Raw genomic sequence first — 115343 nt, forward strand, 5'->3', positions numbered from 1 at the left:
AGGGCATCGGCTACGGCCTGCTGCGCCACCTGAACCCGCAGACCGCCGCCCAGCTGGCCGAACACCCCATCGGGCAGGTCGGCTTCAACTACCTGGGACGCTTCGCCGCCGGCTCCGAACGGCCCGGGGACGCGCGGGGGGCGGGCTTCACCCAGGCCCCCGAGGCCGCGGCCATCGCCGAACTGGCCGAGCTCGACGCCGCGCAGGACCCGCGCATGCCGGCCTCCGCCGCACTCGACATCAACGCCACGGTCAGCGACCAGCCGGCCGGCCCGGTCCTGAACGCCGCCTTCAGCGCCCCCGAGGGAGTGCTCACCCCGGCGGAGGTACGGGAGCTCGCAGACCTGTGGTGCGCCGCCCTGGAAGGACTCGCCCGGCACGCGGCCGAGCCCGGCGCCGGCGGCCTGACCCCCTCGGACCTGCCGCTGGTGACCGCGAGCCAGCACGACATCGACGGCTGGGAGCGGCGCTTCCCGGGCCTCACCGACGTCTGGCCCACCACCCCGCTCCAGTCGGGCCTGCTGTTCCACTCGATCTTCGAGGACTCCTCCTTCGACGCCTACCAGGTGCAGTACGCCCTGCACCTGTCCGGGCGGGTGGACGCCGGCCGGCTGCGCGCCGCCGGGCAGTCGCTGCTGGAGCGGCACTCCGGCCTGCGGACCGCCTTCGTGCACAACGCGTACGGGGACCTGGTCCAGCTCGTCCTGGACTCCGTCACCCTGCCCTGGCAGGAGCTCGACCTGTCCGGGCTCGGCGAGGCGGAGCGCACGGAGGCCTTCGAGCGGTTCCTCGCCGAGGACCTGACCACGCACTTCGACCAGATCGCGCCGCCGATGCTGCGCCTGACGCTGATCCGGACCGGCGAGGAGACGTACGAGCTCGTCCTCACCGCCCACCACGTGCTGTTCGACGGCTGGTCGGTGCCCCTGCTGATGCAGGACCTGCTCACCTTCTACGGTTCGGCGGGTCAGGCCACCGGGCTGGAACCCGCCCGCGACTACCGGGACTTCCTGGCCTGGCTCTCCCGCCAGGACCCCGAGGAGTCCGCCCGGGTCTGGCGCGAGGAGCTCAGCGGGCTGGGGGAGCCGACGCTCCTCGCCCCGGTGGTGACCGCCCCGGCCGCCCCGGCCGGTCAGTCCGCCGGGTCGGCCCGGTCGGGCGAGTCGGCCGAGTCCGCCGAGGACATCGCCATGCGGCAGGCCGAGGTGCCGCTGCCCGTCGAGGCCTCCCGCGAGCTGTTCCGGCGCGCCTCCGACCTCGGAGTCACCCTGAACACGGTGGTCCAGGGCGCCTGGGCGATCCTGCTGGCCCAGCTCACCGGCCGCCGGGACGTGGTGTTCGCCTCCACCGTCGCCGGCCGCCCGCCCGCCCTGCCCGGCGCCGACACCACCGTCGGCATGTTCCTCAACACCCTGCCGGTACGGGTGCGGTGCGCCCCCGCAGACACCCTTGCCGAGCTGCTGACCGCACTGCAGGGCCGGCAGGCCGCGCTCATGGACCACCACCACTTCGGCCTGAGCGAGATCCAGCAGGCCGCCGGAATGGACGTCCTCTTCGACACGATCATCGGCTTCGAGTCCTTCCCGATGGACCGGGCCGGCATCGTCGAGGCCAGCCGCGCGGCCGGCATCTCGATCACCGGCATCCGCTCCTTCACCGCCAGCCACTACCCGGTGACGGTGCTCGCCTTCATCGAGCCCGACCGGCTGCGCCTGGCGGTGCAGTACCAGCGCACCGTGCTCGACCCCGCCGTCGCCGAGTCCATCGCCGCCCGGTTCGCCGCGATCCTGCGGCAGCTGGCCGAGGACACCGGCCGCCGGGTGGGCACCGTGGACGTACTGGCGCCGGCCGAGCGGGACCGGCTGCTGAACGGGCTCGGCGCGGGCCCGCGTGCCGCCGGCACCGGCACCGACGCCGACGCCGACGGGGCGACCGTCCCGGAGCTGTTCGAGCGGCAGGCCGCCGCGACCCCCGAGGCGGTCGCCGTGGTCTCGGGTGCGCGCTCCCTCACCTACCGGGAGCTCGACGAGCGGGCGAACCGGCTGGCCAACGGCCTGATCGCCCGCGGCGCCGGCCCGGAGACCCCGGTGGCCCTGGCCCTGCCGCGGTCGGCGGACCTGGTGGTCGCGCTGCTCGGCGTCCTCAAGTCCGGGGCCGCCGTCCTGCCGCTCGACCCGCGCCACCCGGGCGACCGCCTCGCACGCGTCCTGGCCGATGCGCGCCCGCTGCTGGTGCTCACCGACCCGGACACGGCGGCCGCGGCGGACCTCGCGGTCCCCACCGCGCACCTGGGCGAACTGGAGTCCGGGGACGGCACATCCGTTCCGGCGGCCCCCGTCCGACGGCCCGACGCGCTCGCACACCTCTCGTACGCCTGCGGCAGTTCGGGCGGCCCGACAGGGGTGGAGACCACCCACCGCAATCTGGCCGAGCGGGTACCGGGGCTGCTCGCGCGGCTCGGCTCCGCCGTCGGCGGCCCACGGCTGCTGGTCGGAGCCTCCGGCGACGCCGAACCGCCCGTACCGGAGATCCTCGCCGCGCTCTGCGGCGGCGCGGGCGTCGAGCTGCCGGCCGACCCGCGGTCCCTCACCGGACACGGCCTCCTCGCCACGACCCCCTCGGCCTTCGCCGACCTGCTCGACGAGGTCGCCGAGGACATCCACGCGGACACGATCGTGTTCGCGGGCGAGCCGCTGCCGGCCGCGCTGGCGCGCCGGGCGGCCGAGTCCGCCCCGGGGGCCCGGCTGGTCACCCTCCACGGGCACCCCGAGACCGGCCCCGCCACCGCCTTCTCGCCACCGGACGGCGAGGAGCCACCGGGCACCGCCGCCGTGCCCGCCGGGACCCCGCTCGCCGGAGTGCGGGCGTACGTCCTCGGCGCCGGGCTCACCCCGGTGCCGCACGGCGCGGTCGGGGAGCTGTACCTCGCGGGCGGCGCACCGGCCCGCGGCTACCGGGGACACACCGGGCTGACCGCGGAGCGGTTCGTCGCGGACCCCCACGGCCCGGCCGGATCGCGGATGTTCCGCACCGGCGACCTGGTCCGCTGGAACGGCGACGACCGGCTGGAGTTCCTGGGGCGCGGCGACACGGAGGCGGCGGTCCGCGGCACACGGATCGCGCCCGCCGAGATCGAGGCCGTCCTGACCGGGCACCCCGGGGTGGCGCGGGCGGCCGTGGTCGTCCGCGAGGGCCACGGGCCGGGCGGGACCGCTCAGTCGGTGGGCTACCTCGTACCCGCCGAGCCGTACGGGGCCGAGCCCGGACCGTACGCCGACCAGGTGCGGGCCCACGCCGCCCGGCACCTGCCCGCAGCCCTGGTCCCCGCGGTCCTCGTGACCCTGGAACGGCTGCCGCTGACCCCCGACGGCCGCCTCGACCGGGCCGCGCTGCCCGACCCCGAACCGGCCGGCCGCCCCTACCGGGCGCCGCGCACTCCCGAGGAGGCGGCTCTCTGCGAGCTGCTGGCGGAGGTGCTCGGCGTGGAACGGGTCGGCATGAACGACGACTTCTTCGAACTGGGGGGCAACTCCCTGCTGGCAACGCGGCTCACCAGCCGTATCCGGAAGGTGCTCGGGGTGAGCGTGCCTTTGCGGTCGATCTTCGAGTCTCACGCAATTTCAGAGCTTTCGCGCACGGTCAAGAACGCAGGCACGTCGAGCCGGCCTCGACTGCGCAAGATGGACAGGAGTGGACAGTAAAATGATCCCGTTGTCGTTCGCACAGCGTCGGTTGTGGTTCATCGACCGATTCGAGGGACCGTCGGCGACGTATAACGTCCCCTTCCTCGTGCGGTTGACCGGCGAGCTGGACCGGACCGCCCTGCAGTCGGCGGTGCGCGATGTCGTGGCCCGGCACGAGAGCCTCCGTACGCTCATCGTGATGGACGAGCAGGGCGTGCCCTCGCAGCAGGTGCTGCCGGTGGCCGAGGCACTGCTCGACGTACCGCTCGTCGAGGTGGCCCCCGACGGGGTGGACGAGGCCGTCTTCCAGGCGGCGCAGTACACCTTCGACCTGTCGGCCGAGATACCGGTCCGCGCCACCCTGCTGCGCTCCGGCGAGCGGGAGCACGTCCTGCTCCTGCTGGTCCACCACATCGCCAGCGACGGCGAGTCGATGGAGCCGCTCTCCCGCGACCTGGCCACCGCGTACACCGCCCGGCTGGGCGGCGAGGCCCCGCAGTGGGCGGACCTGCCGGTGCAGTACGTCGACTACACGCTGTGGCAGCGCGAGCTGCTCGGCGACGAGAACGACCCCGACAGCGTGGTCTCCACGCAGGTCGCCTACTGGCAGGGCGAGCTGCAGGGCGTGCCGACTCCGCTGCGCCTGTCCTCGGACCGCCCGCGCCCGCCGGTGGCCAGCCACCGCGGTGACACGGTCGGCTTCCCCATCGACGCCGAGCTGCTGGCGGCCGTCGAGACCCTGGGCCGCGAGCGGGACATGACCGTCCCGATGGTGCTCCAGGCCGCCCTCGCCGTGGTGCTCCAGCACCTGGGCGCCGGCCACGACATCGCCATCGGCTCCACCGTCGCCGGCCGCACCGACGACGAGCTCGCCGACCTGGTCGGCTTCTTCGTGAACACCTGGGTGCTGCGCACGGACCTCTCCGGCGCGCCCACCTTCGACCGGGTGCTGGAGCAGGTCCGGCAGAAGGCGCTGACCGCGTACGACAACCAGGACGCCCCCTTCGAGCACCTGGTGGAGGTCCTGAACCCGGAGCGGTCCACCGCCTACCACCCGCTGTTCCAGGTCATGTTCACCTGGGAGAACGACGCCTGGATCGAGCTGGACCTGCCGGGTCTGGAGCGGGCCCGCTTCGAGGTGCTCGCCACCCCGACGGCCAAGTTCGACCTGGAGTTCAACTACTTCTCGGACCCGGCCGGTCCGGGCATGCTCTGCTACCTCGAATACGCCACCGACCTGTTCGACCGCTCCACGGCGCAGTCCGTCGTCGACCGCTACCTGCGGGTCATCCGCGAGGTCGTCGCGAGCCCGGACCGGCCGGTCGCCCTGGCACCCGTCCTCGACGAGGCCGAACTGGACACCGTCGTACGGGAGTTCAACGACACCGCGGTGGAGCTGCCCGGGCTGACCGTCGCCGAGCTCTTCGAGCGGCAGGCCGCGGCCACCCCGGACGCGGTCGCGCTGGAGGCCGGGGACGAGGTCCTCACCTACCGCGCACTCGACGCGCGGGCCTCGCGCGTGGCGCAGGAGCTGGCCGCGCGCGGCGTGGGCGCCGAGACGCTCGTGGGCGTCGCCCTGCCGCGTACGGCGGACCTGGTGGCCGGGCTGCTCGGCGTGCTCAAGGCCGGCGGCGCGTACCTGCCGATCGACCCGAGATACCCGAGCCGACGGCTCGACTTCATCCTGGAGGACGCGGCCCCCGGGCTGATCCTCACCGACGAGCAGACCGTGGGCGTGCTGCCGAGGACACAGGTCCCGCAGCTGTTCCTGGGCGACATCGACTTCGGTGCGCCGGCGGACGCGGCTGCCGCCCCGGTCACCGCCCGCCCCGGCCAGGTCGCGTACGTCATGTACACCTCCGGCTCCACGGGCACGCCCAAGGGCGTGGCGATCACCCACGCCAACGTGGTGAACGACGTGCTGGGGCTGGCCTCGGCGATCGGCGTCGGCGCGGGGACCCGCGTGCTCGCCGGCACCTCGGTCAACTTCGACGTGTCCGTCTTCGAGCTCTTCGCCACCCTCTGCTCCGGCGGCACCGTCGAGCTGGTGCGCGACGCGCTGGTGATCGGCGAGCGCGGCGGCTGGAGCGGCGGCGTGATCAGCACCGTCCCGTCCGTCTTCGCCGAACTCCTCGGACAGGTCAACGGCAACATCGCCGTCGACACCGTGGTCTTCGCCGGTGAGGCCCTGCCCACCTCGCTGGTGCGGCGCGTCCGCGAGGCGATCCCCGGGGTCCGCGTCGTCAACGCCTACGGCCAGAGCGAGTCCTTCTACGCCACCACCTTCGCGCTGCCCGCCGACGAGGAGTGGGACGGCTCCGGCAGCGCCCCCATCGGCGCCCCGCTCGGCAACGTGCGCACCTACGTGCTCGGCCCGGGCCTGCGGCCCGTACCCGTCGGCGTCGTGGGCGAGCTGTACGTAGCCGGCGAGATCGGCCGCGGCTACCACGGCCGCGGCGGGCTGACCGCCGACCGCTTCGTCGCCGACCCCTTCGGGCCGGCCGGCTCGCGCATGTACCGCACCGGCGACCTGGCGCGCTGGAACGCCGCCGGACAGCTGGAGTACGCCGGCCGCGACGACGCGCAGATGAAGGTGCGCGGCTTCCGCATCGAGCCCGGCGAGATCGAGGCCGTCCTGACCGCCCACCCGGGCGTGGCCCAGGCCGTGGTCACCATCCGCGAGGGCCGCGGCAGCAAGCAGCTCGTCTGCCACGTGGTCCCGCTGGAGGCCGACCAGAGCGGCTTCGGCACCGTCGCCAGCCTCGGCGACCTCGACGTGGACCTGACCACCAGCGTGTCCGTGCGCGAGCTCCGGCGCTTCGCCACGGGCCGGCTGCCCGAGTTCATGGTCCCGTCCGTCTTCGTCATGGTCGGCCGGCTCCCGCTGACCGCCAACGGCAAGCTCGACCTGGCCGCGCTGCCCGAGCCCGACTTCAGCGGCGGCGAGTACCGCGCCCCGCGCAACGCGGCGGAAGAGGTCCTCGCCGCGGTCTACGCCGAGGTCCTCGGCCTGGACCGGGTCGGCATCGACGACGACTTCTTCGCCATCGGCGGCGACAGCATCCGCTCCATCCAGGTCGTCTCCCGCGCCCGCGGCGGCGGCGTGGAGGTCAGCCCGCGCCAGATCTTCGACCACCGCACCGTCGCCGAACTGGCCGCGGTCGCGGTCGTCGGGGTCGCGGCGGGCACCGGGCCCGTGCTGGCGGAGCTGGAGGGCGGCGGCGCCGGCCGGCTGCCGCTGCTGCCGATCGGCGAGTACCTGCTGGAACTCGGCGAGGGCATCGACCGGTTCGCCATGTCGATGGCCGTCGAGCTGCCCGAGGGCATCGACCGGGCCGCGCTGGCCGCCACCCTCGGCGCGGTGCTGGACCGCCACGACGTCCTGCGCTCCCGCCTGGTCACGGCCGGCGGCGGCGGCGACGGCGCCGACGGCGCGGACCGGGCCGGCCTGGAGGTCGGCGCGCCCGGCTCCGTCGACGCGGACGCGCTGATCCACCGCGTCGAGTGCGACGGCCGCTGGGACGAGCAGTGGTTCGAGACGGCCACCGCCGAACTGGACGCCGCCACCGGCCGACTGGACGCCGCGGCCGGAGTCATGGCGCAGTTCGTCTGGTTCGCCCCGCAGGAGGGCGCCGGCCGGCTGCTGCTGGTCCTCCACCACTTCGTCGTCGACGGCGTGTCCTGGCGCATCCTGCTCCCGGACCTCGCCACCGCCTGGGAGCAGGTCCGCGAGGGCCGCACCCCCGAGCTGCCCGAGGTGGGCACCTCGGTCCGCCGCTGGGCCCACGCCCTCGCCGAGGAGGCGTCGTCGCCCGAGCGCGTCGCCGAACTCGCCCTGTGGCGCTCGGTCGTGGCCGGCCCCGACCCGCTCCTGGGCTCCCGGGCCCTGGACCCCGCCGTGGACGTGATGTCCACCGTGGACCACACCTGGCTCAAGCTCCCCGTGCCGGTCACGGAGACCCTGCTGACCACCCTGCCGGCCCGCTTCCACGGCGGTGTCAACGACGGCCTGCTCGCGGCGCTGACGCTGGCCGTCGCCCAATGGCGCCGGGCCCGCGGCATCGACGAGTCCTCCGCCCTGATCCGGGTCGAGGGACACGGCCGCGAGGAGGACGTCGCCCCCGGCGCCGACCTGTCGCGCACGGTGGGCTGGTTCACCACCATGTACCCCGTCCGCCTCGACCTGGCAGGGATCGACCTCGACGAGGCCTTCGCGGGCGGCGCCGCAGCCGGCTCCGCCGTCAAGGCGGTCAAGGAGCAGCTCCTCTCCCTCCCGGACAAGGGCGTGGGCTACGGCCTGCTGCGCCACCTGAACCCGCAGACCGCCGAGGTGCTGCGCCGGTACCCGACAGGCCAGATCGGCTTCAACTACCTGGGCCGCTTCTCGTCCTCCGCAGACGTGCCCGAGCACCTGCGCGGCCTGGGCTGGACCCTCGCCGAGGGCACCACCGAGCTGATCGCGCAGCCCGACGGGCGGATGCCCGCCCTCTCGACGCTGGACGTCGGCGCGCTCGTCACCGACACCGAGCAGGGCCCGCAGCTCACCGCGCGGCTCGCCTTCCCCTCGGGCCTGCTCCGGGCGGAGGACGTCGAGGAGCTCGCCGAGCTGTGGAGCACCGCCCTCCAGGCCCTGGCCCGGCACGCCGCCGAGCCCGCCGCGGGCGGTCTGACCCCCTCGGACGTGCCGCTGGTCCGGGCGACCCAGGGCGAGATCGAGGCCTGGGAGGAGCGCTACCCCGGCCTGCAGGACGTCTGGCCGCTCACCACGATGCAGGACGGCCTGCTCTTCCACGCCCAGCTGGCCGGCTCCACCTTCGACGCGTACCAGATGCAGCTGGTCTTCCACCTCGCCGGTGAGGTCGAGCCGGCCCGGATGCGGGCCGCCGGCCAGGCGCTGCTCGACCGGTACGCCAACCTCCGCGCCGCGTTCGTGTTCGACGCGGCGGGGGACCGGGTGCAGGTCGTACGCGACCGCGTGGAGCTGCCCTGGCAGTACCTCGACCTCAGCGGGTTCGGCGAGGAGGGCCGCGAGGAGGCGCTGAAGCGCTTCCTGACCGAGGACCACAACTCCCACTTCGACCTGGCCCGGGCCCCGCTCGTGCGGATGTCCCTCGTCATGCTGGCCCCCGACCGCTGGGAGCTGGTCTTCACCGCCCACCACGTCCTCTTCGACGGCTGGTCGATCCCGGTCCTCATGCAGGACCTGCTGCGGCTCTACGGCTCCGAGGGCGACGCCTCCGCGCTGCCGCGGGTGCCCGGCTACCGCGACTTCCTGGTGTGGCAGGCGGGTCAGGACCGCGAGGCCTCGGCCCGCGCCTGGGCCGCGGAGCTCGCCGGCGTCGAGTCGCCGACCCTGATCGCCCCCGAGGCCGGCGCCGCCTCCGACCCGGCCGGCATCGGCCAGATCGACATCCCGCTGTCCGCGGACGCCGCCCGCGACCTGGGCCGGCGCGCCGCCGAACTGGGCCTCACCCTCAACACCCTGGTGCAGGGCACCTGGGCCCTCGTCCTCGCCGGGCTCACCGGCCGCCAGGACGTGGTGTTCGGCGCCACCGTCTCCGGCCGCCCGCCCGTCGTCCCCGGAGTGGACGCGATGGTCGGCCTGTTCATCAACACCCTGCCCGTCCGGGTGGAGTGCGGACCCGGCGCCACCCTCGGCGAGCTGCTGCGCGACCTGCAGAACCGGCAGAGCGCCCTGCTCGACCACCACCACCACGGGCTGCTCGACATCCACCGCTCGATCGGGCTGAACGTACTCTTCGACACCCTCGTGGGCTTCGAGTCGTACCCGATCGACGGCGTCGCCATCAACGAGGCGAACTCGGCCGCCGGCATCTCGATCACCGGCATCAGCCCGCTCAGCGGCGCCCACTACCCGCTGGTCGTGATGGCCTTCGCCGACCCGCACCTGCGGGTGGCGCTCCAGTACCAGCACCACCTCTTCGACCCGGAGACCGTCGAGGGCATCGCCGCCCGGTTCGCGCGGATACTCCAGCAGCTCGTGTCGGACCCGGACACCCGGGTCGGCTCCGTGCACGTCCTGGAGCCCGCCGAACGCGAGCGGCTCCTCGGCGAGTTCAACGACACGGCCGTACCCGCCCCCGCGAAGACCGTCCCGGCACTGTTCGAGGAGCAGGCCGCCGCGACGCCGGACGCGATCGCCGTCGCCTTCGGCGCCGAGCGCCTGACCTACCGCGAACTGGACGCCCGGGCCAACCGGCTGGCCCACGTGCTCGCCGCACGCGGCGTCGGCCAGGAGTCCGTCGTGGGCGTGGCCCTGCCGCGCTCCACGGAGCTGGTCGTGGCCCTGCTCGCCGTCCTCAAGGCCGGCGGCGCCTACCTGCCGGTGGACCCGGAGTACCCGGCCGAGCGCATCGAGTTCATGCTGGGCGACGCCGCGCCGACCCTGCTCCTGACCGACTCCGAGATCGTCGCGGGGCTGCCGGGCGGCACCTGCCCGTACGTGGTCCTGGACGACGCGGACACGGCCCTGGCCGTCGCCGCGGCCCCCGCCGACGCCCTGCCGGCCGCCGCCCACGGGCGCGTCGACCAGCTCGCGTACGTCATGTACACCTCCGGCTCGACCGGCGTCCCCAAGGGCGTCGGCGTCACGCACCGCGCCGTGTCCGGCCTGGCGCTGGACCGCCGGTACCGGGGCGGCGCCCACGAGCGGGTCCTCGTCCACTCCGCGCAGTCCTTCGACGCCTCCACCTACGAGCTGTGGGTCCCCCTGCTGGGCGGCGGCACCGCCGTGGTGGCTCCCGTCGGCAAGCTGGACGCCGGCGCGCTGGCCGCGGTCATCGCCGAGCAGCGGGTCACCGCGCTGTGGCTGACCGCCGGTCTGTTCAAGGTGATCGCCGACGAGAACCCGGAGTGCTTCACCGGGGTCCGCGAGGTGTGGACCGGCGGTGACGTCGTCTCCCCGGCCTCCGTCACCCGCGCCCTGCGGGCCTGCCCCGGCCTCAAGGTCGTCGACGGCTACGGCCCGACCGAGACCACCACCTTCGCCACCAGCCACCCCATGCCCGACCCCGAGCGGGTCGGCGAGCCGATCCCGATCGGCCGCCCGATGGACAACATGCGGGTCTACGTCCTCGACGCGGGCCTGCGCCCCACGCTCCCCGGCGTGGCCGGCGAGCTCTACATCGCGGGAGCCGGCCTGGCCCGCGGCTACGCCCACCGGTCCGCGCTGACCTCCGAGCGCTTCGTGGCCTCGCCCTTCGGCGAGCCCGGCGAGCGGATGTACCGCACCGGTGACGTGGTCGCCTGGGCCCCGGACGGCGCCCTCGTCTTCCGCGGCCGGGTGGACACCCAGGTCAAGATCCGCGGCTTCCGCATCGAGCCCGCCGAGGTCGAGGCCGCCCTGGCCGCCCACCCCGGCGTCGCCCAGGCCGTCGTCACGTGGAACGAGGACCAGGCCGGCGAACGCCGTCTGGTCGGCTACGTGGTCCCGCGCGTGGACGGCTCCGACACCTCCGGCGCTGCCGAGCAGGTCGACGAGTGGGAGGAGATCTACGACGACCTCTACGCCGTCTCCGACGCCGCCTGGGGCGAGGACTTCACCGGCTGGAACTCCAGCTACACCGGCGGACAGCCCATCGCGCTCGACGAGATGGCCGTGTGGCGCGACGCCGCGGTGGAGCAGATCACCAACTGGTCGCCGCGCCGCGTCATGGAGATCGGCGTCGGCACCGGCCTGCTGATGTCGCAGACCCTCGGGCAGGTGGAGGAGTACTGGGGCACCGACATGTCGGCCGCGGTCATCGACCGGCTGCTCGTACAGGTGGAGCAGACCGGCTTCGGCGACCGCGTGCACCTGCGGCACCAGAACGGCGACGACATCGCCGGCCTGCCGCGCGAGCACTTCGACCTCGTGGTCGTCAACTCGGTCGTCCAGTACTTCCCGGACGCCGAGTACATGGACCTGGTCCTCGCCAACGCGATGGAACTGCTGGCACCCGGCGGCCGGATCCTCGTCGGCGACGTCCGCAACGCCGCCACCCTGCGGCTCTTCCGCTCCGGCGTCCAGCGCGCGCTGCACCCCGAGGCCTCCGCCTCGGTGAGCCGGGCCGCGGTCGCCCGTGCCATCCTCATGGAGAAGGAACTCGTCCTCGACCCCGAGTGGTTCACCCGGTGGGCCGAGCGGCACGGCGCGGGCGGCGTGGACATCCGGCTGAAGGCCGGCCGTCCGCACAACGAGCTGACCCGCCACCGCTACGAGGTGCTGCTCCACAAGGCGCCCGTGGCCGCGCTCCCGCTGGGCGAGGTCCCGGCCCGGCAGTGGGGCCGCCAGGTCGACGACCTCTTCGGCCTGGAGGACTTCGTCCGCGCGGGCGGCGAGCAGCCCGTACGCGTCACCCGCATCCCCAACGCGCGGCTCGCCGACGAGGTGGAGTCCGCCGCGGCCGTGGGCGTGATCTCCGCGCCCGCCGCCTCCGGCCCGGTCCTCGACCCGCAGGACCTGCGGGAATGGGCCGCCGAGCGCGGCTGGGGCGTCCTGCTCACCTGGTCGGCCGCCGCGGCCGAGTGCTTCGACGCGGTCTTCTTCCCGGCCGGCCCCGTCACGGACCAGGTCCTGACCGGCGGGTTCACGCCCTCGGGCCGGGCCGACCGGACGCTGGCCAACGAGCCGGCCGCCGCGGGCCGGATCGGCACGCTCGTGGGAGCCCTGCGCGGCTACCTGAAGGACCGGCTGCCCGAGCACCTGGTGCCGTCCACCGTCGTCGCCATCGCCGAGGTGCCGCTGACCCCCAACGGGAAGCTGGACCAGCGGGCCCTGCCCGCCCCGGACTTCGCGGCGGCGGCCACCGGCCGGGCCCCGCGCACCCCGCAGGAAGAGGTCCTGTGCGGCCTGTTCGCGGCGGTGCTCGGCCTGGACCGGGTCGGCATCGACGACGACTTCTTCGCCCTGGGCGGCCACTCCCTGCTGGCCACCCGCCTGGTCAGCCGGATCCGCCAGGTCCTCGACGTCGAACTGCCCATCCGGGTCGTGTTCGAGGCGCCCACGGTCGTGGAGCTGGTCGAGCACCTCGCCGCCGGAGCGCCCGTGCGGCCGCCGCTGCGGCGCACCGCCGAGCGCCCGGACTCCGTACCGCTGTCGTTCGCCCAGCGCCGCCTGTGGTTCATCGACCGCTTCGAGGGCCCCTCGGCCACCTACAACGCGCCCTTCCCGCTCCGCCTGACCGGTGAGCTGGACCTGCCGGCGCTGGAGGCCGCGCTGCGCGACGTCGTGGCCCGCCACGAGAGCCTGCGCACGCTGATCGTCGAGGACGCCGACGGCGTCCCGGCCCAGCACGTGCTGCCGGCCGACGAGGCGCAGCTGCACGTCCCGCTCGTGGAGGTCGCGCAGGGCGGCCTGGCCGACGCCATGGCCGAGGCCTCCGCGCACCTCTTCGACCTGGCCACGGAGATCCCCGTACGGGCTCCCGTGCTCAGGCTCGGCGCGCAGGAACACGTCCTCGTCCTGCTGATCCACCACATCGCGAGCGACGGTTCCTCGATGGCGCCGCTGGCCCGCGACCTCGCCACCGCGTACGCGGCCCGCAAGGAGGGCGGCGCCCCGCAGTGGGCGGAGCTCCCCGTGCAGTACGTGGACTACACGCTGTGGCAGCGCGAGGTGCTCGGCGACGAGGAGGACCCGGCCAGCGCGCTCGCCGCACAGGTGGGCTACTGGCGCGGGGAGCTGGCGGGTGTGCCGCAGCCGCTGCAGCTCGCCTCCGACCGCCCGCGTCCGGCCAAGGCCTCCCACCGCGGTGACGCGGTGGAGTTCGCCCTGGCCCCCGAGGTGGCGGCCGCGGTCGAGGACCTGGCGCGCCGGCACGGAGCGACCTCCTCGATGGTGCTCCAGTCCGCCCTGGCCGTGCTGCTGCACGGGCTCGGCGGCGGTGACGACCTGACGATCGGCTCCCCGATCGCCAACCGCACCGACGAGGCCCTCGCCGAACTGGTCGGCTTCTTCGTCAACACCTGGGTGCTGCGAGTCGACCTGTCGGGCAACCCGGCCTTCACGGACCTGCTGGAGCGGGTCCGCGGCAAGTCCCTGGCCGCGTACGACAACCAGGACGTCCCCTTCGAGCGGCTCGTGGAGGTGCTGAACCCGGAGCGGTCCACCGCCTACTCCCCGCTCTTCCAGGTGATGTTCGCCTGGCAGAACTTCGCCCGGAAGGACTTCGCCCTGCCGGGTCTGCAGGTGGAGTTCGAGCGGGTCCGCACCGAGACCGCCAAGTTCGACCTGTTCTTCAACATGGCCGACCTGCCCGGCATGGGGGTGGTGGGTCTCCTGGAGTACGCCACCGACCTCTTCGACAGGGAGACGGCCCAGGCCGTCGCCGACCGCTTCGTACGGGTGGTGGGCCTGCTGGCCGCCGCCCCCGGGCAGCGGGTGTCCGCGGTCGAGCTGGTGCAGCCGGCCGAACGCGAGCTGGTGCTGCGGGACTTCAACGCCACGCAGCAGCCCACCCCCGAGGTGACCGTGCCCGGGCTGTTCGAGCTCCAGGTCGCGGAGCGGCCCGACGCGGTCGCGCTGGTCTGCGGCGAGGAATCGCTGACCTACCGCGAACTGGACGAGCGGGCGAACCGGCTGGCCCACGAGCTGGCCGGGCACGGCGTCGGACCGGAGACCGTGGTGGGCGTCGCCCTGCCGCGGACGGCGGACCTGGTCGCGGCCCTGCTCGGCGTACTGAAGGCGGGCGGCGCCTACCTGCCGATCGACCCGAAGTACCCGAGCCGGCGCCTGGAGCACATCCTGTCCGACGCGCGGCCCAGGCTGCTGCTCACGGACGCGGCCACCGCCGGCGTCCTGCCGGAGTCCGGGATCACCCGCCTGTACCTCGGCGACCTGGCCCTCGGCGGCTCCGCGGCCGGCTCCGGCGCCACCGCGCCGTCGGCGGCCCTGCTGCCCGACCACGCGGCGTACGTGATGTACACCTCCGGCTCGACGGGCGTGCCCAAGGGCGTGACCGTCACCCACGCCAACGTGGTCAACGGCGTGCTGCGGCTCGCCGCCACGATCGGCGTGGACTCCGGCACCCGCACCCTCGCCGGCGCCTCCGTCAACTTCGACGTCTCCGTCTTCGAGGTCTTCACCACGCTGGCGGCGGGCGGCACGGTCGAACTGGCCCGCGACGTCCTGGTCATCGGCGAGCAGGGCGGCTGGACCGGCGGCGTGATCAGCACGGTCCCCTCGGTCTTCGCCGAGCTCCTCGACCAGGTCAACGGCAAGATCACCGCGGACGCCGTGGTGTTCGCCGGCGAGGCCCTGCCCGCGTCCCTGGTCCACCGGGTCCGCGAGGCCGTCCCCGGGGTCCGGGTGGTCAACGCCTACGGCCAGACCGAGAGCTTCTACGCCACCACCTTCGGGCTCCCGGCCGACGAGGACTGGGACGGCGCGCACACCGCCCCGATCGGCGCGCCCCTGGGCAACATGCGCACGTACGTCCTGGGAGCCGGCCTGAAGCCGCTGCCCGTGGGCGCCGTGGGCGAGCTCTACGTGGCGGGCAACCTGTCCCGCGGCTACCACGGCCGCGCCGCGCTGACCGCCGAGCGCTTCGTCGCCGACCCGTACGGTGCGCCCGGATCGCGCATGTACCGCACCGGCGACCTGGCCCGCTGGCGGGCCGACGGGCAGCTGGAGTACGTCGGCCGCGGCGACGCCCAGCTCAAGATCCGCGGGTTCCGCATCGAGCCCGGCGAGATCGAGGCGGCGCTGACGGCCCACCCCGGCGTGGAACACGCCGTGGTGACCGCCCAGAACACCCCCGACGGGGCCAAGCGCCTGGTCGGCTACGTGGTCAGCTCGCCGGACTCCGGCGGCCAGGTCGACGCGCAGGGCCGGTTCGAGGCCGACATGACCTCCGGCATCACCATGCGGGAGCTGCGCCGCTTCATCACCGGCCGGCTGCCCGAGTTCATGGTCCCGGCGGTGCTCGTGCCGCTGGACCGGCTGCCGCTGGCCCCCAACGGCAAGCTGGACCGCGCGGCCCTGCCCGAGCCGGACTTCGCCGGCGAGAGCTACCGCGCCCCGCGGGGCCGCACCGAGGAGGTGCTGGCCGGGGTCTACTCCGAGGTGCTCGGCCTGGAACGGGTCGGCATCGACGACGACTTCTTCGCCATCGGCGGCGACAGCATCCGCTCCATCCAGATCGTCTCCCGCGCCAAGGCACAGGGCGTCGTGGTCAACCCGCGGCAGATCTTCGAGCTGCGGACGGTCGCCGAGCTGGCCGCGGCCGCCGGCAGCCAGAACCTGGGCCCGGTCCTGGCCGAGCTGGAAGGCGGCGGCACCGGCGTCATGCCGCTGCCCCCGATCGCCAAGTACATGCTCGAACTGGGCAGCAGCTTCAACCGGTTCTCGATGTCCGCGGTGCTCGAACTGCCCCGGGACATCGACGAGGAAGGGCTGACCGCGGTCCTGACCGCGGTCCTCGACCACCACGACGTCCTGCGCTCCCGCCTCGTCCTCGACGGCGGCGGCAGCCTGGAGATCGCCGCCCCCGGCACGGTCGACACGGCCGCGCTGATCCGGCGGGTGGACTGCGCGGGCACCTGGGACGGGGCCTGGCCGGAGACGGCCAGGGCCGAACTGGACGCCGCCACCGGCCGGCTCGACCCGGCCGAGGGCACCATGGCGCAGTTCGTCTGGTTCGCCCCGGAGCAGGGCGCCGGCCGGCTGCTGGTGGTCCTGCACCACCTCGTCGTCGACGGCGTGTCCTGGCGCATCCTGCTCCCGGACTTCGCCACGGCGTGGGAGCAGATCGTCGCCGGCTCCGCCCCGAGCCTGCCCGCGGTCGGCACCTCCGCCCGCCGCTGGGCGCACGCGCTCCTCGACGAGGCGTCCGACCCGGACCGCATCGCCGAACTGGCCCAGTGGTCCGAGATCGTGGACTGCAACGACCCGGTGCTCGGCTCGCGGGCCCTGAACCCCGCGGTGGACGTCATGTCCACCGTGGAGACGGTCTCCCTGGAGCTCCCGGAGCAGGTCACCGAGGCGCTCCTGACGGCGGTGCCCACCGCCTTCCACGGCGGGGTCAACGACGGCCTGCTGGCCGCCCTCGCCCTCGCGGTGACGCAGTGGCGCGCCGACCGGGGCGTCGAGGAGTCCTCGACGCTGATCCGGCTCGAAGGACACGGCCGCGAGGAGCAGGTCGTGCCCGGCGCCGACCTGTCCCGCACGGTGGGCTGGTTCACCAGCATGTTCCCCGTACGGCTCGACCTCGCCGGTCACGACGTGCAGGAGGCACTCGCCGGCGGCGGCGCCGCGGGCGGCGTGCTCAAGGCCGTGAAGGAACAGCTCCTGGCCATCCCCGACAAGGGCGTCGGCTTCGGCCTCCTGCGCTACCTCAACCCGTCCACCGCCGCCGAACTCGACTGGCGGGCCACGCCCCAGATCTCCTTCAACTACCTGGGACGGGTCGCCGCCGGCGACACCGCCGACGGGCAGCAGGGCACGGGCTGGAACCTGGCCGCCGACGCGCTCGGCCTCGCCGCCGACCTGGACGCGGACATGCCCGCGCTCTCCACGGTCGAGATCAGCGCCTACGTCACCGACACCGACCGGGGCCCGCGCTTCCATGCCCGGGTCTCCTACCCGGCCGGCGTGCTCACCCAGGCCGAGGCCCAGGCACTCGCCGACCTGTGGGTCCGCGCCCTGGAGGGCTTCGCCCACCACGTCGCCACCCCCGGCGCCGGCGGCCTGACCCCCTCGGACGTGCCGCTGGTCCGCATGACCCAGGGCGAGATCGAGAACTGGGAGGCGCAGTACCCGGGTCTGGCCGACGTCTGGCCGCTGACCCCGCTCCAGTTCGGCCTGCTCTTCGAGACCATGCGCCTGGAGGAGAACGCCTTCGACCCGCACATCGTGCAGGTGGCCTTCCACGTCCAGGGCCAGGTCGAACCGGCCCGGATGCGCGTCGCCGCGCAGGCCCTCCTCGACCGGTACGCCAACCTGCGCACCGCCTTCGTCACCGACGCGAGCGGCGACCTCACCCAGCTCGTCCTCGACGAGGTCGAACTGCCCTGGCGCGTCGCCGACCTGCGCGAGCTCGACGAGGCGGGCCGCGAGGAGGGGCTGGAGCGGATCCTCGCCGAGGACCACTACGCGCAGTTCGACCCGGCCAGGCCCCCGATGCTGCGGGCCTCGCTGGTCCGGCTGGCGGAGGAGACCTCCGAGCTGGTGCTGACCGTGCACCACGCGCTCTTCGACGGATGGTCGTTCCCCCTGCTCGTACGGGACCTCGCGTACCTGTACGCGTCCGGGGGCGATGCCTCCGAGCAGCCGCGCGTGCCCGAGTACCGGGAGTTCCTGCGCTGGCTGTCCCGGCGGGACGACAAGGCGGCCGCCGCGGCCTGGGCCAAGGAGATGGAGGGCGTCGGCGAGGCCACCCTGCTCGCCGCCGAGACCCCGGAGGACGCCGGCGACGACGCCCGTGTCGGGCAGGTCGACGTCCCGCTGCCGCTGGACGAGGCCCGTGCGCTCAAGAAGCGCGCCGCCGAACTGGGCGTGTCGATGGGCACCCTGGTCCAGGGCGTGTGGGCGCTGATGCTCGGCCAGCTCACCGGAAAGCGGGACGTGATCTTCGGAACCACGGTCTCCGGCCGCCCGGCCGAGGTGCCCGGCGTCGACCAGATGGTGGGTCTGTTCGTCAACTCCCTGCCCATCCGCGCCGAGTACGCGCCGAGCGACACCCTCGGCCAGGTGCTGAAGAACCTCCAGGAGCGGCAGACCGCGCTGCTGGACCACCACCACTTCGGGCTGCACCGCATCCAGCGGGAGGCCGGCCTGAAGGAACTCTTCAACACCATCGTGCTGTTCCAGTCCTTCCCCGTCGACAAGGAGGCCCTGGGCGCGGCCAACACCGCGGCCGGCGTCTCGTTCACCGGGATCCGTCCGTCCGCGGGCGCCGCGTACCTGGTGGGTCTGGCGGCCGACGCCGAGCCTTACCTGCGCATGATCCTGCAGTACCAGCGGCAGGCCATCAGCGCGGAGACGGTGGAGCGGATCGCCGAGCGGGTGCTGCACATCCTGCGGCAGCTGATCGCCGACCCGGAGATCCCGGTGGGCGCGCTGGACGTGCTGCACGAGGCGGAGCGCGAGCGGATCCTCCTCGCCTTCAACGAGACGGCGACGCAGACCCCGGCCCTCACCCTGCCCGCCCTGTTCGAGCGGAAGGCCGCCGAGGCCCCGCACGAGGTCGCGGTGCTCTTCGAGGACGAGAAGGTGACCTACGGGGAACTGGACGCGCGGGCCAACCGGCTGGCGCGAGCCCTCGTCGAGCGCGGGGTCGGCCCGGAGACGGTCGTGGGCGTGGCCCTGCGGCGCTCGCCGCAGTGGCCGGTGGCGGTCCTCGCCGTGACGAAGGCGGGCGGCGCCTACCTCCCGCTGGACCCGGCCTACCCGGCCGACCGGCTCACGTACATGGTCGAGGACTCGGCGATCGGGCTGATCCTGACCGACGGGGCCACGGCGGAGCGGCTGCCCGACCTGCCCTCGCAGCTGCTGGTCCTGGACGCCCCCGAGTTCGCCGAGGCCCTGGCCGGGACGGACGACGCCGTGCTGACGGACGCGCAGCGGCTGAGCCCGCTCGTGGTGGCCAACACCGCCTACGTCATCTACACCTCGGGATCCACGGGCCGGCCCAAGGGCGTGGCCGTCACCCACACCGGCTTCGCCAACATGGTCGCGGAGGTGACGGAACTGCTCGGCATCGACGCCGGCAGCCGGGTCCTGCAGTTCGCCTCGCCGAGCTTCGACATCTCCGTCGCCGAGATGTGCATGTCGCTGTTCGCCGGGGGCGCCCTGGTCATGGCGGACCCGGACCGGCTCACGCCGGGGGCCCCGCTCGCCGAGACCGCCGACACGTACGGGGTGACCCACGCGATCCTGACGCCCACGGTGCTGGCCGCCATGCCGGCGGGCTCGCTGTCCACCGTCGCCTCCCTGATGGTGGCCGGTGAGGCCACCTCGCCGGAGCTCGTGGCCACCTGGTCGGCCGGACGCCGCATGTTCAACGGCTACGGTCCGACGGAGACGACCATCGGCGCGACGGTGAGCGAGCTCACCGCCGAGACCACCGTGTCGATCGGCCGCCCCATCCGCAACACCCGGGTGTACGTCCTGGACTCCGCGCTGCGGCCGGTCCTGCCGGGCGTACCCGGTGAGCTCTACATCGCCGGTGCGGGTCTGACCCGCGGCTACGTCGGCCGGCCGGAGCTGACCGCCCAGCGGTACGTGGCCTGCCCGTTCGGCGAGCCCGGCGAGCGGATGTACCGCACCGGCGACCTGGTCGAGTGGACCCGCGACGGTGAGCTGGTGTTCCGCGGCCGCACGGACAACCAGATCAAGATCCGCGGCTTCCGCATTGAGCTCGGCGAGATCGAGTCCGCGCTGACGGCCCACCCGACGGTGGACCACGGCGTGGTCACCGCCCGGGACAACCTGGCCGGCGACAAGCAGCTCGTCGCCTACGTCGTCCCCGCACCGGGCGAGAGCGTGGTGGCCGAGGCCCTGCGCAAGCACCTCACCAGCCGGATGCCGGAGTACATGGTCCCGTCGGCCTTCGTCACGCTGGAGAAGCTGCCGCTCACCCCGAACGGCAAGCTGGACCGGGAGGCCCTGCCCGACCCGGAGTTCACCGGCGGAGCGGACTACCGTGCGCCGCGCAACCCGCTGGAGACCACCCTGGCGAAGCTGTTCGCCGAGGCGCTCGAACTGGAGAAGGTCGGCATCGACGACGACTTCTTCGACCTCGGCGGTCACTCGCTGCGCCTGACCCGCCTGATCAGCCGGATCCGCGCGGTCCTCGGGGCCAAGGTCCCGATCCGCGTGATGTTCGGCGCCACCACGGTGGCGAAGCTGGCCGAGTACCTGGAGTCCCAGGTCAAGACGGCCCAGGCGCCCGTCTTCGCCGACCCGTTCGCGGTCGTCCTGCCGATGCGCACCGAGGGCACGAAGCCGCCCCTGTGGTTCGTCCACCCGGGTGTCGGACTGTGCTGGTCCTACGTGGGCCTCGCGCAGCTCCTCGGCGACCGGCCGGTGTACGGCATCCAGGGCCGCGGCTTCGACGGCGCGGGCCGGGCCGAGTCCACCCAGGCGATGCTCGACGACTACCTGGAGCAGATCCTGGCGGTCCAGCCGGAGGGCCCGTACCACTTCGTCGGGCACTCCACGGGCGGCACCTACGCCCACGCCCTCGCCGCGGCACTGAAGCAGCGGGGACACGAGGTGGCGCTGCTGGCCCTCATGGACAGCCCGCCGAGCGGCTGGTTCCGGCACATCGAGGACCCGGTGAACATGCCGGAGGTCCGCGAGTTCTTCAAGGAGTTCTTCATCGGCTCCGGAGTGGACGAGGACCGCGAGGCGCTGGTGGAGAACGGCAGCCACCTCTTCAAGTCGCACGCCGAGATGCTGCTGGAGTGGGACTCGCCCGTCTACGACGGCGACGCGGTGTTCTTCAACGCCACACAGAACCCGGACGAGTCCTACGCGGCGATCTGGGCCCCGCACATCGGCGGCACCATCCACGAACACGACATCGACGCCACGCACATGGGCATGCCGAAGGCCCAGCCCGCGGCCGAGATCGCCCGCATCATCAACCTCCACCTTGAGGGGAACTGACCATGACCGGGACATCCGCCGGCGCGGACGCGAAGGAAGCGGCGGCCTTCGTCGACCGCATGGGCATCAATCCGGAGTTCTTCTGGCTGCGCGGCCACAAGCCCGAGCACCCGGTCGAGGTCAACGACTACGGCATCGTCAACGTGTACGGCTACAAGGAGGTGCTGGAGGTCGTCGCCAATCCGGGGACGTACTCCAGCGACGTCGCCGAACTGATCGCGGGCGACGTGGAGATCGACCCCGAGTTCAGCGACGGCACCCTGCTCCAGTCCGACCCGCCGGACCACACCAAGCTGCGCAAGATCATCAGCAAGGCGTTCACCCGCGGGATGGTCGCGGCCCTGGAACCGCGGATGGTCGAGATCACCCACGAACTCCTCGACCAGGTGTCCGACCAGGACAGCATCGAGATGGTGAACGACCTCGCCTACCCGATGCCGATCATCGTCATCTCCGAGCTGCTCGGCGTACCGCAGAGCGACCGCGACCTGTTCAAGACGTGGGTCGACCGGATGGCCCACAGCGCGGTCGCCCTCACCTCCGGCGACCGCGACCTGGACGAGGACGTCGACGCCCAGGCCGCCATGCGCGTGATCCCGGAGATGTTCCAGTACCTGCGGGAGCACGCCGCCGAGCGCCGGCTCAAGCCGCGCGAGGACCTGCTGACCAAGCTGGTCGAGGCGGAGGTCGACGGGGAGCGGCTGAGCGACAACGCGGTGGTGAACTTCGCCAACGAGCTGCTCGTCGTCGGACACGCCACCACCAGCGCGCTGCTCGGCAACACCCTCCTGTGCCTGGACGCCTTCCCGGAGCACCTGGCCGCGGTCCGCGGGAACCCGGGCCTCACCCCCGGTCTGATCGAGGAGTCGCTGCGCTACCTGAGCCCGATCGCGACGGCCTACAAGGCCTGCGTCGCCGAGGGCGAGCTCGCCGGCGTGAAGGTGCACCCGGGACAGCTGGTCGCCATCTCGCTGTCGGCGGCCAACCGGGACGAGCGCCAGTTCACCCGCCCGCACCTGTTCGACCCGTACCGCGACCCCAATCCGCACATCGGCTTCGGCCGGGGCATCCACTTCTGCCTCGGCGCCCCGCTGGCCCGGATGGAGGGCCGGATCGCGACGGACATCCTGCTGGACCGCTTCCCGAAGATGCGGACGGACCCGGACAACCCGCCGGCCTTCCTGCCGCTGCCCCATGTCATCTCGACCTCGGAGCTCCCGCTCCTCGTCCGATGAGGCGCCACTCTGCGGCCCGTGACCGGGCCACCGAAGGAGACCCCCGATGACCGGTACGACCAGCCCCCTCGCCAAGTGGGAGATGCATCCACGGCACTTCTGGCTGCGCGGGATCCAGCCCGAGGCGCCGATCGAGTACGACCCCGAGGTCGGCATGTGGCACGTCTACGGGTACCCGGAGACGCTGGAGATCCTCAGCGATCCCGCCACGTACTCCTCCGAGGTGGCCGCGCGCTACGTCAGCCCGGAACAGGCGGCCGTCGCCTTCGACGGGAACCTGACCCAGGCGGACCCGCCCGAGCACCAGAAGCTGCGCAAGCTGGTGGGACGCACCTTCACCCTGAAGATGGTGGCCGAGCTCGAATCGCGCATCACCGCGCTCACCCACGAGCTGCTCGACGAGGTCAAGGGCGACACCTTCGACCTCGCGGAGGCACTGGCCTACCCGCTGCCCGTGATCGTCATCTGCGACATGCTCGGCATCCCCCGCGAGGACCGCGAGCTCCTCAAGGAATGGGCCGACCAGTCGCTCATGGCGAGCACCCAGCTCACCACGCACCAGGGCGACCAGGCACAGGAGGAGTCCCTCGACACCCAGGCCGAAGCGGCCATGGCGATGGGCTTCTACATCCTCGACCTCGTCACCCAGCGGCGCGCCGAACCGCAGGACGACCTGCTGTCCCGGCTCGTCGAGGCGGAGGTCGACGGGGAGCGGCTGACCGACCGGCAGATCGTGAACTTCGCCAATCTGCTGATCTCGGCCGGCCACATCACCACGACGATGCTGCTGGGCAACACCATCCTGTGCCTGGACGCCTTCCCGGACGTCGACGAACAGGTGCGGGCGGACCGCTCGCTGGTGCCGACCCTGCTGGAGGAGTCGCTGCGCTACCTGAGCCCGCTCGCCGCGGGCTACCGGGTCACCACCCGCGACGTGGAGATCGCCGGGGTGAAGGTGCCCGAGGGCGACGTGCTGGAGGTCTGGTTCTCGGCCGCCAACCGGGACGCCCGGGTGTTCGAGAACCCGGACGTCTTCGACCCGGCCCGCACCCCCAACCCGCAGATCGGCTTCGGCCGCGGCATCCACTTCTGCCTCGGTGCCCCGCTCGCCCGGCTGGAGGGGCGGATCGCCATGAACATCCTGTTCGACCGCTTCCCCAAGCTGCGGGTGGACCCGGACGACAAGCCCACCTTCCTCACCTCCCCGGAGTTCACCGGGGTCTGGAAGCTGCCCATCCGGGTGAACTAGCCGGCCGGCGGCCCGGACCCGACCGGTCCGGGCCGCCGGCCCCGTACCCGCCCCCCACGCATCCCCGTAACGCCCGCCACCGGGGCCGGCACAGGACAAGGAGCATCTTTTGACCCACTACGACGTGATTGTGGTCGGCGCTCGGTGCGCCGGGGCTCCGGCCGCGATGCTGCTCGCGCGCGCCGGCTACCGGGTGCTCATGGTCGAGCGCGGCACCTTCCCCAAGGACACCCTCTCCACGCTCTACATCCATCAGCCCGGGGTCGCCGCCCTCGCCCGGTGGGGCCTGCTGCCCGCCGTCGTGGCCACCGGCGCCCCCGCCCTCGACCGCGTCCGCTACACCCACGGCGACATCCGGCTCGACGGCTGCTCCTGGGCCGCCGACGGGCAGCGCGCCGCCTACGCGCCCCGCCGCTACCTCCTCGACCCGATCCTCGCGCAGGGCGCCGTCGACGCGGGCGTCGAATTCCGCGAGAACTGCTCGGTCAGCGACCTCGTCTTCGACGGGGACCGCGTCGTCGGCGTCCGGCTCGGCTCCACCGGCACCGTCGAGCGGGCCACCCTCGTCGTCGGCGCCGACGGCATGCGCTCCACCGTCGCCGCGAAGGCCGGCGCCCCGCTCGTCGTCGAGGACCCGACCTCGACGTGCGCCTACTACTCCTACTGGTCCGGCCTGCAACCCGGATTCCGGCTGTACGACACCCCCGGGCACTGGGTCGGCACCGTACCCACCAACGACGGGGCGACGCTCGTCGCCGGCTACCTCCCCCAGGACCAGTTCCACAGCGTCCGCGGCGACGCCCTCAACGCCCTGCTCACGAACGTGGAGAAGACGGCCCCCGAACTGCGCCAGGAAATGGCGGACGGGGCCCGGCTGGAACGCGTCTACGGCACCGGCGACCAGCGCAACTTCTTCCGGCAGGCCACCGGGCCCGGCTGGGTGCTCGTCGGCGACGCCGCCCACCACAAGGACTCGATCACCGCACGCGGGATCACCGACGGCTTCCACCAGGCCCAGCTGCTCGCGGACTGCATCGGCGACGGCCTGCACGACCCCGACCGGCTGCGGACGGCCCTCGACACCTACGCCGAACAGCGGACCGAGGCCCTCACGCCCGAGTACCGGGCCACCCTCAAGACGGCCCGGCTGGACCCGCCCGCCCACCACCTGGACCTGCTGCGCGCCATCGCCACCAGCGGTGAACTGACGGACCGGTACTTCTCGACGCTGTCCGGTGTCTGCCCGATCGACGAATTCGTCACCCCCGAACTGCTCGACCTGATGGAAGAGATGGACATGAAAGGAACGAAGGGATGACCGACGGGACGACCGGGAACGACCGGCTGCCGCTCACCATCGGGCAGGAGCTCATCCGGTCCGGACACCCGCACGAGGGGGCGTACGGTCACCACCCGGTCCTCGCGCTCCGGCTGACCGGCACCCTCGACCGCACCGAACTCACCGGGGCCCTGCGGCTCCTGGCGGCCCGGCACGAGCCCCTGCGCACCACCTTCGCCGAGGCCGACGGCCGGCCCGTGCAGAAGGTCTGGCCGGCCGGCCCGCTGGAGCTGGAATCCGCCGACCTGGCGGCGCTGCCCGAACCCGAGCGCGCCCGTAGGCTCGACGCCCGCATCGCGGAACTGGCCGCCAGGCCGTACGACCTCGCCTCCGGCCCGCTGCTGCGCTCCCTCCTCGTCCGCCTCGGCGCCGACGAGCACGTGCTGGTGCTGAGCGCCCACCGCATCGCCGTGGACACCCGCTCCCGGGCGCTCCTCGTCGCGGAACTGACCGAGCTGTACGCGGCGGCCGTCTCCGCGCGGCCCGCCCGGCTGCCCGAACTCGCGGTCCGGTACGCGCAGTACGCGGCCGAGCAGCGCGCACGCCTCACCGAGGCCGACCTCGCCGCGCAGCTGGAGCACTGGCGCGGCCACCTCGCCGGCCTGCCCGCCCTGCGGCTGCCCACCGACCGGCCCCGCTCCCGGGCCCGCGGCGCGGCCGCCGCCCACCACGGGTTCCGGATGCCCGCCGGGGCCGTCAAGGGCCTCGCCGCGGCCTCCGAGGCGCACGGCGGCACCCTGTTCGCCGGCCTCTTCGCCGCCTGCCAGGTGCTGTTCTCCCGGCACACCGGCCAGGAGGACCTGGCCCTGGGCACCCTCGCGGACGGCCGCCCCCAGCCGGTGCTCGACGGCCTGGTCGGCGCCTTCGACAACCCGCTCCTGCTGCGCGCCCACGTACGCTCCGAAGCGCCGTTCACCGAGCTGCTGGCGCAGACCTGCGCCACCCTCGCCGAGGCCGCCGCCCACGAGGACGTGCCCTTCGAGCAGGTCCGCACCGCCCTCGGCGAGGGCAAGGACGCCGGCGACACCCCCGCCGTCCAGGTGATGGTGGTGCTGCGCGACGCCGCCACGGCGGCAGGCCCCGTGCAGTCGCCGGGACTTGACGTACGGGCCTTCCCCGCGCCCGGCGTGCCCGCCGCCTACGACATCACCGTGGAGTTCACCGAGACCGCCACGGGCGACCTGGACGGCACCCTGGAGTACGACGGCGCCCTCTTCGACGCGGTCACCGTGGAGGTGCTCGCCCGCCACCTGTCGGTGCTGCTCGACGCCGCCGCGGCCGACCCGGACACCGCCGTGGAGGAGCTGCCGCTCGCCGACGAGGAGGAGCTGCGCCTCCTCACCACCGAATGGGCCGTCAACCGGGCCGAGTTCCCCGCCGACAGCTGCGTCCACGAGCTCGTCGCCGAACAGGCGCGCCTGCGCCCCGACGCCGTCGCCGTCAGCGCCGGCCTGGAGACGCTGACCTACGCCGAGCTGGACGCCCGCGCGAACCGGCTCGCCCACCTCCTCGTCGCCGACGGGGTCCGGCCCGGCACCTTCATCGCCGTCTGCCTGCCCCGCGGCCCCGAGCTCGTCACCGCGCTGCTCGGCGTCCTGAAGGCCGGCTGCGCCTACCTGCCGCTCAACCCCGACTACCCCGGGGACCGGCTGGGCTTCATGCTCTCCGACGCCGAAGTGCCGCTGTGCCTCACCGAGTCCTGGCTCACCGGCAAACTGCCGTCCGCCGGCACGCGGATGATCTCCCTGGACGAGCAGGACGAGGCGATCGCCGCCCAGCCGGCCGGCGCCCCGGACGTCCGCGTCACCGCCGACGACCCCGCGTACATCATGTACACGTCGGGCTCCACCGGTACGCCCAAGGGCGCCGTGATCGGCCACCGCTCCGTCGTCCGGCTGTTCCGCAACGCCGACTGGGTGTCGCTGGGCCCGGACGACGTCATGGCCCAGGGCTCGGACGTCACCTTCGACGCGGCCACCCTGGAGATCTGGGGCCCCCTCCTGGCGGGCAGCCGGATGGTCGTCATCGACAAGGACACGCTGCTGGACCCGGCGGAGCTCACCGCCGCACTGCGCCGGGGCGGCGTCACGACGCTGTTCGTGACGACCGCCGTCTTCAACCAGATCGTCGCCGCCGACCCGTACGCCTTCGGGGCACTGCGCCACGTGCTCTTCGGCGGCGAGGCGGCCAACTCCGTCCGCGTGGCCGAGGTACTGGCGGCCGCGCCGCCGCAGCGGCTCGTGAACCTCTACGGGCCCACCGAGACCGCCGTCCTCGGCACCTGGCACCTCATCCGCGAGGCGGACGAGAACATGCCCGTCCCGATCGGCCGCGCCGTCGCCAACACCACCGCCTACGTGCTCGACGAGCGGCTGCGGCCGGCGCCGATCGGGGTGGCCGGCGAACTGTTCATCGCCGGCCCGGGCGTCGCCCAGGGCTACCTCAACCGGCCCGAGCTGACCGCGGACCGCTTCCTGGACAACCCGCACGGCGAGGCCCCGGACCACCGCATGTACCGCACCGGCGACCTGGTGCGCTGGACCAGCGCGGGAGTCATCGAGTACGTGGGCCGGGCCGACCACCAGGTGAAGGTCCGCGGCTACCGCATCGAGCCCGGCGAGATCGAACTCGTCCTCCAGCAGCACCCCGAGGTCGGGGTGGCCCTGGTCCTGGCCCTGGCCGACGGCGAGCACAAGCGCCTCGTCGGCTACGTGACCCCCGCCGCCGCGGGACACCACCCGCAGCCGGCAGAGCTGCGGGAGTTCGTCTCCGCCCGGCTGCCCGTCCACATGGTGCCGTCCGCCGTCGTGTGCCTGGAGCAGTTCCCGCTCACCCCGAGCGGCAAGGTCGACCGCAAGGCCCTGCCCGCCCCCGAGCACGCCGCCGCCCCCGCGGGCACCCTGGAGCCCCGTACGGGCACCGAGCGGCTGCTCGCCCAGATCTGGTCCGACGTGCTCGGCATCCCGGCCGTCGGAGTCACCGACAACTTCTACGAGCTGGGCGGGGACTCCATCCTCGGCATCAGGGTGGTCGCCCGGGCGAAGAAGGCCGGGCTGGTGATCTCCGCCAGGGACGTGTTCCGCAAGCAGACCATCGCCGAACTCGCCACCACCGCGGTGGCGGCGGAAGCCGCCTGAGGCCCCGCCCCGCCCCGCCCACCTCCACAGCCCACCCTTACCGTGCCGCGGACCTCCGGGTCCGCGGCCCCGGAGGAGACACACCCATGACTGCCCCCACCCTGCCGGCGGCCGAGCTCGCGGACCTCGCGGACCTCGCGGACCTGGCCGATCCGGCCGCCTACGACCTCACCGACCCGCAGACCTTCGAGGACAACGACCCGCACCAGCTGTGGCGGCCCTTCCGCGCCCACAACCCGGTGTTCTGGCACCCGGCGCGGGACGGCAAGCCCGGCTTCTGGGTCCTCACCAAGTACGACGACATCATGACCGCCTACCGCGACAACAAGCGGTACACCTCCGAGCAGGGCAACGTGCTCAGCACCCTGCTGCTCGGCGAGGACTCCGCCGCGGGCAAGATGCTCGCCGTCACCGACGGCCCGCGCCACCGCGAGATCCGCAACCTGATGATGAAGTCCTTCTCGCCGCGCGTCCTGGCCCCCGTCGTGCAGAACGTCCAGCAGCTCACCGACCAGCTGATCTCCGAGGCCGTCGAGGCGGGCGAGGTCGACTTCGTCACCGCGGTCGCCGACCGGATCCCCATCCACAGCATCGGCGACCTCATGGGCATCCCCGCCGAGGACCGCGAGCAGCTCGTGGACTGGAACGCCCAGACCCTCTCCCGGTACAGCGCCGACGACGGCGAGGAGGTCTCGCTGATGGCGCGCAACGAGATCGTGCTCTACATCTCCGGACTGATGGCCGAACGCCGCCGCAACCCCGGCGAGGACGTCCTCAGCACGCTGGCCACCGCCACGATCGACGGCGAGCCGCTCAGCGAGGAAGAGATCATCTACAACGCCTACAGCCTGATCCTGGGCGGCGACGAGTCCAGCCGGGCCACCGCCTCCGGCATCGTCCACGCCTTCAGCCAGTACGAGGACCAGTGGCGCCGGCTGAAGAACGCGGAGGTCACCCTGGAGAGCGCCACCGAGGAGGTCATGCGCTGGACCACCCCGACCATGCACTTCGGCCGGCACGCCCTGGTGGACATCCCGATCCGCGACCACGTCGTCAAGGCCGGCGAGATCGTCACCCTGTGGAACAGCTCGGCCAACTTCGACGAGGACGCCTTCGCCGACCCGTACACCTTCGACCTGGGGCGCACCCCCAACAAGCACGTCAGCTTCGGCCACGGACCGCACTTCTGCCTCGGCGCCTACCTGGGCCGGGTCCACATGATCTCCATGCTGGAGTCGCTGCGCACCCGGGTGGCCGACATCGAGCTGCTCGCCCCGCCCACCCGGCTCTTCTCCAACTTCGCCAACGGACACGCCACCCTGAAGGTCCGCCTCACCGGCGAACGCGCCGCCTAGCCCCCTCCGTACACACGGCGAAGGCCCTCCCGATCGGTGGATCGGGAGGGCCTTCGCCGTGGTGAGCGGCCCGCCGGGTCAGCGGCCGCTGCCCACCAGCGAGGCGGCGGCGAAGGCGCGGAGGTCGTCCGCGATCGCCCGCACCACCTCGTGCTCGGAGGACTGCAGGTAGAAGTGGCCGCCCTCGAAGAACCGCGCCGTGAACGCGGCCGTCGTGTGCTCGCTCCACCGCAGCAGTCCCTCGCGCGGCACGTTGAAGTCCTGCGCCCCGGAGTACGCGTGCAGGGGGCAGGCGAGCCGGGTGCCCACGGCGCCCCGGTAGCTCTCCGCGGCCTTGAAATCGGCCCGCAGGGAGGGCAGGACCGCCGCCATCAGGTCCTTGTCGGCCAGCAGCTCCGGCGGGGTGCCGGCCAGGTCGAAGATGGACGAGGCGAGGTCCTCGTCCGCCATGAGGGACAGGCCCCGGCTCAGGTGGATGGCGGCCGCCGGCCGGCCCGAGACGATCACGCCGATCGGCGCGCGGTCCGGGTGCAGGCGCTCCAGCCGCAGGGCCACCTCGTACGCGACGACCGAGCCCAGGCTGTGCCCGAACAGGGCGAGCGGCCGGTGCGCACGGGGGAGCAGGGCCTCGACGACCTGGTCGGCCATCTCCCCGATGTCCTCGACGCAACGCTCGCCCAGCCGGTCCTGGCGGCCCGGGTACTGCACGTTGAGCACCTCGGCGCTGTCGGACAGGGCCGCCGACAGGCCGTGGTAGCCCGTCGCCGAGCCGCCCGCGTGCGGGAACACGACCAGCGTCGGCGCTCCGGCCGGCGCCGCGTGGTAACTGCGCAGCCAGCCCGTCGGGTCCGAGCCGGAGCCGTAGGGTCGCTTCATCGCCGATCTCCGTTCTCCGCGGGCCCGTGGGCCCCGGGGGTGTCCGAGGTGGTGCTCGCGAGCAGGTGCGGCCCGACGTCCGCGAGGCGGGCGCAGCCGGTGAGGGCCAGGGCCAGGCCGAGGTCCGTCAGCAGACAGCGCAGCACGTGCTCGACGCCGTCCCGGCCGCCGAGCCCGAGCCCGTACACGTACGGCCTGCCGTAGAGGACGGCGTCCGCGCCCAGGGCCAGGGCCTTGACCACGTCACTGCCGGTCCGGATCCCGGAGTCCATCAGCACCGGTACGTCCGGGCCGACGGCCGCGCGCACCCCGGGCAGCGCGTCCAGGGCGGACACGCTGCCGTCGAGCTGGCGGCCGCCGTGCGTGGAGACGACCACGCCGTCCGCGCCGTGCTCCAGCGCCAGCCGGGCGTCGTCCGGATGCAGGATGCCCTTGACGAGCAGCGGCAGCCGGGTCAGCGTGCGCAGCCAGGCCAGGTCCGCCCAGGTGAGGGTGGGGTCGGTGGAGATCTGCGCCCAGCGCAGCACGGCCGCGGTCGCGTCCGCCCCGGCCGGCAGCCCGGCCAGGAACGCGGGGTCGCTCGTGAAGTTGGCGATGCCGGTGCCGCGCAGGAACGGCGAGTAGCCGCTGTCGAGTTCGGCCGGACGGAAGCCCAGGTGGGTGGCGTCGACCGTGACCACGATGGCCGTGTAGCCGGCGGCCTCGGCGCGCCGCACCAGCGACTCGCCCACCGCCCGGTCCGAGGGCAGGTACAGCTGGAACCAGCGCGGGTGGTCACCCGCCCGCTCGGCCACCTCCTCCAGCGTGCGGGAGGCGAAGGTCGACAGCACCAGCGGCACACCGGCGGCCGCGGCGGCCCGCGCCGTGGCCGACTCGCCCTCGGGGTGCGCCACTTGCTGCGCGGCCAGCGGTGCCAGCAGGACCGGCACGGGCAGCCGCTGCCCGAACAGCGTCACCGAGGTGTCGGTCCGGCGGGTGCCGCGCAGCATCCGCGGCACCAGCCGGTGGCGGTCGAAGGCCGCGCGGTTGGCCCTCCCGGTCGCCCCCGAGCCGGCGGTGCCCGCCACGTACGCGAAGCCCTCCGGGGACATCACCGCGCGGGCCGCGGCCTCCAGCGCGGTCGGGTCGGTCGGCAGCGCCGGGGTGCGGCCTTCGAGACCGCCCAGCAGGATCTCCCGTACGAGGTCGGCGAGGGGCTCCCCGGCCGGGGCGGCGGGCGCCTCCGGCTCCGCCACCGGGGGCGCCGAGGCGAGCCGTGCCAGGTCCTCGCGGACGTGGTGGGTGAGCAGCGGCCCGGTCTCCCCGGGCCGTTCGACGAGCGAGAAGTGCCCGCCGGACAGCGTCACCAGGGTGTGCCCGTGCCTGCCGTGCCAGGCCCAGTCGGCCATCTGCTCCAGGGAGTTCTTCGGGTCGGACGCCGCCAGGAGCACGGTGAGCGGGGCCGTCACGGCGGCCCCGTCGGCGCAGCGGTAGCGCAGCAGGGCCCGGTGGTCGGCGCGCAGCAGGCGCAGCACCTCGCCGACGATCTCCGGGTCCCGCAGCAGCGGTTCGGGGATGCCCCCGAGCCGCCGCAGCCCGGCGACCAGCTCCTCGTCGCCGACGCCGGTCAGGTCGGGCTCCTCCCAGTCCTGCGCGGGGGGCCGGGCCGCCGAGACGAACAGCCGGGCCACGGCGCCGCGTTCCTCCAGGATCCGGGCCGTCTCGAAGGCCACGAGGGCCCCCATGCTGTGACCGAGCAGGAACACCGGCAGATCGGAGCGGGAGGCGAGGGCCTCGGCGACACCCGCGGCGAGCGCGCCGATCTCCTCGGCGCACGGTTCGCCGCGCCGGTCCTGGCGGCCGGGGTACTGGACGGCGAGCAGCTCGATGTCCTCGGGCAGCGCGGCCGACAGCGCCACGAAGGCGTTCGCGGCCCCGCCCGCGTGCGGGAAGCACACGAGGCGGGCGGCCGCGGACGGCCGGGCGTGGTAGGTACGGATCCACCGGGAGGGGTCGACGGGCCCGTTCGCGGGCCCGGTCGACGGGGTGGCCCGGCCGGCCGGCGGAGCCGGCGCGGCCGTGGGGGTGTTGGTCATGCCCACGCGGAGTGATCCTCCTTCATAGAACCCAGTTCGGTCAGCAGCTCGCGCAGCCGCTCGCTGACCTGGGCGCTCTGCGCCTCGCTCAGCGGCCGGTCGGCGACCGCGGCCTCCAGCCGGGCGATGTCGGCGAGCAGCGCCACGGTGACGCCGGAGCCGTTCCCGGCCGTGTCATCCGCCGGTGCGAGGGTGGCTTCCGCGGCCGGTTCGGCAGCCGCCTCCGGGAGCTGTTCCCGCAGGTGGACCACCAGTTCGGCCGGGGTCGGCCAGTCGTAGATGAACGTGGCGGGCAGCTTGATGCCCGTGGCGACGGCGAGCCGGTTGCGCAGCTCCACCGCCGTGAGCGAGTCGAATCCCAGCCGCTCGAACGCCCCGTCCCGGTCCACCGCGGCACCGGAGGCGTGCCCCAGGACGGCCGCGACCTCGTGGAGCACGGAGTCCAGCAGCCGGTCGCCGGTCAGCGAGGCCTCGGCGACCGCCGCCCCCGCCCCGGCCCCGGGCGCGGACCGCGCCCCCGCGGCGGACGCCGGAGCGGGCACCAGGCTCCGCAGCAGGGCCGGCACCGCCGCGCCCTCCGCGATCCGGGCCCGCAGCCCGTCGAGGTTCCAGCGTGCCGCGACCGCCACCGGACGGTCGCGGCGCACCGCGGCGTCCAGCAGTTCCAGCCCGAGCTCCGAGGTGAGCGGAGCCACGCCCACCCGCGCCATGCGGGCGACGTCCGCGTCGGTCAGACCGGCGCCCATGCCGCCGGCCCCCTCCCACAGACCCCACACGACGGAGACGCCGGGGCGGCCGACCGAACGCCGGTACTCCATCAGCCCGTCGAGGAACGCGTTGCCGGCCGCGTAGCCGGCCTGCCCCGGAGAGCTGAGCGTTCCCGCGAGGGAGGAGAAGACGACGAACGCGTCGAGGCCGAGCGGCTCGGTGAGCTCGTGCAGGTGGAGCGCCGCGTCCACCTTCGGACGCAGGGTCCGCTCCAGGCTCTCGGCGGTCATCGAGGTGAGCAGGCCGTCGTCCAGCACCCCCGCCGCGTGCACGACCCCGCCGATGCGGACGCCGTCGCCGGCCAGCCCGTCGAGGGCCGCGGCCAGCGCGGCCCGGTCGGCCGCGTCGCAGGGCACCGTACGGACGTCCGCGCCCAGGGCGCGCAGCTCGGCGATGTCCCGGGCCGCGTCCTCGCCGGGCAGCCCGCGGCCCATCAGGACCAGCTGCCGTATCCCGTGCTCCGCCACCAGGTGGCGGGCGGCGAGCCGGCCCAGCCAGCCCAGACCGCCGGTGATCAGGACGGCCCGGCCGGTGTCCCAGCGTTCGTTCCCGTCGGCCAGGTCCAGCACCACCTTGCCGATGTGCCGGGCCTCGCTCAGGTAGCGGAAGGCGTCGGGTGCCCGGCGCAGGTCCCAGGCCGCCACCGGCGGTGCCTGGAGCGCGCCCCGCTCGAACAGCCCGAGGAGGTCGGTGAAGATCTCCTGGATCCGGTCCGGACCGGGATCGCGGACGTCGTACGTCCGGTACGTCACCCCCGGGTGCGCGTCGGCCACCTCGGCGGCGTCGCGCCGGTCGGTCTTGCCCATCTCCAGGAACCGTCCGCCGCGCGGCAGCAGCCGCAGCGAGGCGTCCGCGAACTCCCCGGCGAGGGAGTTGAGCACCACGTCGACGCCGTCGCCCCCGGTGGCACCGAGGAAGGCCTGCTCGAAGTCCAGGGTGCGGGAGGAGGCGATGCGCCCCTCCGGGACCCCCGCGCCGCGCAGCGCGTCCCACTTGGCGGGGCTCGCCGTGGAGTACACCTCGGCGCCGAGGTGGCGGGCGATCTGGATCGCCGCCGTGCCGACGCCGCCGGCGCCCGCGTGCACGAGCACCGATTCGCCCGCGCGCAGTCCGGCCAGGTCCACCAGGCCGTAGTAGGCCGTCAGGTAGGTGACGGGAACCGCCGCGGCCTGCCGGAAGGACCAGCCCTCCGGGATCCGGCACACGAACCGGCGGTCGGTGACCGAGGTCGGGCCGATGCCGTAGAAGAGGCCCATCACCCGGTCGCCGGGCCGCAGGTCGGTGACGCCGGGGCCCACTTCGAGAACGGTGCCGGCGCCCTCGCCGCCCTGCCCCGAACCGCCCGCGTGCCCGTCCACGGACGGCGGGATCACCCCGAGGGAGAGCAGGACGTCGCGGAAGTTCAGGCCGGCGACCCGCATCCGGATCCGCACCTGACCCTCCTCCAGCGGGGCGGCCGCCTCCGGCCAGGGCTTGAGGGCGAGGTTCGCGAAGGTCCCCTTGGCCACGTAGTCGAGGTGCCAGTGCGGGGTGTCGGCGGGCGGCCGGAGCAGCGTGTCCGCGTCCTGCTCGGCGAGCGAGGGACGGTAGGCGGTGCCGCCGCGCAGGGCGAGCTGCGGCTCACCCGTGGCGAGCGCGGCCGCCACGGCCCGCCGGGAGGCGGGGGTGCCGTCCTCGTCGAGCACCGTGAACCGGTCGGGGTGCTCGGCCTGCGCGGAGCGCAGCAGGCCCCACACCGCACGGTGGGCCGCCTCCCCGGGGTGCTGTTCGCCACCCAGGGTGACGGCGCCCCGCGTGAGGACCGCCAGCCGGGTTCCGGCCAGCCGCTCGTCCTCCGCGAGGAGCCGTACCGCGTCGAGGACCCGGTGCAGGGCCGTGCGGACGGCCGCCCCGGTTCCGGCGTCCGGCGCGCCGGCGCCCGCGGAGGGCGGGCAGGTCAGGACGAGCAGGGCGGGGGCCTCGGCGCCGGCGGAGAGCGCGTCGGTCAGGGCCGGCAGGCCGGACAGGGCCGCGCCGAGGCCCAGTGCGGAGCCGTCGTCGGAGCCGTCGCCGTCGAAGTCGTACGCACCGAGCAGCGTCCAGCGGTGCGTCGCGGGGGCGGGCGGCAGTTCGGCCAGCTCCTCCCACGTCGGCAGCAGCAGGCCGTCGCGCGGTGCGGCCGTGGCGTTCGCCGTACCCGCCGGGAGCGGAAGCAGGGCCAGCGAGCCGATCGAGGCGACCGCCCGGCCCGAGCCGTCCGCGACGTCGATGCTCACCGCGTTCACACCGGACGGCGCGAGCCGGACCCGCAGGACCGAGCCGGCCGGGCCGTGGGTGCGGACACCGGACCAGGCGTACGGCAGGAAGGTCCGCTCGCCGGCGTCGGCTCCGGCGCCCTCGTCGATCAGGCCGCCGAGCGCGATCGGGTGCAGGGCCGCGTCGAGCAGCGCCGGGTGCAGCCCGAAGGCGTCGGCGCCGGGCCGTTCACCGGGGAGCGCCACCTCGGCGAAGACCTCCTGCCCGCGCCGCCACACGGCGCGCACGCCGCGGAAGACGGGCCCGTACACGAGGCCCTTGGCGCCGAGGGCGGCGTAGAGCTCGGCCACCGGTACGGACACCGGCTCGGCGCCCCGCGGCGGCCACACCGCGGCCAGGTCCGCGGCCCGCTCCGGCGCCGGGCCGGAGCCGTCGGGGAGGACCGAGCCCTGGGCGTTGCGGGACCAGCCCTGCCCGTCGGCGTCGTCCTCGGGACGGGAATGGACGGCGACGGCCCGGCTGCCGGAGCCGTCCGCGGCGGCCAGGGACACCCGCAGCCGGACCTCCCCCTCCTCCGGCACCACCAGCGGTGCCTCCAGGACGAGTTCCTCGACCAGGCCGCAGCCCGCCTCGCGGGCGGCGCACGTCACCAGGTCCAGCAGCGCGGTGCCCGGCAGCAGCACCCGGCCGCCGACGCGGTGGTCGGCCAGCCACGGGTGGCGGGCCAGGGAGAGCCGGCCGGTCAGCAGCAGGCCGCCGCTGTCCGGCAGTTCGGTGGAGGCGGTCAGCAGCGGGTGGCCGACGGCGGAGAGTCCGGCGGAGCTCACGTCCCCGGACCCGGCCGGCTGGTCGATCCAGTACGGCCGGTGCTGGAAGGCGTACGTGGGCAGCTCCACGCGGCGCGCCCCGCGGCCCGCGAACACGGCCGCCCAGTCGACGTCACCGCCGCAGGCGTGCATCCGCGCGACCGCCGTGAGCAGCGCGGTCACCTCCGGCAGGCGCCGTCGCAGCGAGGGGATCAGCATGGGGGCGGCGGCGCGGCCCCGGTCCGTCTCCTCCAGGCAGTCGGCGGCCATCGAGGTGAGGTCGGTGCCCGGCCCCACCTCCACGAAGCGGGTGCATCCCAGCTCCGCGAGGGCGCCCACACCGTCCTGGAAGCGGACGGCGCGGCGCGCGTGCCGGACCCAGTACTCGGGGTCGCCGAGCTCGTCCGCGCCCACGGTCCGGCCCGTCAGGTCCGAGACGAAGGACAGCTGCGGCTCGTGGAAGTCCAGGCGGGCGACCACGGCCCGCAGCTCCGCCATCGCCGGCTCCATCAGCGGCGAGTGGAAGGCGTGGCTGACGCGCAGCCAGGTGGCCTTCCCGCCGGCCGCCTCGAAGTCCGCGACCACGGCGGCCAGGGCCTCCCGGTCACCCGAGAGCACCGTGGCGGCCGGGCCGTTGACGGCCGCGAGCGAGACGAGCTCCTCGTGTCCCGCGAGCAGGGCCGTCGCCTGCTCCTCGGAGGCGCGCAGGGCCACCATCGCCCCGCCCGAAGGCAGTTGCTGCATGATCCGGCCGCGTACGGCCGCCAGCTCGGCGGCGTCCGCCAGCGACAGGGCGCCCGCCGTGTGGACGGCCGCGAGGGCGCCGACGGAGTGCCCGAGGACGGCGTCGGGCCGGATGCCCCACGACTCCAGGAGCCGGAACAGGGCCACCTCGAAGGCGAAGAGCGCCGGCTGCGTGTACCGCGTCCGGTTCAGCAGCCCGCCCTCGGGGCTGTCCTCGGCCGCGAGGACCACGTCCCGCAGGGGCAGGTCCAGGTGCGGTTCCAGGGCGGCGCACACCTCGTCGAAGGCCGCCGCGAACACCGGGAAGGCCTCGTACAGTTCCTGGCCCATCCGGGCCCGCTGGGAGCCCTGACCGGCGAAGAGGAAGGCGGTGCGGCCCTCGGCGGCCGTCGCGCGGACCACGTCCGGCCCCGGCACCCCGTCGGCCAGCGCGCGCAGCCCGTCGAGCAGTTCGTCGCGGTCCTCGGAGAGCAGCACCGCCCGGTGCGGGAGGTGGCCGCGGGTGGTGGCCAGCGAGAAGCCCACGTCCGCGAGCGCGTCGCCGTCCGCCTCGGTCAGGTGCCGGTACAGCCGGTCGGCCTGCGCGCGCAGCGCGGGCTCGCCGGCCGCCGACAGCACCACCGGTACGGCCGGCAGCGCCGCCGGCTTCCCGGCGACGGCCGGCTCCTGCGCGGGCGCCTGCTCCAGGATCACGTGCGCGTTGGTCCCGCTGATGCCGAAGGAGGACACCGCGGCCCGGCGCGGCCGGTCGCCCTGCTCGGGCCACGGGATCGTCTCGGTCAGCAGGGAGACGGCGCCGCTCGACCAGTCCACGTGCGGGGTGGCCTCGTCCACGTGCAGGGTCCGCGGCAGCACCCCCTCGCGCAGCGCCATCGCCATCTTGATGACGCCTCCCACCCCGGCCGCGGCCTGGGTGTGCCCGATGTTCGACTTCAGGGAGCCCAGGTGGAGCGGCCGGTCCGCCGGACGCCCGCTGCCGTAGGTGGCCAGCAGCGCCTGCGCCTCGATCGGGTCGCCCAGCGAGGTGCCCGTCCCGTGCGCCTCCACCGCGTCGACGTCGGCGGCGGTGAGCCCGGCGGCGGCCAGGGCCTGGCGGATCAGCTGTTCCTGCGCGGGACCGCTCGGGGCGGTCAGCCCGTTGCTCGCGCCGTCCTGGTTGACGGCCGAACCACGGACCACGGCCAGGACGCGGTGTCCGTTGCGGCGGGCGTCGGAGAGCCGCTCGACCAGCAGCAGACCGGCGCCCTCGGCCCAGCCGGTGCCGTCCGCGGCGGCCGAGAAGGCCTTGCAGCGGCCGTCGGCGGCGAGCCCGCGCTGCCGGCTGAACTCCACGAACGGCATCGGCGTCGCCATCACCGTGGCACCGCCGACCAGCGCCATCGTGGACTCCCCGCGCCGCAGCGAGGCACAGGCCAGGTGGAGCGCCACGAGCGAGGAGGAGCAGGCCGTGTCGACGGTGAGGGCCGGGCCCTCCAGCCCGAAGGTGTAGGACAGCCGCCCGGAGGCCACGCTGCCGGCGCCGCCGACGCTCAGGAAGCCCTCGTACTCCTCCGGGGCGGGGGAGAACCGGTTCATGTAGTCGGCGTACATGGTGCCGACGAACACGCCCGTGCGGCTGCCCCGCAGCGCGGCCGGGTCGATGCCCGCGTGCTCGAAGGCCTCCCACGCCGTCTCCAGCAGCAGCCGCTGCTGCGGGTCGATGCTGTGCGCCTCGCGCGGCGAGACCCCGAAGAACTCGGCGTCGAACTGCGCGGCCTCGTACAGGAATCCGCCCTCCCGGGCGTACGAGGTGTGCGGCCGGTCCGGGTCGGGGTCGTACAGGCCCGCCAGGTCCCAGCCGCGGTCGGCCGGGAACGGCCCGACGGCGTCCACCTCGTCGGTGGCCAGTCGCCAAAGGTCCTGAGGGGAACGGACGCCACCCGGGTAGCGGCAGGCCATGCCCACGATCGCGATCGGCTCGTGCTCGCGTTCCACGAGGTGGGCGTGGTCGGCCTTGAGCCGCTCGTTCTCCTTCAGCGCGGCCCGCAACGCCTCGACGACCTGCTGTTGGGTTGTGGAAGCCATCCTGTTCTCTCCGTACTTCCCTGTTGGGGGCCCCGTGGGGGCTGGGTGTGGGTCTGGTGTCTGGGTCTGGGTCGGGGTCCGGAACGGGTCCGGGGCCGGGGGCCGGGGCCCGGGCGGGGGGTCAGCCCTCGCCCAGGGCCAGGCGGACCAGGTCGTCGGCGCTCATCGTGTCGAGCGCGCTCCCGCCGTCCGGCAGGCCGGTGCCGGCGGTGCCGTCGCCGCCGGCGGCGCCGTTCACGGCTTCCTCGGGCGTGTCCTGCGCCGGTACGTCGGGTACGAGCGCGGCCCGCAGCCGGTCCGCGAGGGCACCCGGGGTCGGGTGGTCGAAGATGAGCGTGGGCGGCAGCTTGACGCCGGTCGCGGCCGTCAGGCGGTTGCGCAGCTCGACCGCGGTCAGGGAGTCGAAGCCCAGGTCCTGGAACCGGCCGTCGGCCGGCACCCGGTCCCCGCTCGCATGGCCCAGTACGGCCGCCACCTCGACCCGTACCGCCTCGAGCAGGAGGTGACGGTGCTCGCGCCGGGGCGCCCGGGCCAGCCGCTCGCGCAGGCCGGCCGCCGTGTCCGGGGCCGCCGGAGCAGTGCCCGCGCCGCCGCGGCGGGCCGGAGCCAGCCCCCGCAGCAGCACCGCGACCGCCTCCGGATCCGCCGTCCGCAGGTCCAGGTGGGCGGCCGTCAGGACCGCCGCGCCGGAGGCCACGCCCGCGTCGAACAGGGCCAGGCCCTCCTCGGCGGACAGCGCCCCGATCCCGGAGCGGGCCAGACGCTTGAGGTCCGCCGCACCGAGGTCGCCGGTCAGCGTGCTCTCCTGCGCCCACAGGCCCCAGACCAGCGACAGGGCCGGCAGCCCGGCGGCGCGGCGCCGCTGGGCCAGGGCGTCCAGGAAGGCGTTGGCCGCCGCGTAGTTGCCCTGTCCCGCGGAGCCCAGGGTGCCCGCGAGCGAGGAGAAGAGGACGAAGGCCGACAGCTCCAGGTCCCGGGTCAGCTCGTGCAGGTGGAGGGCGGCGTCGGCCTTGGGCCGCAGCACCCCTTCCATCCGCTCCGGGGTGAGTCCCGCGAGGACGGAGTCGTCGGTCACGCCCGCGGCGTGGACCACCGCGGTCAGCGGCCGGCCGGCCGGTACGGAGGCCAGCAGCGCGGCCACGGCGGCGCGGTCGCCGGTGTCGCAGGCGGCCACGGCCACCTCGGCGCCCAGCGCGGCCAGTTCGGCCGTGAACTCCTCCGCGCCCGGGGTCGCCGCACCGCGGCGGCCGGTCAGCAGCAGCCGCCGCACCCCGTGGTCCTCCACCAGGTGCCGGGCCAGCAGCCGGCCCAGCGTGCCCAGGCCGCCGGTGACCAGGACGTGGCTGTCCGCTCCGAAGGCCGCCGGGGCGTCCTCGGTGACGGCGGGCCGGTGACCGCGCAGGGCCGGCGCCGAGATCCGCCCGGCCCGCACCGCGAGCTGAGGCTCCGGGAAGGCCAGGGCCGGCACGAGAGCGCGTACGGACTCGGGCCTGCCGTCGGTGTCGACGAGCGCGAACCGGCCGGGCTGCTCCGACTGGGCGGAGCGGATCAGGCCCCAGACCGCCGCCAGGGCGGGGTCCGGGTACTCGGTGTCCGCCACCGCGACCGCGCCCTCGGTGAGGAAGGCGAGCCGGGAGTCCGCGAACCGCTCGTCGGCCAGCCAGCGCTGGGCCGGCGCCAGGGCCGTGAGCACGGCCCGGCCCGAACCGGCCGGGACGGCGGGCACCGGGGCCACGACCACGGACGGCACCGGGGCGCCCCCGTCGACCGCTGCCTGTAGCCCGTCCAGGCCCGGGTAGGCCCGGACGGCCACCCCGGCGGCCCGTACGGCATCCACGACGGCGGAGTCCGCGTCGCCCAGCACGGCCCACGGGCCGGCCGGCACGGGAGCTGCCCCGCGCAGCGGGGACCAGTGCAGGCCGAACAGCGCGGCCCCGTGCACCGGCCCGGCGGCGGCCGCCGGGTCCGCCCGCAGCTCGCGCACGGCGAGCGCGTCGGCGGTGAACACCGGGGCACCGGACAGGTCGGCGATCAGCAGCGAATAGCTGTCGCCCGTGCCCCGCCGCATGCGGACCAGCAGTTCCGTGGCGCCGGGAGTCCGCAGGGTCAGACCGCTCCACGCGAACGGCACCAACAGCCGGTCCCCGGCACCGGACCCGACGAGGGCGGTGTGCAGGGCCGCGTCCAGCGCGGCCGGGTGCAGACCGAAACCGTCCCCCTGCGGCCCGGTGGCGCTCTCGGGGAGCACCACCTCCGCGTAGAGGTCGCTCCCGTGGCTCCACACGGTCCGCAGGCCCTGGAAGGTGGGGCCGTACGTGTATCCGCGCTCGGCGAGGCGGGCGTAGAGGTCGCCGACGGGTATCTCGGTGGCTCCCTGCGGCGGCCAGACGGCCAGCTCGGCCGCATCCTCGGCCGCGCCGCCCGGAGCTGCGGACACCTCGTCGGCCAGCAGCCCGGAGGCGTGCCGGACCCAGACCGCGTCCGGCGTCCCCTCGGGCCGCGAGTGGAGCGCGAGGGTGCGCGTCCCGTCGGCCCCGGGGGCGCCCACCATCAGCTGGACGGTGACGCGCTCGTCCAGCGGCAGCGGCTGTTCGAGGGTGAGCTCGGCGACCTGCGCCGCGCCCGTCCGCCGGGCCGCGTAGAGGGCGAGCTCCGCGACGGCCGCGCCCGGCAGCAGCGGCCGGCCCAGGATGGCGTGCTCGGCGAGCCACGGGTCGGCGTCGACGTCGAGGGTGCCCGTGAACAACCATCCCTGGCCCGCGGCGAGTTCGACTGTGCCGTCCAGCAGCGGGTGCCCGCCGGCCGGCCTCGGCGCCACGGGGGCGGCCGGAGCGCTCAACCAGTAGCTGTCGCGCTGGTAGGGGTACGTGGGCAGGGCGACGACCCGGCCACCGGGCAGGAACCCGCCCCACCCGATGTCCGCGCCGCGGACGTAGGCCTGGGCGAGGGCGGCCGCGAGGGTCCCGCCCTCGGGGCGGCCCTTGCGCAGCAGCGGGACCGCGGTGACCGGCCGCCCGGTCTCCGCTTCCCCGGAGGCCAGGATCGTACGGGTCATGGCGGTGAGCACGCCGTCCGGGCCGAGCTCCAGGTACGTGGTGACGTTGTGGCTGTGGAGGTACTGGATGGCGTCGTTGAAGCGGACGGTGTGGCGGAGGTGTTGGACCCAGTAGTCGGGGTTGGTGAGTTGTTCGGTGGTGGCGGGCAGTCCGGTGAGGTTGGAGATGATGGGGATGGTGGGGGTGTGGTAGGTGAGGGTGGCGGCGGTGGCGTGGAAGTCGCTGAGGATGCCGTCCATGTGGGGGGAGTGGAAGGCGTGGCTGACGTTGAGTTGTGAGGTGCGTCGGCCGTTGTTGCGCCAGGTGGTGGCGAGTTGGTGGGCTGCGTTGTGGTCGCCGGTGATGACGGTGGAGTTCGGGCCGTTGATGGCGGCGATGTCGAGGTGGCCGTGGTGGGTGGGGAGGGTGTGGAGGATTTCGGTTTCGGTGGCTTCGATGGCGATCATCGCGCCGCCGGCGGGCGCCGACTGCATCAGCCGGCCACGGACGGCCACCAGGGTGCAGGCGTCGTCCAGGGAGAGGACCCCCGCGACGTGCGCGGCGGCCAGCTCGCCCACCGAGTGGCCGAGGAGGTAGTCGGGCGTCAGCCCGTAGTGCTCCACCAGCCGGAACAGCGCGACCTCGACGGCGAACAGCGCCGGCTGCGTGTACTGCGTCCGGTTGAGGAGAGCGGCCTGCTCGCTCCCCTCACCGGCGAGGACCAACTCCTTGAGCGACAGACCCAGATGGGCGTCCATCCCTGCGCAGACGGCGTCGAGCGCCTCGGCGAACACCGGGTGGGTCTCGTACAGTTCGCGGCCCATGCCGGGACGCTGACTGCCCTGACCCGTGAACAGGAACGCGAGCCCGGAGGCCCCGTCGGCCCTGCCGGAGTCCCCGGTCACCAGCTGCGGCGCGGACTCGCCCCGGGCCAGCGCGTCCAGGCCCGCCAACAGACCCGCCGGGTCGTCGGCGAGGACGACCGCACGGTCCGGGAGCGCCGCCCGCGTGGTGGCGAGCGCGTGGCCGACGTCCAGGTGCGCGAGGCTGAACTCGCCCTCCGTGCCGGCCTCGGCGGCCAGCCGCCGCAGCTGGGCGGCCCGGGCGCGCAGGCCCTCCGTACCGCGGCCGGAGACCACCCAGGGCAGCCGGGCGGGAGCCGACGGGTCGCGGGACTCCGCGGCCTCGGCGGCGGGGGCCTGTTCGAGGACGACGTGGGCGTTGGTGCCGCTGATCCCGAAGGAGGAGACGGCGGAACGGCGGGGCCGGTCGGTCTCGGGCCACGGGGTCGCCTCGGTGAGGAGGGAGACCGCGCCACTCGACCAGTCCACGTGCGGGCTCGGCGCGTCCACGTGCAGGGTGCGGGGGAGCGTGCCGTGGCGCATGGCCATGACCATCTTGATGACGCCGCCGACGCCGGCTGCGGCCTGGGAGTGGCCGATGTTGGATTTGAGGGAGCCGAGGTGGAGGGGGTGGTCGGCGTCGCGGTCCTGGCCGTAGGTGGCGAGGATGGCCTGGGCTTCGATGGGGTCGCCGAGGGTGGTGCCGGTGCCGTGGGCCTCTACGGCGTCGACGTCGGCCGCGTTCAGTCCGGAGGCGGCGAGGGCCTCGCGGATCACCCGTTCCTGGGAGGGGCCGTTGGGGGCGGTGAGTCCGTTGCTCGCGCCGTCCTGGTTGACGGCGGAGCCGCGGACCACGGCGAGGACTTCGTGGCCGTTGCGGCGGGCGTCGGAGAGCCGCTCCAGGAGCAGGATGCCGACACCCTCGCTCCACGTCGTACCGTCCGCGGAAGCCGCGAACGACTTGACCCGCCCGTCGGGCGCCAGCCCGCGCTGGCGGCTGAACTCCACGAACGGCCGCGGAGTGGCCATGACGGTGGCGCCGCCCGCCACGGCGAGCGTGCACTCGCCCTGGCGCAGGGCCTGTGCGGCCAGGTGCAGGGCGACCAGGGAGGAGGAGCAGGCCGTGTCGACCGTGATGGCCGGGCCCTCCAGCCCGAAGGTGTAGGACAGCCGCCCGGAGGCCACACTGCCGGCGCTGCCCGTGCTCAGGTAGCCCTCGTACTCGACCGGAACGGCGGACAGGCGGGAGGCGTAGTCGTCGTACATGGTGCCGACGAACACACCGGTGCGGCTGCCGCGCAGGGTGGTCGGGTCGATGCCCGCCTGCTCGAAGCTCTCCCACGTCGTCTCCAGCAGCAGGCGCTGCTGCGGGTCGATCGCGAACGCCTCGCGGGGCGAGACGCCGAAGAACTCGGCGTCGAACCGGTCGGCGTCGTAGAGGAACCCGCCGTGCCGGGTGTAGCTCTTGCCGGCCCGGGTGGGGTCCGGGTCGTAGAGGGCGTCGACGTCCCAGTCGCGGTTGGTGGGGAAGGGGCCGATGGCGTCGGTGCCGTCGGCGACGAGCCGCCACAGGTCCTCGGGGGAGCGGGTGTCACCGGGGTAGCGGCAGGCCATCCCGACGATCACGATCGGGTCGTCCTGGCCGACGCCCGCGCCGGCCGCGGCCTGCCGGACGGGCCGGGCGGCGGCCTCGCCGGCGATCTTGGCGAGCTCGGCGACGACGAAGTCGGTGAGCGCACCGGGCGTGGGGTGGTCGAAGACGGCGGTCGCGGGAACCGCGACACCGCTGTCCGAGGCGAGCCTGCGGCGCAACTCCATGCCGGTGAGGGAGTCCATGCCCAGCTGGATGAAGGGCCCGCTGTCGTTGACGGCGGCGGGGCCCGCCAGGCCGAGCACGGCGGCGACCGTCGCCCGTACGAGCTCACCGGCGGCGCGCCGGCGGTCGGCCGGGGGCAGCTCGGCGGTGCGCTCGGCCCACGAGGATCCGGTGGCCGCGGCGGCGCGGCGGCGCGGGGCGCGGACCAGGGTGCGCAGCAGGGCGGGCGCGGACTGCTCCGGGGAACGCAGCGCCTTCAGGTCCAGCTCGATCGGCACCAGCTCCGGCTGACCGGCCGTGAGCGCGGCGTCGAAGAGCTCCATGCCGCGTTCCGGGGTCAGCGGAAGGATGCCCTTGGCCGCCCACCGCTTGATGTCGGCCTCCGAGAACTGCGCGGCCATGCTGCCGGTACTCGTGTCCCAGAGTCCCCAGGCGAGGCTGATGGCGGGGAGGTTGTGGTGGTGGCGGTGGTGGGCGAGTGCGTCGAGGTAGGTGTTGGCGGCGGCGTAGTTGGCTTGGCCGGGGTTTCCGATGAGTCCGGCGATGGAGGAGAAGAGGATGAAGTGGGTGAGGGGGAGGTGGGTGGTGAGTTGGTGGAGGTTCCAGGCTGCGTCGGTTTTGGGGTGGAGGACTTGGGTGACGTGGTGGGGGGTGAGGTTGTCGAGGGTGGCGTCGTTGAGGGTGCCGGCGGCGTGGATGACGGCGGTGAGGGGGTGTTCGGTGGGGATGGTGGCGAGGAGTTCGGTGAGTGCGTCGCGGTTGGCGGTGTCGCAGGCGGTGATGGTGATGTGGGCGCCGGCTGTGGTGAGTTCGTTGTGGAGTTGGGTGGCGCCGGGTGCGTTGGGTCCGGTGCGGCTGGTGAGGAGGAGGTGTTTGGCGCCGTGGTGGGTGACGAGGTGGCGGGCGAGGATGTGGCCGAGTCCGCCGGTGCCGCCGGTGATGAGGATGGTGCCTTCGGGGTCGAGGGCCTTGGGGGCGTTCTCGGTGGTGGGGGTGTTTTCGAGGCGGGGGGTGTGGAGTTGGCCGTTGCGGAGGGTGAGTTGGGTGTCGGGGGTGGTGGCGGCGGTGTGAGCGGCGGCGGCGAGGTGTTCGGGGGCCTGGGTGTCGGTGTCGAGGTGGGTGAGGCGGCCGGGGTGTTCGTTTTGTGCGGTGCGGATGAGGCCGGTGAGGGCTGCGGCGGGGAGGTTGTGGATGTCCTCGTCGGTGGTGAGGGCGGTGGCGCCCTGGGTGAGCAGGACGATGCGGGTGGTGTCGAGGGTGGTGTCGGCGAGGAGTTCCTGGAGGGTGGCCAGAGTGCCCTGAACCGCCGCATGGACTTCCGTGCTCGGCTCGGTGAGCGCGATGACACCGGGGACCGGCCCGCCCGAGGCGAGCGCGGCCCGCAGCGCGGCGGCGTCCGCGTACGTGTCGCCGGAGACGGCCGCGGCCAGACCGTGCGGGTCCGAGCCCAGTACGGCCCACGGCCCGGCGGCCCGCTCGGTGGCCTGCGGGACGGGCTTCCACACCAGCCGGTAGAGCCCGTCGATCCGAGCGCTGCGGTCCTGTAGGTCGCCGGCCGGGCGCAGTGCGATCTCGTCGACGGTGATGACGGGCCGGCCGTCGGCGTCCGTGGCCGTGAGCGACGCGGCGCTCGTACCGCTCGGAACCAGGTGCACCCGCAGCGCGGTCGCGCCGGCGGCGTGCAGGGTGACCCCGTTGAACGAGAACGGGATGGTCAGCTCGTCGGAGTCCTCGATCAGCAGGGTGTGGAGGGCGGCGTCGAGAGCGGCGGGGTGGAGGGCGAACCCGTCCCCGTCGATGCTCTCCGGGAGCGCGATCTCCGCGTACAGATCCGTGCCGCGTCTCCACGCGCTCCGCAGGCCCTGGAAGGTGGGGCCGTACGTGTATCCGCGCTCGGCGAGGCGGGCGTAGAGGTCGCCGACGGGTATCGCGGTGGCTCCCTCCGGCGGCCAGACGGCCGGGCCGGTCGTGGGCACCGGGCCCGGGCCCGCCTCGGCGAGCACACCGGAGGCGTGCCGGGTCCACTCCTCCTCCGTACGGCCCTCGGCGCGGGAGTGGACGGAGACGGAACGGGTCCCCGACTCCTCGGCGCCCAGCGCCACCTGGAGGTGGATGCGGCCGTCCTCGGGGACGAGCAGCGGTGCCTCCAGGACGAGCTCCCGGAGCTGGTCGTAGCCGAAGCGCTCGCCCGCCGCCACGGCCATCTCGACCAGGGCGGTGCCGGGCAGCAGAACGGTTCCGGAGACGGCGTGGTCGGCGATCCACGGGTGGGTGCTCCGCGAGACACGGCCCGTGAGCAGCAGTCCCTCCCCGCCGGCGAGGCTGGTCACCGCGCCGAGCAGCGGGTGGTCCGCAGACGTCAGGCCCAGGCTCGCCACGTCCTCGGGCGTGGCGGGGCTGTTCAGCCAGAACCGGACGCCCTGGAACGCGTACGTCGGCAGCAGCGCCCGCCGCGCACCGGGGAAGAGGCTCTCGACGTCCAGTGCCGCACCCCGTACGGCCGCGTGGCCGAGGGCGACCGCGAGGGTCTGCGCCTCGGGGCGGCCCTTGCGCAGGACGCCGACGGTCGACACCGCGCCCTGGGCGATCTCCTCACCCAGGCAGCCTCGGGTCATGGCGGTGAGCACCGGGTCGGGGCCGATCTCGATGTAGGTGGTGATGTTGTGGCTGTGGAGGTACTGGATGGCGTCGTTGTAGCGGACGGTGTGGCGGAGGTGTTGGACCCAGTAGTCGGGGTTGGTGAGTTGTTCGGTGGTGGCGGGTTGTCCGGTGAGGTTGGAGATGATGGGGATGGTGGGGGTGTGGTAGGTGAGGGTGGCGGCGGTGGCGTGGAAGTCGCTGAGGATGCCGTCCATGTGGGGGGAGTGGAAGGCGTGGCTGACGTTGAGTTGTGAGGTGCGTCGGCCGTTGTTGCGCCAGGTGGTGGCGAGTTGGTGGGCTGCGTTGTGGTCGCCGGTGATGACGGTGGAGTTCGGGCCGTTGATGGCGGCGATGTCGAGGTGGCCGTGGTGGGTGGGGAGGGTGTGGAGGATTTCGGTTTCGGTGGCTTCGATGGCGATCATCGCGCCGCCGGCGGGCGCCGACTGCATCAGCCGGCCACGGACGGCGACCAGGAGGGCCGCGTCGGCCAGGGAGAGGACCCCGGAGACGTGCGCGGCCGTGAGTTCCCCGAGGGAGTGGCCGAGCAGGTAGTCGGGGGTGAGCCCGTGGTGTTCGAGGGTGCGGAAGAGGGCGACCTCCGTGGCGAACAGCGCCGCCTGCGTCCACATCGTCTGGTGGAGCGGCGAGGTGGTGGGGTCTTCGTCGCTGAAGAGGAGGGACTTGAGGGAGACGTTCTGCTGGAGGTGCTCGTCGAGGTGGGCGCAGACCTCGTCGAGGGTGCGGGCGTAGACGGGGTGGGTCTCGTAGAGCTCGCGGCCCATGCCGGGACGCTGACTGCCCTGACCCGTGAAGAGGAACGCGGTTTTGCCACCGCCGCGACCCGCCGGCGGACCCGCGATCAGCTCAGGTGCCTCCTCGCCGGCGGCCAGCGCGGCGAGCGCCCGCAGAACGCCGTCCCGGTCCTCCGAGACGACGGCCGCGGAGTGCGCCAGCAGCGCGGGCACATCGGCCAGCGACCGGCCGATGTCGGCCAGTGAGACCTGCGGCTGACCGGCCGGATCCGGCTGCTCGGCGCGCTCGGAGACGAAGGCCAGCAGCCGGCCCGCCTGGGCCCGCAACGCGGCCTCGGTGTGCCCCGACAGCAGCCAGGGCGCCGACGGCAGGGGAGCCCGGTCCTCGGTGACGGGCTTCGGCTCGGCCACGGGGGCCTGCTCCAGGACGACGTGGGCGTTGGTGCCGCTGATCCCGAAGGAGGAGACACCGGCCCGGCGCGGCCGGTCGGTCTCGGGCCACGGGGTCGCCTCGGTGAGGAGCGACACCGCTCCCGTGCTCCAGTCCACGTGCGAGGTCGGCCGGTCCACGTGCAGGGTGCGCGGCAGCACGCCGTGGCGCATGGCCATGACCATCTTGATGACGCCGCCGACGCCGGCTGCGGCCTGGGAGTGGCCGATGTTGGACTTGAGGGAGCCGAGGTGCAGCGGACGCTCCGCGTCGCGGTCCTGGCCGTAGGTGGCGAGGATGGCTTGGGCCTCGATGGGGTCGCCGAGGGTGGTGCCGGTGCCGTGGGCCTCTACGGCGTCCACGTCGGCCGCGTTCAGTCCGGAGGCGGCGAGGGCCTCGCGGATCACCCGCTCCTGTGAAGGACCGTTCGGCGCGGTGAGACCGTTGCTCGCGCCGTCCTGGTTGACGGCGGAGCCGCGGACCACGGCGAGGACTTCGTGGCCGTTGCGGCGGGCGTCGGAGAGCCGCTCCAGGAGCAGGACGCCGACACCCTCGCTCCAGGCGGTGCCGTCCGCCGCGTCCGCGAAGGACTTGCAGCGGCCGTCCGTCGCCAGCCCGCGCTGGCGGCTGAACTCCACGAACAGATCCGGCACCGCCATCACGGTCACGCCGCCCGCGAGGGCGAGCGTGCACTCGCCCTGGCGCAGGGCCTGCGAGGCCAGGTGCAGGGCGACGAGCGAGGAGGAGCAGGCCGTGTCGACCGTGATGGCCGGGCCCTGGAGGCCCAGCGTGTACGAGACCCGGCCGGAGGCCACGCTGAGCGTGTTGCCGGTCGTACGGTAGGCCTCCACGGCCTCCGGCGCGTTGCGCAGGTGGGAGGCGTACTCGCTGTACATGGCACCGCTGAACACACCGGTACGGGTGCCGCGCAGGGTGGCCGGGGCGATGCCCGCGTTCTCCACCGCCTCCCAGCTGGCCTCCAGCAGCAGGCGCTGCTGCGGGTCCATGGCCGCGGCCTCGCGCGGGCTGATCCCGAAGAACTCGGCGTCGAACCGGTCGGCGTCGTACAGGAACCCGCCGTTGCGGGTGTACGAGTGGCCCGCGCGGTCCGGGTCGCCGTCGAAGAGCCGGTCCAGGGCCCAGCCGCGGTTGGTGGGGAAGGGGCCGATGGCGTCGGTGCCCTCGGCGACGAGCCGCCACAGGTCCTCGGGGGAGCGGGTCTCGCCCGGGTAGCGGCAGGCCATGCCGACGATCACGATCGGGTCCTCGTGATCGGAGGTGCTGCGCACCGCGATCTGCCCGCCGGGACGCACGACTTCGGTCTCGCCCGCCAGCTTGGACAGCTCGCCCGTCAGGAAATCGGCGAGGGCGGTCGGGGTGGGGTGGTCGAAGACGGCCGTCGCCGGCAGCGTGACCCCGGTGACCGCCACGACCCGGCGACGCAGCTCCAGGCCGGTCAGCGAGTCCATGCCGAGGGTCTTGAACGCCGTGTCCTCGTCGACGGAGTCCGGGCCGGCGAGGCCCAGCACGGCGGCGACGGTGGTGCGTACCAGCTCACCGACGGTACGCCGGCGGTCGGGCGCGGGGAGCGCGGCAGTGCGCTCGGCCCACGAGGAACCACCCGTACCGGCGACGGCGGTGGCCGCGGCGGCGCGGCGGCGGGGGGCGCGGACCAGGGTGCGCAGCAGGGCGGGCGCGGACTGGTCCGGGGAACGCAGGGTCGGCAGGTCCAGATCGGCCGCGGCGAGCAGCGGCTCCGGCGAGACGAGGGCGGCGTCGAAGATCTCCATGCCGCGCTCGGCGGAGATCGGCAGCACGCCCTTGCGCGCCCACCGCTTGACGTCGAGCTCGCTGAGCCCGCTCGTCATCGTGCTCGCGGTGTCCCAGAGTCCCCAGGCGAGGCTGGTGGCGGGGAGGTTGTGGTGGTGGCGGTGGTGGGCGAGTGCGTCGAGGTAGGTGTTGGCGGCGGCGTAGTTGGCTTGGCCGGGGTTTCCGATGAGTCCGGCGATGGAGGAGAAGAGGATGAAGTGGGTGAGGGGGAGGTGGGTGGTGAGTTGGTGGAGGTTCCAGGCTGCGTCGGTTTTGGGGTGGAGGACTTGGGTGACGTGGTGGGGGGTGAGGTTGTCGAGGGTGGCGTCGTTGAGGGTGCCGGCGGCGTGGATGACGGCGGTGAGGGGGTGCTGGGTGGGGATGGAGTCCAGCAGGTGGGTGAGTTGGGTGCGGTCTGCGGTGTCGCAGGCGGTGATGGTGATGTGGGCGCCGGCTGTGGTGAGTTCGTTGTGGAGTTGGGTGGCGCCGGGTGCGTTGGGTCCGGTGCGGCTGGTGAGGAGGAGGTGTTTGGCGCCGTGGTGGGTGACGAGGTGGCGGGCGAGGATGTGGCCGAGTCCGCCGGTGCCGCCGGTGATGAGGATGGTGCCTTCGGGGTCGAGGGCCTTGGGGGTGTTGTCGGTGGTGGGGGTGTTTTCGAGGCGGGGGGTGTGGAGTTGGCCGTTGCGGAGGGTGAGTTGGGTGTCGGGGGTGGTGGCGGCGGTGTGAGCGGCGGCGGCGAGGTGTTCGGGGGCCTGGGTGTCGGTGTCGAGGTGGGTGAGGCGGCCGGGGTGTTCGTTTTGTGCGGTGCGGATGAGTCCGGTGAGGGCTGCGGCGGGGAGGTTGTGGATGTCCTCGTCGGTGGTGAGGGCGGTGGCGCCCCGGGTGAGCAGGACGATCCGGGTGGAGTCGAGGGTGGTGTCGGCCAGGAGTTCCTGGAGGGTGGCCAGAGTGCCCTGAACCGCCGCATGCACCTCGGTGAGTTCTTCTGACAGGGCTATGAAGGACGGCAGTTGGGCGCCGTCGCCCAGCGCGGTCCGCAGTTCTGCGACGTCGGCGTACGTGTCGCCGGAGACGGCCGCGGCCAGACCGTGCGGGTCCGAGCCCAGTACGGCCCAGAGCCCGGCCGTGTTCTCCGCGGCCGTCTGCGGCAGGGGCTTCCATCCCAGCCGGTGCAGCCCGGCGGGCCGGCCCGCGTTCGTTGCCGCGCGGAGGTCGCCGGCCGGGCGCAGGGTGATGGATTCGACCGTGATGACGGGCTGTCCGTCGGGGTCGGTGGCGGTCAGCGAGGCGCTGTGGGCATCGGTGGGAACCACGTGCACCCGCAGCGCGGTGGCACCCGTGGCGTGCAGGGTGACCCCGTTGAAGGAGAACGGGATGGCCAGCTCGGTGCCGTCACCGAGCAGCATGGCGTGCAGGGCCGCGTCGAGGAGCGCCGGGTGGATGGCGAAGGCGGTGGCCTCGGCGTGCTGCTCCTCGGGGAGGGAGACCTCCGCGAACCGCTCCTCGCCCGACTGCCAGACCCGGCCGAGGCCCTGGAAGACCGGCCCGTACTCGTACCCGCGGTCGGCGAGCCGGTCGTAGGTGTCCTCACGGGTGACGGACCGCGCGCCCTCCGGCGGCCAGGTCCGCGTCGCGGCGGGCACCGGGTGTTCGCCGGCGGCCAGCAGGCCCGAGGCGTGCCGGGTCCACTCCTCCTCCGCCGCGCCCTCGGGGCGCGAGTGGACGGTGACGGAGCGGGTGCCCGACTCCTCGGCGGGGCCGAGGGCGACCTGGAGGTGGATGCCGCCTTCCTCGGGGACGAGCAGCGGTGCCTCCAGGACGAGTTCCCGGAGCTGGTCACAGCCGAAGCGGTCGCCCGCGGAGACGGCCATGTCGACGAGGGCGGTGCCGGGCAGCAGGACCGTACCGACGACCGCGTGGTCGACGACCCACGGGTGGGTGCGCCGGGAGACGCGGCCCGTGAACAGCACGCCCTCGCGGTCGGCGAGGCTGGTCATCGCGCCGAGCAGCGGGTGCTCCGCGGAGGCGAGGCCGAGGCCCGCCGGGTCCTCCGCCGTGACCGGGGTGTCGAGCCAGAACCGGCTGCGCTGGAAGGCGTACGTCGGCACCTGGACCCGTCGGGCGTCCGTGGCGTCGAACACGGCGGACCAGTCGACGCGGACGCCGTGGCAGTGGGCCTCGCCGAGCGAGAGCAGCAGGCGCGCGGCCTCGTCCTCGTCGCGGCGCAGGGTGCCCAGGGCGGTGCCCCGCGCGCCGGCCTCGTCGAGGGCCGCCTGCACGCCGATGGTGAGCACCGGGTGCGGGCTGACCTCGATGAAGGTGTGGTGGTCGGCGGCGAGCAGCTCGCCGACCGCCTGCTCGAACTGCACCGTCTCGCGCAGGTTCTGGTACCAGTACCCGGTGCCCATCAGGCCGGTGTCGGCCAGCAGCGCGCCGGTCAGCGAGGAGTAGACCGGGACCCGGCCGGGGCGCGCCTCGATTCCTTCGAGGATCCGCGCCAACTCGCCTTCGATTTCCTCGACATGGGCCGAGTGGGAGGCGTAGTCCACGTCGACGAGACGGGCCCGCGCCCCCTCCTCCTTGGCCTGGGCGAGGAACTCGGCGAGGGCCTCCGGATCGCCGGAGACCACGGTCTGGGACGGGCCGTTCACCGCGGCGACCGAGATCCTGCCCTCCCAGGCGCCGATCCGCTCCCGTACCCATGCGGCGGGCTGGGCCACGGACATCATGCCGCCCCGGCCCGACAGCACGGTCAGCGCGCGGCTGCGCAGGGCCACGACCCGGGCCGCGTCCTCGACGCTGAGTACGCCCGCCACGCAGGCCGCGGCGATCTCGCCCTGCGAGTGGCCGACGACCGCGGCCGGTTCGACGCCCAGCGAGCGCCAGACCTCGGCCAGGGACACCATCACGGACCACAGCACGGGCTGGACGACGTCCACCCGCTCGAAGCCCGGAGCGCCCTCGACGCCGCGTACGACGTCGAGGAGCGACCAGTCCACCAGCGGCTCCAGGGCCGCGGCGCACTCGGCCATCCGGCGGGCGAACACCGGGGAGGACTCCAGCAGGCCGGCCGCCATGCCCACCCACTGCGCGCCCTGACCGGGGAAGACGAACACGGGACGGGCCGCGGGCCGGCTCTGCCCGGTGACCAGGCCGCGGTCCGTGGCGCCGTCGGCCAGGGCCCGCAGGCCCTGCTCCAGAGCCGCGAGGTCCTCGGCGACCACGGTGGCCCGCCGGTCGAAGTGGGCGCGGCCGGCGGCGAGGGAGTAGCCGATGTCCGCGAGGCGGTCCTCCGGGTGGTCGCGGAGGTGGTCGAGCAGCCTGCCGGCCTGGGCGCGCAGCGCCTGGTCGCTCTTGGCGGAGAGGAGGAAGGGGACGGGCGCGGGCGCCCGCGTCCCGGCCGGCTCGGGCTCGGCGGGCTTGGCGGGCGCGGGCTCGGCGGCCTGCTCCAGGACCAGGTGGGCGTTGGTGCCGCTGACCCCGAAGGAGGAGACACCGGCCCGGCGGGGCCGGTCGGTCTCCGGCCACGGGGTGGCCTCGGTGAGCAGCGAGACCGCGCCGCCGGCCCAGTCCACGTGCGAGGTCGGGGCGTCCACGTGCAGGGTGCGCGGCAGCAGGCCGTTGCGGATCGCCATGACCATCTTGATGACGCCGCCCGCGCCGGCGGCGGCCTGGGTGTGCCCGATGTTCGACTTGAGGGAGCCCAGGAACAGCGGCCGGTCGGCCGCGCGGTCCTGACCGTAGGCGGCCAGCAGGGCCTGTGCCTCGATGGGGTCGCCGAGCCGGGTGCCCGTACCGTGCGCCTCGACGGCGTCCACGTCGGCGGGGGAGAGTCCGGAGGCGGCGAGGGCCTCGCGGATCACCCGCTCCTGCGAGGGGCCGTTGGGGGCGCTGAGCCCGTTGCTCGCGCCGTCCTGGTTGACGGCCGATCCCCGGATGACCGCGAGGACCTCGTGGCCGTTGCGGCGGGCGTCGGAGAGCCGCTCCAGGAGCAGCATGCCGACGCCCTCGCCCCAGCCGGTGCCGTCCGCCGCCTCCGCGAAGGACTTGCAGCGACCGTCGACGGACAGGCCGCGCTGGCGGCTGAACTCCACGAACATGCCGGGGGTCGCCATCACCGTCACACCGCCGGCCAGGGCCAGTTCGCACTCGCCGGCCCGCAGCGCCTGCGCCGCCATGTGCAGGGCCACCAGCGAGGCCGAGCACGCGGTGTCGACGGTGACGGCGGGGCCCTCCAGGCCCAGGGTGTAGGAGGCGCGGCCGGAGACCACGCTCGTGTAGGTGCCGGTCAGCAGGTACCCGCCGACGCCCTCGCCCGCCTCGTGCAGGCGCGGGCCGTAGTCCTGCGCCATGGCGCCGACGTACACGCCGGTGCCGCTGCCGCGCAGCGCGGCGGGATCGATCCCGGCCCGCTCCACGGCCTCCCACACGGTCTCCAGCACCATGCGCTGCTGCGGGTCCATGGCGGTGGCCTCGCGCGGGCTGATCCCGAAGAACTCGGCGTCGAACTGGTCGACGTCGTGCAGGAACCCGCCCTGCCGGGTGTACGAACGGCCCGCGCGGTCGGGGTCGCCGTCGAAGAGGGTCTCCAGGGCCCAGCCGCGGTTGCCGGGGAACTCGGTGACGGCGTCCCGCTCCTCCACGAGCAGCCGCCACAGGTCCTCCGGGGAGGCCACGCCACCCGGGAAGCGGCAGGCCATGGAGACGATGGCGATGGGCTCGTCGGAGCCGGTGACCCGGCGCGCGACCGCACGGGAGACGGGCTCGTGCGCGGAGACGACGCCCGAGAGCTCGGCGAGCCGGGCCACCAGCTTCTCGGGTGTGGGCCGGTCGAAGAGGAGGGTGGTCGGCAGCTTCAGCCCGGTGGCGGCGGCGAGCCGGTTGCGCAGTTCCACGGCGCTCGCCGAGTCGAAGCCGAGTTCCTGGAAGGAGCGGGTGGGGTCGATGTCCCCGCCCTTCTCGCGGCCGAGGACGAGCGCCACCTCGGAGCGCACCAGATCCATCAGGAACCTGGCCGTCCGCTCGGGGTCCCCGCCGGTTCCGAAGGGGTCGGCGGCGGCCGCCCCGGGGGTGCCGTGCCGGAAGGCGTACGTGGGCAGGTCGACGACCGCGGCGTCCGCAGGGAAGACGGGGCTCCAGTCCACGGGGGCGCCGTGCGCGTACGCCTCGGCCACGGAGGACAGGAAGCGGTGCGGCCCGTCCGCGCCGCGGCGCAGCGAACCGACCACGAGCGCCGTGGAGTCGGTGGTCTCCAGGATCTGCTCGACGGGCAGGGTCATCACCGGGTGGGGGCTGATCTCGACGAAGAGGTCGTGGTCGGTGAGGCAGCGGATCGAGCTGTCGAACAGCACGGGCTCGCGCAGGGTGCGGAACCAGTACGAGGCGTCCAGCGAGCGGGTGTCCAGCAGGGCGCCGGTCAGCCCGGAATAGAAGGGGATGCTCCCCTTCCGAGGCCGCAGTGGGGCCAGGACGGTGAGCAGCTCCTCGTGGATCTCGTCCAGGTGCGCGCAGTGCGGCGCGTAGTCGATGGCGACCCGCCGGGCCCGCACCCCTTCGGCGGTGAACTCCTCCTGGAGGCGCTCGATGGCGTCGACGTCGCCGGCGACGGCGATCGACCGCGGCCCGTTGACGCCCGCGACGGCCAGCTTCCCGCCCCACGGCGCCAGCCGCTCCCGCACCTCGTCCAGCGGCAGCAGCACCGAGAGCATGGAGCCCCGGCCCCCGAGCCGGGCCTGCGCCTTGCCCCACAGCGCGGAGGCGCGGGCGCCGTCCTCCAGCGTCAGCCCGCCCGCGATGACGGCCGCGGCGAGCTCGCCGATGCTGTGCCCGACGACCGCGGCGGGCTCGATGCCGAAGGAGCGCCACAGGGCGGAGAGGCCGAGCGCGGTCGCGAACAGGGCGGGCTGGATGACGTCGATGCGGTCCAGTGCGGGCGCGCCGGGCACCTCGCGCAGGACGTCCTCCAGGGACCAGTCGACGTACGGGGTGAGCGCCTCGGCGGTGGCCCGGATGCCGGCCAGGAAGACGTCCGAGGTGTCGAGCAGGTCGGCGGTCATGCCGGGCCACTGCGAACCGTGGCCGGGGAAGACGAAGACGGCCCGGTCGCGCGCCGTGGCCGTGCCGCTCACGCGTCCGGAGCCGCGGCGGCCTTCGGCGAGCGCGGCCAGCTCCTCGGTGAACTCCGCCTCGGTGCCGGCCAGCAGGACCGAGCGGTGGGCGAACGCGGTGCGCGACACGGCCAGGGAGCGGCCGATGTCGGCGATGCCGGGGCGTGCGGGGGCCGCGGCGCTCGTGGTGCCCGCGGTGCCCTCGACGCCTTCGATGCCTGTGGCGCTCGCCGTGAGCCGGGACAGGAGCCGCCCGGCCTGCGCGCGCTCGGCGGCCGCACTCGCTCCGGAGATCGGCCACGGCAGCGTGCCGCCCCGGAAGGCGGCCGGGCCGGCGGAAGGTTCCTGCTCGGTACGGGGCGCCTCGGCGACCTCCACCGACCAGAGCGTGCCGTCGGCGTCGGCGTCGCCGGAGAAGATGCCGACCGGCTGCCCTGGGGAGGCGGGGGAGCGCAGGGCCTCGACCAGTCCGGCGATTCCGGAGGCACGGGTGGCCCCGCCCTCGGCCGGCGCGACGGCGGGCCCGGTGCCGTGCAGGACCCCGCGTACGCGGTCGCCGTCGGCCAGGGCCCGCGCCAGGGGCTTGAGTACGAGAACGGCCCCGCCCGCGGGTTCGGCGTCGAGGCCGCCCGCGAGCGCGATCTCGCTCTCGCCGGCGCGCAGGCTCTCGCACGCCAGGTGCACCGCCTTCAGCGTGGCCGGGGCACCGCCGGTCACGGTCCGGCCCGGTCCGCTCAGACCGAGTACGGCGCGGACGCCCTCGGCGCGCTCCGCCTCCGGGGCGGTGTCCGTGTCCGCGCCGGCATCCGCGGCCCGGTCGTGGCCGGGCGCGCCGAGGAAGACCCCCGTGCGGGCGCCGCGCAGGGAGGCGGGCACGATGCCGGCCTCCTCCAGGGCCTCCCAGCCCAGTTCCAGCAGGAGCCGCTGCCCCGGGTCCATCGACGCGGCCGCGTCCGGCGCGATGCCGAACACGTCCGCGTCGAAGCCCGCGACGTCCTCGGAGTCCGCGTGGCCAGGGGAGCCCGCGACGTCCTCGGAGCCCGCTGCCCCGTCGGAGTGCGCGCCCGGGTAGCGACAGGACAGCCCGATGACGGCAACGGGCTCCCCGGCATTCCCGGCGTCCCCGGCGGGCTCGACATCGCGGCGGGTGGTCTCGACAGACATGCGGATCCTCACTCCAAGTCCAAAGGTGTTCCAGGGAGCAGCACTTGATGGGGGACGCCCGGAACACCCGGGAGGCGACCCGCCTGTACGACCGGCCTGCGCGGAGCGGCTACCACTCCACCCGCAGCCGGGACAGCCCGCGCGTGCCGAGGCCGTCCTTCCAGACCACGGCGTCTGGGCCGGGGGCCAGGCGGAGGGTGGGGAACCGCCGCACCAGGCGCTCCAGGACGATCTGCAGCTGGAGCCTGGCCAGCGGCGCGCCGAGACAGCGGTGCACCCCGTGACCGAACGTCAGGTGCGCGGCGTCGTGCCCCTGCGGATCCATCAGTTCGGGGTCCGCGAACGTCTTGCCGTCACGGTTCCCGTGCAGCAGGGAGACGATGACGCCTTCCCCGGCCTGGACCGTGACGCTGCCGAGCGGGACCGGCTCCACCGCGACGCGGGGGAAGCTGATGGGGGTGGAGGGGGTCAGCCGCAGCAGCTCCTCGACCGTGGGGGCCAGCCGGTCGGGCTGCTCGCACAGCTCCCCGTACGCGGCGGGGTCGCGCAGCAGGGCGTGCGCCGAGGTGCCGATCTGCCCGACGACGGTCTCGTAGCCGGCCATCAGGAGGGTGAGCCCCATGGTGAGCAGCTCGCCCATGGACAGGTCGCCCTGCTCGTGCGCCCCGATCATGGAGGTGAGCAGGTCGTCCTCCGGACGGCGGCGCTTGCGGTCGATCAAGTCGGCCATGTAGTCGATGAGTTCGAGCCGCCGGCGGGCCTTCTCCTGCGGGGTGCTGGCGGAGATGTCGAAGAGCACCTCGACCCAGTCGCGGAACCGGGCGCTGTCCTCGGGCGGAACGCCCAGCAGCGAGCACAGGACGGCCAGCGGCAGGGGCGCCGCGAGCGCCTCGATCAGGTCGGTGCCCGGGCCCGCCGCGGCCATGGCGTCGAGGTACCGGTCGGCGAGCTCCTCGACGGCCGGCGCCATCGCGTTGGTCCGGCCGGTGGTGAACGCCCGGGTCACGACGCGCCGCAGCCTGGAGTGATCGGCCCCGTCCATGCTCATCATCGAATTCGGCACGGGCTGGGCGTCGTTGAGCTTCGGCGCGTGCGGCGTGACGGCCTCGGCCCGGCTGAACCGCTGGTCCGTCAGGACCTTGCGGGCCAGTGCGTAGTCGCACACGAGCCACATCTTGTCCCCGGCGGGCGTGAAGAACGGGACGACGTCGATGCCGTCCGGGACCTGCCCCTCCCCGGCCATGTACTGCCCAAGGAACTCCGGAAGCGGGCCCAGCGGGCCGGCGCTGCGGTGCTTCATGCGTGTCCTCCCCGTTGTGTTCGGCGGTCAGGTGATCAGAAGCCGGTGCTCGGCCCCGCGCTGCGTCATTTCCGATCCTCCTGCTCCTGCTGAATTGACTGGATGAGCTGAATGGGGGAGGCGCGGTGCGGGCGCGTGGATATGCGGACAGGACCGCCCCGCTTTTACCTCTGATGCCTTGCGAGCAAGTGCTGCGCGAACAAGTGCCTCGCGAACGAGCCGAGCCGGCGGCGATGGAATTCTGATGTGCCGCAGCGAAGAAACTCTGGCCGAGAATGAACATACCCTCCGCCGGGGAGGCGGAGAACAGAAAGCCGCCGACAACGGGCAGCGGTTGTTCAATTGTTCGATGGACTCCGTGACGCTGTCCCGTCGACGGGACGGCCCGCAGGGCCCGCGCCGGCGGGACGGGCCTCCGTCCGGCCGCTTTGGCCTGCCTTTAGCACGGGCTGGGAGCCTCCACACCTGTTCTGTGGACCCTTCACATGGAGGCATGATGGCGATTCAGGCCAGCGACATCGAGGGATCGAGAATCGGGCAGATCCGTACGAGCCCCGACCTGGCGCCGAGGCAGCGGCGGGCCATGGGTGAGGATCCGCGTCGTGGCCAGGTGCTGACCACGAAGGTGGGCCTGCAGATGCCGGCGGGGATGTCCTTCGACGACTGGGAGAAGGCCGGCCGCCAGCTGTCCGGAATCGTTGATTCCTCCTCGTGGTGGCTGGGCGACTGGCTCGTATACGGCAAGGACCACTACACCGACCGCTACCAGCGCGGCATCCGCGCCGCCGGGCTGCAGTACCAGACCCTGCGCAACTACGCCTGGGTCTCCCGCCGGTTCGACTTCAGCCGGCGGCGGGGCGCCCTCAGCTTCCAGCACCACGCCGAGCTGGCCTCCCTGCCGCACGAGGAGCAGGAGGCCTGGCTGGACCGGGCCGAGCAGCGCAAGTGGACCACCAAGCAGCTGCGGAGCGCCATCCGCGCCGCGCGCGAGGACGAGGCGCAGGTCAGGATGCCCGCCGAGCCGACGCGCCGGCTGGAGGTGCCCGGCAGCCGGCTCCAGTGGTGGCACAAGGCCGCGGAGCAGGCGGGCGTCGACTTCGAGCGCTGGGTGCTGGTGACCCTGGACAGCGCGGCCAAGGAGGCCTTGGAAGCACTGGAGGAGCTGGAGAAGCGGGAGGAGGACGGCCATGGGCCCGCGGAACTCGAAGGGCCGGCGGAGCCCGGCGGACCGGCGCGGTCCGACCGGCCGGCCATCACCGCCTGACCGCTTCGGCGGCGCGCGTCACAGGGCCCGCACTCCGTCGGGAGTGTGGGCCCTGAAGGCTGGGGCCGACCGTGCCGGTCAGGGCAGCTGGCGCATCAGGTCGGCCGTGTCGCGCTGCCGGGTGCACGGGCTGTGCGTGAACGAGTCCAGCACGCGGCCACGGACCTCGGAGGGCTGTTCCTGGCTGAGCTTGAACATGCCCTCGGCCCCCGAGACGAGGACCCGGAAGGCGCCGACGGCGGGCACGATCTGCCGGAAGTAGCCGAGGGAATCGGACATGTCCCAGCCGGTGCCGAACTTGGACTCCTCGAAGGCGCGCACGGTCGACTGCACGACTTCCATCGACTCCTCGATCGAGTCGATCTTCTCCACGACACCGCGCACGTGCACCGAGGTGAAATTCCACGTCGGGGCGGCCGGCGACTTCTCGTACACCGTCGGTGAGACATAGGAGTGCGGGCCGGTGAAGGTCAGCAGGACGAGGCTTCCGGTTTCCAGCGCCTTCCAGTGCGGATTGGCCCTGTTCATGTGCCCGAGCAGAATGCCGCCGGACAGATCGTCCGACCATTCCTCATTCGCCTGCGGGTCCGCGATGACCGGGAGGTGCGTGGCGAAGGGGCCGTCTTGCGCCGTCCCGTTGGTCACCGCCATGGCCAGTGGATTGTCTCGTATCAGATCGGTCATCCACGAACCGTCCGGTTCGCGATAGTTACTGGGGACGAACATCCGGAATTCACCCTTTCGGTCGGCGTATTGCGTGAGGACATGGAAATCCGGACCGACCATACCGCTGTCCCGTCGGCCGGACAGGGGTATTCGGTATTCGGCCCGCACGGGGCCGCCGGGATCGTCTTCTTGACGTCTTCAGGTTGGCGCCGGGTGGTTCTCCGGCGCAATACTGAATAGAGGTCTCCCGGATCACCGGTCGAGATTCCAAGACGCTAGCGGGAGAATTGTCTATGGGTACAACGGGTACGCATAACCACGAGATATACGACGTGGTCGGCATCGGCTTCGGCCCGTCCAACCTGTCGCTCGCGATCGCTCTGGAAGAGCACCGGGCCAATGTTCCGGAGCATCCGGTCAAGGCCGCATTCTTCGAGCGGCAGGCTGCCTTCGGCTGGCACCGCAACATGCTGCTGCCGTCGACGACGATGCAGATCTCGTTCCTGAAGGACCTGGCCACCTTCCGCAATCCGGTGTCCCGGTTCAGCTTCGTGTCCTATCTGCACGCCGCGGGCCGACTGGTCCAGTTCGTGAACAACCAGGACTTCTTCCCGACCCGGCAGGAATTCCACCAGTACCTGGAATGGGCCGCGTCGGGCCTTTCCGACCGCGTCTCCTACGGATCCGAGGTCACCGCGATCCGGCCTTCACAGGACACCGGGTCCGGGACCCCCGAGCACCTGCGGCTCGAGGTCCGCGACGCGGCCGGCGGCGTCCGCCAGGTCCGCGCGCGCAACGTGACCATCTCGACGGGCCTGGTGCCGCGCATGCCGGCCGGGGTCGCGCGCGACGAACGGGTCTGGCACAGCTCCGAGTTCCTGGAGAAGTTCCAGGGCCTCGACCCCCAGGGGCTCAGGAGCGTGGCGGTGGTCGGCGCCGGCCAGAGCGCCGCGGAGATCACCAGGTTCCTGTACGACAGGCTTCCGCACGCGCGCGTCTCGGCGGTCATCCCGTCCTACGGGTACTCCGTCGCGGACGACACGCCCTTCGCCAACCAGGTGTTCGACCCGGCCGCGGTCGACGAGTACTACTTCGGCACCGACCAGGCGCGGGAGGCCTTCTGGCACTACCACCGGAACACGAACTACTCGGTGGTCGACGACGAGGTGATCCGCGACCTGCACCAGCGCTCGTACGAGGAGGAGGTGCGCGGCAGCAAGCGGCTGCACTTCCTCAACCTCACCCGGGTCGCGGAGGTCACGCGGGCCGGCAGCGACACGCGGATCACCCTGAACTCGCTGCTCGACAGCGAGCCCCAGGAACTGCACGTCGACGCGCTCGTCTTCGCCACCGGCTACGAGGGCATGGACCCGGCCCGCCTGCTCGGCGACTTCGACCGCCACTTCCTGCGGGACGTGAGCGGCCGCCACCGGGTGGAGCGCGACTACCGGCTCGTCACCGCGACCGGACCGTCCTGCGGGATCTACCTCCAGGGCGGCACCGAGCACACCCACGGGCTGTCCTCGTCCCTGCTGTCGAACATCGCGGTGCGCAGCGGCGAGATCGCCGACTCCATCGTGCTGCGGCGGGCCGAACAGGAGCAGGCCGTGGCCCGTACCGTCGAGGTCGCGGGCGCGGCCGGCCGGGCCTGATCCGGCGTTCCGCCCCACCACGCCGAAGGGTGGGCCCCGGTGCTGTTCGTCCAGCACCGGGGCCCACCCTTCGTCCGTCTTCGGTCATTCCGTGGAATGCCGCATTCACCTCACGCGGCGCCTACGGAAACCGAGTCGGCGGCCATCGCGTCGCGCAGGCTCTTCGGGCGCAGATCGGTCCAGTTCGCCTCGACGTGCTCCAGGCACAGCTGGCGGCTTTCCTCGCCGAATACGATGCGCCAGCCGGCCGGGATCTCGGCGAACGAAGGCCACAGCGAGTGCTGCTCCTCGTCGTTGGCCAAGACGTAGAACCGGCCGTCGGCGTCGTCGAACGGGTTGCTGCTCATGAATGCACTCCAATTCAAGCCGTTCACGATCCGTTTCCCGGGCGGGAAACGGATCGTCATCCGTTAGTGGGGATGGAGTTGGCGAGACCGCCATGCCCGATCATGGCACCTTTCGGGCGCCCCGTGGAGACCGGTGTGCCCATGAAGCGCTCCACCCGTCGTCGTCACTCTTACCCCCGCCGTCCTGTTGACGGGACAGCGCTGACACACTGCCCCGAATCTTCTGCGTTCTGCACCGAGTTCCGCGAAATGGGCTTCCGGTGGGCCCTTCCATCGCGCGATGCTGGACCGGTGACCGCGGCCTTCCACCCGCGGGAATTCACGTTTTCCGGGAGCTCTGAGTCCTCCACAGAAGGAGTTGTGCCGATGAGCGTCACCCACGCGGCCGGCGTCATCTTCACCCTGCGCGCGAGGTTCTCATGACGACCCGTCTGCATCCCGCCCTGGCCAAGGCGCAGTCCGTGGGCGATGCGCTGCCCTGGCTGACCAGCCGTCAGGACCGGACCGTCGTCATCAAGCTGGGCGGGCACGCCATGGTCGACGAGGCCCTGACCGCCGCCTTCGCCCGCGACGTGGTCTTCCTGCGCTTCGCCGGGCTGAAGCCCGTGGTCGTCCACGGGGGCGGTCCGCAGATCGGCGCCGAGCTCGAACGGCGAGGCCTGGCCAGCGAGTTCAAGGCAGGGCTCAGGGTCACCTCGACGCCCGCCATGAACGTGGTCCGGATGGTGCTCGCGGGGCAGGTGCAGCGCGAACTGGTCGGACTGATCAACGCGTACGGCCCGCTCGCCGTCGGCATCACCGGCGAGGACGCGGACACCCTCACCGCGACCCGGCACGTGCCGTGGATCGACGGGGAACCCGTGGACATCGGCCGGGTCGGCGACATCTCCCGGGTGGACACCGGCGCCATCGAGGCCCTGCTGGCGGACGGCCGTATTCCGGTGGTCTCGCCCGTGGCCCGCAGCGCCGAGGACGGCCACGTCTACAACGTCAACGCCGACACCGCGGCCGCGGCGCTCGCCACCGCGCTGGGCGCCCAGGAACTGATCATGCTCACCGACGTCGAGGGCCTGTACGCGGGCTGGCCGCTCAGCGACGAGGTCATCGACCGGCTCACCGCCCGCGAACTGGAGAAGCTGCTGCCGGAACTCGCCGACGGCATGGTCCCCAAGATGACCGGCTGCCTGCACGCGGTGCGGGGCGGTGTCGAGATGGCCCGGGTGATCGACGGACGGGTTCCGCACGCGGTCCTGCTGGAGATGTTCGCGGACGAAGGGGTCGGCACGGTGATCGTGCCGGACCTGGACGAGGCGGAGGTGCCGCTGTGAGCCGCGCGATGGTGCCACGGTGGCGCCATGCCGGCCGAGCCGGTGCCGCCGTCGCCGGCAGGAGGGTCTGATGGGCGCAGGCCGGAACACGATGGCCCGAAGGGCCTTGTGTCTACCGTGTTTTGGGGGAGACCCCGGCCGTCGCGGCCCAGGTGGGCGCGGTGTGCGTGCGCGCGCCGGAAGATCCGTAACCCGACCGAACGGGCAGCGCCTTTCGGCCAGACTGCCGCTCTGGCTCAGATGTGGCGCGACAGTGGCGCCATATGTGTGCCATGATGGCGTCATCAGCTCGACGTCGTGGAAAACGTGCCGCTGACGCCTCGTCTGCTTCGCCTCTTCGCCTGCTTCGGCCGGCCGGCCCGCCCGGGCCGGCGGGCAGGTCCGTGGCCGGCCGTACTGACCGGCCGTCCGTCCCCACCGGAAACACCCGCCGCAGCTCGCGGTACCGATTCAAACAGGAGTTCTTTTCGCTATGGCCACCTTCCTTTACAAAGTGGGCCGATTCGCCTTCAGGCGTCGAGGCCTGGTGACACTGCTGTGGCTCGCCGTCGTCGTCGGGGCCGGTTTCGCGGCCTCCGTCGCTCCGCCGCCGCCCACCGATACGTTCTCGATGCCGGGTACGGAGTCGCAGAAGGCCTTCGACCTGCTGAAGGAGAAGTTCCCGGCCATGAGCGTGGACGGCGCGACCGCCCGCGTGGTGGTCCGTGCCCCCGCCGGCGAGAAGCTCACCGATCCGGCCCAGAAGGCCAAGGTCGAGAGCCTGGTCGGCGCGCTCGCCAAGGCACCCGACGTCGTCGCGGCCTCCGACCCCTTCAAGACCAACACCATCAGCCAGGACGGCACCACGGCCTACGCCGTGGCCACGTACAGCGTCACGGCCCTCAAGGTGACCGACGCGGCGCACGACGGCCTCGACAAGGCACTCGAGGACTCCCGGGCCACCGGCCTGACCGTCGAGGCCGGCGGTGACGCCGTCAAGGTCGACGGAGCCCCGGGCGGCGGTGCGGAAGGCATCGGCATCCTGGTCTCGGCGATCGTCCTGGTCCTCACCTTCGGTTCGATGATCGCGGCGGGCATGCCCCTGCTCACCGCCATCTTCGGCGTCGCCATCGGCGGCGCGGCCATCACCGCGCTCGGCACCACCTTCGGTCTCTCCAGCACCACGTCCACCCTGGCGCTGATGATCGGCCTCGCGGTCGGCATCGACTACGCCCTGTTCATCGTCTCCCGCTACCGCTCCGAGATGGCCGAGGGCCGCGAGCGCCAGGACGCCGCGGGACGGGCCGTCGGCACGGCCGGCTCGGCCGTCGTCTTCGCCGGTCTCACCGTCATCGTCGCCCTCGCCGGCCTCAGCGTGGTGAACATCCCGATGCTCACCAAGATGGGCCTCGCAGCCGCCGGCACGGTCGCCGTCGCCGTACTGATCGCCACCACCTTCGTCCCGGCGCTCCTCGGCTTCGCGCCGATCAAGGTCATGCCCCGCAAGGAGCGCAAGAAGTACTACGGCAAGCCGCTCTCCGAGCGCCAGCAGCGCAAGGCCGACAAGCGGGCCGCCCGCCAGAAGCCGAACCTGGGCACCCGCTGGGCGCGGTTCGTCGTCCGCCGTCCCCTGGTCGTCCTCCTCTTCGGTGTCGTCAGCCTCGGTGCCATCGCGGTGCCCGCAGCCAGCCTCCAGCTCGGCCTGCCCGGCGAGGGCACCATGGCGCCGGACACCACCCAGCGCAAGGCGTACGACATGCTGTCCGAGTCCTTCGGGGCCGGCTTCAACGGACCGCTGATGGTCACCGTCCAGGCCAAGGACGCGGCGACCGCCGCCGCGGGTGTGGGCAAGGAGCTCGGCACGGTCGAGGGCGTCGCCACGGTGACCCCCGCGACACCCAACGACAAGGGCGACACCGCGGTACTCACCGTCATCCCGAAGACCGGTCCCACCGAGACCGAGACCGAGGAACTGGTCGCGCACATCCGGGACATCGCCGGCACCCTCGGGTCCGCCAACGGTGGCGCCGAGATCCTGGTGACCGGTCAGACCGCCCTGTTCATCGACTTCTCCCAGACCCTCGACGACGCGATGCTGCCCTACCTGGGCCTGGTCGTCGGCCTCGCCTTCCTGCTGCTGGTGCTCGTCTTCCGGTCCCTGCTCGTCCCGCTCAAGGCGGCCCTCGGCTTCCTGCTCTCCGTGAGCGCGGCGCTCGGCGCGGTCGTGGCCGTCTTCCAGTGGGGCTGGCTCGGCGACTTCTTCGGAGTCGAGCAGCCCGGCCCGATCATGAGCACCCTGCCGATCTTCATGATCGGTGTGGTCTTCGGTCTCGCGATGGACTACGAGGTCTTCCTCGTGACCCGGATGCGGGAGGCCTACGTCCACGGGGCGCAGCCCTCCGAAGCCGTGGTCACCGGATTCCGCTACGGCGGACGGGTGGTCGGCGCCGCCGCGATCATCATGGTCAGCGTCTTCTCCGGCTTCATCATGGAGGACAACGTCTTCGTCAAGATGGTCGGCTTCAGCCTCGCCATCGCCGTCCTCTTCGACGCCTTCGTCGTCCGCATGGCCCTCGTGCCCGCCCTGTTCGCGCTGCTCGGCAAGTCGGCCTGGTGGCTGCCCCGCTGGCTCGACAGGCTGCTGCCGAACATGGACGTCGAGGGCGAGAAGCTGAACCACGTGCTCGGCGCCCCGATCCCGGCCCAGCAGCGCCGGGAGCAGGAGGTCCACATCCCCGGCTGATGACCGCCGATCCGAAACACCCCGTACGCCGACGGCTCCCCGAGCCGTCGGCGTACGGGCGTTCGCACTTCCTGCGGCCTCGCCGCGCCTGCTACCCCAGCGGGAGGGTGATCAGCTTGCCCTTCTCGCGGAGATAGAGCTGCTTCCCGTTCGGGTCCGGCGACAGGAGGTGGGCGCTCGTCTCGTAGCGCCAGACCGCGCGGCGGGTACGGACGTCGACGGCCCGCAGGCCCGCCGCGTCCATGCTGTAGACGTGGCTCGCGGTCACCACCGGGGCGATCTCGCGATTCGGGGCCGTGTCCTGCGCCGTGCTGCCCGCCGTGCCGTCTCCCGCGCCCTTCGCCGCGCCGTCCGCCGGGATCTCCGCCCAACGCTCCGCGCCGGTCCGCGCGTCGAGGGCCACGATGCCGCGGGTGCCCTCCACGGCGTACACGACCCCGTCGCGGACCGTCGGCATGCCGTACCGGCGCTGGGCGATCACCTTGCCCACGTCGCGGCCCTCGCCGAAGGACCAGGCCTGCTTGCCGTCGGTGAGCCGCAGCGCCTGCAGGGTCTGCGCACCGACGTACACGTGCTGGTCGTCCGTGGCCGGCTGGTCCGGTGTGGCGCCCAGCGCCTCCAGCGGCACGGCCCAGCGCTCCGCGCCGCTCCCGGCGTCGTGCAGGGACACCCGCAGGGCGTCGCCCGTGTCGGCCCGCTGCCACAGCAGCACCCCGCCGCGCACGGCCTTGGCACGGACGAGGGACGGGCGCCCCAACTCCACCTGGTTCGCGGTGGGGGCCGCCGTCGGCTGCCGCCACAGCTCCTTGCCGCTCTTCAGGCTCGCCGCCACCACGGACCACTGGCCGTTCCCGGCCGCCTTCGCGCAGAGGAACACGGTGTCGCCGTCCACGCCCAGGATCTGGTTGAGCACGTTCGTACCGTCGTACGCGGGCAGTTGGACGAGCGGCGCCTGCTCCTTGCCGTTCTCCAGGGACAGGGGCACCACCGCGAGGGCCTTGTCCCCGGCGTCCGGCTTCCTGACCCCGTACAGGACCTTGCCGTCGGTGGCGACGCGCCAGGCGTCCGAGAACCCGTGGAAGTCCATCAGGTACTTGCCGTCCTGCGGAGAGATCCCGACGGTCGTGATCCCGCGGGCCATCACGAGCATGCCGTTCACCGGCAGCGGGGTGCCGCCCACCAGCGGCGGGTGATTCCCCTGGTCCTGCCACAGCGGGTCGGGCGGCGGCGTCAGGGCGGGCTGCTTGGCATCCGCCCCGCCCCCGTCCCCGTCGCGGCCGCCGAGCCAGGCCCACAGCCCGCCCCCGGCCGCGAGCGCCACCCCGCCGGCCGCCGCGCCCGTGACCGCGAACAGCCTGCGCCGCGACATGCCGCCGCCCGCGTCGACCACGGTGTCCGGCTCCGTGGCGGGCGCAGGCAGCCGCCCCGGCGGCTCCTGCCACACCGCCGCGCTGCGCCGGGCGATGTCCGCGAGCACCGGCTGCGGCAGCCCGTCCGCGAACGGGCCGCCGCCGGGAGCGAGCAGCCCGGCCAGCTCGGCCGTCGCGGGCCGCTGCGCCGGGTCCTTGGCCAGACAGCGGGCGAGCAGCGCGGTCAGCGCCGCCGGTACGCCGCCCAGATCGGGCTCCGCGTACCGCACCCGGTACAGCAGGTCCGCGGCCTGCCCGCCGCCGAACGGGCCGTGCCCGGACGCGGCGAAGACCAACACGCCGGCCAGCGCGAATACATCGCCTGCCGGGGAGTGTTCGAGACCGCCGGCCTGTTCCGGCGACATGAAGGCGGGGGTGCCCGCGGCGGCCCCCGTGCCGGTCAGCCGCTCATCGCCGAGGGCGCGCGCGATACCGAAGTCGATGACCTTGGGCCCGGCCGCCGTGATCATGATGTTGGAGGGCTTGAGGTCGCGGTGCACCACGTCCGAGCGGTGCAACTGCCCGAGCGCCAGGGCCAGATCCGCGCCCAGCGAGCGGACGCACGCCTCGGGCAGCGGACCGGCGAGCCGGACCGCCTCGTCGAGCTGCGGCCCGATGACGTACTCGGTGGCCAGCCAGGGCGTCGCCGCCAGCGCGTCGGAGGCGAAGACCCGGGCCCCGTACCGGTCGCCGATGACCCGGGCCGCGTCCGACTCCAGCCGGAACCGGGTACGGAAGGAGGCGTCGGCGGCGATCCGGGTGTGCACGGTCTTGAGCGCGACCGTCCGACCGCCCGCCGAACGGGCCAGATAGACCGTGCCCATGCCGCCGCCGCCGAGCCGGGCGAGCAGCCGGAAGTCGCCGAGGGCCTGCGGATCGTCGTGGGTGAGCGGCGTGAGCGGCGTGAGCGGCGTGAGAGGGGTGCGCGGCGGAGCGACGGACATCGGTTTCAGTGCACCTTCTGGGGCGAGGCGAACGGCTGCTGCGGGGCGGGGAGTTCCGCGGCGAGCAGCGCGGCGGACTGGGCGGCGAGCGCGGCGACCACCCGGCCCGGCAGCGGCACGGCCGCGTGGTCCAGGACGGTCCCGGCCGGCGGGTACGTCTCCCCGGCCGGGCGGTGCGCCTCCCCGCCCGGGCCTTCGCCCGCCGCCGGGGACACGAGCACGCGCAGCACCTCCCGCGCGGACTGCGGCCGCAGCGCCGGGTCGGACGACAGGCAGGACCCGACCAGCCTCCGCAGGCCCGGCGGCAGTTCGCTCTGCTCGGGCACGGTGTGCCCGGTCGACGCGTAGGCCAGTACGGCGCCGAGCGCGAAGACGTCCCCGAGCGGACCCGGCCGGCCCCCCGACGCCTGTTCCACGGCCAGGCACCCGGCGTCGAGCCCGGGCAGCCCCGCCCGCCGCACTCCGTCGGGAGCCGCCGCCCGCACCGCGCCGACGCAGGTCAGCAGCGGCCCGCCCGGGGTGACCAGCACCGCGGCCGGCGACAGCCCCGCGTGCGTCACCCCCTGGGCGTGCGCGGCGGCCAGTGCCTCCGCGAGCGCGGCGCCGAGCCGGCGGACGGTGTCCTCGGGCAGCGGGCCGCCGTACGCGGCGAGCACCGCCGGCAGGGACAGCGCGGGCGTGTAGGGGGCCGCGTACCAGGGGAACCCGGCCGTGCCGCCCACCTCCGCGATGCCGAGGAACCGCGGCACGGACAGCCGCCGGGCGCCCTCCGCCTCGATCGCCCACCGGGAGGGATCGGCGCCGACCCGGGGCACGCAGACCAGGACGGTCCGCTCCCCGTCGGCGGTGCGCCCGAGGTAGCGGCGCTCGGGAACGGTGCGCTCGGCGGAGTCGGCGTCGAACCGGCCCAGCACCGCGTACGGCCCGACCTGCGACGGGTCGTCCTGACGAAGGCGTTCCATGCGCGTGTTCTCCCCGATCGGCTGCTCGCCCCCGAGCCTATGCGGCGGAGGCCCGGACGGTGCCGGCGGGCTCAGCCGATGGTCGGCATGGCCGTGAGCTTCCCGTCGTTGACGAGGAACACCCGGTTCCCGGCACTGGACAGGCCCCAGGGGCCGCTCGATTCGGGGGACCAGGTCCAGAAGCGGCCGCGGTCGATGGTGGAGTGGGCCGAGACGCCCCGTCCGTCCGCCTCGACGAACCAGACCGTACGGCCCTCCACGACCGGGGGTGTGTGCGGGATCGGCCCCGGCACGTTCCGGCGCGCCGGAAGGACCAGGCCGCTGTCGATGGACACCTGGGACAGCGACGTACCGTCCATGGCGAGTACGTAGCCGCCCTGGAGGACCGCCGGACCCCAGCCGCCGGCCCCTTGCCTCGGTTCGTCGGAACTCGTGTTCTTGCTCCACTTGTTCTTCCGCGCGTCGACGCCCGTGCCGACGTTCAGGGCCACGAGGGAGCGCCCGCCGAGGACGACGACGTCGTCGTTCAAGACGAGCGGCTGCACGGCGGACTTCGCCTGCCCGGAGAGCAGCCAGAGCGTGCGACCCGAAGCCGTGTCGAACGTGAGGACGTGACCGTCGGCACCGAAGAACACCAGGGTGCCCTTGCCGGTCGCGGCCCGCGGCCCGGGAGCCCGTACGGCGGCCTCCGCCAGCGGCACCGTCCAGCGGACCTTGCGGCGCTCCGTGTCCACGGCGCGCAACTGCCCGCCGCGCGTCACCAGGTACACCGTCGACGCGTCCGCGGCCAGGAGGCGGCCGGTGTCGGCGCCCGGCACCGACCACACCTGCCGGCTCGTGGAGCCCTCGAAGCAGCGCAGCGCCCCGTCGTTGCCCGCGGTCACGAACAGGTACCCGGGCAGTTCGAGGAGTCCGGCAGCCGGCCGGACGTCGGGCAACCGCCACTTCTCCTTGCCGTCGGTCGTCAGCCGCGCCGCCAGGCCGCCGCCCTTCGCCGCGAAGACGACGACGTCGAGCACGGGCAGCGGGGTGGTGACCACCCCGTCCACCGCCTGGGCCGCCACGGGCAGCGGACCCCACAGCTCGCGCGGAGCCGTCCCGTGGTCCCCGGCCAGCAGGGACAGCGCCTCCTCGTTCTTCGCCAGCCCGGCCGGCGGTATCACCCGCGGCTCCTCGCGCAGCAGCCACCAGGCGCCCGCGGCCCCGCCGGTGGCGGCCAGCACACCGCCGGCCACCAGCCCGGTACGCAGCAGCCCCCGGCGCGAGGGCCCGGTCCCGGAACCTCCCGAGAGGACGGTGGCCTGCCGGTCGGCCTCGGTTCCCCGGCGCTCGATGTCCTGGGCCAGCGGCCCGGTGCGCCAGACCCGGTCCGCTCCCGGCGGCGGGGCGAACGCGCCCGCGATCTGTTCGGGGGTGGGGCGCCGGTCCGGGTCCTTGGCGAGGCAGGGCTCGATCAGCGTGCGCAACTCGGGCGGCACCGAACCGAGTTCGGGCTCCCCGTGCACCACCTCGTACTGCACGGCGGCCACGTGCGTACCGTCGTAGGCCCGCCGTCCGGTGGCCGCGTACGCCAGCACCGCGCCCAGTGAGAAGACGTCGGCGGCGGGCCCGACGCGCCGGCCCAGCACCTGCTCGGGGGCGCCGTACCCGGGGGTGACCGGAACCTGGCCCGTGGTGGTGAGCGTCAGCCCGTGCTCGGGGCGCGCGATGCCGAAGTCGATGACGCGCGGTCCGTTCGAGGTGAGCACGATGTTGGCCGGCTTCAGGTCGCGGTGCACCAGCCCGGCCGCGTGGATGTCCCGCAGGGTGGCGGCGAGCGAGGCGGCGAGGGCGCGCACGCCGTCGGGTCCGAAGGGCCCGTACGCGCGGACCGCGTCGTCGAGGGTGGGACCGGACAGGAACTCGGTCGCGATCCAGGGCCGGCTGTCGGTTTCCTCGATCCGCGCGTTCAGCACGCGGGCGACGCCGCCGCTGGTGACCGCCCGGGCGGTGTGCGCCTCGCGCACGAACCGCTGGGCGAGGTGCGGGTCGTGCGCGAGCTCCGGCAGCAGCACCTTGACGGCCGCGGTGCCCCCGCCGTCGTCCCGGCCGAAGTAGACCTTGCCCATGCCGCCCTCGCCGAGGACGCCGAGCACGCGGTACGGGCCGAGCCGGATCGGATCACCGGCGCCGAGGGGTTTCATGACGTACTGCCTTCTGTCGTTCACGGGTGTCAGCGGAAGTCGACGGGCAGGCCGTTCGGTTCCTTGATGCGCTTCATGATGATCTGCGAGTTGACCTCGGTGATGCCGGAGAGGGCCGTCAGCTTCTCGATCCACAGCCGCTCGTACGCGCGCAGGTCCGCGACGGCGATCCGCAGCAGGCAGCCGGGGCTGCCGAAGAGGCGGTAGGCCTCGATGACGTCGGGAATGTCCTGGAGGGCCGCCTCGAAGGCCTCGACCGCCTCACGGTCGCGGCGCACCTCGATCGAGACGAGCACCTCGAAGCCCCGGCCCACCGCCTCGGGGGAGATCACGGCGCGGTAGCCCTGGATCACCCCGTCCTGTTCCAGCTGGCGCACCCGGCGCATGCAGGGGGAGGGGGTCAGTCCCACGCGCTGGGCGAGCTCCTGGTTGCTGAGGCGGCCGTCGGCCTGGAGCTCGCGCAAGATATCCCTGTCAATGGCGTCCATGACGCAATTATCACCCACGCAGTGTTACAGGCTGAGTGGAAGACGCAATCACATTGCGCGTAGATCGCTCTATCATTGCTGCTTTGAGCGCATATGTGCGAGTGACCAAGAGTGAGCTACGAGAAGGGCGGCCACGGCCAATGGGACGGATCGTCGTCATCAGCACCGGCGGAACGATAGCCAGCCGCTGGCAGGGCTCCGGCTTCGCCGCGGACGCCGACGGGAGCGAGGTCATCGCGACCGCGCCGCTGCCCGAGGGCATCACGGTCGAGGTCGTGGACCTGTTCAGCGTGAACAGCCCCCGGCTCACCACCGCCCACCAGCTCACCCTGCTGCGCACCGTGCACGAGGTGCTCGCCGACCCCGACGTGGACGGCATCGTCGTCACGCACGGCACCGACACCCTGGAGGAGTCGGCGTTCCTCGTCGACCTCCACCACCACGACCCGCGCTCCGTCGTGTTCACCGGATCGCAGCGGCCCATGGGCACCGCCGACGGGGACGGGCCGGGCAACCTCTACGACGCGCTGCTGACCGCCACGCACACCCGCGGCCTCGGCGTGCTGATCGCCTTCGCCGGGCGGGTCCACGCCGCGCGGGGCACCGTGAAGACCCAGGCCGTGGAGCTGGACGCGTTCGCGGACCCCTCGAAGGAACTGCTCGGGAAGATCGGCTTCGGCAAGGTCACCATCCTGCGCACCCCGCAGCGCCCGGCCCCGCTCCCGCTGCCGGCGATGCCGGAACTCCCGCCGCGCGTGGACGTCGTGGTCCACCACGCCGACGGCGACCCGCTCCTGCTGAACGCCGCCGTCGAGGCGGGCGCGCGCGGCATCGTCCTCGTCGGCACCGGCGCGGGCAACGCCACCCCGGAGATCGTGGACGCGGTGGCGGCCGCCGTCGAGCGGGGCGTGCTGGTCGCGCTGAGCACGCGGGTCATGGCCGGGCCGGTCACCGAGATCTACACGCACGGCGGCGCGGTGGACCTGGTGGCCGCCGGAGCCGTCCCGACGGGCACCCTCCGCGCCGGCCAGGCCCGCATCGCGGTCCTCTCCGCGCTCCTCGCCACCGACAACCCGGTGGAACAGACCCGCATCCTGCGCCTCACCCTCAACGCGACCAGCCCCATCCTGGCCGAGGTCTAACCCACCCCGCGCCTCCCGAATGCCGCCCGCGGCTGCGCTTCCCGGCGCTCCGCCCCAGACCCCGCCGGGCTCTGCCCGGACCCGCTCCTCAAACGCCGGAGGGGCTGAAAATGCGCTCCGCGCATTCCAGCCCCCGCAGGCGCTTGCCGGCTGACGCAGGCAAATCCAGCTTCGCCGCACCACCCAGCCCCGCCTGGGGGCACCTCCCAGCGGTAGCTGGGGGAGTTTGAGGAGCGGGGTTCGGGGCGGAGCCCCGGTCTTTCAGCCTCGCCGGCGTTTGAGGCGCGGGGGTTCGGGGGCGGCGCCCCCGCAACGGCGCCGCACGCGCCACGTCAGCCGCGGCCGAACGCCGCCAGGATCCGGTCCGCCGCAGACGTGGCCGTGACCGTGCCCGCCCGGACCGCGGCCTCCAGGCCCGGGGAGACATCCCGTACGGCAGGATCCGCCCGCAACCGCTCCAGCAGAGCCTCCCGCACCATCGACCACGTCCACTCCACCTGCTGCGCAGCCCGCTTCGCCGCCAGCCGGCCCCCCGCGTCCAGCAGGGTCCGGTGCTGTTCGAGGCGGTTCCACACCTCGTCCAGCCCGGCCGACTCCCGCGCACTGCACGTCAGGACCGGCGGCGTCCAGGCCGCGTCGACCGGGTGCATCAGCCGCAGCGCGCCCGACAGTTCCCGCGCCGCCGCCTTCGCGTCCCGCTCGTGCGGGCCGTCCGCCTTGTTGACCGCCAGTACGTCGGCCAGTTCCAGGACGCCCTTCTTGATGCCCTGCAACTGGTCGCCCGTACGGGCCAGGGAGAGCAGCAGGAAGGAGTCGACCATGCCCGCCACCGTGGTCTCCGACTGGCCCACGCCGACCGTTTCGACGAGGACCACGTCGTAGCCCGCCGCCTCCATCACGATCATCGACTCGCGGGTGGCCTTGGCGACCCCGCCCAGCGTTCCCGCCGAGGGGGACGGCCGTACGAAGGCCGCCGGGTCCACCGACAGCCGCTCCATCCGGGTCTTGTCGCCCAGGATGGAGCCGCCCGTACGCGTGGACGACGGGTCCACCGCGAGGACCGCGACCCGGTGGCCCAGACCCGTCAGCATGGTGCCGAACGCGTCGATGAAGGTGGACTTGCCCACCCCCGGGACACCGCTGATGCCGATCCGGCGGGCCCGGCCCGCGTGCGGCAGCAGCTCCGTCAACAGGCCCTGCGCCAGCACCCGGTGGGCGGGCAGGGTGGACTCGACGAGGGTGATCGCGCGGGCGATGAACGCGCGCTTCCCGTCGAGCACCCCCTTCGCGTAGGCCTCGATGTCGATCTTCGGCACCGGCGGCCGCCTACAGCTCGTGGCCCAGGTCCGCGGCCAGCCGCGTCACCAGGTCGTGGGCCGCGTCCGGGATCACCGTGCCGGGCGGGAACACGGCCGTCGCGCCCATCTCCAGCAGCGTCGGGACATCGGCCGGCGGGATCACCCCGCCCACGACGATCATGATGTCCTCGCGGCCCTCCTCCGCCAGCTGCTCGCGCAGCGCCGGTACGAGGGTCAGGTGGCCGGCCGCCAGCGACGAGACGCCCACCACGTGGACGTCCGCCTCGACGGCCTGGCGGGCCACCTCCGCCGGGGTCTGGAACAGCGGGCCGACGTCCACGTCGAAGCCCAGGTCGGCGAAGGCGGACGCGATCACCTTCTGGCCGCGGTCGTGCCCGTCCTGGCCCATCTTGCAGACCAGGATGCGCGGACGGCGGCCCTCCGCCTCCTCGAACCGGTCGATGAGCGCACGCGTGCGCTCCAGGGACGGGGACTCGCCTGCCTCGGTGCGGTACACACCCGAGATCGTACGGATCTGGCTCGCGTGCCGCCCGTACACCTTCTCCAGTGCGTCCGAGATCTCACCCACCGTGGCCTTGGCGCGCGCCGCGTCCACCGCGAGGGCCAGCAGGTTCCCGTCCCCGCGCTCGGCCGCGTTGGTCAGCGCCCGCAGGGTGTCCTGCGTTACCGCCTCGTCGCGCTCCTCGCGCAGCCGCCGCAGCTTGGCGATCTGCTGGGTGCGCACCGAGGAGTTGTCGACCTTGAGGACGTCGATCGCCTCGTCGTTCTCCACGCGGTACTTGTTGACGCCGATCACCGGCTGCCGCCCCGAGTCGATGCGCGCCTGCGTACGCGCCGCCGCCTCCTCCACGCGCAGCTTCGGGATGCCCGCGTCGATGGCCTGCGCCATGCCGCCGGCCGCCTCGACCTCCTCGATGTGCTGCCAGGCCCGCCGCGCCAGGTCGTACGTCAGCTTCTCGACGTACGCGCTGCCGCCCCACGGGTCGATGGACCGGCAGGTGCCCGACTCCTGCTGGAGCAGCAGCTGGGTGTTGCGGGCGATGCGCGCCGAGAAGTCCGTCGGCAGCGCGAGGGCCTCGTCGAGGGCGTTGGTGTGCAGCGACTGGGTGTGGCCCTGCGTCGCCGCCATCGCCTCGATGCACGTGCGCGTCACGTTGTTGAAGACGTCCTGCGCGGTCAGCGACCAGCCCGAGGTCTGCGAATGCGTGCGCAGCGAAAGGGACTTGGCGTTCTTCGGGTCGAACTGCTTGACCAGGCGCGCCCACAGCAGGCGGGCCGCGCGCAGCTTCGCGACCTCCATGAAGAAGTTCATGCCGATCGCCCAGAAGAAGGACAGGCGCGGCGCGAACGCGTCCACGTCCAGCCCGACCGCCTGACCCGCCCGCAGGTACTCCACGCCGTCGGCGAGGGTGTACGCCAGCTCCAGGTCGGCCGTGGCCCCGGCCTCCTGGATGTGGTAGCCGGAGATGGAGATCGAGTTGTACCGCGGCATCTTCTGCGAGGTGAACGAGAAGATGTCGGAGATGATCCGCATCGAGGGCTTGGGCGGGTAGATGTAGGTGTTGCGGACCATGAACTCCTTGAGGATGTCGTTCTGGATGGTCCCGGCGAGCTTGTCGGGGGAGACGCCCTGCTCCTCCGCCGCCACGATGTACAGCGCGAGGACGGGCAGCACCGCGCCGTTCATCGTCATCGACACCGACATCTTGTCCAGCGGGATCCCGTCGAACAGCTGCCGCATGTCGTAGATCGAGTCGATCGCCACGCCCGCCATGCCGACGTCGCCCGTCACGCGCGGGTGGTCGCTGTCGTAGCCGCGGTGCGTCGGCAGGTCGAAGGCCACCGACAGGCCCTTCTGACCGGACGCCAGATTGCGCCGGTAGAAGGCGTTCGACTCCTCGGCCGTGGAGAAGCCGGCGTACTGCCGGATCGTCCAGGGCTGGTTCACGTACATCGTCGGGTACGGGCCGCGCAGGTACGGGGCCACGCCCGGGTACGTCTGCAGGAAGTCCAGGCCCTCCAGGTCCCGCCCGGTGTACAGCGGCTTGACCCCGATGCCCTCGGGGGTCTCCCACAGCAGGTCGGCGGCCGCGGTGCCGGTGGACTCCTTCACCGAGGCGCGCCACTGCTCCTCGGAGACCCCGGCGGTGGGGGAGCCGAGCGCCAGCTCGGAGAAATCGGGGATGCTCAAGACGGCACTCCCATCCGGTCGAGTACGGAGGACAGCACGGCGACGGCGTCACAGCCGGCGAAGACGTACTCGTCCACGGAAGCCTCTGCGGTGCCCGGCCGGCCGGCGAGGAAGACGGTCGTGGCGCCGGCCGCGCGCAGCGCCCCGGCCACCTCCGCGGCCTGCTCCTCGTACAGCGCGTCGCTGGAGCAGAGCACGGCCATGCCGTCGGCGCCGCTCGCGGCGTAGGCCTCGGCGGCCGTCGCCGGGTCCACCGACACCGGGTCGTGCACGGGCTCGATGCCGCCCGCCTGGAACAGGTTCGAGGCGAAGGTGGCCCGCGCGGTGTGCGCGGCCGCCGGGCCCAGCGCGGCGAGGAAGATCCTCGGCCGGGCACCGGTCGCCGCCAGGTGCGCGTCGCTGCGGGCGCGCAGGTCCTCGTACGCCTCGTCGCGCCGGACGCGCGGCAGTCCGCCGGTGGGTCCGGCGGGCGCGGGCTCGCGTACGACGGGCTTCTCCGACAGCAGCGGGAACTCGCTGACACCGGTGATGGGTTCGCGGCGCTTGGCCAGCTTCTTCGAGCGCGCGGCCCAGGTGGCGGCCAGCCGCTCGGCGACCAGCCCGGAGCGCAGGGCGGCGGCCTGGCCGCCGGCCTTCTCCACGGTCCGGAAGAACTCCCAGGCCGCGTGCGCCAGTTCGTCCGTCAGCCGCTCCACGTAGTACGAACCGCCGGCCGGGTCGATGACCCGGGCCAGGTGCGACTCCTCCAGCAGGATGGTGGAGGTGTTGCGGGCGATCCGGCGCGCGAAGGCGTCCGGCAGGCCCAGCTCGTGGTCGAAGGGGAGCACGGTGACCGAGTCGGCGCCGCCCACACCCGCGGCCATGCAGGCCACGGTGGTGCGCAGCATGTTCACCCAGGGGTCGCGGCGGGTCATCATCACCGGCGAGGTCACCGCGTGCTGGAGCTGGGCACCCGCCTCCGGGGCCCCCGAGGCCTCGGCGATACGGGCCCACAGCCGGCGCGCGGCGCGCAGCTTGGCGATGGTGAGGAACTGGTCCGCGGTGGCGGCGTAGCGGAACTCCAGCTGCCCGAGGGCGGCTTCGGTGCTCAGCCCGGCCTCGGTGAGGGCGCGGAGGTAGGCGACACCCGTGGCCAGGGACAGGCCCAGCTCCTCGGCGGCGCTGCCGCCCGCCTCGTGGTAGGGCAGGGCGTCCACGGTCAGGGCGCGCACCCCGGGCCAGCCGGCGGCGGCCTCCCGGGCCAGCTCCACGGCGGCGGCCGGGTCCAGGGCTTCCCCGGTCCGGGCCTCGTGGCCCAGCGGGTCGGCGCCCAGCGAGGCCCGGGCGGCCTCGGGGGCCACCGCGCTCTCGGTGAACAGGCGCAGCAACTCGCGGGCGGCTTCGGCGTATTGGGCTCCCGCGTCCAGGGAGACCGGGGCGAGGTCCAGGTAGACCCCCTCCAGCGCCCGCGCGAGGCCTTCGACGGGGAGGCCGCCCCGGCCCACGGTGAACCAGAGGGAGGTGACCCCGTTCTCCAGGTCGGCGAGGGCCGCTTCGTTCACGCGCACCGGATCGGTGCCCGCGAGGCGCTGGCGCACGTCCCAGCCGTTCGCGGTGGTGCCCTCCGGCCTGCCTCCGCGTACGAAGGGGGCGAAGCCGGGCAGACCGGTGTCGGGAGCCGTCCCGTCGGGCGGCGCGGTGTAGAGCGGGCGGGTGGTGAGCCCGTCCTCGAGAGGGGTGGACAATGCATCTTCTGCGGCCTCGCCGGAGGCTTCCTTGCCCGACTTGCGCAGTACGCCTTCTACAAGGCGCTGCCACTGCTCATGCGTCGCGTCAGGGAACTCGGCGGCCAGGGAGAGCCCGTCGTCAGGCAGGACCGTCATGGCTCGAATGCTAGGGGCGGGCGCTTAAGGCGCACCATACCGTCCGGTGTGATCTCGCCCTCTCGTGAGATCCGGCAAGGATCTTGACTGGCGGGCTGAGCAGCACCGTTGCCACCGTCCCGGAGGGTCCGGCCGGACCCGCGCGCGTTACCACGATCCGTCGGAGATCTCCACGGACGGGCGAGCGGTCGCGGGCGTCGCCGCGCCGGCGGGCGTCCCGCACGGGAGAGGTCCGCGGGGGAGCGGGGCCGCCGCGACGGAGCACCCGATTGAAGACTTCCGACAGAAGCGCCGGTCCCGGCGTGTCTGCGGCGGTCCGTTCCGCCCGGGCGGTACGGGTGGTGGGCGGACCGGTGGTGCGCGTGGTGCGAGGGTGCGAGTGGCGGGAGCCGGTTGTGGCGATGGTCGGACTGTTCTGGATCACTCCGGACGCGGTGTACGTGGGGTCGCCGCCGAACGCCGTCGGGAGCCGCGTGCGGCTGACCGGCGACGGGCCGCAAGCGGTGGACCCCGACGGCTCCCGTGCGTGGACGTGGGAAGGACTGCGTTCCGCGGTCGTCGAGGACGTGCCCGTCGAAGGCCCGTCGGGCCGCGCCTCGAAGCTCCTCGGGGCGGTGGTCTCGGCCGCGGTCGGCGCCTTCACCGGCGAGGGGCCGCCCGAGATGACCCTGCGGCTGGAGACGGACAACGGGCCCGAGCGGGTGACGGTGTACGCGGCGGCCGCCGGCTACGGCGCCGAGGAGACGGCCCTCTCCCAGGAGCTGCTCGCCCGTTTCGTCGCGGGAACCGCGCATCCCCGGACCCTTGAGGCCTGGGGCCGTGACCACGCCCCGCTGGGCACGCCCAAGCCACCCGAGCGGGAGTCGCTCCTGCACACCTGGGCCCGGGCCTGAGCGAGCCAGGGGGTCAGTCCTCCAGGCGGACGGGCATCAGCAGCGAATACGTGTCCTCGGTGTCGGTCCGGCGGATCACCAGGGGCGCGGTGGGGGCGCCGAGCTCCAGGACCAGCTGGTCGCGGGCTCCGGCGGCGAGGGCGTGCAGCAGGAAATCGCGGTTGACGGCGACGCGGTCCGGGTCGTCGTCGCCGTCCTCGCAGACGGCCACCCCACCGTCGGCCGTCACCTTCAGCACGCTGAGGTCGCAGGCGCCGCCGTCCTGCCCGGGCGCCTCACTCGCACGGACCGGTCCGGTTTCGACCGCCTCCCGGAAAGCGGCGACGTCGACGAGGGCGCGGCGCCCCGCCGGCAGGCGGACGAGGCGGCGGTAGTCGGGGAACTCGTGATCGACGCACCGGCCGGCCGTCTGACGGTCCGCCGCCTCCAAGGTCACGCGGTCCCCGTCCACGGCCAGCCGGACCGGGGCGTCGCCCGTCAGCAGCGCCCGCATCGCGTCGACGAGCGGGGACGGCACGACGGCCTGCACGCGGGGCCCGCCGTAGCCGGTGGTGGCGGCCCGCGCGACAGCCATCCGATACCGGTCGGTGGCCACGACGCGGAGCACGTCGCCCTCGATGTCGAACAGGACGCCGCCGAGCATCGGCAGGTCCGGATCGGTGCCGGCGGCGAAGCGGACGGCGTCCAGCGCGGCGGCCAGCTCGGGGGCGGAAACGGCCGGCCGGACGGTGGTGGTGCGGGGCACGGTCATCGGGTCTTTCTCCCTGCGGTCGAGAAGCGCTCGGACGGTGGAGAACGCGCCGCGGGCATCGGACAGCCCCTGTTCGAGCCGGCGCAGGTGTGCCTCCAGCAGCTTCCGCACCAGGTCGGTGTCCGCACCGGACCAGCCGGCCAGCACCAGCCGGATGTCCGCCAACGGCATGCCGGCCCGCCGCAGCCGGGCCAGCAGGCCGGCCTCTTCGAGCTGTCCGGGGCCGTACCAGCGGTAGCCGCTGACCGGATCCACCCAGGCCGGGACCAGCACACCGGCCCCGTCGTAGAACCGCAGGGTGCTGACACTCAGTCCGCTGTCCCGGGCCATCTCGCCAATGCTGCGCATCTCGCTCTCCACACCCGGAACTCTGCGCCCTCCACCAGGTCGAGGGTCAACCGTGGCGGCGGCGTTGCGGGGTCGTGAAATCCAGCCACGGGTTTTCGGCCGCAGATGATCGTGCGGATGATCTACCGGCCCGACGGAACGCGCAGGTCACATCGGCTGTACGGAGTCGGGCGAGGGGCTCGTTCCGGCCACCCCGGGGCGCCGCGGGAGGGGGTTGACCGGCGGCGGGGGCGCTGACAGTCTCCGAGCCATGTCCGCGACCGAACTTCTCGCCACGCGGCTCCACACCCCCGGCCTCTGTACCGAGCCGGGCGAGTGTCCGGGCCGCTGTCCGGCCCCCACGGCCTGACCCCCGCCCGCACGCCCTCCCGGACCCCGCCCCGGACCGCGCCCTCCGGGACCGCCCCTCCGGGGGCAGGCCCCCGGCACGCGCGCCCTCCCGGACCGCCTCCACGGACCGGCCCCGGGACGCACCGTCCCGGACCGCCCCTACGGACGGCCCATACGGGCCGGCCCCCGGGACGCGCTCTGATCGGGCCGGCGCCCACCAGGACCGCCATCCCAAGACGAAGCGCCACCGGACCGGTTCCCGAGGGATGTCCTTCCCGAGGCGGATCCCTGACCGGGCACCCCTGACCGGGCACCCCTGACCGGGGACGCCCCGGGACGTGCTTCCGAAGGGACGCCCCACCGCCACGCCGCCCGTCGGCGAGCCCATCCCGATTCGGCCCCCTGACCGGGGCGCCCGGCCGGGGCGGCGCCCGTCACCGATGACCCACCGGGGACGTCCGCCAGGACGGCTCCCCGCCGGCGGACCCGCCCTGCCGGACCGGCGCCCCACCGGGAACGCCTTCCGTCACGACCACCCACCGGAACCCATCGAGGCTGCCTCGCTGCGGAGCGGTCCGACGTGAACGGTGCCCAAGGAGGGGGCGCCGTTCCGGCAGGACCGCTCCGGCGCGGTGCCCACGGCGGGTGCCTCACCGGACCCCACCGGCGCGGCCGCGCGCCGGGCGGTTGGGGTGGTGCCCGACCAGGGCCACCGTTCCGGCGGGACCGCTCAGGGACGGGTGCCCCACCGGAACCCACCGGGGTGGCTTCGCGCCTGCGCCGGTCCGGCACGGTACGAGGCCCCCCAGGGGTGGCCTCGTACCGGGGTGGCTCGCCGTGGTGACGCCTCACCGGCGGCGGCCGGCGCGGTACGCCTCGCCGGGGACCCCGGCGGGGCGGCCGGGCACCCGAGGGGCCTCCGCGCCCTCGGGGCCGCCGCCCGCACCCGTACCGCCCGCACCCGTACCGCCCGCACCCGTACCGCCCGCACCCGTACCGCCCGCACCCGGAACCACCCGCACCGCGCCACGTCACCCCGTATCCGCCGCTGCGGCGACCAGCCCGCCCGCAGCCAGTCCTCAGCAGGGAGCTCCCATGGCCACCACCCTTCCCGCCCCCACCGTCACCGTCACCAGGATCGGCGGCCGCATCGGCGCCGAGATCGGCGGCGTACGGCTCGGCGGCGACCTGCCCGACGGCACCGTCGCCGAGATCCGCGCCGCCCTCCTCGCGCACAAGGTCGTCTTCTTCCGCGGCCAGGACCACCTCGACGAGGCCTCCCACGAAGCCTTCGCCGAGCTGCTCGGCGCACCCGTCGCGCACCCCACCGTCCCCTCCGCGGACGGCCGTTACGCCCTCGGCATCGACTCCCACCACGGCGCCCGCGCCAACCAGTGGCACACCGACGTCACCTTCGTCCCCGCCTACCCCGCCTTCTCCATCCTCCGCGCCGTCACCCTCCCCCCGTACGGCGGCAACACCCTCTGGGCCAACACCGCCACCGCCTACGCCCACCTCCCCGAGCCGCTCCGCGCCCTCGCCGACAGCCTGCGCGCCGTGCACACCAACGAGTACGACTACGCCGCCCTCAAGCCCGACGCCCTCCCCGAGGCCCTGGCCCAGTACCGCGAGGTGTTCACCTCCACCAAGTTCCTCACCGAGCACCCGGTGGTCCGCGTCCACCCCGAGACCGGCGAACGCACCCTGCTCCTCGGCAACTTCGTCCAGCGGATCAACGGCCTCACCGGCCGCGACTCCCGCGCCCTCCAGGACCTCTTCCAGTCGCACATCGAGAGCCCCGAGAACACCGTCCGCTGGCAGTGGCAGACCGGCGACGTCGCGATCTGGGACAACCGCGCCACCCAGCACTACGGCGTGGACGACTCCGACGACCACGAGCGCACCCTGCGCCGCGTCACCGTCGACGGCGACGTCCCGGTCGGTCCGGACGGCGAGCCCTCCCGCCTGATCAGCCCGGAGACCGTCCCGGACCCCGCCTTCGGCATCCCGTCCGGCGCTTCCACCACCGCCTGACCCCGTTCCGCCCGCCCCGCCCGCTCCCCGTACGTCACCCAAGGAGCCCCCGTGCCCCACCTGCTCGCCATCACCGGCAGCCCCTCCGCCCACTCCCGTACCGCCGTCGTCGCCGACCACGTGCTGCGCCGCCTGTCCCACTCCGGCTTCGGGACCGCGCACCTGGCCGTGCGCGAGCTCCCCGCCGCCGACCTGCTCGCCGCCCGCCGCGGCGAGCCCGAGATCCGCCGCGCGCTCGAAGCCGTGGCCGAGGCGGACGGCCTCGTCATCGCGACCCCGGTCTACAAGGCCTCGTACACCGGCCTGCTCAAGGCCTTCCTCGACCTGCTCCCGCAGGACGGCCTCGCCGGCAAAACGATTCTCCCGCTGGCCACCGGCGGCAGCCTCGCCCACGTCCTGACCATCGACTACGCCCTGCGCCCCGTGCTCGCCGCCCTCGGCGCCCGACACGTCACCGCCGGCCGGTTCGTCCTCGACTCCTCCGTCGAGCGCGGCTCCGGCCCCGACCGGCTGCGGCCCGAGGCCGAGCTCGACCTCTTCCAGGCGGTCGACGAGTTCGCCGAGGCCCTGCGCACCGCGCCCGCCGCCGCGCTCACCACCGCTCCGTAACACGCCACCACCACGCAACCGCACCGACAAGGACCCCGTCATGCCCGTGCCCGCAGGATTCACCTCGACCCGCACCTCCCGACGCCAGTTCCTGACCCTGCTCGGCATCTCGGCGGCCGCGGTGAGCTGCGGCACGGCCACCGCCACGGGAGGCGGATCCGGCTCGCAGGTCAAGACCCTGAAGTACCAGGGCTCGGTCGGTGCGGTCTCGCTCCCCGAACTCGCCGCCGACCTCGGCTACTTCGAGGACGTCACGCTCGAATGGGTCGGCAACACCATCAGCGGCCCGCAGGACATCCAGTCCGCCGCCACCGGCCAGACCCACTTCGGCAGCGCCTTCAACGGCGCGGTCATCAAGCTCGCCGCCGGCAAGGCGCCGATCAAGGCGGTCATCTCCTCCTACGGCTCGGACCAGTACTCCTACGCCGGCTACTTCGTCCTGGAGGACAGCCCGATCCGCTCCGCCCGGGACCTGATCGGCAAGAAGATCGGCATGAACACCCTCGGCGCCCACTACCAGGCGCTGCTCGACACCTACCTCAGCCGCAACGGCCTCTCCAAGGCGGACGCGGCCAAGGTCGAGGCCCTGGTGATACCGCCCGTCAACACCGAACAGGCGCTGCGCGCGAAGCAGATCGAGGTCGGAGTGCTCACCGGCATCCTGCGCGACAAGGCCGTCGCCGCCGGCGGCATCCGCCCGCTGTTCACCGACGTGGAACTGCTCGGTCCGTTCAGCGCGGGCACCTACATCATGACCGAGCGCTTCATCAAGCAGAACCCGGACACCGTACGGACCTTCGTGACGGGCGTGGCCAAGGCCATCGAGTGGTCCCGCACCACCCCGCGCGAGGAGGCCGTCGCCCGGATGACCGAGATCGTCAAGAAGCGCGGCCGCAACGAGGACACCACCGCCCTGCAGTTCTGGCGCTCGTACGGGATCGCCGAGACGGGCGGCCGGATACCCGACCAGGAGTTCCAGCTCTGGCTCGACTGGCTCGGTGAGCGGGGCGACATCAAGCAGGGGCAGTTCAAGCCGTCCGACCTCTACACCAACGAGTTCAACGCCTACGGAAAGGGGTGACGGCCACCATGACGAAGATCGTGTTCGAGGGAGTGCGCAAGACCTTCGGGGACTTCACCGCCCTCGACGGCATCGACCTGGAGATCCGCAGCGGGGAATTCCTCGTGGTCGTCGGCCCCAGCGGCTGCGGCAAGTCCACGCTCCTCGACCTCCTCGGCGGCCTGGCGGCCCCGACGGCCGGGCGGATCCTGCTCGACGGCAAGCCGGTCACCGGGCCGGGCCTGGACCGGGGCATCGTCTTCCAGCAGTACGCGCTGCTGCCGTGGCGCACCGCCCAGGGCAACGTCGAGTTCGGCCTGGAGGCCACCGGTGTGCCGCGCCGGCAACGCGCCGCCCGGGCCAAGGAGTTCCTGGACCTGGTCGGACTGACCGGCTTCGAGGACCGGCACCCGCACCAGCTCTCCGGAGGCATGCGCCAGCGTGTCGCCATCGCCCGCGCGCTGGCGTACGACCCGGACGTGCTGCTGATGGACGAGCCGTTCGCCGCGCTCGACGCGCAGACGCGCGAGTCCCTCCAAGACGAGCTGCGCCGCATCTGGCAGAGCACCGGCAAGACCGTCGTCTTCATCACGCACGGCATCGAGGAGGCCGTCTACCTCGGGCAGCGGGTGGCCGTCATGACCTCCCGGCCCGGCCGGGTCAAGGAGGTCGTCCCGGTCTCCTTCGGCGACCGCGACGGCCTGCTCGGGGAAGCCCTGCGGTCGAGCCCGGAGTTCGCCCGGTACCGGCACGAGATCTGGAACCTCCTCCACGACGAGGTGGCCCGAGCCCAGCAACTGGAGAAGGAGGCGGCAGCCGCATGAGCACCGGAACCGACACCACGGCCCCGGCCCAGCCCGTTCCGGACGCGGGGACCGCTCCCGGCCCGGCCGAGTCCGTCCCGCCGGCGGGGCCCGCCGCGCCCGCTTCCGGGACCGCCCCGGCCGGAGCCCCGGTCCTCAAGACCCCGGCCCCGGCCGGCCCCGACGTGGCCGGAGCCCCGGCCGGCAAGTCCACGGCCGATGCCGATGCCGATGCCGATGCCGATGCCGACGTCGCCCCCGGGCCGGACCGGGTACCCGCCGCGCCCGCACCCCCGGCCCCCGGCCGGACGAGGACCGCCGCACGCGCCGTCGTACGCGCCCTGAAGGCCGTCGCCCTCCGGACCGCCGCGATCCTCGCCCTGGTCGCCCTCTGGGAGTTCGCCCCGCGCGCCGGCCTGGTCGACGCCACCTTCCTGCCGCCCATCAGCGAGGTGGCCGTCGCCTGGTGGGAGCTGGCAGGCGACGGCCAGCTCGCCGACCACACCCAGGCCAGCCTGATCCGCTCCTTCGGCGGCTTCGGCATCGCCGTGGCCGTCGCCGTCCCGCTCGGCCTGCTGATCGGCTGGTACCGGCCGCTCGCCGACTTCCTCGGGCCGCTGCTGGAGGTCTTCCGCAACACCGCGGCCCTCGCGCTGCTCCCGGTGTTCGTCCTGCTCCTCGGCATCGGCGAGACCTCGAAGGTGTCGATCGTCGTCTACGCCTGCCTCTGGCCCGTCCTGCTCAACACCATCAGCGCCGTCCGCAACGCCGACCCCACCCTGATCCGGCTCGCCCGGTCGATGGACCTCTCCACGCCCCGCCTGTTCCAGAAGGTGATCCTGCCGGCCTCCGTACCGGCGATCTTCACCGGAATCCGGCTGGCCGGCGCCGTCTCCATCCTCGTCCTGGTGGCCGCCGAGATGATCGGCGCCAAGGCGGGCCTCGGCTATCTGATCAACGCCTCGCAGTTCAACTTCGCGATCCCGCAGATGTACGCGGGCATCGTCACCATCTCCGCCATCGGCGTGGCCTTCAACCAGCTGCTGGTCACGATCGAACGCCGCCTCAGCACCTGGCGCGTCCCGGCCTGACGGTTCGTACCCGGGCCCCGACGCCCACCGCCCGCAGCCTCACAGCCGGTGCCCGACGCCCGACGGCCCCACCCCCGCTTCGCGCCACCTGACACACAAGGAACCGTCATGACCACCGCCCCCCGGACCCTCCACCTCAACGCCTTCCTCATGAACGCCGGGCACCACGACGCCGCCTGGCGCCACCCCGACAGCACCCCCGAACGGGTCACCGACCTGCGGTACTTCCAGGAACTGGCCCGCACCGCCGAGCGCGGACGGCTCGACTCCATCTTCTTCGCCGACGGACTCGCCCTCTGGGGCAAGGCCCGCTACAACGCCCTCGGCGGCTTCGAGCCGCTCACCCTGCTGTCCGCCATCGCCGCCGTCACCGAGCACATCGGGCTGATCGCGACCGTCTCCACCACCTTCAACGAGCCCTTCAACACCGCCCGGAAGTTCGCCTCCCTCGACCACATCAGCGGTGGCCGCGCCGGCTGGAACATCGTCACCTCCGGCACCGTCGACGAGGCCCGCAACTTCAACCGCGACGAGCACCTGGCGCACAACCTCCGCTACGACCGCGCCCGCGAGTTCCTCGACGTCGCCACCAAGCTCTGGGACAGCTGGGAGGACGACGCGATCGTCCTCGACAAGGAGGCCGGCATCTACGCCGACACCGACAAGCTCCACCCCGCCGCCCACCGCGGCGAGTACTTCGGTGTCGCCGGACCGCTCAACGTCCCGCGCTCGCCCCAGGGCCACCCGCTCCTCGTGCAGGCCGGCTCCTCCGAGGACGGCAAGGAGTTCGCCGCCCAGTACGCCGAGGCCGTCTTCACCGCCCAGCAGACCCTCGCCGACGGCCAGACCTTCTACAAGGACCTCAAGTCCCGCCTCGCCAAGTACGGCCGCACCGAGAGCGACCTGCTCGTGCTGCCCGGCATCGCCCCGGTCATCGGCTCCACCGAGGCCGAGGCCAAGGCCCTGGAGCAGCAGCTCACCGACCTCCAGGTGCCGGAGTACGGCCTGGCCCAGCTCTCCGGCATGGTCAACGTGGACCTGACCGGCCTGCCGCTCGACGGCCCGCTGCCGGACCTGCCCGAGGAGCGGGACGTCAACGGCAACAAGAGCCGCTTCACCCTCGTCGCCGAGCTCGCCCGCCGCGACGGCCTCACCCTGCGCGAGCTGATCGCCCGCCTCGGCGCCGGCCGCGGCCACCGCACCTTCGCGGGCACCCCCGAGCAGATCGCCGACCAGCTGGAGGAGTGGTTCACGCAGGGCGCCGCCGACGGCTTCAACATCATGGCGCCCGTCCTGCCCACGGGCCTGACCGACTTCGTCGACCACGTCGTGCCGATCCTGCAGCGGCGCGGCCTGTTCCGCACCGAGTACACGGGCCGCACCCTCCGCGAGAACTACGGCCTGGCCCGGCCGGCCAACCGCCACACCAGGGGGAGCGCATGACCGATCACGTCACCGACGTCCTCGTCGTCGGCGGCGGACCGGCCGCCACCTGGGCCGCCCTCAAGGCGGCCCGGGCCGGGGCCCGGGTCGTCCTCGCGGACAAGGGCTACTGCGGGACGAGCGGCGCCACGGCCGCCGGCGGCACCGGCGTCTGGTACGTCCCGCCCGAGCCCGCCGCCCGCGAGGCGGCCATGGCCTCCCGCGAGGGCCTCGGGGGCTACCTGGCCGACCGGCGCTGGATGGCCCGGGTCCTCGACGAGACGTACGACCGGATGAACGAGCTGGCCACCGAGGGCCGCTACCCCTTCCCCACCGGACCCGACGGCCGGCCGCTGCGCAACGGCCTCCAAGGCCCCGAGTACATGCGGCGGATGCGCATCCGGATCCGCCGCGCCGGGGTCCGCGTCCTCGACCACAGCCCGGTCACCGAACTGCTCACCGACGCGGACGGGGCCGTCGCGGGCGCCGCCGGGTACCGCCGCCAGGCCCGGGAGCACTACCGGGTCCGGGCCGGCGCCGTGGTCCTCGCCACCGGCGGCTGCGCCTTCCTCAGCGGGGCGCTCGGCACCAACACCAACACAGGCGACGGCGCCCTCTTCGCCGCCGAGGCCGGGGCGGAGCTCTCCGGCATGGAGTTCTCCAACGCCTACGGCATCGCCCCCGAGGGCACCTCGGTCACCAAGACCGCCTTCTACTCCTTCGCCACCTTCTACCAGGAGGACGGCAGCGTGCTGGAGGGCGCGGCCAGCCAGGGCGGCCGCTCGGCGATCGCCCGCGAACTCCTCACGGGCGCCCGCGTGTACGCGCGCCTCGACCGCGCCGACGAGAAGGCCCGGGCCGCGATGCGCCTCGCGCAGCCCAACTTCTTCCTCACCTTCGACCGGCTCGGCATCGACCCCTTCACCGACCGCTTCGCCGTGACCCTGCTCGCCGAGGGCACGGTCCGCGGCACCGGCGGCATCCGGATCACCGGCGACGACTGCTCCACCGGCGTCCCGGGCCTGTACGCCGCCGGGGACGCGGCCACCCGCGAGGAGATCTGCGGGGGCTTCACCGGAGGCGGCAGCCACAACGCCGCCTGGGCCGTCTCCTCCGGCAGCTGGGCCGGCCGGGGCGCCGCCGCGCACGCCCTGTCCCTCGGTGCGGGACGGGCCGCCCACCGCCCCGTCACCGGCGCCGGCGGAGCCGGGCTGCGCCCGACGGGACACCGGGCCGAACCGGGCGGGCACCGCGAGGCCGTGGAACTCGTACAGGCGGAGGTGCTCCCGTACGACAAGAACTACCTGCGTCGCGGTGACGTCCTCGCCGCCTCGCTGCGGACCCTGGACGCGGCCTGGGCACAGCTGCGGGCCACGCTCCACGGCGAGGGAGCGGAGCTGGTCAGGGCCCGCCAGGCGGCGGCGATGACGGCGCACGCGCGGTGGATGTACGCGGCCGCCCTCGCCCGGCCCGAGACCCGGGGGATGGCCAAGCGGCTGGACCATCCGCGACCGGACCCGGCACTGCACCACCGGATCCTGGTGGGCGGCCTGGACCGGGTGTGGACCCGGCCCGCGGCCCCGGCGGGCACGGGGGTGGCGGCGTGATCGAACTGGTCTCGCACGAGCGGTGCATCACCTGCGACAAGTGCATCGAGGTGTGCCCGACGGACGTCTTCGAGCGCGGGCCCGAGGGGATCCCGCTGCTCGCCCGGCAGGAGGACTGCCAGACCTGCTTCCTGTGCGAGGCCAACTGCCCGGCGGACGCGCTGTTCGTCTCGCCGCTGACCCGCCCGGCGGGGGACGACCCGGCCGTACGGGACGAGGCGGCGCTGGTGGACCGCGGCCTGCTCGGCAGCTACCGGCGCGAGATCGGCTGGGGCGAGGGCCGGACGCCCGGGGCGCTCAGGGCGATCGGGCCGCCACTGGGAGGGGACCTGCGGCCCATCACGTCCTGAGGCGGGGGGCCGGGGGCGGTCCGGGCGGACCGCCCCCGGCCCGTTGCCGGGTCAGACCGTCAGGACGATCTTGCCGCGCGTGCGGCCCGCGGCGCTCAGCTCCCAGGCCCCGGCCGCCTCGGCGAGCGGCAGCGCGTGCTCCACGTTGACGGTGAGGCTGCCCGCGTCGGCGAGTTCCGCGAGGAACGTCAGATCGGCCGTGTCGGGGCGCACCCACAGCTGGTGGGCGCCCTTCGCGGCCGCCTCGTAGTCGGCGATGGAGACGACCCGGCCGCGCTCCTTGACCAGGGACTGCAGGGTCTCCACGACGTCGTCACCGTAGAAGTCCAGGGCCGCGTCGACGCCTTCGGGCGCCAGCTCGCGGATCCGGTCCGCCAGGCCCTCCCCGTACAGCACCGGTTCGGCGCCGAGCCCGCGCAGGTAGTCGTGGTTGTGCGCGCCGGCGGTGCCGATGACCCGCAGGCCGAGCGCGACGGCGATCTGCACGCCGAAGGAGCCCGTGCCGCCCGCCGCGGAGTGGATGACGACGGTCTCGCCGGCCTTGACGCCCACGCGGGTGAGGGACTGGTAGGCCGTGAGGCCGGCCAGCGGGATGCCCGCGGCCTGCTCGAAGCTCAGCGCGCGGGGCTTGCGGGCGAGGGTGCGGACGGGGGCGGAGACCAGTTCGGCGTAGGTGCCGAGCTCCACCCACTCCTTGCGGACGTAGCCGTACACCTCGTCGCCCACGGCGTAGTCGAAGGTGTCCGGGCCGACTTCCTCGACGATCCCGGCGACGTCCCAGCCGGGTATGACGGGGTGGCGGACTTCGAGGATCGGGTCGAGGTATCCGGCGGCGAGCTTCCAGTCCACCGGATTGACCCCGGCGGCCTTGACGCGGACGAGGACCTCGCCCGGACCCACCTTCGGCTTCGGTACGTCAACGAGCGTGAGGTCCTGGGCGGTTCCGTATGCGCTGTACGTGATGGCCTTCATGATCGTTCCCAACAGGGCCCCGCCGGACCCTATTCCCTCACGCGGGCAGGGTGTTGCGGTGCGAGCTGCGGCGGGCCGCGGCGAAGAGCGCCTGGATCTGCGCACCGGACTGCTCGACGTCGTCGAGGGGGCAGGGGAAGGGCAGCGTCACGTCCCGGTGCCCGCGCCGCTCCTCCAGCCGCAGGGTGATCCCGTACCGGTCCAGGGCGACCGGGAGCGCGCGGACGACGGCGGTGGTGGGCAGCGGCCGGACCAGGCGCAGCAGCAGGGTGACGAGGTCGTGGTGGTCGTCGAGGAGGTGCGTGAGCATGCCCGCCTCGTACGGGGCGAGCGGGTCGGGGTGGGCCGCCTCCAGCTCTTCCAGGCCGACGTACGCGAGGCCGTGCTCGGTCTCCAGGACGGCCTGGCCGAACTCCACGCAGGTGGAGTCGGCGGCCTGGTCCGAGTACGGGGTGAGCAGGCGGCCCAGCACGGTGACGCGGGCGCGCACCCGGTCGCGGACGGGGGTGGGGGCGACGTCGGTGAATTCCAGCCGGATCGTGGGCCGGTACTCGTCGTCGCCGCCCGGTTCGGCGGGGTGCAGGTGCAGCCGGCCCATCGGGTCGCTGCCGTCGAGGTGGCGGACTTCGGTGCGCCGTTCGTCGGTGATCAGCGTCATGGAGTGGGCGGCGGTCAGGATCGACCGGATTCGCTCGGCGTCGGTGGGCCGGGAGGCCGGGGTGGCGGGGGCACCGGACATGCGCATGCGGATCTCTCCATCGTCCGAGTAGGTTAGGTATGCCTAACCTAACTCATCCTGGGCTCCGAGAGTACCCGTCGTGGTTCGTGTCGCTGTTGGGCTGAACGGGTGAAACGCGAGAGGATGGGGGGATGCACAAGAAGCGCGCGGCCGAGGCGGCCCGGTGAGCAGGTACGACGTCACCGACGAACAGTGGGAGGGGCTCGCGCAGGTGGTCCCCCTGCGCAGTCGCAACGAATGGCCCTCCCGGGTGGACCACCGCACGATTCCCAAGACGCCCGGGGCGTCGGTGGCGGAGCAGCGGCGCTTCGTGGTGATCAGAGTTCAGATCTTCGCGGACGCGCGGGAGGTGGCGGAGTACCTGATCGCGCAGATCCCGGTGCTGCTCGACCTCACCGGCGCGGACAGCGAAGTGGCCAAGCGCATCCTGGACTTCAGCAGCGGCGTGGTCTTCGGACTGGGCAGCGGGATGCACCGGGTGGACCGGAACGTCTTCCTGCTGGCCCCGGTGGGGACCGAGGTCGAGGGGATCGCGGCCGCGGCGGTCCCCCGATCGTAGGAAGGTCCCCGCGAGGGAACGGTTCGCCGGAGCCACGGGGGGTCCGGCGGCCCGTACCGTCCCGCGCATGGACGCCACCTTGGACGCGGCGGTGGGCCCCGCCCCCGCCGCACTCGCCCCCGACGCCGACCGCGACCCCGACGTCGCGTTAGCCGAAGGCGCTCCGGCCGACGGCGCGTCGGCCGACACCCCCACCGTTCCCGCACAGGCCGGGCCGAGGCGCGCGGCCCCGGCGACGGAGGCCCGGGCCCGGTCCGCCGCTTCCGTGGGACCGGCCGCCTCCGCGGGCGAGGATGCCGCCTCCGTCGACCCGGCCGACGCCGCGGCCGTGCCGCCGCAGGCCGGACCCGGCGGTTCCGGGCGCCCTGCAGAGCCCGCGCAGCGGCATCCGCGGCCCGTTGTCACCGAACTGCGGCTCTCCGCCTTCGGGCCGCACCGGTCGGCGGCCTTCCCGCTCGGGCCCGTCACCCTCTTCGCCGGGCCGAGCGGCAGCGGCAAGTCCCAGGCCCTGGCCGCCTACGAGGCCCTGGCGGGGCTGGGTTCCGGCGCCACCCTGGAGGAGGCCTTCCCGGACCCGCGCGCCCGCATCCCCGACCTGGCCGTCCCCGATGCGCAGCGGCGGCGCGGATTCCGCCTCGGCTGCACGGTCGACGGCCCCGCCGGCCCGGTCCGGCTCGACCTCGCCGTCCAGGCCGAGCCCACGCTGCGGATCGTCGGCGAACGGCTCTCGCAGGACGGGCGGATCCTGCTCGCCACCGCCCTGCGCGACCCCGGCCGGCGCTCCGTGCAGGCCGCCTGGCTGACCGGCGGCGCCATCGGCGTCACCCGGGCCCCGCTGCCCGACGACCGGCTCGGCACCGCGCTCCTCCCGCTGCGCGTCGCCGGCTCCACGGCCGGCCAGCGACAGGTGCTGGCCGCAGCCGAGCAGGTCGTGGTCGCCCTGCGCTCGGTGTTCCCCTGCGACCCCCGCCCGGACCGGATGCGCGCCGCCGTCCCGCCCGGGGAGGGCCGGCTGCTCGGCGACTGCGCCAACCTGGCCGACGTACTGCGCCGGACCCGCCACGAATGCGGCACCCGCCACGCGCTGCTGGCCGGGGCGGCCCGCACCGGCTGCGCCGGGCCCGTCACCGGCCTCGACGTACGGGGCCCCGCGGGCGGCGGAGCGGTCACGGCGGTGCTGGACCGCGGCCCCGACCGGCCCGCCACGGAACTGGCCCGCCTCGGCGCGGGCGAACTGCGCTTCCTCGCACTGGCACTGGTCCTGCTGACCGGCCCGGGCGTGCTGGCCATGGATCCGGCCGCCGAACTGCTCTCCGCGCAGCAGGCCCTGACGGTGCTGGCCGACGGCTTCGACCGCGGCCTGGACCGGTGCCAGAGCGCCGAGCTGCTGCGCCTGGCCCTGCTGTCCGGGGCGCGCGGTCACATCCGGCTGGTGGCGGCGGTCGGTGAGGACACCGCGGCGGCCGCCCGCCGCCTCCCGGGCGTCGCGATGGTAGACCTGACGGCATGAACGAGACCCAGGAGCCGCGTCCCGAGCAGCGTCCGGACGAACGGCCCGGCGAACGGCCCGAAGAACGGCTGGACCGACTGCAGCGCCGGCTCGCGGAGTTCGCGGCCGCGCGCGGCTGGGAGCCGTACCACACGCCCAAGAACCTGGCCGTGGCGCTGAGCGTCGAGGCGGCCGAACTGGTCGAGATCTTCCAGTGGCTGACACCGGAACAGTCGGCGAAGGTCATGGAGAAGCCGGAATCCGCCCACCGCGTGGCCGATGAGGTGGCCGACGTGCTCGCGTATCTGCTGCAGTTCTGTGAGGTTCTCGGGGTGGATGTGCTGGATGCGCTCGCCGCGAAGATCGAGAGGAACGAACTCCGCTTCCCTGTGACCGGTACACCGACGCCGAATCGTCACTCTTCGGAGTGATGGACTCATCCACAATCACGTTTGTGTCCACATTTTCCGAATACCCCTGGCTTTACTGGCTTGTTGCCCTCACTCTGGGTAGTGGTGAGGACGGCGGGATGTCGTGCGGACGGGGGACGGCATATGGATGCGGTACGGCTCATCGCGGCCGGCCGGCACGCGCTGGCACAGAGTGGGGCCGCGTGGGACATCGTGGGCGAGGCCTGGCAGGCCCAGGCGCTCGCGCAGGGGATCGGGAGCTGTCTGGCGGTCACCGGGCCGCCGGAGCTGAGATCGGAGGCACGGGGACTGGGGGAAGCGGGAGGCAGAGGATGCGGGGTGCTCGACAGAGCCGCCCTGCGCGGCGAGGGCAGTGCGCCCGAGTATCCGCCGCGGGCGGCGCAGCTGAGCGAGGTCTCGGATGTCCGCCAGGCGCTGCTCGGGCTTCAGGCGCTGCTGGGCGAAGTGGGGATAGCCCTGGTCGGGGTGGCCTGCGGGACGGACGACGAGACCCTGTACTGGCAGTGCATAGAGTCGATCGACGCGGCTGACGAGTCGAGCGACCGGGTACGGGCGATCCTGCGCCGCATGGCGGTCCGCGAGCGCGGATCCGCCTCGGGCGTGGCCTGAGCGGACGCCTTCGGCGGCGCGGGTGAAGCGAGTGGGGTCCCGCCGTGCGCGGCGGGACCCGCACGGTCAGGACGGCCGGTAGGACGGGCACTCGCCCTTGGCGGTGCGGTCCGTGGAGGACTGGAGATCGGCGTCGAGCCGGGAGAGGTCGGCGTTCAGCGCCGCCATCAGCTCTTCCATCTGCTGGAGCAGGCCCTTCGGCGCGCCGCCGCCCTGGGCGGGTACCGCGGGCTCCTGGTGCGCGTCCTCGTGTGCTGCCTGTCCGGCCGGTCCGTTCGGTCCGGTCTGTCGGGGGGTCTCCGGCACGGCCTCGTGGGACATGGCGGCCTCCTCGGCCCTGGCCCTTCCAAGGCGGAAGGGGGCGGTGGACGCACCGGCGAGGGTCCGCCGGCGCGCGGGCCGGGCGGTCCGGCTCCGTCCGAGGAAACGATCCCCATCCGGGCTGGTCACTGGCGGCGTCCCGGGTGGCCCGTCCGGTTGACGCAGATTCACCCTGCCGGGGCGGGAAGGGCAGGATGGGTCCATGGATCTGCGCATTTTCACCGAGCCGCAGCAGGGTGCGAGCTACGACACCCTCCTGACCGTCGCCAAGGCCACCGAGGATCTGGGCTTCGACGCCTTCTTCCGCTCCGACCACTATCTGAAGATGGGATCCGCCGACGGCCTGCCCGGCCCCACCGACGCCTGGATCACCCTCGCCGGCCTGGCCCGCGAGACCAAGCGGATCCGCCTGGGCACGCTCATGACGGCCGGCACCTTCCGGCTGCCCGGCGTCCTCGCCATCCAGGTGGCGCAGGTGGACCAGATGTCCGGCGGCCGCGTCGAACTGGGCCTGGGGGCGGGCTGGTTCGAGGAGGAGCACAAGGCCTACGGGATCCCCTTCCCGGCGGACCGGATGTCCCGGCTGGAGGAACAGCTGGCCATCGTCACCGGCATGTGGGCGACCGAGCCCGGCGCCACCTTCGACTTCGCGGGCCGCCACTACCAGGTGGAGAACTCGCCCGCGCTCCCCAAGCCCGCCCAGGCCAAGGTCCCCGTCCTCATCGGCGGCCACGGCGCCAAGCGCACCCCGCGGCTCGCCGCGCGCTACGCGTCGGAGTTCAACATGCCGTTCGCGTCGGTCGCCGACAGCGAGCGGCAGTTCGGCCGCGTCCGCGAGGCGGCCGAGGAGGCCGGCCGCAAGGCCGACGACCTCGTCTACTCCAACGCCCTCGTCGTGTGCGTGGGCAAGGACGACGCGGAGGTGGCCCGCCGGGCCGCCGTGATCGGCCGGGACGTGGACGAACTCAAGGCCAACGGCCTGGCCGGCTCCCCGGCCGAGGTCGTCGAGAAGATCGGCGCCTACGGGGCCGCCGGCTCCTCCCGCGTCTACCTCCAGCTGCTCGACCTCGACGACCTGGACCACCTGGAGCTGGTCTCCGCCCAGGTGCTCTCCCAGCTCGGCCGGTAGGAGCCGCCCCGTGCCACGCGCGTCCGGCCCGCTCGCCGAGGCCCTCAGCCGCAGGACCGTGCTCCTGGATGGCGGTCTGAGCAACCAGCTCGCCGACCAGGGCTGCGACCTGTCCGGCGGCCTCTGGACGGGCCGGGTGCTCGCCGAGCGGCCGGACCAGGTGGAGGCCGCCCACACGGCGTACGCGCGGGCCGGCGCCGAGGTGCTGATCACCGCCGGCTACCAGGTCGGCTACGAGGCCTTCGCCGCCCACGGGTACGACCGCGCCGCGACCACCGCCCTGCTGCACCGCAGCGTCGCCCTCGCAGCCCGCGCGGCCGAGGCCGCCGACCACGAGGTGTGGGTGGCCGCCTCGGTGGGCCCGTACGGGGCGGTGCTCGCGGACGGTTCCGAGTACCGCGGCCGGTACGGCCTGAGCGTGCGCGAGCTCGCCGCCTTCCACCGACCCCGCATCGAGGCCCTGCTCGAAGCCGGCCCCGACATCCTCGCCGTGGAGACCCTCCCCGACCCGGACGAGGCCGAGGCCGTGCTCTGCGTCCTCGCGGAAACCGGCGCCCCGGCCTGGCTGAGCTACACCGTGGCCGACGGCCGCACCCGCTCCGGCGCGCCCCTCCCCGCGGCCTTCGCCCTCGCCGCGGACGCCCCGGAGATCATCGCGCTCGGCGTCAACTGCTGCGACCCGGCCGAGGTCCTGCCCGCCCTCGAAGCGGCCGCCACCACCACCCGCAAGCCGCTCCTGGCCTACCCCAACGACGGCTCCGTCTGGGACGCCGCCACCCACACCTGGCACACCCCGCAGACCCCCACCCCCTGGCCCACCCGCGCCTGGCACCGCGCCGGCGCCCGCCTCGTCGGCGGCTGCTGCCGCATCGGCCCCACCGGGATCGCCGCCCTGGCCACCGCCGTCCACCCCCGGAAAACGAGAGGCGCTCAGGAGCGGTGACCGGCAACAATCGACCGTGTGTTCCTGACGATCTCCACCACCGGCTCCCCTGAACGAACCGCCACCGACCTGGGCTACCTGCTGCACAAGCATCCCGGGAAGACGCAGGCGTTCTCCACCTCCCACGGCACCGCCCACGTCTTCTACCCCGAGGCCACGGCCGAACGGTGCACGGCGGCCCTGCTGCTGGAGGTGGATCCCGTCGCGCTCGTGCGGCGCGGCCAGGGCAAGGGCCGGGGCGGAGCCCCCGACGCCGCGCTCGCGCAGTACGTCAACGACCGCCCGTACGCCGCCTCCTCGCTGCTCGCCGTCGCGCTCAGCGGAGTCTTCCGCACCGCGCTCAAGGGCCAGTGCGCCCTCCGCCCGGAACTCCCGGAGCGGGCGCTGCCGCTGCGCATCGAGATCCCGGTGCTGCCCGCACGCGGCGGGGCCGCGCTCGTGCACCGGCTGTTCGACCCGCTCGGCTGGGACCTCGTACAGGCCGAGGCCCTGCCGCTCGACGAGCAGTTCCCCGAGTGGGGCGACTCGCGCTACGTACGGCTCGTCCTGGAGGGCGAGCTGCGCCTGGCCGACGCCCTGCGCCAGCTCTACGTGCTGCTGCCGGTGCTCGACGACGCCAAGCACTACTGGATCGCCCCCGACGAGGTCGACAAGCTGCTGCGCGCCGGAGACGGCTGGCTCGCCGCCCACCCCGAGAACGGGCTGATCAGCTCCCGCTACCTGGCCCGCCACAAGCGGCTGACCCAGGACGCCATCGAGCGCCTGGAGCTGGTCCGCCTCGCCGAGGCCGACGGCAGCGAGGTCGAGGAGCTCGACAACGCCGTGGACGAGACGCGGGACACGGAGGAGCGGCCCGTCCCGCTCGCCGTGCAGCGGCGCGAGGCCATCCTCGCCGCGCTGCGCGCCGCCGGTGCCCAGCGGGTGCTGGACCTCGGCTGCGGACAGGGCCAGCTGGTGCAGGCCCTGCTCAAGGACCCCGCGTACACGGAGATCATCGGCATGGACGTGTCCGTACGGGCCCTGAACACGGCCGCCCGGCGGCTGCGCCTGGAGCGGCTGGGCGAGCGGCAGAGCTCGCGCGTCACGCTCCTGCAGGGCTCGCTCGCCTACACCGACAAGCGGCTGGCCGGCTACGACGCGGCCGTGCTCAGCGAGGTCATCGAGCACCTGGACCCGGAGCGGCTGCCCGCGCTGGAGTACGTGGTGTTCGGCTCGGCCCGCCCCCGCACGGTCCTCGTGACCACCCCGAACGTCGAGTACAACGTCCGCTGGGAGACCCTGCCCGCCGGGCACGTCCGGCACGGCGACCACCGCTTCGAGTGGACCCGCGAGGAGTTCCGCGCCTGGGCCGGCTCCGTGGCGGCGCGCCACGGGTACGAGGTCGCGTACGTCCCCGTCGGCGACGACGACCCCGAGGTCGGCCCGCCCACCCAGATGGCCGTCTTCACCCGGAGCGACACCACCGCCGACACGACCACCGCCGAGACCCCGAAGGAGGGCGAGGCAGCATGACCACGGACAGCACCGAGACCACCGAGACCACCGAGACCACCGGGACCCGGCCCCACCGCACCCGCGTCCTTCCCGTCACCGACCTGTCCCTCGTCGTCCTGATCGGGGCCACCGGATCGGGCAAGTCCACCTTCGCCCGCAAGCACTTCAAGCCGACCGAGGTCATCTCCTCCGACTACTGCCGCGGCCTGGTCTCCGACGACGAGAACGACCAGAGCGCGAGCCGCGACGCCTTCGACGTCCTGCACTACATCGCGGGCAAGCGCCTCGCCGCCGGCCGCCTCACCGTCGTCGACGCCACCAGCGTCCAGGCCGACGCCCGCCGTCAGCTGGTCCGGCTCGCCCGCGAGCACGACGTCCTGCCCATCGCCATCGTCCTGGACCTGCCCGAACAGGTCTGCGCCGAGCGCAACGCGGCCCGCCCCGACCGGGCCGGACTGCCCCGCGCCGTCATCCAGCGCCACCGCCGCGACCTGCGGCGCTCGCTGCGCGGTCTGGAGCGCGAGGGCTTCCGCAAGGTCCACGTGCTGCGCACCGTCGAGGAGGCCGAGACCGCCGAGGTGGTCCTGGAGAAGCGCTTCAACGACCTCACCCACCTCACCGGCCCCTTCGACATCGTCGGTGACATCCACGGCTGCTCCTCCGAGCTGGAGACCCTGCTCGCCAAGCTCGGCTACGAGGACGGCGTCCACCCCGAGGGCCGCACGGCCGTCTTCGTCGGCGACCTCGTCGACCGCGGCCCGGACAGCCCCGGCGTGCTGCGCCGCGTCATGGGCATGGTGAAGTCCGGCAACGCCCTGTGCGTGCCCGGCAACCACGAGAACAAGCTCGGCCGTTACCTCAAGGGCTCCAAGGTCCAGCGGACCCACGGCCTCGCCGAGACCATCGAGCAGCTGGAGCAGGAGCCGGCGGAGTTCGTGGAGGAGGTACGGGAGTTCATCCGCGGCCTCGTCAGCCACTACGTCCTCGACGGCGGCAGGCTGGTGGTCTGCCACGCCGGCCTGCCCGAGAAGTACCACGGCCGCACCTCCGGCCGGGTCCGCTCGCACGCCCTGTACGGGGACACCACCGGCGAGACGGACGAGTTCGGCCTGCCCGTGCGCTACCCGTGGGCGGAGGACTACCGCGGCAAGGCCGTCGTGGTCTACGGCCACACCCCGGTCCCGAACACCGCCTGGATCAACAACACCATCTGCCTCGACACCGGAGCCGTCTTCGGCGGGAGGATGACGGCGCTGCGCTGGCCGGAGCGCGAACTGGTCGACGTACCGGCCGAGAAGGTCTGGTACGAGCCGACGCGCCCGCTCGTCGCCGAGGCGCCGGGCGGTCACGAAGGCCGCCCGCTCGACCTGGCCGACGTCCACGGCCGCCGGGTCGTGGAGACCCGGCACCTGGGCAACGTCAACGTGCGCGAGGAGAACGCGGCGGCGGCCCTGGAGGTCATGAGCCGCTTCGCGGTGGACCCGCGGCTGGTCCCGTACCTGCCGCCGACCATGGCGCCGACGGCCACATCCCGGGAAGAGGGCTACCTGGAGCACCCGGCCGAGGCCTTCGCGCAGTTCCGCTCGGACGGCATCGCCCAGGTCGTGTGCGAGGAGAAGCACATGGGCTCCCGCGCCACCGTCCTGGTCTGCAAGGACGCCGACGCGGCCCGCGAGCGCTTCGGCGTCGAGGGCCCGACAGGTTCCGTCTACACCCGCACCGGGCGGCCCTTCTTCAAGGATCCGGAGGTCACCGAGGAGGTCCTCACCCGGCTCCGCTCGGCGGTCACCGACGCCGGCCTCTGGGAGGAGCTCGGCACGGACTGGCTGCTCCTCGACGGGGAACTGCTGCCCTGGTCCCTGAAGTCCGGCGGACTGCTGCGCAACCAGTACGCCGCCGTGGGCGCGGCCTCGGGCGCCGTCTTCCCGGACGCGATCGCCGCCCTGGAGACGGCCGCCGCCCGGGGCATCGACACCGGGGAGCTGCTGGAGCGCCAGCGCGGCCGGGCCGTCGACGCGGCCGCCTTCACCGACGCCTACCGCCGCTACTGCTGGACCACCGACGGGCTGGCCGGCGTACGGTTCGCGCCGTTCCAGCTGCTGGCGGCGGCCGGGCGGTCGCTGGCCGCCGTGCCCCACGACGAGCAGCTGTTCTGGCTGGACCGCCTGGTCGCCGCCGACGAGGCGGCGGGCACCGGGCTGCTGCGCCGCACCGGCCGGATCCTGGTGGACACCGGGGACGAGGACTCCGTACGGGCGGGCACCGACTGGTGGTTGGAGCTGACGGCCGCCGGCGGCGAGGGCATGGTGGTCAAGCCCCTCCAGGCGTACGCCCGGGACGGGAAGGGCCGTCTGGTGCAGCCGGGGGTCAAGGTGCGCGGACGTGAGTACCTGCGGATCATCTACGGTCCGGAGTACACCCGTCCGGACCACCTGGAGCGGCTGCGCGAGCGCTTCCTCGGGCACAAGCGCTCGCTCGCCCTGCGCGAGTACGCGCTCGGGCTGGAGGCGCTGGACCGGCTGGCGGCCGGGGAGCCGCTGTGGCGGGTCCACGAGGCCGTGTTCGCGGTGCTCGCACTGGAGTCGGAGCCGGTGGACCCGCGCCTCTGAGGGGACCGGACGGGGCCGCGTCAGCACGACCCGTAAAGGGGTGGCCCCCGTACGGCCGCTAATTAGGTCGTATGGGGGAACTTTCGCGGAGAACTCCGGGAAAACCACCGGCGGGATCGTTCAACCAGGGCAGCGGAATGTCCGCGACCCTGGAAGGACGGAACGTCACTTATGAAGATGACCGCGCGCGGAAGCATTGCGGCGCTGATGACCTGTATGGCCGCGGCCGGCGCGGCCACCCCGGCCGCGGCGGACTCGGTGCCGGTCGGTGTGCCGCTGGACGCCGTGAAGACCACGCTGGGCGTGGACACGCCGCGCGTGGGCACGGGCGTGCCGGTCCCGGTCGTGGGAGCGCCCGAGGCGCCCCGCTTCCACAAGGGGGACATGCTCCCGACCCCACTGCTCCCGGTGGTCCCGATCGGCACCCAGCTCGGCAGCACCCTCGTCACCTCCCCGGTGCCGAACCTGCTGGGCAAGCCGGAGACGGACGGCGAGGGCTCCGTGGAGGCCCCGGCCACCGACCTGCTCGCCCGGACCCCCGGGCTGGTCGCCGGCGGTCTGCTGACGATGCCGGACGCCTCCAACTCCGGGATCCCGAACCTGGCCGCGCCCGAACTGGGCCTGACCACCCCGGAACTCACCGGCGCCCCGTCGGCGCTTCTCGGCCTCGGCACCCCCCGCTGAGCGGACGCCACGTCAAAAGGCCGCCCGGTCTGCGAACGTGTACGGCATGGGATTCCATGTCGACTCCGAGACCGGGCGGCTTCGCCGCGTCATCCTCCACCGGCCCGACCTGGAGCTGAAGCGGCTCACACCGAGCAACAAGGACGCGCTCCTCTTCGACGACGTGCTGTGGGTTCGCCGGGCCCGCCAGGAGCACGACGGCTTCGCGGACGTGCTGCGGGACCGGGGCGTGGAGGTCCACCTCTTCGGGGACCTGCTGTGCGAGGCCCTGGAGATCCCGGAGGCGAGACACCTCGTACTGGACCGGGTCTTCGACGAGAAGGAGTACGGGCCGCTCGCCACCGACCACCTGCGGTCGGTCTTCGACGGGCTGCCCTCGGCCGAGCTGGCGGAGGCGCTGGTCGGCGGGATGACCAAGCGGGAGTTCCTGGAGCGCCACGCCGAGCCGGTGTCCGTGCGCTTCCACGCCCTGGACACCGACGGCTTCCTGCTCGGACCGCTGCCCAACCACCTGTTCACCCGTGACACCTCCGCCTGGATCTACGACGGGGTGTCCATCAACGCGATGCGCTGGCCGGCCCGTCAGCGCGAGACCGTCCACTTCGAGGCGATCTACAAGCACCACCCGCTCTTCACCACCTCCGGTGCCTTCCACTACTGGTCGCAGGGGCAGGCGGACTACCCCTCGACCATCGAGGGCGGGGACGTGCTGGTCATCGGCAACGGCGCCGTGCTGATCGGGATGAGCGAGCGCACCACGCCGCAGGCGGTGGAGATGCTGGCGCGGGGCCTGTTCGCCGCGGGCTCGGCCACCACCATCGTGGCGCTGGACATGCCGAAGAGCCGGGCCTTCATGCACCTGGACACGGTGATGACGATGGTGGACGGAGATACGTTCACTCAGTACGCGGGGCTCGGCATGCTCCGCTCCTACACGATCGAGCCGGGCGCCGGTCCGCAGGAGCTGAAGGTGACCGACCACCCGGCGGAGCACATGCACCGGGCCATCGCGGCGGCGCTCGGCCTGGACTCGATCCGGGTGCTGACCGCGACGCAGGACGTGCACTCGGCGGAACGCGAGCAGTGGGACGACGGGTGCAACGTGCTGGCCGTGGAGCCGGGGGTGGTGGTCGCGTACGAGCGGAACGTGACGACCAACACGCACCTGCGCAAGCAGGGCATCGAGGTGATCGAGATCCCGGGCAGCGAACTGGGGCGGGGCCGGGGCGGTCCGCGCTGCATGAGCTGTCCGGTGGAGCGGGACGCGGTCTGAGGCCCCGGGCGGCCACCGGCCCGGGGAGCGGGGGCAGGGGAGGGTGGGGGAAGGGTCTCTGTATATCAATACAGGGCGTCGTATAGACTTCCATCATCCCCTGTCACCGTGACGCTGGAGCGACCCCATGGCCACCGACCTCGCAGGCCGCAGTTTTCTCAAGGAGCTGGACTTCACGGCCGCCGAGTTCCGCGGCCTGGTCGAGCTCGCCGCCGAACTGAAGGCGGCCAAGAAGGCCGGGGTCGAGCAGCGCCTGCTCCAGGGCAGGAACATCGCGCTGATCTTCGAGAAGACCTCGACGCGGACCCGCTGCGCCTTCGAGGTCGCCGCCGCGGACCAGGGCGCCCACACCACCTACCTCGACCCCGCCGGCTCCCAGATGGGCCACAAGGAGTCGGTCAAGGACACCGCGCGGGTGCTGGGCCGGATGTTCGACGGGATCGAGTACCGGGGCGACAGCCAGCAGGCCGTCGAGGAGCTCGCCGCCCACGCGGGCGTCCCCGTCTTCAACGGCCTCACCGACGACTGGCACCCCACCCAGATGCTGGCCGACCTGCTCACCATGACCGAGCACACCACCAAGCCGCTGGACGGGATCGCCTTCGCCTACCTCGGCGACGCCCGCTTCAACATGGGCAACTCGTACCTGGTGACCGGCGCGCTGCTGGGCATGGACGTACGGATCGTCGCGCCCCGGGCCTACTGGCCGGCCGAGCCGGTGGTGGCCGCGGCGCGGGAGCTCGCGGAGGGCAGCGGCGCCCGGATCACCCTGACCGAGGACGTCGCCGAGGGGGTCGCGCAGGCGGACTTCGTGGTGACCGACATCTGGGTGTCCATGGGCGAGCCCAAGGAGGTCTGGGACGAGCGGATCGCGGCCCTGTCCCCGTACGCCGTGACCATGGACGTGCTGCGGGCCACCGGGAACCCGGACGTGAAGTTCATGCACTGCCTGCCGGCCTTCCACGACCTCGGCACCAGGGTGGCCCGGGAGATCCACGAGCGGCACGGGCTCGAATCCCTGGAGGTGACCGACGAGGTGTTCGAGTCGGCGCACTCCGTCGTCTTCGACGAGGCCGAGAACCGGCTGCACACCATCAAGGCCGTACTCGTCGCCACGCTCGGCCGGCCCGGCCGGGGTGACGCATAGTCATACGCCGGCGGGGCGGGCCGCGGGGTGGGCCATGGGGCGGGCCACGGGGTGGGCCCGCCGCTCAGGTGCGTGTCGCGTTTCTGTGACGGAAGTCAGGATCTGCTGATACCGTCGGTCGGGTGAGCCCCTTCACCGGTTCCACAGCAGCGACCGAACGGTGGCACCACCTCCGGGTAACCCGGCTGGACGGCGTGGCCACCGTCACCTTCGACCGCCCCGAGAAGCTGAACGCGCTCACCTTCGGCGCCTACGCCGACCTGCGCGATCTGCTCGCCGAACTGTCCCGCGAGCGTTCCGTGCGCGCCCTCGTCCTGGGCGGCGAGGGCCGCGGCTTCTGCTCCGGCGGGGACGTGGACGAGATCATCGGCGCCACCCTCGCCATGGACACCGCCCAGCTCCTCGACTTCAACCGGATGACCGGCCAGGTGGTGCGCGCCATCCGCGAATGCCCCTTCCCGGTGATCGCCGCCATGCACGGGGTGGCCGCCGGCGCCGGCGCCGTCCTCGCGCTCGCCGCCGACTTCCGCATCGCCGACCCCACCGCCCGCTTCGCCTTCCTCTTCACCCGCGTCGGCCTCTCCGGCGGCGACATGGGCGCCGCCTACCTGCTGCCCCGGGTCGTCGGCCTCGGCCACGCCACCCGCCTCCTGATGCTCGGAGAGCCCGTACGCGCCCCCGAGGCCGAACGGATCGGCCTGCTCAGCGAGCTCACCGAGGAGGGCAAGGCCCACGTACGGGCCGCGGAACTCGCCGCGCACCTGTCCGCCGGCCCCGCCCTCGCCTACGCGCAGACCAAGGCGCTGCTCACCGCCGAGCTCGACATGCCGCTGGCCGCGTCCGTGGAACTGGACGCCAACACGCAGGCCCTGCTGATGAACGGCCAGGACTACGCGGAGTTCCACGCGGCCTTCACCGGGAAGCGGCCGCCCGCCTGGAAGGGCAGGTAGCCGGATGCCGACGAGCCGTGTGTCTCCGGGCGCCCTGCGGGTCGCGGTCGTCGGCGGGGGACCGGGCGGGCTGTACGCCGCCGCGCTGCTGGCCCGCCAGGGCCACACCGTGGAGGTCTGGGAACGGGGCGCCCCGGACGACACCTTCGGCTTCGGCGTGGTCCTCTCCGACGAGACCCTCGGCGGCATCGAACGGGCCGACACCCTCGTCTACGCGGCCCTGAGCGCCGAGTTCGTGCGCTGGGACGACGTGGACGTCGTGCACCGGGGCCGGATGCTGACCTCCGGCGGCCACGGCTTCGCCGCCATCGGGCGGCGCCGGCTGCTGCAGATCCTCCACGAGCGCTGCGCCGGGCTCGGCGTCCGGCTCCGCTTCCGCACCGCGGCCCCCGACGTGCGGGACCTCGCCGCCGCGTACGACCTGGTGGTCGCGGCGGACGGGGTGCACAGCGCGATCCGGGAGGCCGGGGCCGCGCACTACGGGCCGACGCTGACCCCCGGGCGCTGCCGCTACATCTGGCTCGCCGCCGACTTCGCCTTCGAATCCTTCCGCTTCGAGATCGCGGAGACCGAGCACGGGGTCATGCAACTGCACGCCTACCCTTACGCCCGCCCGTCGCCCGACCACCACCCCTCATCGGGGCCCTCCGGGCCGCAGAATCAATTCGGCGCCTCCACGGTGATCGTGGAGATGCGGGAGGAGGTCTGGCGGGCGGCCGGCCTCGACCTCTGCGACGAGGACGAGTCCGCGGCCCGCTGCGCCAAGATCTTCAGCGAGGCCCTGCGCGGACGGCCCCTGCACGGCAACCGCTCGGCATGGACCCGCTTCGACACCCTCGTCAACGCGCGCTGGTCACACGGCAACGTGGCCCTACTCGGCGACGCCGCGCACACCGCCCACTTCTCCATCGGGTCCGGCACCAAGCTGGCCGTCGAGGACGCGCTCGCGCTCGCCGAAGCGGTGGCCGCAGCGGAAGGCGACGTACCGGCCGCGCTCGCCGCGTACGAGGCGGCGCGCCGCCCCGCGGTCGCCAGCACCCAGCGGGCCGCGGCCGCGAGCCGGGCCTGGTTCGAGGAGGTCGCCGGATACGTCGACCAGCCCGCCCGGCAGTTCGCCTTCAACCTGCTCACCCGCAGCCGCCGGGTCACGCACGACAACCTGCGGCTGCGCGACGAGCGCTTCACCCGGGCGGTGGAACGGGACTTCGGCTGCCCGGACGAGCACACCCCGCCGATGTTCACCCCCCTCACCCTGCGCGGCCTGACCCTGCGCAACCGGGTCGTCGTCTCGCCGATGGACATGTACTCGGCCGCCGACGGCGTCCCCGGGGACTTCCACCTCGTGCACCTGGGCGCCCGGGCCCTCGGCGGGGCCGCCCTGGTCATGACCGAGATGGTCTGCGTCTCGGCCGAGGGCCGGATCACCCCCGGCTGCGCCGGCCTCTACACCCAGGAGCAGGCGGCGGCCTGGCAGCGGATCACCGACTTCGTCCACACCTCCGCCCCCGGCACCGCGCTCGGCGTCCAGCTCGGGCACGCGGGCCGCAAGGGCTCGACGCGCGTGATGTGGGAGGGCATGGACGACCCCCTTCCGGAGGGCAACTGGCCGCTGGTGGCCGCCTCCCCACTGCCCTACCGGCCCGGCGTCTCGGCCCGCCCGCGTGCCCTCGACCAGGCGGACCTGGTGGCGCTGCGCTCCGAGTTCGCGGCCGCCGCCGTGCGGGCCGCCGACTGCGGGTTCGACCTCCTGGAACTGCACTGCGCCCACGGCTACCTGCTCTCCGGGTTCCTCTCACCCCTGACCAACCGCCGCACCGACGCGTACGGCGGCACCCTGGAGAACCGGCTCCGCTTCCCGCTGGAGGTCTTCGACGCGGTCCGCGCCGTCTGGCCCGAGGACCGCCCGATGACGGTCCGCCTCTCGGCGACCGACTGGGCGCCCGGCGGCACCTCGCCCGAGGAGGCGGTACGGATCGCGGCCGCCTTCGCCGCGCACGGCGCCGACGCCATCGACGTCTCGACCGGCCAGGTCGTCGCGGACGAGGCCCCGGAGTACGGGCGCTCGTACCAGACCCCGTACGCCGACCGGATCCGCAACGCGCTCGGCGTCCCCGTCATCGCGGTCGGCGCGATCTCCTCCTGGGACGACGTCAACTCCCTGCTGCTTGCCGGCCGCGCCGACCTCTGCGCCCTCGGCCGCCCCCACCTCTACGACCCCCACTGGACCCTGCACGCGGCCGCCGACCAGTCCTACGAAGGCCCCGCAGCCCCCTGGCCGGCCCCCTACCGCGCGGGCCGCCGCAAACCCCCGACGGGACGCGGCTAGCCGGCCCGCTCAGACCGGGACGACCTCGGCGCGGTCCTCGACCGGGGTGTAGCCCAGGCGCTGGTAGACGCCGTTGCTCGTGGGGTTGGCCAGGTCGGTGAAGAGGAGGACCTCCGCGGCGCCGGCCGCGTGCGCGGCCCGGGTCGCCGCGTGAGTGACCCCGGCGGCGTAGCCGCGGCCGCGGAGGGCGGGCGGGGTGTAGACCGGGCCGATGCGGGAGGCCGAGCAGATCGGGCGGGAGAAGCCCGCCAGGGAGACCGGCGCGCCCTCGTGCTCCCACAGCACGGCCCCGCCGTACGAGACGCGGTCGCGCAGGGCGGCCTCGGAGGCGTTGCCGTGCCCGCCCGTCTCCTCTCGGAAGGCCTCGGCCCACTCCAGCAGCAGTGGGAGCTCCGCCACGGTGGCGGGGCGCGAGCGCCCGGCCGGGGCGGGATCCGGGGCGACCAGGTCGGCCAGCCGGTACAGGCGGAGCTCCTCCGTGATCCGGGTGGGCCGCCCCCAGGCCGAGGCCAGCGCCTCCGCGTCCGGGCGGCGGGCGTTGAACGCGCCGATCCCGGCGAGCAGCGGCTCGGCGGAGAGCGCGGCCCCCAGCGCCCGGACCGCCTCGGCGGGCACCACGCCGAGCACCATCGGGAACGGCGGGGTGCACAGCAGCCCGCCGGCGACGGTCCCGTCGGCCCCGGTCCACCAGCCGAAGAAGGGCGCCCCGGCCCCGTAGGCGTCGCTGCCGCGCCGCTTCAGCGCATCGGTCACGGTCAGCATGAGGGTGTCGGACACGGGCCGCGCGGCCACGGCCGGGTGGGCCGCGGCCAGATAGGCCGCCAAGTCAGGGGTGAAGGTCCACGTCATGGCGCATTCTGGCGCGCCGCCGCCCGCCGGCGCCCGTCATTTTCAGGCGGGCAGCCACCCCGGCCACCAAGGCGGCACGTTGTCCGGGCCGCACTTGGACCGGTCCCCGGGATAGCCGTCGAGGGTGCCGCGTACGGCGAAGTACAGGATCGCGAGGCCGGCCAGCACGACCAGGACCGTGCCCAGTTGCAGCGCCACGGGCTGCCGGTCCAGCAGGTACGCCACGAGCAGCGCGACCACGCCGAAGGCCGCGGTCAGCGGCAGCAGGGTGAGGCCCAGCTCGAAGCGGCCGCCCGCGTCCGCCCCCGCGTCGCAGTACTCCCGGGCGTGGGAGGCCAGCGCGATGGCCAGGCAGCCCGCCGCGAACCCGGCGAGGGTGGCGGGGACCAGCGTGAGGAGACGTTTCCGCAGGGAGGGGGCCGCGGTCGTGGCGGGTGGCGTGGCGGTCGGCGTCATACCCCGCTCGACGGTCGGGCGCCGATCACGGTTCCACGAAGGCCGCCCCGGAATCGCGCAGCCGCGCGTGGAGTTCGGCGAAGACGGCCGCCGCCCGGTCGCCCGGCCAGCCCGCCGGGAGCAGCTCGCGCGGCAGGCCCGGGTCGGCGTACGGCAGGCGCCGCCAGGAGTCCAGCGCGAACAGGTAGCCGCGGTAGGCCTCCTCCGGCGTCGGCTCCGGGCCCGACTGCAGGGCGCGCAGGGCCGGCTCGTGCAGGTCGAGGAATTCCTCGTGCTGCTTCGCCAGGGCCGCCAGGTCCCACCAGCGGGCCACCGCCTCGGCGCTCGGCGCGAAGCCGAGGTGCGCCCCGCGGAACAGCTCCACGTACGGCGTCAGGTGCAGCCGCTCCAGCGTGTGCGCGGTCTCCTCGGCCAGCCGGGCCGGGGCGATCCACACGCCCGGCGCCACCGCCCCGAAACCGAGCCGGGCCAGCCGGGAGCGCAGCAGGTGCCGTTTGCTCCGCTCCTGCTCCGGAACGGAGAACACCGCCACCAGCCACTCGTCCGACAGCTGCGGACTGCCGTAGATCCGGCGGTCGCCGTCGTCCAGCAGCTGCTGCGCCTCCTCGGAGAGCCCGTACGCCGCCGAACCGTCCGCGGCGCGCGCGGGCAGCAGGAAGCCGCGCCGCTTCAGCCGGGACACCGACGAGCGGACCGACGGGGCGTCCACGCCGACCGCGCCCAGCAGGCGGATCAGCGCGGACACCGGGACCGGGCCCTCGAAGGCCCGCCCGTAGGCTCCGTAGAACGTGACGATCAGGGATCGCGGGGTGTGCTGCTCGACCACGGCTTCACTCTAGGCCGTCGGGCCGGTCGGGCAGGCTTCCGAGATCCCGCAGCCGGAAGCGCTGCAGCTTGCCCGTCGCCGTGCGGGGGAGCGCGGGGACGAAGACGAAGGACCGCGGGCACTTGTGCGGGGCCAGCTCCGCCCGCATGAAGGTGCGCAGCGCCTCCTCCGTGAGGACCACGCCGTCACGCGGGACGGTGTACGCCACCACGATCTGCCCGCGTCGCTCGTCCGGGCGGCCCACCACCGCCGCCTCCACCACGTCCGGGTGGCGCAGCAGGGCTTCCTCCACCTCCGGGCCGGCGATGTTGTAGCCCGCCGAGACGATCATGTCGTCGGCCCGGGCGACGTAGCGGAAGTAGCCCTCCGGATCGCGCACGTAGGTGTCACCGGTCAGGTTCCAGCCGTCCTGTACGTACTCACGCTGCCGGGGGTCGGCCAGGTAGCGGCAGCCCACCGGGCCGCGGACGGCCAGCAGCCCCGGCTCGTTGTCCGCGACGGGCCGGCCGGAGCGGTCCACCACCCGGGCCTGCCAGCCCGGGACCACCCGGCCGGTCGTGCCGGGCCGGATCTCCTCGTCGGAGGCGGAGATGAAGATGTGCAGCAGCTCGGTCGCCCCGATGCCGTTGATGATCCGCAGGCCGGTGCGCTCGTACCAGGCCTGCCAGGTGGCGGTGGGCAGGTTCTCCCCGGCCGAGACGCAGCGGCGCAGCGCGGACAGGTCGTACATGCCCACGTCGTACGGGCCCAGGGCGTCCAGCATCGTGCGGTACGCGGTGGGCGCGGTGAACAGCACCGTCACCCGGTGCTCCGCGAGCGCGGGCAGCAGCCGGCGCGGCACCGCCTCCTCCAGCAGCAGCGCGGACGCGCCCGCCCGCAGCGGGAAGACGACCAGCCCGCCGAGGCCGAAGGTGAACCCGAGCGGCGGGCTGCCCGCGAACACGTCGTCCGGGCGGGGGCGCAGCACGCTGCGGGAGAAGGTGTCGGCGACGGCGAGCAGGTCGCGGTGGAAGTGCATGCAGCCCTTGGGCCGTCCGGTGGTCCCGGAGGTGAACGCGATCAGGGCGACGTCGTCGGCGGAGGTCGGGGCGGCCCGGAAGGGCTCCTCGTGTCCCTCGGCGAGCCGCAGCAGATCGTCCCGGCCGCCACCCCCGTACGGGGTGATCCGCAGCCCCGGCACCTCGGCCTTGACCAGGTCGTCCAGCACGTCCGCGTGACACAGGGCGTGCCCGACCCGGGCCATCGCGCAGACCGTGGCCAGCTCCTTCGCGCGCTGCTGGGGCAGTACGGTGACCGCCACCGCGCCCGCCTTCATGACCGCCAGCCAGCAGGCGGCGAGCCAGGGGCCGGTGGGCCCGCGCAGCAGCACGCGGTTGCCGGGGACGACGCCGAGGTCGGCGGTGAGCACGTGGGCGATGCGGTCCACGCGCTCGCGCAGCCCGCCGTACGTCCACACCTCGCCCGCGCCGCTGCGGAAGGCCGGGCGGTCGGCGCCCGCGGGACCGAACCGGGCGATGGTGGCGTCGAGCAGCTCCGCCCCGCAGTTCAGGCGGTCGGGATAGGCCAGTTCGGGCAGATCGAAGACGAGCTCCGGCCAGGTGTCGGCGGGTGGCAGATGGTCACGGGCGAAGGTGTCCGTGTGAGCGGAAGGCATGAGGTCCAAGGCGGGTCGCCCCCTGCAGCGGTCCGGAGTGGGGTGGGGCCGGCCGTGCTGTTGCCCTACGAGCGTATCGTGATGGTGACGGCAGTCAACAGGACGCGATAGATGCGGGGACATTCGGATGACCGGATTCGCGCTCGGGGTGGACCAGGAGGAGTGGTGCGGGCAGTTGCGCGCACTGGCGGCCGAGCGGCTGAGGCCGCTGGCCGAGAAGGGGGAACCGGGCCGGGTCAACCGGCCGCTGCTGGCCGCGCTCGGCGAGCTGGGCCTGCTGGATCGGGTGTTCGCCTCGGGCGCGCTGGACCTGTGCCTGCTGCGCGAATCCCTCGCCTACGGCTGCACGGAGGCCGAGACGGCGCTCGCCCTCCAGGGGCTGGGCGCGTACCCGGTGCTGCGGTTCGGGAGCGAGGCACAACGCGAGCGCTGGCTGCCGCAGGTGCGCGCCGGGCGGGCGGTGGCGGCCTTCGCCCTGAGCGAGCCGGGGGCCGGCTCGGACGCGGCGGCGCTGGCGCTGGCGGCCGAGGCCGACCCGGACGCCCGTGGTGGCTGGCGGCTCAGCGGGGAGAAGTGCTGGATCTCCAACGCCCCTGAAGCGGATTTCTACACCGTGTTCGCCCGGACGGGTGAAGGGCCGGGGGCGAAGGGCGTCTCGGCCTTCCTGGTCCCGGCCGACCGCCCCGGACTCTCCGGCGAACCGCTGGACATGCTCTCCCCGCACCCGATCGGCTCGCTGGCCTTCGACGGGGTCCCGGTCGGCCCGCGCGACCTGCTCGGCGAACCCGGGCGGGGCTTCCGCGTTGCGATGGACACGCTGAACCTCTTCCGGCCGAGCGTCGGCGCCTTCGCGGTGGGCATGGCCCGGGCCGCGCTCGACGCGACGCTCGCGCACACGGCGGGGCGGGCGGCGTTCGGCGGGACGCTGAGCGACCTCCAGGCGGTGGCGCACCGGGTGGCCGAGATGGCCACCCGCACGGAGGCGGCCCGGCTGCTGGTGTACGCGGCGGCCGGGGCCTACGACCGGGGCGCGGCGGACGTTCCGCGCCGGGCGGCGATGGCGAAGCTGCTGGCCACGGAGACGGCCCAGTACGTGGTCGACCACGCCGTCCAGCTGCACGGGGCGGTCGCCCTGCGGCGGGGCCACCTGCTGGAGCACCTCTACCGGGAGGTGCGGGCGCCGAGGATCTACGAGGGGGCGAGCGAGGTGCAGCGCACGATCATCGCGAAGGAACTGTACGGGGCCTTGCCGGAGCCCCTGCCGGGGCCGCTGACCGGAGAGGAGGCCGGGCGATGAGCCTCGACCGGATCAACCCGGCGGAACTGTCGCCGGCGACGGGCTTCTCGCACGCGGTCGCCGCCACCGGATCCCGGCTGGTGTTCCTGGCCGGCCAGACCGCGCTGGACGGCTCGGGCAAGGTGGTGGGGGAGGACCTGCCGGAACAGTTCGAGGTGGCCCTGACCAACCTCCTGGCCGCCCTGGCGGCGGCGGGCGGCTCCCCGGGGGACCTGGCCAGGGTGACGGTGTACGCCGTGGACGTGCCGGCGTACCGCGCGTGCGCGGCCGAACTGGGCCGCATCTGGCGCCGCTTGGCGGGCCGCGACTACCCGGCGATGGCCGTCATCGGCGTGGTCCGCCTCTGGGACGACGAGGCCCTGGTCGAACTCGACGGCGTCGCGGTACTCCCGTAAAGGCGTCCCTGCGGTGCCGGCCCGGCCGGATCGGAACGAGCGGCTTGGCCGTTGTCCGCCGGGGCGGAGGTCCGGAACAGGCGGGCCGTCCGCGGGGGCCCTCCGGGACGTCTCCTCGGCTCGCGCCTGCGGCCACGTCACGAATGCCCGGGGCGGTTGCGCGCTCGTCCTGCGGGGACGCCCCTGCACGCCCCCGCTCCCGCACCTGTCGGCGCCGCGGGCCGTGGTGGGCGCCCCTCGGGAACTCCGCCTGGGTGGGGACACGGCGGAGTGTCCCCGCAGGACGAGCGCGCAACCACGGCCGAGCGGGCGAAGCCGTGGCCGCAGGCGCGAGCCGAGGAGACATTCCGGCGGGGCACCGCCCCACCCGCGAACCACGCCCCAGAGGGGAAGCCCCGGCCCGCCCGTTCCGGACCGCCGGCCCGGCGGATGGGCCAGCCTGTTCCGGACCGCCGGCCCGGCGGAAGGGTTAGAGCGCCGCCCCGTCCAGGAGGTGGCCCATCCAGTCCTCGATGCCCGCGACCGTGCGCGGCAGGGCGTGCGACATCAGGCGGGCGCCGTTCGACGTGATGACCAGGTCGTCCTCGATGCGGACGCCGATGCCCCGCAGCTCCGCCGGGAGCGTCTCGTCGTCCGGCTGGAGGTACAGGCCCGGTTCCACCGTGAGGACCTGGCCCTCCTCCAGGACGCCGTCCAGGTATGTCTCCGCCCGCGCCTTCGCGCAGTCGTGCACGTCCAGCCCCAGCATGTGCCCGCTGCTGCACAGCGTGTACCGCCGGTGCAGGTCGCCCTCCGCGTTCTTCAGGACGCCCCACTCCGCCAGGCCCTCCGCGATCACCCGCATGCCGGCCCGGTGGAAGTCCCCGAAGCTCGCGCCCGGGCGCAGCGCCGCCATGCCCGCCTCCTGCGCGGCCAGGACCAGTTCGTAGACCTGCCGCTGGACGGGGGAGAAGCGGCCCGACAGCGGGAGGGTGCGGGTGATGTCCGCCGTGTAGAGGGTGTCCGTCTCCACGCCCGCGTCCAGCAGGAGCAGTTCGTCCCCGTTCAGCCGGCCGTCGTTGCGGATCCAGTGCAGGGTGCAGGCGTGCGCGCCCGAGGCCGCGATGGTCTCGTACCCGGTGCCGTTGCCCTCGGCCCGCGCGCGCAGGCCGAAGACCCCCTCGATCCACCGCTCCCCGCGCGGATGCGCCAGCGCGCGCGGCAGGGCCCGTACGACGTCCTCGAAGCCCGCCGTCGTGTGGTCGACGGCCAGCTGGAGCTGCTCGACCTCCCACGCGTCCTTCACCAGCCGCAACTCCGAGAGCGCGGAGGCCAGTTCCGCGTCGGAGCCCGCGTCGCGGCC

At 73.7% G+C, this 115343-nt stretch carries 59 protein-coding genes and 1 pseudogene (2 of these 60 running past the window's edge); 36 read left to right on the forward strand and 24 right to left on the reverse strand.

Annotated elements, in window-relative coordinates; translation table 11 throughout:
- From ACFYZ4_RS17795 to ACFYZ4_RS17825, 7 genes are all read left to right on the forward strand, one after another.
- Positions 1–3701 carry the 3' portion of an amino acid adenylation domain-containing protein gene (locus ACFYZ4_RS17795; protein WP_390784297.1) on the forward strand. Its footprint begins 2917 nt before the window's first position, so only the last 3701 of its 6618 coding nucleotides appear in the window; its start codon lies off the left edge, out of view; it ends in the stop codon at positions 3699–3701.
- A gap of 10 nt (positions 3702–3711) precedes the next feature.
- Positions 3712–21294, forward strand: coding sequence for an amino acid adenylation domain-containing protein (locus ACFYZ4_RS17800; protein ID WP_390784298.1), 17583 nt, complete (start codon positions 3712–3714; stop codon positions 21292–21294).
- 2 nt (positions 21295–21296) lie between these two features.
- Entirely contained in the window at positions 21297–22529 is a 1233-nt protein-coding gene (locus ACFYZ4_RS17805) for a cytochrome P450 (RefSeq protein ID WP_351288644.1), read from the forward strand.
- A gap of 46 nt (positions 22530–22575) precedes the next feature.
- Positions 22576–23778 carry a cytochrome P450 gene (locus tag ACFYZ4_RS17810; protein ID WP_351288642.1) on the forward strand — a complete coding sequence of 401 codons (1203 nt, stop codon included), beginning with the start codon at positions 22576–22578 and terminating at the stop codon, positions 23776–23778.
- Between the two features lie 109 nt (positions 23779–23887).
- Positions 23888–25096, forward strand: coding sequence for an NAD(P)/FAD-dependent oxidoreductase (locus tag ACFYZ4_RS17815; RefSeq protein ID WP_390784299.1), 1209 nt, complete (start codon positions 23888–23890; stop codon positions 25094–25096).
- Positions 25093–28254: an amino acid adenylation domain-containing protein gene (locus tag ACFYZ4_RS17820; protein ID WP_390784300.1), complete on the forward strand. Its 3162-nt coding sequence runs from the start codon at positions 25093–25095 to the stop codon at positions 28252–28254. The genes ACFYZ4_RS17815 and ACFYZ4_RS17820 overlap by 4 nt, the downstream gene beginning before the upstream one ends.
- 86 nt (positions 28255–28340) lie before the next feature.
- Entirely contained in the window at positions 28341–29609 is a 1269-nt protein-coding gene (locus tag ACFYZ4_RS17825; RefSeq protein ID WP_384353240.1) for a cytochrome P450, read from the forward strand.
- A 78-nt stretch (positions 29610–29687) separates the two neighbouring features.
- On the opposite strand, the gene ACFYZ4_RS17830 is transcribed toward ACFYZ4_RS17825, so the two are convergent.
- From ACFYZ4_RS17830 to ACFYZ4_RS17850, 5 genes and pseudogenes are all read right to left on the reverse strand, one after another.
- On the reverse strand, positions 29688–30485 hold the full coding sequence (locus ACFYZ4_RS17830) for a thioesterase II family protein (protein ID WP_390784301.1): 798 nt from the start codon (positions 30483–30485) through the stop codon (positions 29688–29690).
- Positions 30482–32560, reverse strand: a complete 2079-nt coding sequence (locus ACFYZ4_RS17835; RefSeq protein WP_390784302.1) for an alpha-hydroxy-acid oxidizing protein — start codon at positions 32558–32560, stop codon at positions 30482–30484. The genes ACFYZ4_RS17830 and ACFYZ4_RS17835 overlap by 4 nt, the downstream gene beginning before the upstream one ends.
- A pseudogene (locus ACFYZ4_RS17840) lies at positions 32557–39141 on the reverse strand (SDR family NAD(P)-dependent oxidoreductase); the annotation flags it as partial. The pseudogene ACFYZ4_RS17840 and the gene ACFYZ4_RS17835, both read right to left, overlap by 4 nt.
- 157 nt (positions 39142–39298) lie before the next feature.
- Complete coding sequence (locus ACFYZ4_RS17845) at positions 39299–57772, reverse strand: SDR family NAD(P)-dependent oxidoreductase (RefSeq protein ID WP_390784303.1); 18474 nt, start codon at positions 57770–57772, stop codon at positions 39299–39301.
- Between the two features lie 109 nt (positions 57773–57881).
- Entirely contained in the window at positions 57882–59072 is a 1191-nt protein-coding gene (locus ACFYZ4_RS17850; protein ID WP_351302001.1) for a cytochrome P450, read from the reverse strand.
- Positions 59073–59565: 493 nt separating this feature from the next.
- Between ACFYZ4_RS17850 and ACFYZ4_RS17855 the strand changes: the two genes are divergently transcribed.
- Positions 59566–60336, forward strand: a complete 771-nt coding sequence (locus tag ACFYZ4_RS17855; protein ID WP_351302004.1) for an LmbU family transcriptional regulator — start codon at positions 59566–59568, stop codon at positions 60334–60336.
- A gap of 78 nt (positions 60337–60414) precedes the next feature.
- Here ACFYZ4_RS17855 and ACFYZ4_RS17860 read toward each other — a convergent pair whose 3' ends face one another.
- A complete protein-coding gene (locus ACFYZ4_RS17860) occupies positions 60415–61122 on the reverse strand; it encodes an FMN-binding negative transcriptional regulator (RefSeq protein ID WP_351302007.1) in 708 nt (235 codons plus the stop codon).
- A 173-nt stretch (positions 61123–61295) separates the two neighbouring features.
- On the opposite strand from ACFYZ4_RS17860, the gene ACFYZ4_RS17865 reads away from it, so the two are divergent.
- Entirely contained in the window at positions 61296–62654 is a 1359-nt protein-coding gene (locus tag ACFYZ4_RS17865; RefSeq protein ID WP_351302010.1) for a lysine N(6)-hydroxylase/L-ornithine N(5)-oxygenase family protein, read from the forward strand.
- Positions 62655–62764: 110 nt separating this feature from the next.
- Here ACFYZ4_RS17865 and ACFYZ4_RS17870 read toward each other — a convergent pair whose 3' ends face one another.
- Positions 62765–63001 carry an MbtH family protein gene (locus tag ACFYZ4_RS17870; protein WP_351302013.1) on the reverse strand — a complete coding sequence of 79 codons (237 nt, stop codon included), beginning with the start codon at positions 62999–63001 and terminating at the stop codon, positions 62765–62767.
- 419 nt (positions 63002–63420) lie between these two features.
- On the opposite strand from ACFYZ4_RS17870, the gene argB reads away from it, so the two are divergent.
- Together argB and ACFYZ4_RS17880 are read left to right on the forward strand one after the other, a co-directional pair.
- Complete coding sequence (gene argB, locus ACFYZ4_RS17875; RefSeq protein WP_351302016.1) at positions 63421–64329, forward strand: acetylglutamate kinase; 909 nt, start codon at positions 63421–63423, stop codon at positions 64327–64329.
- 472 nt (positions 64330–64801) lie between these two features.
- Positions 64802–67051 carry an MMPL family transporter gene (locus ACFYZ4_RS17880; protein ID WP_384340389.1) on the forward strand — a complete coding sequence of 750 codons (2250 nt, stop codon included), beginning with the start codon at positions 64802–64804 and terminating at the stop codon, positions 67049–67051.
- Between the two features lie 91 nt (positions 67052–67142).
- On the opposite strand, the gene ACFYZ4_RS17885 is transcribed toward ACFYZ4_RS17880, so the two are convergent.
- The 4 genes from ACFYZ4_RS17885 to ACFYZ4_RS17900 all read right to left on the reverse strand — a co-directional run bounded on the left by ACFYZ4_RS17885 (position 67143) and on the right by ACFYZ4_RS17900 (position 73037).
- Positions 67143–69404 (reverse strand): protein kinase, encoded by a 2262-nt coding sequence (locus ACFYZ4_RS17885; protein ID WP_390784304.1) that lies wholly within the window; start codon positions 69402–69404, stop codon positions 67143–67145.
- Between the two features lie 5 nt (positions 69405–69409).
- A complete protein-coding gene (locus ACFYZ4_RS17890; RefSeq protein WP_390784305.1) occupies positions 69410–70366 on the reverse strand; it encodes a serine/threonine protein kinase in 957 nt (318 codons plus the stop codon).
- Between the two features lie 71 nt (positions 70367–70437).
- Positions 70438–72573, reverse strand: coding sequence for a protein kinase (locus ACFYZ4_RS17895; RefSeq protein WP_390784306.1), 2136 nt, complete (start codon positions 72571–72573; stop codon positions 70438–70440).
- Between the two features lie 5 nt (positions 72574–72578).
- Positions 72579–73037, reverse strand: a complete 459-nt coding sequence (locus ACFYZ4_RS17900) for an Lrp/AsnC family transcriptional regulator (RefSeq protein WP_030722766.1) — start codon at positions 73035–73037, stop codon at positions 72579–72581.
- A 140-nt stretch (positions 73038–73177) separates the two neighbouring features.
- Here ACFYZ4_RS17900 and ACFYZ4_RS17905 point away from each other — a divergent pair, with 140 nt between their 5' ends.
- A complete protein-coding gene (locus ACFYZ4_RS17905; RefSeq protein WP_351287361.1) occupies positions 73178–74179 on the forward strand; it encodes an asparaginase in 1002 nt (333 codons plus the stop codon).
- A gap of 332 nt (positions 74180–74511) precedes the next feature.
- On the opposite strand, the gene meaB is transcribed toward ACFYZ4_RS17905, so the two are convergent.
- From meaB to ACFYZ4_RS17920, 3 genes are read right to left on the reverse strand one after another with little or no spacing between them, the layout of a single operon-like run.
- Positions 74512–75495 carry a methylmalonyl Co-A mutase-associated GTPase MeaB gene (gene meaB / locus ACFYZ4_RS17910; RefSeq protein WP_351287362.1) on the reverse strand — a complete coding sequence of 328 codons (984 nt, stop codon included), beginning with the start codon at positions 75493–75495 and terminating at the stop codon, positions 74512–74514.
- A 10-nt stretch (positions 75496–75505) separates the two neighbouring features.
- Positions 75506–77689 carry a methylmalonyl-CoA mutase gene (scpA, locus tag ACFYZ4_RS17915; RefSeq protein ID WP_390784307.1) on the reverse strand — a complete coding sequence of 728 codons (2184 nt, stop codon included), beginning with the start codon at positions 77687–77689 and terminating at the stop codon, positions 75506–75508.
- Positions 77686–79551 (reverse strand): methylmalonyl-CoA mutase family protein, encoded by a 1866-nt coding sequence (locus ACFYZ4_RS17920; protein WP_390784308.1) that lies wholly within the window; start codon positions 79549–79551, stop codon positions 77686–77688. The genes scpA and ACFYZ4_RS17920 overlap by 4 nt, the downstream gene beginning before the upstream one ends.
- 395 nt (positions 79552–79946) lie before the next feature.
- Here ACFYZ4_RS17920 and ACFYZ4_RS17925 point away from each other — a divergent pair, with 395 nt between their 5' ends.
- On the forward strand, positions 79947–80444 hold the full coding sequence (locus ACFYZ4_RS17925; RefSeq protein WP_390784309.1) for a hypothetical protein: 498 nt from the start codon (positions 79947–79949) through the stop codon (positions 80442–80444).
- Positions 80445–80457: 13 nt separating this feature from the next.
- Here the strand turns inward: ACFYZ4_RS17925 and ACFYZ4_RS17930 are convergent, their stop codons facing one another.
- On the reverse strand, positions 80458–81543 hold the full coding sequence (locus ACFYZ4_RS17930; RefSeq protein ID WP_390784310.1) for a MerR family transcriptional regulator: 1086 nt from the start codon (positions 81541–81543) through the stop codon (positions 80458–80460).
- A gap of 1178 nt (positions 81544–82721) precedes the next feature.
- The gene (locus ACFYZ4_RS17935) at positions 82722–82895 is read right to left on the reverse strand and encodes a hypothetical protein (protein ID WP_390784311.1); all 174 of its coding nucleotides are present in this window, start codon (positions 82893–82895) and stop codon (positions 82722–82724) included.
- A gap of 73 nt (positions 82896–82968) precedes the next feature.
- Between ACFYZ4_RS17935 and ACFYZ4_RS17940 the strand changes: the two genes are divergently transcribed.
- The 8 genes from ACFYZ4_RS17940 (at position 82969) to ACFYZ4_RS17975 (ending at position 90849) form a co-directional block, all read left to right on the forward strand.
- The gene (locus ACFYZ4_RS17940) at positions 82969–83907 is read left to right on the forward strand and encodes a TauD/TfdA dioxygenase family protein (RefSeq protein WP_390784312.1); all 939 of its coding nucleotides are present in this window, start codon (positions 82969–82971) and stop codon (positions 83905–83907) included.
- Between the two features lie 51 nt (positions 83908–83958).
- Entirely contained in the window at positions 83959–84516 is a 558-nt protein-coding gene (gene ssuE, locus ACFYZ4_RS17945; protein ID WP_361753864.1) for an NADPH-dependent FMN reductase, read from the forward strand.
- A gap of 40 nt (positions 84517–84556) precedes the next feature.
- Positions 84557–85597: an ABC transporter substrate-binding protein gene (locus ACFYZ4_RS17950; protein ID WP_351287373.1), complete on the forward strand. Its 1041-nt coding sequence runs from the start codon at positions 84557–84559 to the stop codon at positions 85595–85597.
- Between the two features lie 8 nt (positions 85598–85605).
- Positions 85606–86400, forward strand: coding sequence for an ABC transporter ATP-binding protein (locus tag ACFYZ4_RS17955; RefSeq protein ID WP_351287375.1), 795 nt, complete (start codon positions 85606–85608; stop codon positions 86398–86400).
- Positions 86397–87470, forward strand: coding sequence for an ABC transporter permease (locus ACFYZ4_RS17960; RefSeq protein ID WP_390784313.1), 1074 nt, complete (start codon positions 86397–86399; stop codon positions 87468–87470). The genes ACFYZ4_RS17955 and ACFYZ4_RS17960 overlap by 4 nt, the downstream gene beginning before the upstream one ends.
- A gap of 108 nt (positions 87471–87578) precedes the next feature.
- Positions 87579–88913: an LLM class flavin-dependent oxidoreductase gene (locus ACFYZ4_RS17965; RefSeq protein ID WP_384340410.1), complete on the forward strand. Its 1335-nt coding sequence runs from the start codon at positions 87579–87581 to the stop codon at positions 88911–88913.
- A complete protein-coding gene (locus ACFYZ4_RS17970; protein WP_351287381.1) occupies positions 88910–90499 on the forward strand; it encodes an FAD-binding protein in 1590 nt (529 codons plus the stop codon). The genes ACFYZ4_RS17965 and ACFYZ4_RS17970 overlap by 4 nt, the downstream gene beginning before the upstream one ends.
- Positions 90496–90849 carry a 4Fe-4S dicluster domain-containing protein gene (locus ACFYZ4_RS17975; RefSeq protein WP_384340414.1) on the forward strand — a complete coding sequence of 118 codons (354 nt, stop codon included), beginning with the start codon at positions 90496–90498 and terminating at the stop codon, positions 90847–90849. Before ACFYZ4_RS17970 ends, ACFYZ4_RS17975 begins: the two co-directional genes overlap by 4 nt.
- 51 nt (positions 90850–90900) lie before the next feature.
- Here ACFYZ4_RS17975 and ACFYZ4_RS17980 read toward each other — a convergent pair whose 3' ends face one another.
- Both ACFYZ4_RS17980 and ACFYZ4_RS17985 read right to left on the reverse strand, forming a co-directional pair.
- A complete protein-coding gene (locus tag ACFYZ4_RS17980) occupies positions 90901–91821 on the reverse strand; it encodes an NADP-dependent oxidoreductase (protein WP_351287385.1) in 921 nt (306 codons plus the stop codon).
- Between the two features lie 37 nt (positions 91822–91858).
- Complete coding sequence (locus ACFYZ4_RS17985) at positions 91859–92566, reverse strand: DUF2470 domain-containing protein (RefSeq protein WP_351287386.1); 708 nt, start codon at positions 92564–92566, stop codon at positions 91859–91861.
- Between the two features lie 157 nt (positions 92567–92723).
- On the opposite strand from ACFYZ4_RS17985, the gene ACFYZ4_RS17990 reads away from it, so the two are divergent.
- The 4 genes from ACFYZ4_RS17990 (at position 92724) to ACFYZ4_RS18005 (ending at position 95648) form a co-directional block, all read left to right on the forward strand.
- A complete protein-coding gene (locus tag ACFYZ4_RS17990; protein WP_351287388.1) occupies positions 92724–93119 on the forward strand; it encodes a cell division protein SepF in 396 nt (131 codons plus the stop codon).
- Between the two features lie 67 nt (positions 93120–93186).
- Positions 93187–94629, forward strand: coding sequence for an ATP-binding protein (locus ACFYZ4_RS17995; protein WP_390784314.1), 1443 nt, complete (start codon positions 93187–93189; stop codon positions 94627–94629).
- Entirely contained in the window at positions 94626–95039 is a 414-nt protein-coding gene (locus tag ACFYZ4_RS18000) for a nucleotide pyrophosphohydrolase (protein WP_351287392.1), read from the forward strand. The genes ACFYZ4_RS17995 and ACFYZ4_RS18000 overlap by 4 nt, the downstream gene beginning before the upstream one ends.
- 123 nt (positions 95040–95162) lie before the next feature.
- Complete coding sequence (locus ACFYZ4_RS18005) at positions 95163–95648, forward strand: DUF6099 family protein (protein WP_351287393.1); 486 nt, start codon at positions 95163–95165, stop codon at positions 95646–95648.
- A 66-nt stretch (positions 95649–95714) separates the two neighbouring features.
- Here the strand turns inward: ACFYZ4_RS18005 and ACFYZ4_RS18010 are convergent, their stop codons facing one another.
- On the reverse strand, positions 95715–95969 hold the full coding sequence (locus tag ACFYZ4_RS18010) for a hypothetical protein (protein ID WP_390784315.1): 255 nt from the start codon (positions 95967–95969) through the stop codon (positions 95715–95717).
- A 202-nt stretch (positions 95970–96171) separates the two neighbouring features.
- On the opposite strand from ACFYZ4_RS18010, the gene ACFYZ4_RS18015 reads away from it, so the two are divergent.
- The 9 genes from ACFYZ4_RS18015 (at position 96172) to ACFYZ4_RS18055 (ending at position 108524) form a co-directional block, all read left to right on the forward strand.
- Entirely contained in the window at positions 96172–97098 is a 927-nt protein-coding gene (locus tag ACFYZ4_RS18015) for an LLM class F420-dependent oxidoreductase (RefSeq protein WP_351287395.1), read from the forward strand.
- A 10-nt stretch (positions 97099–97108) separates the two neighbouring features.
- A complete protein-coding gene (mmuM, locus tag ACFYZ4_RS18020) occupies positions 97109–98041 on the forward strand; it encodes a homocysteine S-methyltransferase (protein ID WP_390784316.1) in 933 nt (310 codons plus the stop codon).
- 18 nt (positions 98042–98059) lie between these two features.
- The gene (locus ACFYZ4_RS18025; protein ID WP_390784317.1) at positions 98060–99553 is read left to right on the forward strand and encodes a 3' terminal RNA ribose 2'-O-methyltransferase Hen1; all 1494 of its coding nucleotides are present in this window, start codon (positions 98060–98062) and stop codon (positions 99551–99553) included.
- A complete protein-coding gene (locus tag ACFYZ4_RS18030; protein WP_390784318.1) occupies positions 99550–102144 on the forward strand; it encodes a polynucleotide kinase-phosphatase in 2595 nt (864 codons plus the stop codon). Before ACFYZ4_RS18025 ends, ACFYZ4_RS18030 begins: the two co-directional genes overlap by 4 nt.
- 177 nt (positions 102145–102321) lie before the next feature.
- Positions 102322–102828, forward strand: coding sequence for a hypothetical protein (locus ACFYZ4_RS18035; protein WP_351287402.1), 507 nt, complete (start codon positions 102322–102324; stop codon positions 102826–102828).
- Between the two features lie 46 nt (positions 102829–102874).
- Positions 102875–104101, forward strand: a complete 1227-nt coding sequence (locus ACFYZ4_RS18040) for an arginine deiminase (protein WP_351287404.1) — start codon at positions 102875–102877, stop codon at positions 104099–104101.
- Between the two features lie 127 nt (positions 104102–104228).
- A complete protein-coding gene (gene argF, locus ACFYZ4_RS18045) occupies positions 104229–105248 on the forward strand; it encodes an ornithine carbamoyltransferase (protein ID WP_351287406.1) in 1020 nt (339 codons plus the stop codon).
- A 122-nt stretch (positions 105249–105370) separates the two neighbouring features.
- On the forward strand, positions 105371–106198 hold the full coding sequence (locus ACFYZ4_RS18050; protein WP_390784319.1) for an enoyl-CoA hydratase family protein: 828 nt from the start codon (positions 105371–105373) through the stop codon (positions 106196–106198).
- A 4-nt stretch (positions 106199–106202) separates the two neighbouring features.
- On the forward strand, positions 106203–108524 hold the full coding sequence (locus ACFYZ4_RS18055; protein WP_390784320.1) for a bifunctional salicylyl-CoA 5-hydroxylase/oxidoreductase: 2322 nt from the start codon (positions 106203–106205) through the stop codon (positions 108522–108524).
- A 9-nt stretch (positions 108525–108533) separates the two neighbouring features.
- On the opposite strand, the gene ACFYZ4_RS18060 is transcribed toward ACFYZ4_RS18055, so the two are convergent.
- From ACFYZ4_RS18060 to ACFYZ4_RS18075, 4 genes are read right to left on the reverse strand one after another with little or no spacing between them, the layout of a single operon-like run.
- Positions 108534–109373, reverse strand: a complete 840-nt coding sequence (locus ACFYZ4_RS18060; protein WP_390784321.1) for a GNAT family N-acetyltransferase — start codon at positions 109371–109373, stop codon at positions 108534–108536.
- 42 nt (positions 109374–109415) lie between these two features.
- Positions 109416–109829 carry a hypothetical protein gene (locus tag ACFYZ4_RS18065; protein ID WP_390784322.1) on the reverse strand — a complete coding sequence of 138 codons (414 nt, stop codon included), beginning with the start codon at positions 109827–109829 and terminating at the stop codon, positions 109416–109418.
- 25 nt (positions 109830–109854) lie between these two features.
- Positions 109855–110655: a PaaX family transcriptional regulator C-terminal domain-containing protein gene (locus tag ACFYZ4_RS18070; RefSeq protein ID WP_384340435.1), complete on the reverse strand. Its 801-nt coding sequence runs from the start codon at positions 110653–110655 to the stop codon at positions 109855–109857.
- Between the two features lie 4 nt (positions 110656–110659).
- The gene (locus tag ACFYZ4_RS18075) at positions 110660–112309 is read right to left on the reverse strand and encodes an AMP-binding protein (RefSeq protein ID WP_390784323.1); all 1650 of its coding nucleotides are present in this window, start codon (positions 112307–112309) and stop codon (positions 110660–110662) included.
- A 127-nt stretch (positions 112310–112436) separates the two neighbouring features.
- Between ACFYZ4_RS18075 and ACFYZ4_RS18080 the strand changes: the two genes are divergently transcribed.
- A complete protein-coding gene (locus tag ACFYZ4_RS18080; RefSeq protein ID WP_390784324.1) occupies positions 112437–113606 on the forward strand; it encodes an acyl-CoA dehydrogenase family protein in 1170 nt (389 codons plus the stop codon).
- Positions 113603–114001, forward strand: a complete 399-nt coding sequence (locus tag ACFYZ4_RS18085; RefSeq protein WP_351287419.1) for a RidA family protein — start codon at positions 113603–113605, stop codon at positions 113999–114001. The genes ACFYZ4_RS18080 and ACFYZ4_RS18085 overlap by 4 nt, the downstream gene beginning before the upstream one ends.
- 469 nt (positions 114002–114470) lie before the next feature.
- On the opposite strand, the gene ACFYZ4_RS18090 is transcribed toward ACFYZ4_RS18085, so the two are convergent.
- Positions 114471–115343: the 3' portion of an aminopeptidase P family protein gene (locus ACFYZ4_RS18090; protein ID WP_390784325.1), read on the reverse strand. Its footprint extends 507 nt past the window's final position; the window shows 873 of its 1380 coding nt (coding positions 508–1380); the start codon falls outside the window, past its right edge — the gene reads right to left on this strand; it ends in the stop codon at positions 114471–114473.

The sequence above is a fragment of the Streptomyces sp. NPDC001513 genome (assembly GCF_042894695.1).
Lineage (GTDB): Bacteria > Actinomycetota > Actinomycetes > Streptomycetales > Streptomycetaceae > Streptomyces.

Bases quoted from the DNA above. Each gene is read 5' to 3' on its own strand.
- ACFYZ4_RS17805 (WP_351288644.1), top strand. From the start codon at position 21,297: ATGACCGGGACATCCGCCGGCGCGGACGCGAAGGAAGCGGCGGCCTTC.
- ACFYZ4_RS17810 (WP_351288642.1), top strand. From the start codon at position 22,576: ATGACCGGTACGACCAGCCCCCTCGCCAAGTGGGAGATGCATCCACGG.
- ACFYZ4_RS17820 (WP_390784300.1), top strand. From the start codon at position 25,093: ATGACCGACGGGACGACCGGGAACGACCGGCTGCCGCTCACCATCGGG.
- ACFYZ4_RS17825 (WP_384353240.1), top strand. From the start codon at position 28,341: ATGACTGCCCCCACCCTGCCGGCGGCCGAGCTCGCGGACCTCGCGGAC.
- ACFYZ4_RS17830 (WP_390784301.1), bottom strand. From the start codon at position 30,485: ATGAAGCGACCCTACGGCTCCGGCTCGGACCCGACGGGCTGGCTGCGC.
- ACFYZ4_RS17835 (WP_390784302.1), bottom strand. From the start codon at position 32,560: ATGACCAACACCCCCACGGCCGCGCCGGCTCCGCCGGCCGGCCGGGCC.
- ACFYZ4_RS17845 (WP_390784303.1), bottom strand. From the start codon at position 57,772: ATGTCTGTCGAGACCACCCGCCGCGATGTCGAGCCCGCCGGGGACGCC.
- ACFYZ4_RS17850 (WP_351302001.1), bottom strand. From the start codon at position 59,072: ATGAAGCACCGCAGCGCCGGCCCGCTGGGCCCGCTTCCGGAGTTCCTT.
- ACFYZ4_RS17855 (WP_351302004.1), top strand. From the start codon at position 59,566: ATGATGGCGATTCAGGCCAGCGACATCGAGGGATCGAGAATCGGGCAG.
- ACFYZ4_RS17860 (WP_351302007.1), bottom strand. From the start codon at position 61,122: ATGGTCGGTCCGGATTTCCATGTCCTCACGCAATACGCCGACCGAAAG.
- ACFYZ4_RS17865 (WP_351302010.1), top strand. From the start codon at position 61,296: ATGGGTACAACGGGTACGCATAACCACGAGATATACGACGTGGTCGGC.
- ACFYZ4_RS17870 (WP_351302013.1), bottom strand. From the start codon at position 63,001: ATGAGCAGCAACCCGTTCGACGACGCCGACGGCCGGTTCTACGTCTTG.
- argB (WP_351302016.1), top strand. From the start codon at position 63,421: ATGACGACCCGTCTGCATCCCGCCCTGGCCAAGGCGCAGTCCGTGGGC.
- ACFYZ4_RS17880 (WP_384340389.1), top strand. From the start codon at position 64,802: ATGGCCACCTTCCTTTACAAAGTGGGCCGATTCGCCTTCAGGCGTCGA.
- ACFYZ4_RS17885 (WP_390784304.1), bottom strand. From the start codon at position 69,404: ATGTCCGTCGCTCCGCCGCGCACCCCTCTCACGCCGCTCACGCCGCTC.
- ACFYZ4_RS17890 (WP_390784305.1), bottom strand. From the start codon at position 70,366: ATGGAACGCCTTCGTCAGGACGACCCGTCGCAGGTCGGGCCGTACGCG.
- ACFYZ4_RS17900 (WP_030722766.1), bottom strand. From the start codon at position 73,037: ATGGACGCCATTGACAGGGATATCTTGCGCGAGCTCCAGGCCGACGGC.
- ACFYZ4_RS17905 (WP_351287361.1), top strand. From the start codon at position 73,178: ATGGGACGGATCGTCGTCATCAGCACCGGCGGAACGATAGCCAGCCGC.
- ACFYZ4_RS17920 (WP_390784308.1), bottom strand. From the start codon at position 79,551: ATGACGGTCCTGCCTGACGACGGGCTCTCCCTGGCCGCCGAGTTCCCT.
- ACFYZ4_RS17930 (WP_390784310.1), bottom strand. From the start codon at position 81,543: ATGCGCAGCATTGGCGAGATGGCCCGGGACAGCGGACTGAGTGTCAGC.
- ACFYZ4_RS17940 (WP_390784312.1), top strand. From the start codon at position 82,969: ATGGCCACCACCCTTCCCGCCCCCACCGTCACCGTCACCAGGATCGGC.
- ACFYZ4_RS17950 (WP_351287373.1), top strand. From the start codon at position 84,557: ATGCCCGTGCCCGCAGGATTCACCTCGACCCGCACCTCCCGACGCCAG.
- ACFYZ4_RS17955 (WP_351287375.1), top strand. From the start codon at position 85,606: ATGACGAAGATCGTGTTCGAGGGAGTGCGCAAGACCTTCGGGGACTTC.
- ACFYZ4_RS17960 (WP_390784313.1), top strand. From the start codon at position 86,397: ATGAGCACCGGAACCGACACCACGGCCCCGGCCCAGCCCGTTCCGGAC.
- ACFYZ4_RS17965 (WP_384340410.1), top strand. From the start codon at position 87,579: ATGACCACCGCCCCCCGGACCCTCCACCTCAACGCCTTCCTCATGAAC.
- ACFYZ4_RS17970 (WP_351287381.1), top strand. From the start codon at position 88,910: ATGACCGATCACGTCACCGACGTCCTCGTCGTCGGCGGCGGACCGGCC.
- ACFYZ4_RS17980 (WP_351287385.1), bottom strand. From the start codon at position 91,821: ATGAAGGCCATCACGTACAGCGCATACGGAACCGCCCAGGACCTCACG.
- ACFYZ4_RS17985 (WP_351287386.1), bottom strand. From the start codon at position 92,566: ATGCGCATGTCCGGTGCCCCCGCCACCCCGGCCTCCCGGCCCACCGAC.
- ACFYZ4_RS17995 (WP_390784314.1), top strand. From the start codon at position 93,187: ATGGACGCCACCTTGGACGCGGCGGTGGGCCCCGCCCCCGCCGCACTC.
- ACFYZ4_RS18000 (WP_351287392.1), top strand. From the start codon at position 94,626: ATGAACGAGACCCAGGAGCCGCGTCCCGAGCAGCGTCCGGACGAACGG.
- ACFYZ4_RS18005 (WP_351287393.1), top strand. From the start codon at position 95,163: ATGGATGCGGTACGGCTCATCGCGGCCGGCCGGCACGCGCTGGCACAG.
- ACFYZ4_RS18010 (WP_390784315.1), bottom strand. From the start codon at position 95,969: ATGTCCCACGAGGCCGTGCCGGAGACCCCCCGACAGACCGGACCGAAC.
- ACFYZ4_RS18015 (WP_351287395.1), top strand. From the start codon at position 96,172: ATGGATCTGCGCATTTTCACCGAGCCGCAGCAGGGTGCGAGCTACGAC.
- ACFYZ4_RS18030 (WP_390784318.1), top strand. From the start codon at position 99,550: ATGACCACGGACAGCACCGAGACCACCGAGACCACCGAGACCACCGGG.
- ACFYZ4_RS18035 (WP_351287402.1), top strand. From the start codon at position 102,322: ATGACCGCGCGCGGAAGCATTGCGGCGCTGATGACCTGTATGGCCGCG.
- ACFYZ4_RS18040 (WP_351287404.1), top strand. From the start codon at position 102,875: ATGGGATTCCATGTCGACTCCGAGACCGGGCGGCTTCGCCGCGTCATC.
- argF (WP_351287406.1), top strand. From the start codon at position 104,229: ATGGCCACCGACCTCGCAGGCCGCAGTTTTCTCAAGGAGCTGGACTTC.
- ACFYZ4_RS18055 (WP_390784320.1), top strand. From the start codon at position 106,203: ATGCCGACGAGCCGTGTGTCTCCGGGCGCCCTGCGGGTCGCGGTCGTC.
- ACFYZ4_RS18060 (WP_390784321.1), bottom strand. From the start codon at position 109,373: ATGACGTGGACCTTCACCCCTGACTTGGCGGCCTATCTGGCCGCGGCC.
- ACFYZ4_RS18065 (WP_390784322.1), bottom strand. From the start codon at position 109,829: ATGACGCCGACCGCCACGCCACCCGCCACGACCGCGGCCCCCTCCCTG.
- ACFYZ4_RS18075 (WP_390784323.1), bottom strand. From the start codon at position 112,309: ATGCCTTCCGCTCACACGGACACCTTCGCCCGTGACCATCTGCCACCC.
- ACFYZ4_RS18080 (WP_390784324.1), top strand. From the start codon at position 112,437: ATGACCGGATTCGCGCTCGGGGTGGACCAGGAGGAGTGGTGCGGGCAG.
- ACFYZ4_RS18085 (WP_351287419.1), top strand. From the start codon at position 113,603: ATGAGCCTCGACCGGATCAACCCGGCGGAACTGTCGCCGGCGACGGGC.